Origin of the sequence: Micromonospora antibiotica (assembly GCF_017599305.1) — a bacterium.
GTDB lineage: Bacteria > Actinomycetota > Actinomycetes > Mycobacteriales > Micromonosporaceae > Micromonospora > Micromonospora antibiotica.
Map to the genome: position 1 here is coordinate 115,343 of NZ_JAGFWR010000010.1, position 96,749 is coordinate 212,091.

At 72.5% G+C, this 96,749-nt stretch carries 86 protein-coding genes (1 of these 86 cut by a window edge); 46 read left to right on the top strand and 40 right to left on the bottom strand.

From position 1 onward, the window contains the following. Nucleotides 1-43, top strand: the 3' portion of a protein-coding gene (locus tag JQN83_RS18710; RefSeq protein ID WP_208568412.1) for a DUF2550 domain-containing protein. It extends 413 nt beyond the left edge of the window; only the last 43 of its 456 coding nucleotides appear in the window; the start codon falls outside the window, past its left edge; the stop codon is at nt 41-43. Between the two features lie 103 nt (nt 44-146). Here JQN83_RS18710 and JQN83_RS18715 read toward each other — a convergent pair whose 3' ends face one another. Both JQN83_RS18715 and JQN83_RS18720 read right to left on the bottom strand, forming a co-directional pair. Then, a complete protein-coding gene (locus JQN83_RS18715) occupies nt 147-569 on the bottom strand; it encodes a VOC family protein (RefSeq protein WP_208568413.1) in 423 nt (140 codons plus the stop codon). Beyond that, a complete protein-coding gene (locus tag JQN83_RS18720; RefSeq protein WP_208568414.1) occupies nt 545-1,117 on the bottom strand; it encodes a cob(I)yrinic acid a,c-diamide adenosyltransferase in 573 nt (190 codons plus the stop codon). Before JQN83_RS18720 ends, JQN83_RS18715 begins: the two co-directional genes overlap by 25 nt. On the opposite strand from JQN83_RS18720, the gene murA reads away from it, so the two are divergent. Together murA and JQN83_RS18730 are read left to right on the top strand one after the other, a co-directional pair. After that, nucleotides 1,116-2,555 carry a UDP-N-acetylglucosamine 1-carboxyvinyltransferase gene (gene murA, locus JQN83_RS18725; RefSeq protein ID WP_208568415.1) on the top strand — a complete coding sequence of 480 codons (1,440 nt, stop codon included), beginning with the start codon at nt 1,116-1,118 and terminating at the stop codon, nt 2,553-2,555. The genes JQN83_RS18720 and murA overlap by 2 nt on opposite strands. Before the next feature lie 158 nt (nt 2,556-2,713). Further along, a complete protein-coding gene (locus tag JQN83_RS18730; protein WP_208568416.1) occupies nt 2,714-3,562 on the top strand; it encodes a 3-hydroxyacyl-CoA dehydrogenase family protein in 849 nt (282 codons plus the stop codon). A gap of 95 nt (nt 3,563-3,657) precedes the next feature. Here the strand turns inward: JQN83_RS18730 and JQN83_RS18735 are convergent, their stop codons facing one another. The 3 genes from JQN83_RS18735 to JQN83_RS18745 all read right to left on the bottom strand — a co-directional run bounded on the left by JQN83_RS18735 (nt 3,658) and on the right by JQN83_RS18745 (nt 6,021). Next, nucleotides 3,658-4,500 carry an ABC transporter permease gene (locus JQN83_RS18735; protein WP_208568417.1) on the bottom strand — a complete coding sequence of 281 codons (843 nt, stop codon included), beginning with the start codon at nt 4,498-4,500 and terminating at the stop codon, nt 3,658-3,660. Further along, the gene (locus JQN83_RS18740) at nt 4,500-5,399 is read right to left on the bottom strand and encodes an ABC transporter ATP-binding protein (RefSeq protein ID WP_208568418.1); all 900 of its coding nucleotides are present in this window, start codon (nt 5,397-5,399) and stop codon (nt 4,500-4,502) included. The genes JQN83_RS18735 and JQN83_RS18740 overlap by 1 nt, the downstream gene beginning before the upstream one ends. A gap of 325 nt (nt 5,400-5,724) precedes the next feature. Next, entirely contained in the window at nt 5,725-6,021 is a 297-nt protein-coding gene (locus tag JQN83_RS18745; RefSeq protein WP_208568419.1) for a DUF1540 domain-containing protein, read from the bottom strand. 765 nt (nt 6,022-6,786) lie between these two features. On the opposite strand from JQN83_RS18745, the gene JQN83_RS18750 reads away from it, so the two are divergent. Beyond that, the gene (locus tag JQN83_RS18750; protein WP_208568420.1) at nt 6,787-7,383 is read left to right on the top strand and encodes a hypothetical protein; all 597 of its coding nucleotides are present in this window, start codon (nt 6,787-6,789) and stop codon (nt 7,381-7,383) included. A gap of 66 nt (nt 7,384-7,449) precedes the next feature. On the opposite strand, the gene JQN83_RS18755 is transcribed toward JQN83_RS18750, so the two are convergent. After that, nucleotides 7,450-8,067, bottom strand: coding sequence for a DUF4126 domain-containing protein (locus JQN83_RS18755; RefSeq protein ID WP_208568503.1), 618 nt, complete (start codon nt 8,065-8,067; stop codon nt 7,450-7,452). 71 nt (nt 8,068-8,138) lie between these two features. Between JQN83_RS18755 and nucS the strand changes: the two genes are divergently transcribed. Next, the gene (nucS, locus tag JQN83_RS18760; RefSeq protein ID WP_208568421.1) at nt 8,139-8,798 is read left to right on the top strand and encodes an endonuclease NucS; all 660 of its coding nucleotides are present in this window, start codon (nt 8,139-8,141) and stop codon (nt 8,796-8,798) included. A gap of 229 nt (nt 8,799-9,027) precedes the next feature. Here nucS and JQN83_RS18765 read toward each other — a convergent pair whose 3' ends face one another. Beyond that, complete coding sequence (locus JQN83_RS18765; protein ID WP_208568422.1) at nt 9,028-10,527, bottom strand: aldehyde dehydrogenase family protein; 1,500 nt, start codon at nt 10,525-10,527, stop codon at nt 9,028-9,030. Nucleotides 10,528-10,720: 193 nt separating this feature from the next. On the opposite strand from JQN83_RS18765, the gene JQN83_RS18770 reads away from it, so the two are divergent. The 4 genes from JQN83_RS18770 (at nt 10,721) to JQN83_RS18785 (ending at nt 14,783) form a co-directional block, all read left to right on the top strand. Continuing rightward, the gene (locus JQN83_RS18770) at nt 10,721-11,188 is read left to right on the top strand and encodes an FHA domain-containing protein (protein WP_208568423.1); all 468 of its coding nucleotides are present in this window, start codon (nt 10,721-10,723) and stop codon (nt 11,186-11,188) included. A 432-nt stretch (nt 11,189-11,620) separates the two neighbouring features. Further along, nucleotides 11,621-13,405, top strand: coding sequence for a 3-hydroxyacyl-CoA dehydrogenase (locus JQN83_RS18775; protein ID WP_208568504.1), 1,785 nt, complete (start codon nt 11,621-11,623; stop codon nt 13,403-13,405). A 111-nt stretch (nt 13,406-13,516) separates the two neighbouring features. Then, nucleotides 13,517-13,843: an Rv1322 family protein gene (locus JQN83_RS18780; protein ID WP_208568424.1), complete on the top strand. Its 327-nt coding sequence runs from the start codon at nt 13,517-13,519 to the stop codon at nt 13,841-13,843. Between the two features lie 139 nt (nt 13,844-13,982). Then, entirely contained in the window at nt 13,983-14,783 is an 801-nt protein-coding gene (locus JQN83_RS18785; RefSeq protein ID WP_208568425.1) for an alpha/beta hydrolase, read from the top strand. Nucleotides 14,784-15,020: 237 nt separating this feature from the next. On the opposite strand, the gene JQN83_RS18790 is transcribed toward JQN83_RS18785, so the two are convergent. The 4 genes from JQN83_RS18790 to mce form a co-directional block, all read right to left on the bottom strand. Then, entirely contained in the window at nt 15,021-16,220 is a 1,200-nt protein-coding gene (locus JQN83_RS18790; RefSeq protein ID WP_372444070.1) for an AI-2E family transporter, read from the bottom strand. A gap of 472 nt (nt 16,221-16,692) precedes the next feature. Beyond that, complete coding sequence (locus tag JQN83_RS18795) at nt 16,693-18,840, bottom strand: coiled-coil domain-containing protein (protein ID WP_208568426.1); 2,148 nt, start codon at nt 18,838-18,840, stop codon at nt 16,693-16,695. 177 nt (nt 18,841-19,017) lie between these two features. Next, on the bottom strand, nt 19,018-20,283 hold the full coding sequence (locus JQN83_RS18800; RefSeq protein WP_208568427.1) for a DivIVA domain-containing protein: 1,266 nt from the start codon (nt 20,281-20,283) through the stop codon (nt 19,018-19,020). Between the two features lie 487 nt (nt 20,284-20,770). Beyond that, nucleotides 20,771-21,247: a methylmalonyl-CoA epimerase gene (gene mce / locus JQN83_RS18805; RefSeq protein ID WP_208568428.1), complete on the bottom strand. Its 477-nt coding sequence runs from the start codon at nt 21,245-21,247 to the stop codon at nt 20,771-20,773. Nucleotides 21,248-21,311: 64 nt separating this feature from the next. Between mce and JQN83_RS18810 the strand changes: the two genes are divergently transcribed. After that, entirely contained in the window at nt 21,312-22,505 is a 1,194-nt protein-coding gene (locus JQN83_RS18810; RefSeq protein WP_208568429.1) for an acetyl-CoA C-acetyltransferase, read from the top strand. Between the two features lie 236 nt (nt 22,506-22,741). Further along, nucleotides 22,742-23,677, top strand: a complete 936-nt coding sequence (meaB, locus tag JQN83_RS18815; protein ID WP_244252759.1) for a methylmalonyl Co-A mutase-associated GTPase MeaB — start codon at nt 22,742-22,744, stop codon at nt 23,675-23,677. 194 nt (nt 23,678-23,871) lie between these two features. Here meaB and JQN83_RS18820 read toward each other — a convergent pair whose 3' ends face one another. Beyond that, a complete protein-coding gene (locus JQN83_RS18820; protein WP_208568431.1) occupies nt 23,872-24,375 on the bottom strand; it encodes a hypothetical protein in 504 nt (167 codons plus the stop codon). 114 nt (nt 24,376-24,489) lie between these two features. Here JQN83_RS18820 and JQN83_RS18825 point away from each other — a divergent pair, with 114 nt between their 5' ends. The 4 genes from JQN83_RS18825 (at nt 24,490) to JQN83_RS18840 (ending at nt 29,161) form a co-directional block, all read left to right on the top strand. Next, nucleotides 24,490-25,044, top strand: a complete 555-nt coding sequence (locus tag JQN83_RS18825) for a hypothetical protein (RefSeq protein ID WP_208568432.1) — start codon at nt 24,490-24,492, stop codon at nt 25,042-25,044. A gap of 122 nt (nt 25,045-25,166) precedes the next feature. Further along, complete coding sequence (icmA, locus tag JQN83_RS18830; RefSeq protein ID WP_208568433.1) at nt 25,167-26,855, top strand: coenzyme B12-dependent isobutyryl-CoA mutase large subunit; 1,689 nt, start codon at nt 25,167-25,169, stop codon at nt 26,853-26,855. A 232-nt stretch (nt 26,856-27,087) separates the two neighbouring features. After that, nucleotides 27,088-28,011 (top strand): tetratricopeptide repeat protein, encoded by a 924-nt coding sequence (locus tag JQN83_RS18835; RefSeq protein WP_208568434.1) that lies wholly within the window; start codon nt 27,088-27,090, stop codon nt 28,009-28,011. Nucleotides 28,012-28,075: 64 nt separating this feature from the next. After that, nucleotides 28,076-29,161: an arginase family protein gene (locus JQN83_RS18840; protein WP_307799431.1), complete on the top strand. Its 1,086-nt coding sequence runs from the start codon at nt 28,076-28,078 to the stop codon at nt 29,159-29,161. Between the two features lie 65 nt (nt 29,162-29,226). Here JQN83_RS18840 and JQN83_RS18845 read toward each other — a convergent pair whose 3' ends face one another. Then, nucleotides 29,227-31,188 carry a penicillin-binding transpeptidase domain-containing protein gene (locus tag JQN83_RS18845; RefSeq protein ID WP_208568435.1) on the bottom strand — a complete coding sequence of 654 codons (1,962 nt, stop codon included), beginning with the start codon at nt 31,186-31,188 and terminating at the stop codon, nt 29,227-29,229. A 339-nt stretch (nt 31,189-31,527) separates the two neighbouring features. On the opposite strand from JQN83_RS18845, the gene JQN83_RS18850 reads away from it, so the two are divergent. Then, nucleotides 31,528-36,603, top strand: coding sequence for an NAD-glutamate dehydrogenase (locus JQN83_RS18850; RefSeq protein WP_208568436.1), 5,076 nt, complete (start codon nt 31,528-31,530; stop codon nt 36,601-36,603). 102 nt (nt 36,604-36,705) lie between these two features. On the opposite strand, the gene JQN83_RS18855 is transcribed toward JQN83_RS18850, so the two are convergent. Next, nucleotides 36,706-37,443 carry a class F sortase gene (locus JQN83_RS18855; protein WP_208568437.1) on the bottom strand — a complete coding sequence of 246 codons (738 nt, stop codon included), beginning with the start codon at nt 37,441-37,443 and terminating at the stop codon, nt 36,706-36,708. Further along, entirely contained in the window at nt 37,430-38,533 is a 1,104-nt protein-coding gene (locus tag JQN83_RS18860) for a hypothetical protein (RefSeq protein ID WP_208568438.1), read from the bottom strand. The genes JQN83_RS18855 and JQN83_RS18860 overlap by 14 nt, the downstream gene beginning before the upstream one ends. A 551-nt stretch (nt 38,534-39,084) precedes the next feature. On the opposite strand from JQN83_RS18860, the gene JQN83_RS18865 reads away from it, so the two are divergent. Next, complete coding sequence (locus JQN83_RS18865) at nt 39,085-40,899, top strand: glycoside hydrolase family 6 protein (protein WP_208568439.1); 1,815 nt, start codon at nt 39,085-39,087, stop codon at nt 40,897-40,899. A 226-nt stretch (nt 40,900-41,125) separates the two neighbouring features. On the opposite strand, the gene JQN83_RS18870 is transcribed toward JQN83_RS18865, so the two are convergent. The 5 genes from JQN83_RS18870 to JQN83_RS18890 all read right to left on the bottom strand — a co-directional run bounded on the left by JQN83_RS18870 (nt 41,126) and on the right by JQN83_RS18890 (nt 45,654). Then, nucleotides 41,126-41,500, bottom strand: a complete 375-nt coding sequence (locus tag JQN83_RS18870) for a hypothetical protein (protein ID WP_208568440.1) — start codon at nt 41,498-41,500, stop codon at nt 41,126-41,128. Nucleotides 41,501-41,573: 73 nt separating this feature from the next. Continuing rightward, nucleotides 41,574-41,879 carry a hypothetical protein gene (locus JQN83_RS18875; protein WP_208568441.1) on the bottom strand — a complete coding sequence of 102 codons (306 nt, stop codon included), beginning with the start codon at nt 41,877-41,879 and terminating at the stop codon, nt 41,574-41,576. A gap of 31 nt (nt 41,880-41,910) precedes the next feature. Further along, nucleotides 41,911-43,569: a sodium:solute symporter family protein gene (locus JQN83_RS18880; protein ID WP_208568442.1), complete on the bottom strand. Its 1,659-nt coding sequence runs from the start codon at nt 43,567-43,569 to the stop codon at nt 41,911-41,913. Between the two features lie 269 nt (nt 43,570-43,838). Then, entirely contained in the window at nt 43,839-45,047 is a 1,209-nt protein-coding gene (locus JQN83_RS34375; protein ID WP_208568443.1) for a hypothetical protein, read from the bottom strand. Nucleotides 45,048-45,060: 13 nt separating this feature from the next. Continuing rightward, nucleotides 45,061-45,654, bottom strand: coding sequence for a hypothetical protein (locus JQN83_RS18890; RefSeq protein ID WP_208568444.1), 594 nt, complete (start codon nt 45,652-45,654; stop codon nt 45,061-45,063). Nucleotides 45,655-46,075: 421 nt separating this feature from the next. On the opposite strand from JQN83_RS18890, the gene JQN83_RS18895 reads away from it, so the two are divergent. From JQN83_RS18895 to JQN83_RS18925, 7 genes are all read left to right on the top strand, one after another. After that, nucleotides 46,076-48,418, top strand: coding sequence for a sensor histidine kinase (locus tag JQN83_RS18895; RefSeq protein WP_208568445.1), 2,343 nt, complete (start codon nt 46,076-46,078; stop codon nt 48,416-48,418). After that, nucleotides 48,418-48,840 (top strand): roadblock/LC7 domain-containing protein, encoded by a 423-nt coding sequence (locus JQN83_RS18900; protein ID WP_208568446.1) that lies wholly within the window; start codon nt 48,418-48,420, stop codon nt 48,838-48,840. Before JQN83_RS18895 ends, JQN83_RS18900 begins: the two co-directional genes overlap by 1 nt. Beyond that, on the top strand, nt 48,830-49,219 hold the full coding sequence (locus JQN83_RS18905; protein WP_208568447.1) for a DUF742 domain-containing protein: 390 nt from the start codon (nt 48,830-48,832) through the stop codon (nt 49,217-49,219). Before JQN83_RS18900 ends, JQN83_RS18905 begins: the two co-directional genes overlap by 11 nt. Next, nucleotides 49,200-49,802 carry a GTP-binding protein gene (locus tag JQN83_RS18910; RefSeq protein ID WP_208568448.1) on the top strand — a complete coding sequence of 201 codons (603 nt, stop codon included), beginning with the start codon at nt 49,200-49,202 and terminating at the stop codon, nt 49,800-49,802. Before JQN83_RS18905 ends, JQN83_RS18910 begins: the two co-directional genes overlap by 20 nt. Before the next feature lie 107 nt (nt 49,803-49,909). Then, nucleotides 49,910-50,941, top strand: a complete 1,032-nt coding sequence (locus JQN83_RS18915; RefSeq protein WP_208568449.1) for a lactonase family protein — start codon at nt 49,910-49,912, stop codon at nt 50,939-50,941. 168 nt (nt 50,942-51,109) lie between these two features. After that, nucleotides 51,110-52,852, top strand: a complete 1,743-nt coding sequence (locus JQN83_RS18920) for a VWA domain-containing protein (protein WP_208568450.1) — start codon at nt 51,110-51,112, stop codon at nt 52,850-52,852. A 218-nt stretch (nt 52,853-53,070) separates the two neighbouring features. After that, the gene (locus JQN83_RS18925) at nt 53,071-54,558 is read left to right on the top strand and encodes a sugar transferase (protein ID WP_208568451.1); all 1,488 of its coding nucleotides are present in this window, start codon (nt 53,071-53,073) and stop codon (nt 54,556-54,558) included. Between the two features lie 32 nt (nt 54,559-54,590). On the opposite strand, the gene JQN83_RS18930 is transcribed toward JQN83_RS18925, so the two are convergent. Beyond that, nucleotides 54,591-55,724: a PP2C family protein-serine/threonine phosphatase gene (locus JQN83_RS18930; protein WP_208568452.1), complete on the bottom strand. Its 1,134-nt coding sequence runs from the start codon at nt 55,722-55,724 to the stop codon at nt 54,591-54,593. A gap of 93 nt (nt 55,725-55,817) precedes the next feature. Between JQN83_RS18930 and JQN83_RS18935 the strand changes: the two genes are divergently transcribed. Further along, nucleotides 55,818-56,330: a MarR family winged helix-turn-helix transcriptional regulator gene (locus JQN83_RS18935; RefSeq protein WP_208568506.1), complete on the top strand. Its 513-nt coding sequence runs from the start codon at nt 55,818-55,820 to the stop codon at nt 56,328-56,330. A 52-nt stretch (nt 56,331-56,382) separates the two neighbouring features. On the opposite strand, the gene JQN83_RS18940 is transcribed toward JQN83_RS18935, so the two are convergent. The 3 genes from JQN83_RS18940 to JQN83_RS18950 form a co-directional block, all read right to left on the bottom strand. Beyond that, entirely contained in the window at nt 56,383-57,519 is a 1,137-nt protein-coding gene (locus tag JQN83_RS18940; RefSeq protein WP_208568453.1) for a cobalamin B12-binding domain-containing protein, read from the bottom strand. Then, on the bottom strand, nt 57,516-59,192 hold the full coding sequence (locus JQN83_RS18945) for a PP2C family protein-serine/threonine phosphatase (RefSeq protein ID WP_208568454.1): 1,677 nt from the start codon (nt 59,190-59,192) through the stop codon (nt 57,516-57,518). The genes JQN83_RS18940 and JQN83_RS18945 overlap by 4 nt, the downstream gene beginning before the upstream one ends. A 128-nt stretch (nt 59,193-59,320) precedes the next feature. Then, a complete protein-coding gene (locus JQN83_RS18950) occupies nt 59,321-60,583 on the bottom strand; it encodes an ROK family protein (protein ID WP_208568455.1) in 1,263 nt (420 codons plus the stop codon). A 73-nt stretch (nt 60,584-60,656) separates the two neighbouring features. On the opposite strand from JQN83_RS18950, the gene xylA reads away from it, so the two are divergent. From xylA to JQN83_RS18965, 3 genes are all read left to right on the top strand, one after another. Next, nucleotides 60,657-61,844 (top strand): xylose isomerase, encoded by a 1,188-nt coding sequence (xylA, locus tag JQN83_RS18955; protein ID WP_208568456.1) that lies wholly within the window; start codon nt 60,657-60,659, stop codon nt 61,842-61,844. Between the two features lie 11 nt (nt 61,845-61,855). Beyond that, nucleotides 61,856-63,343, top strand: a complete 1,488-nt coding sequence (gene xylB, locus JQN83_RS18960) for a xylulokinase (protein ID WP_208568457.1) — start codon at nt 61,856-61,858, stop codon at nt 63,341-63,343. Between the two features lie 207 nt (nt 63,344-63,550). Then, complete coding sequence (locus tag JQN83_RS18965; RefSeq protein ID WP_208568458.1) at nt 63,551-64,963, top strand: MFS transporter; 1,413 nt, start codon at nt 63,551-63,553, stop codon at nt 64,961-64,963. 651 nt (nt 64,964-65,614) lie between these two features. On the opposite strand, the gene JQN83_RS18970 is transcribed toward JQN83_RS18965, so the two are convergent. The 5 genes from JQN83_RS18970 to JQN83_RS18990 all read right to left on the bottom strand — a co-directional run bounded on the left by JQN83_RS18970 (nt 65,615) and on the right by JQN83_RS18990 (nt 71,912). Then, complete coding sequence (locus JQN83_RS18970; protein WP_208568459.1) at nt 65,615-67,255, bottom strand: glycoside hydrolase family 13 protein; 1,641 nt, start codon at nt 67,253-67,255, stop codon at nt 65,615-65,617. Nucleotides 67,256-67,337: 82 nt separating this feature from the next. Continuing rightward, entirely contained in the window at nt 67,338-68,411 is a 1,074-nt protein-coding gene (locus JQN83_RS18975; protein WP_208568460.1) for a LacI family DNA-binding transcriptional regulator, read from the bottom strand. 69 nt (nt 68,412-68,480) lie between these two features. Continuing rightward, nucleotides 68,481-69,446, bottom strand: a complete 966-nt coding sequence (locus JQN83_RS18980) for a carbohydrate ABC transporter permease (RefSeq protein ID WP_208568461.1) — start codon at nt 69,444-69,446, stop codon at nt 68,481-68,483. Nucleotide 69,447: 1 nt separating this feature from the next. Further along, nucleotides 69,448-70,497, bottom strand: coding sequence for a carbohydrate ABC transporter permease (locus JQN83_RS18985; RefSeq protein ID WP_208568462.1), 1,050 nt, complete (start codon nt 70,495-70,497; stop codon nt 69,448-69,450). A gap of 74 nt (nt 70,498-70,571) precedes the next feature. Beyond that, on the bottom strand, nt 70,572-71,912 hold the full coding sequence (locus JQN83_RS18990) for an ABC transporter substrate-binding protein (RefSeq protein WP_208568463.1): 1,341 nt from the start codon (nt 71,910-71,912) through the stop codon (nt 70,572-70,574). Between the two features lie 277 nt (nt 71,913-72,189). On the opposite strand from JQN83_RS18990, the gene JQN83_RS18995 reads away from it, so the two are divergent. After that, complete coding sequence (locus tag JQN83_RS18995; RefSeq protein ID WP_208568464.1) at nt 72,190-72,963, top strand: M23 family metallopeptidase; 774 nt, start codon at nt 72,190-72,192, stop codon at nt 72,961-72,963. 76 nt (nt 72,964-73,039) lie between these two features. On the opposite strand, the gene JQN83_RS19000 is transcribed toward JQN83_RS18995, so the two are convergent. From JQN83_RS19000 to JQN83_RS19020, 5 genes are all read right to left on the bottom strand, one after another. Beyond that, on the bottom strand, nt 73,040-73,534 hold the full coding sequence (locus tag JQN83_RS19000) for a TspO/MBR family protein (RefSeq protein ID WP_208568465.1): 495 nt from the start codon (nt 73,532-73,534) through the stop codon (nt 73,040-73,042). Nucleotides 73,535-73,748: 214 nt separating this feature from the next. Continuing rightward, complete coding sequence (locus JQN83_RS19005) at nt 73,749-73,892, bottom strand: GPGG-motif small membrane protein (RefSeq protein WP_007464364.1); 144 nt, start codon at nt 73,890-73,892, stop codon at nt 73,749-73,751. 42 nt (nt 73,893-73,934) lie between these two features. Then, nucleotides 73,935-74,657 carry a metallophosphoesterase family protein gene (locus JQN83_RS19010; RefSeq protein WP_208568466.1) on the bottom strand — a complete coding sequence of 241 codons (723 nt, stop codon included), beginning with the start codon at nt 74,655-74,657 and terminating at the stop codon, nt 73,935-73,937. A gap of 10 nt (nt 74,658-74,667) precedes the next feature. Further along, nucleotides 74,668-74,934, bottom strand: a complete 267-nt coding sequence (locus JQN83_RS19015; RefSeq protein ID WP_208568467.1) for a hypothetical protein — start codon at nt 74,932-74,934, stop codon at nt 74,668-74,670. Beyond that, nucleotides 74,931-75,536 (bottom strand): nucleotidyltransferase, encoded by a 606-nt coding sequence (locus JQN83_RS19020; RefSeq protein WP_208568468.1) that lies wholly within the window; start codon nt 75,534-75,536, stop codon nt 74,931-74,933. The genes JQN83_RS19015 and JQN83_RS19020 overlap by 4 nt, the downstream gene beginning before the upstream one ends. A 155-nt stretch (nt 75,537-75,691) precedes the next feature. Here JQN83_RS19020 and JQN83_RS19025 point away from each other — a divergent pair, with 155 nt between their 5' ends. The 4 genes from JQN83_RS19025 (at nt 75,692) to JQN83_RS19040 (ending at nt 79,938) form a co-directional block, all read left to right on the top strand. Next, complete coding sequence (locus tag JQN83_RS19025; protein WP_208568469.1) at nt 75,692-76,435, top strand: nucleoside/nucleotide kinase family protein; 744 nt, start codon at nt 75,692-75,694, stop codon at nt 76,433-76,435. 150 nt (nt 76,436-76,585) lie between these two features. Further along, complete coding sequence (locus tag JQN83_RS19030) at nt 76,586-77,500, top strand: MurR/RpiR family transcriptional regulator (protein ID WP_208568470.1); 915 nt, start codon at nt 76,586-76,588, stop codon at nt 77,498-77,500. A 71-nt stretch (nt 77,501-77,571) separates the two neighbouring features. Further along, nucleotides 77,572-78,471 carry an N-acetylmuramic acid 6-phosphate etherase gene (locus tag JQN83_RS19035; protein WP_208568507.1) on the top strand — a complete coding sequence of 300 codons (900 nt, stop codon included), beginning with the start codon at nt 77,572-77,574 and terminating at the stop codon, nt 78,469-78,471. A 477-nt stretch (nt 78,472-78,948) separates the two neighbouring features. Beyond that, nucleotides 78,949-79,938: a sigma-70 family RNA polymerase sigma factor gene (locus JQN83_RS19040; RefSeq protein ID WP_208568471.1), complete on the top strand. Its 990-nt coding sequence runs from the start codon at nt 78,949-78,951 to the stop codon at nt 79,936-79,938. A 129-nt stretch (nt 79,939-80,067) separates the two neighbouring features. Here the strand turns inward: JQN83_RS19040 and JQN83_RS19045 are convergent, their stop codons facing one another. Further along, nucleotides 80,068-81,051 carry a C40 family peptidase gene (locus tag JQN83_RS19045; RefSeq protein WP_208568472.1) on the bottom strand — a complete coding sequence of 328 codons (984 nt, stop codon included), beginning with the start codon at nt 81,049-81,051 and terminating at the stop codon, nt 80,068-80,070. A gap of 483 nt (nt 81,052-81,534) precedes the next feature. Here JQN83_RS19045 and JQN83_RS19050 point away from each other — a divergent pair, with 483 nt between their 5' ends. Continuing rightward, nucleotides 81,535-82,053 carry a DUF6232 family protein gene (locus tag JQN83_RS19050; protein WP_208568473.1) on the top strand — a complete coding sequence of 173 codons (519 nt, stop codon included), beginning with the start codon at nt 81,535-81,537 and terminating at the stop codon, nt 82,051-82,053. A 12-nt stretch (nt 82,054-82,065) separates the two neighbouring features. On the opposite strand, the gene JQN83_RS19055 is transcribed toward JQN83_RS19050, so the two are convergent. Both JQN83_RS19055 and JQN83_RS19060 read right to left on the bottom strand, forming a co-directional pair. After that, complete coding sequence (locus JQN83_RS19055) at nt 82,066-82,395, bottom strand: DUF3817 domain-containing protein (protein WP_208568474.1); 330 nt, start codon at nt 82,393-82,395, stop codon at nt 82,066-82,068. Between the two features lie 24 nt (nt 82,396-82,419). Further along, nucleotides 82,420-82,842 (bottom strand): hypothetical protein, encoded by a 423-nt coding sequence (locus tag JQN83_RS19060; protein WP_208568475.1) that lies wholly within the window; start codon nt 82,840-82,842, stop codon nt 82,420-82,422. Between the two features lie 128 nt (nt 82,843-82,970). Between JQN83_RS19060 and JQN83_RS19065 the strand changes: the two genes are divergently transcribed. From JQN83_RS19065 to JQN83_RS19075, 3 genes are read left to right on the top strand one after another with little or no spacing between them, the layout of a single operon-like run. Then, complete coding sequence (locus JQN83_RS19065; RefSeq protein ID WP_208568476.1) at nt 82,971-83,291, top strand: DUF6158 family protein; 321 nt, start codon at nt 82,971-82,973, stop codon at nt 83,289-83,291. Further along, nucleotides 83,291-83,608 carry an SRPBCC family protein gene (locus tag JQN83_RS19070; protein WP_208568477.1) on the top strand — a complete coding sequence of 106 codons (318 nt, stop codon included), beginning with the start codon at nt 83,291-83,293 and terminating at the stop codon, nt 83,606-83,608. Before JQN83_RS19065 ends, JQN83_RS19070 begins: the two co-directional genes overlap by 1 nt. Nucleotides 83,609-83,662: 54 nt before the next feature. After that, nucleotides 83,663-84,205 carry a DUF1360 domain-containing protein gene (locus tag JQN83_RS19075; protein WP_208568478.1) on the top strand — a complete coding sequence of 181 codons (543 nt, stop codon included), beginning with the start codon at nt 83,663-83,665 and terminating at the stop codon, nt 84,203-84,205. A 68-nt stretch (nt 84,206-84,273) separates the two neighbouring features. Here the strand turns inward: JQN83_RS19075 and JQN83_RS19080 are convergent, their stop codons facing one another. The 3 genes from JQN83_RS19080 to JQN83_RS19090 all read right to left on the bottom strand — a co-directional run bounded on the left by JQN83_RS19080 (nt 84,274) and on the right by JQN83_RS19090 (nt 85,930). Then, nucleotides 84,274-84,483, bottom strand: a complete 210-nt coding sequence (locus JQN83_RS19080; protein ID WP_208568479.1) for a hypothetical protein — start codon at nt 84,481-84,483, stop codon at nt 84,274-84,276. 63 nt (nt 84,484-84,546) lie between these two features. Further along, nucleotides 84,547-84,789 carry a hypothetical protein gene (locus JQN83_RS19085; protein ID WP_208568480.1) on the bottom strand — a complete coding sequence of 81 codons (243 nt, stop codon included), beginning with the start codon at nt 84,787-84,789 and terminating at the stop codon, nt 84,547-84,549. Nucleotides 84,790-84,826: 37 nt separating this feature from the next. After that, a complete protein-coding gene (locus tag JQN83_RS19090) occupies nt 84,827-85,930 on the bottom strand; it encodes a 3-deoxy-7-phosphoheptulonate synthase (RefSeq protein WP_208568481.1) in 1,104 nt (367 codons plus the stop codon). Nucleotides 85,931-86,242: 312 nt separating this feature from the next. On the opposite strand from JQN83_RS19090, the gene JQN83_RS19095 reads away from it, so the two are divergent. The 9 genes from JQN83_RS19095 to JQN83_RS19135 all read left to right on the top strand — a co-directional run bounded on the left by JQN83_RS19095 (nt 86,243) and on the right by JQN83_RS19135 (nt 96,449). Next, a complete protein-coding gene (locus JQN83_RS19095) occupies nt 86,243-87,400 on the top strand; it encodes an alkaline phosphatase PhoX (protein ID WP_208568482.1) in 1,158 nt (385 codons plus the stop codon). A 447-nt stretch (nt 87,401-87,847) separates the two neighbouring features. After that, complete coding sequence (locus JQN83_RS19100; RefSeq protein ID WP_307799436.1) at nt 87,848-88,117, top strand: hypothetical protein; 270 nt, start codon at nt 87,848-87,850, stop codon at nt 88,115-88,117. A gap of 356 nt (nt 88,118-88,473) precedes the next feature. Then, a complete protein-coding gene (locus tag JQN83_RS19105; protein WP_208568483.1) occupies nt 88,474-89,766 on the top strand; it encodes a M16 family metallopeptidase in 1,293 nt (430 codons plus the stop codon). Further along, complete coding sequence (locus JQN83_RS19110; RefSeq protein ID WP_208568484.1) at nt 89,763-91,109, top strand: M16 family metallopeptidase; 1,347 nt, start codon at nt 89,763-89,765, stop codon at nt 91,107-91,109. The genes JQN83_RS19105 and JQN83_RS19110 overlap by 4 nt, the downstream gene beginning before the upstream one ends. Nucleotides 91,110-91,356: 247 nt before the next feature. Further along, the gene (locus tag JQN83_RS19115; protein ID WP_208568485.1) at nt 91,357-92,382 is read left to right on the top strand and encodes an aspartate-semialdehyde dehydrogenase; all 1,026 of its coding nucleotides are present in this window, start codon (nt 91,357-91,359) and stop codon (nt 92,380-92,382) included. 164 nt (nt 92,383-92,546) lie between these two features. Then, the gene (locus JQN83_RS19120) at nt 92,547-92,963 is read left to right on the top strand and encodes a CBS domain-containing protein (RefSeq protein ID WP_208568486.1); all 417 of its coding nucleotides are present in this window, start codon (nt 92,547-92,549) and stop codon (nt 92,961-92,963) included. Between the two features lie 210 nt (nt 92,964-93,173). Next, nucleotides 93,174-93,545, top strand: a complete 372-nt coding sequence (locus JQN83_RS19125; RefSeq protein WP_208568487.1) for an SCP2 sterol-binding domain-containing protein — start codon at nt 93,174-93,176, stop codon at nt 93,543-93,545. After that, the gene (locus tag JQN83_RS19130) at nt 93,545-95,605 is read left to right on the top strand and encodes an amylo-alpha-1,6-glucosidase (protein ID WP_208568488.1); all 2,061 of its coding nucleotides are present in this window, start codon (nt 93,545-93,547) and stop codon (nt 95,603-95,605) included. Before JQN83_RS19125 ends, JQN83_RS19130 begins: the two co-directional genes overlap by 1 nt. Before the next feature lie 94 nt (nt 95,606-95,699). After that, nucleotides 95,700-96,449: a lysophospholipid acyltransferase family protein gene (locus JQN83_RS19135; protein ID WP_208568489.1), complete on the top strand. Its 750-nt coding sequence runs from the start codon at nt 95,700-95,702 to the stop codon at nt 96,447-96,449. Nucleotides 96,450-96,749 lie beyond the last annotated feature (300 nt).

A 96,749-nucleotide genomic window follows, 5' to 3' on the forward strand; every position in this document is an offset into this window, starting at 1 on the left:
GGCCTCGCCACGTATGGCGTCCCAGGACTGGCCCGCCGCCTGACCCGGGCCGGCCCGGCCATCGGGATCGCGCCCGGCCAGGTGCGCCGGGACCGGAGGGCTGCGCGCCGTCGGGACCGTTGATGCCCGCCGCCTGACCGGTGGTCCTACGGTTGCGTGGCGGCGACCAGCTCGACCTCGTACCCCTGCTCGTCGGTGAGGTAGCCGGCGTAGCTGTCCGGGCCACCGGCGTGCGGGTGACGGTCGGCGAAGAGCAGCGTCCAGCCGTGGGCCGGTGCGGCAGCCACCAGCCGGTCCACCGCGTCCGGCGGACCGGCGTGGAACGCCAGGTGGTTGAGGCCCGGGGCGAGCCGGTCGTGGATCCGCCCCGACAGCGCCGGGGACTCCTCCATGACCAGGTACGTCGGGCCGTGCCGCCAGGACCGACCGGCCGGCCAGTCCTGGTACGGCGTCCAGCCGAGCGCACCGAGCAGCCAGCCCCAGCTCCGCTGCGCGGCGGCCAGGTCGGGCACCCAGACCTCGACGTGGTGCAGCCCGCCCGTGCTCAGCGCTTGCCGCCCGGCACCCATAGCACATCGCCGCCCGGATTGGCCGTTCTTGACAGGATGAACAGCAGGTCGGAGAGGCGGTTGAGATACTTTGCCGGAAGGGAGCTGGTGCGATCCGGATCGTGGGCGACCAGGGCCCAGGCCGTCCGTTCGGCGCGCCGGGCGATCGTCCGTGCCACGTGCAGCAGTGCCGCGCCTGCGGTGCCGCCGGGGAGGATGAAGGAGTCGAGCTTGCCCAGTCGCCCGTTGTACTCGTCGCACCAGCCTTCGAGGCGTTCGACGTACTCCTCGGTGACCCGCAGCGGCGGGTACGCCGGGTCCGGCTCGACGGGGGTGGCCAGGTCGGCGCCGACGTCGAACAAATCGTTCTGGATCGACTCCAGCACGGCCCGAAGCCCGTCGTCGAGCTGCCCCAGGGCGAGCGCCACGCCGAGCGCGGCGTTGCACTCGTCGACATCCGCGTACGCGGCGATCCGGGGATCGGTCTTCGGCACCTGCTCGTTGTTGCTCAGCCTGGTCATGCCGGCGTCGCCGGCCTTGGTGTAGATGCGCGTGAGGTGGACGGCCATGACGCACAGCCTACGGATACCGGACCTGACGATCCCGGCCCGGCCGGCCCCGACCGGGTGGCCGGCGGGGGTGGGGCCGGGTGACGCCGGTGACCCGGCGGTCGACGACGTCGAGGTGATCCGGGTCGGCGGGGACGCCCGGCTGGCCGGCACGGTGCACGTCGTCGGGGCGAAGAACTCGGCGTTGAAGCTGATGGCGGCGGCGCTGCTGGCACCGGGACGGACGGTCATCACGAACGTCCCCCGGATCACCGACATCGCCATCATGGGCGAGGTGCTGCGCCGGCTCGGCTGCCTGGTGCGGTTCGAGGCGGACGACCCGGTGGACCCGATGGTCGGCCACGGCGGGCAGGCCCGGTCCCGGTCGGTCGTCATCGACGTACCCGAACAGCCCGGTGCGGACGCCGACTACGACCTGGTACGGCGGCTGCGGGCGTCGATCTGCGTGCTGGGCCCGTTGCTGGCCCGCCGGGGGTACGTGCGGGTGGCGCATCCGGGCGGGGACGCGATCGGTTCCCGGGGCCTGGACATGCACATCGCCGGCCTGGCCCGGATGGGTGCGGACGTCTCCGGGGAGCACGGTTTCGTCATCGCCGCCGCCCCGGACGGCCTGCGGGGTGCCGAGATCATGCTGGACTTCCCCAGCGTGGGGGCCACCGAGAACCTGGTGATGGCGGCGGTGCTGGCCCGGGGCGTCACCGTGATCGACAACGCGGCCCGGGAGCCGGAGATCGTCGACCTCTGCACCATGCTCAACCGGATGGGCGCCCGGATCTCCGGCTGCGGCAGCTCCACCCTGCGTATCGCCGGGGTGCCTGCGCTGCACCCGGTGCGCCACGCCACGGTGGGGGACCGGATCGTGGCCGGCACCTGGGCGTTCGGTGCGGCGATGACCCGGGGGGACGTGACGGTCACCGGGATCGACCCGGCCTGTCTGGAGGTCGCGCTGGACAAGTTGGTGTCGGCCGGCGCGCTGGTGGAGACCCGGGGCGACGCCTTCCGGGTACGCGCCGACGACCGGCCCACCGCCGTCGACGTGGTCACCCTGCCCTACCCGGGTTTCGCCACCGATCTGCTGCCGATGGCGATCGGGCTGGCGGCGGTCAGCGACGGGGCGTCGCTGATCACCGAGAACATCTTCGACGGCCGGTTCATGTTCGCCAACGAGATGACCCGGCTCGGCGCCGACATCAAGACCGACGGTCACCACGCGGTGGTACGGGGTCGGGACCGGCTCTCCGGTGCCCCGGTACGCGCCACCGACATCCGGGCCGGTGCCGGGCTGATCATCGCCGGGCTCTGCGCGGACGGCGTCACCGAGGTCTCGCACGTGCACCACGTGGACCGGGGCTATCCGGACTTCGTGGCCGACCTGCGGGCGCTCGGGGTGAAGGTGGAACGCGGCACCGCCCCGGAGGCCCCGGAGCTGACCATCTGACCCCGCGCCACCTGACCCTGCGCCATCTGACCCTGCGCCATCTGACCCGCGCTGACCTGCCGCCCGAGCTCGCCCGGCCCGGGTCGGGGGCTTAGCGGTCGTTCAGGCTCGCCGACTAGGGTGCTGGCAGACACTCAATCGCAGCGAGGGAGAAGCAGATGGCGGGTCGACTCGCGGTCGTCGGGGCCGGGCTGATGGGTTCCGGCATCGCCCAGGTGGCGGCGCAGGCCGGGTGGCAGGTGACCCTGCGGGACGTGGACGACGCGGCCACCACCCGGGGGCTGGACGGCATCCGGAAGTCGCTGGCGAAGTTCGCCGAGAAGGGCAAGATCGACCCGTCCGAGGTCGAGGCGACCCTGGCCCGGATCACCCCGACCACCGAGCTGGAGGCGGCGGCCGACGCGGACATCGTGGTGGAGGCGGTCTTCGAGAAGATCGAAATCAAGCACGAGGTGTTCCGTGCGTTGGACAAGATCTGCAAGTCCGACGCGGTGCTCGCGACCAACACCTCGGCCATTCCGGTGACCCAGATCGCCACGGCCACCGAGCGGCCGGAGTCGGTGGTGGGCACCCACTTCTTCTCCCCGGTGCCGATGATGAAGCTCTGCGAGCTGGTCCGTGGCTACAAGACCAGCGATGCGACGCTCGCCACGGCGAAGGCGTTCGCCGAGGAGATCGGCAAGACGGTGGTGGTGGTCAACCGGGACATCGCCGGTTTCGTCACCACCCGGCTGATCTGCGCGCTGGCCATGGAGGCGGTCAAGCTGGTCGAGTCCGGGGTGATGTCGGCCGAGGACCTGGACACCGCCTGCAAGCTGGGCTTCGGTCACGCCATGGGCCCGCTGGCCACGGTCGACCTGACCGGCGTGGACGTCCTGCTGAACGCCACGAAGAACATCTACACCGACACCGCCGACGAGAAGTTCTTCCCGCCGGAGCTGCTCCAGCGGATGGCCACCGCCGGGGACCTGGGCCGCAAGACCGGCCAGGGCTTCTACTCCTACTGATCCCGGGGCGCACGGTCGCCGATACTGCGGTCTCCCGTCGACGGACACCGCAGTATCGGCACAACCGCGTCGAGCACGCCGGCCGGGGTGGCGGATCAGCCGTCGCGCTTGGTGGTCCAGCGGAAGGTGGTCAGGCAGAGGACCAGGCCGATCACACACCACAGGGCGAGGACCAGGGCGACCCGGCCCAGCTCGAAGGAACCGCCGGGTTCCTGGGCGCCGAAGCTCTCCGGCAGGAACACCGCGCGCAGGCCCTGGCACATCCACTTCAGCGGGAAGAGCGCGGCCACCTGCTGCATCCAGGTGGGCAGGTCGGTGAAGACGAAGAACACCCCGGAGATGAACTGGAGCACCAGGGAGACCGGGGTGACCACGGCGGAGCCGCTGCGTGCGGTGCGGGCCAGCGACGAGATGGCGATGCCGCACAGGGTGCAGGCGGTCACCCCGAGCACGGCGACCCAGCCGAAGGTGAACCACTTGGCGGCGGTGGCCGGCAGGTCGAGGTCGAACAGCGCCACGGCGACGGCCAGCAGCAGCGCGGTCTCGGCGACGCCGATCGCCACCACCATGATCACTTTGCCGGCGAACCAGACCCACTTGGGCATCGGGGTGCCGCGGTAGCGCTTGAGCACGCCCCGGTCCCGTTCGATCGGGATCCAGATGCCGAGGTTCTGGAAGCTCACCGTCATCAGGCCGGTCGCGATCATGCCGGTGATGAAGTACTGGGTGAACTTCACCCCGCCGCCGATCGTCCCGTCGAAGATCGACGCGAAGATCAGGATCATGATGATCGGGAAGCCCATCGTGAACACGACGGACTCCCGGCTGCGCAGGAACTGGGTGATCTCCAACCGGCCCTGGCGCAGGGCGAGTGCGCCCGGCCCGAGCCGTCGACTGCCGGCGGCGACCGGGTTCCCCGGCCTGGTGGTGGTCGTCATCAGTGTCCGATCATGCTCAGATAGACGTCTTCCAGGGTCGGCCGGGTCACGGTCAGGCCGGGCACCTCGCCACCGAAACGCGCGGCCAGCTCCGCCACCAGCGCCGTCGGCGTCGCGCTCTGCGCCGTCTCCGGCGTCCCGTCCGGCGTACGCCAGGAGACCGTCGCCAGGGCGTCCTGGCGGTTGCCGAGCAGGTTCGGCGGGGCCACCTCGATCACCCGGCCGGCGGCGATCACCCCGACCCGGTCGGCGAGCGACTCGGCCTCGTCCAGGTAGTGGGTGGTGAGCACGATGGTGGTGCCGGCGGCGGCGAGGTCCCGGATCAGTTCCCAGAACTCGCGTCGCGCCTCCGGGTCGAAACCTGTGGTGGGCTCGTCGAGGAAGAGCAGCTCGGGGCGGCCGATGATGCCCAGCGCCACGTCGAGCCGTCGCTTCTGCCCGCCGGAGAGGGTGTGCGTGCGGGCGTTGGCCTTGGCACCCAGCCCCACCCGCTCGACGACCCTGTCCGGGTCGTCCGCCTCGGGATAGAAGCCGGAGAAGTGCCGCACCACCTCGGCCACGGTCAGCTCGTCGAACTCGCCGGTGCCCTGGAGCACGATGCCGACCCGGGAACGCCAGTCGGCCGCCCCGCGTCGGGGCGTGCGCGACGATCCCCGCGATCCCCGCGGTCTCGACCCGAGGACGAGCCCGGGATCGCTGCCGAGCACGCTCACCTCACCGGCGTCGCGCTGCCGGTAGCCCTCCAGGATCTCCACCGTGGTCGTCTTGCCCGCGCCGTTGGGGCCGAGCAGGGCGAACACCTCGCCCCGGCGGACGTCGAGGTCCACCCCCGCCACCGCGACGTTGTCGCCGTACGCCTTGCGCAGTCCCCGTACGGAGATCGCGAGCTCGTCTTCCATGGCGTCCAGTGTGCGACCAGGCCGCCCGGCGCGGCGGTCCGGGGTCTCCGGTGCCGGTCGGGGCACATCAAGGCGGCCCGCTCGCCCGGGTGCGGGCCGGTGGGGTGCTGCCCGGTCGGGGGCGTGGCCGGTCGGGGGCGTGGCCGGCCGGGGGCGTGGCCGGTCGGGGCGTGGCCGGCCGGGCCAGGGGATGTCCGGCGGTGCGAGGGATATCCGGCGGTGCCGGCGATATTCGGCGGTGCCGGGCATGGCCGCCGGTGCCGGGACCTGGACCTGGGCCGGGGCCGGGGCCGGGGCGTGTGGCCCCGGCCCCGATGGCGGCCGGTCAGCGGCGCTGGTAGGTCATGCAGTCGGCCAGGTCGTTGTCGGGGCCGACGGTGATCGCCGGGGCGCGGCACTCCAGCTCGGCGTTGTGCTGGCAGTCGGCCCGGCTGCACGCGCCGACCTGGGCGATCAGCCGGTCGAGGCCGCCACGTACCGGCAGCTCCACGAAGGTGTGGCAGTGGGCATGGTCGGTGCTGCCGATGGTGATGGCGAACGCGTGGCAGTCGTTGGTGTGGTTGTAGGCGCAGGACGAAGCCGCGCACTCCTGAACCCGGGGCATTTCCAGCGCTGCGGTCATGACAACCTCACTTTCGGTAGATATGCCACAAATGGTAGGCATCGTTCCGGCAGGCGCGAGCCGTTCCACCACTGATCCCCCCGTAGGAAGCCCATCCCGTGGCCCCCTCCCCTCACCCCGACGCCCCCGCCCGTCCTGCCCGCCTCGCCCTTCCGCCCCGCCCTTTTGCCCCGGTGATCAAGAGAATTGCGGCAGGGAGAGCGCTCTCGATGACGCAAACCTCTTGATCACCGGGGCGGGGCCGGCGGGGCGGGGCCGGCGGGGCGGGGCCGGCGGGGCGGGGCCGGTGGGGCGGCTCGGCGGGGCGGGGCCGGCGGGGGCCTGTTGGGTGGGTCGGGGTGGGTGGGGCCGGGTGGGCGGGTCTGCGGTCGGCCGGTTGTGGGCGTTGCATCTGGTCTGGATGTCCGGTTCGGTGCGGTCGGGGCGTCACCGGTGTCCGGTGTGGGGGCGACCGGGCGGGGGTGTCCCGTGACCGGCGGCACCCCCGCGGCGGAATGCTGGCCGGCCAGCGGTCGTTACACCCTCTGTACGACCGCAGCAGCACCCCGCCCGGCCAGCCCGGAAGTGGGTGGGCGCCCCGGAATGATGCGGGACCCCCGGTCGTTACATCTGGTTCCGGCGTGGGCGGCAGGGCCCGCCGGAGACCGACGACTTCTCCCTCATGAGCGCCTCGTCGTGGTGCTTACGCCCCCTCCACCGGTTCCGCCGGTGTTCCGGTCCCCCGACCGGTCGGGTGGCGTCGACCCCCTCGAAGGAGCATCCCCCATGAAGACCACCATTCTGCGTAAGAGTGTTCTCGGTATCGCCGGTCTGGCCGTCGCCGGTGGTCTGGCCGCCGGCCCGCTGAACCACGGCACCGCCGAGTCGACCGCCACCGACCACACCGTGGCCGTGGTGCAGGCCGACAAGCCGGCCGTGGACAAGGCCAAGCTGATCCCGCACGGTGTGCAGGGCGAGCAGTCCCGCATCGACCTGAACGACGAGCAGACCGGCAACGTCAAGGCCATCATCGCGGCGACGAAGAAGGCCGGCATGGACGAGCGGGCCGCGGTCGTGTCCATCGCGACCAGCCTGCAGGAGTCGAAGCTGGAGAACCTGGGCCACCTCGGCGACCGTAACGACCACGACTCGCAGGGCCTGTTCCAGCAGCGCCCGTCCAGCGGCTGGGGCACCGTCGAGCAGATCACCGACCCCGAGTACGCCACCCTGGCGTTCCTCAAGGGCCTCAAGCAGGTCGACGGCTGGCAGGACATGCCCCTGACCAAGGCCGCCCAGACGGTGCAGGTGTCGGCGTACCCCGACCACTACGCCCAGTGGGAGCAGCAGGCCGCCGACCTCGTCGCCCAGCACTGGAACAGCTGACCCGCGTACGACACGATGGCCGGCACCCCACGCGGGGTGCCGGCCATCGGCGTGTGCGGCGGCGGGTCAGACCCGGTAGCCGGCGGCGCGGGCCGCCTCGCGGTCCCGGCGGCGTTCCCGGCGTCGCCGCAGGAACCAGACCACGAACGCCACCATGCCCAGCAGGAAGGCCAGCACCAGCACCGGCAGGATGATCGCCACCAGGGACATCAGCACGCTGGTCGCGTCTTCGGCGGTGCTGGCCACCGGTGCGCCGAAGCCCGCCGTGGTCGCGTTGACCACCGGCCTTGCCGCCGCTTTGAACAGGTGTACGCCGAGCGCGATGGCGACCCCGGCGGCCACCGGCACCCACTGGTGGGACGAGAAGAACCCGCCCGGGTCGCTGACCGTCACCGTCTCGGAGCCCGAACCGGCGCCGAAGGCGAGCCCGCCGGCGGTGGGCCGGACCACCGTCTGCACGACGTCGTTGACGTGGTCGACCACGGGCACCTTGTCGGCGACGACCTCGACTGCGAGCAGTGCGGCGAGGATCGCCAGTACCCACCCGTTGCCCAGCCACTGCCAGCCGCTGGGCAGGTCGATCAGGCTGGTGTAGCGGGCGAGCAGACCCATGGTGAGCAGGGGGATGTAGGCGTTGAGGCCCGCCGAGGCGGCGAGACCGGTACCGGTGAGGACTTCGAGCACCATCTCAGCATCGCACCGGCACGCCAGTGCCGCGCGACGGTGAACGGCCGGTCCTCGGCTACCCTCGTCGGGTGCGTCTGGTGATTGCGAAGTGCTCGGTGGACTATGTCGGACGGCTCTCGGCGCATCTGCCGCTGGCCACCCGCCTGCTCATGGTCAAGGCGGACGGGTCGGTGTCGATCCACGCCGACGACCGGGCGTACAAGCCGTTGAACTGGATGAGCCCACCCTGTCGGTTGGAGGAGGCCCCCGGCGTGTGGCGGGTGGTCAACAAGGCCGGCGAGGAGTTGCGGATCACCCTGGCGGAGATTTTCCAGGACACCTCCTACGAGCTGGGCGTCGACCCGGGGCTGCGCAAGGACGGCGTCGAGGCGCACCTGCAGGAGTTGCTGGCCGCCAACCCGGAGACGCTGGGGGAGGGCTTCACCCTGGTCCGGCGGGAGTACATGACCGCGATCGGCCCGGTCGACCTGCTCTGCCGGGACGCCAACTCCGGCGCGGTCGCCGTCGAGGTGAAGCGGCGTGGCGACATCGACGGCGTCGAGCAGCTCACCCGCTACCTCGAACTGATGAACCGGGACCCGCTGCTCGCCCCGGTGGCCGGTGTCTTCGCCGCTCAGGAGATCAAACCGCAGGCCCGGGTCCTCGCCACCGACCGGGGCATCCGCTGCGTGGTCGTCGACTACGACCGGCTGCGGGGCATCGTGCGCGACGAGCTGACCCTGTTCTGACCACAGGCGTCGGCGCGCTGCGGGCACCACCGCCCCGCCGGGCACGCGGCCGCGGTGGCCAGCACTCCCGCACCCCGCGCGGCCCGGCACCGCCCGTGCGGCCGGCGTCGCGCTGTGCGGCCTGCTTTGTGCGGCCCGGCACCGCCCGTGCGGCCGGTGTTGCGCTGTGCGGCCTGCTTTGTGCGGCCCGGCACCGCCTGTGCGGCCCGGGCACCGCCCGTGCGGTCGGTCAGCGGCGGCCGTAGAGCGCCTTGGCGACCTTGACGAGGCGGGCCACGTCGGTCGGGGTCCGCTCGAAGGTCATCGAGGGCAGCAACGACCGGGCCCGCCGTCGGGTGACCGACTTGGCCCGCCCGAACTCGCGCAGCCCGTCCTCGCCGTGGATCCGGCCGAAGCCCGAGTCGCCCACCCCGCCGAACGGCAGCGTGGACATCCCGGCGAAGGTGAGCGCCGAGTTGACCGACGCCATCCCCGACCGCAGCCGCCGGGCGATCGCCACCGCGTCGCGCCGACCGAACACCGAACCCCCCAGGCCGTACGGCAGGGCGTTGGCCCGGCGTACGGCCTCGTCGGCGTCGGCGACCCGGCTGATGGTCACGGTCGGGCCGAACGTCTCCTCGCGGATGGCCGAGGCGGACTCGGGGACGTCCACCAGCACCGTCGGATGCACGTACGGCGGCTGGACGGCGGCGGGGCCACCCAGCACCGCCCGCCCCCCGGCGGCGATGGCCTCGTCGATGTGCCGGCGGATCACGTCGAGCTGGCTCGGCATGGTGATCGGGCCGAGGTCGGCGGAGTCCGCGCCGACGGTCAGCCGTTCGGCGCGGGCGACCACCCGGGCGACGAACTCGTCGTAGACCGGTGCCACCGCGTAGACCCGTTCGATGCCGATGCAGGTCTGGCCGGCGTTGGTGAGCGCGCCCCAGACGCAGGCGTCGGCGGCGGCGTCCAGGTCGGCGTCGGCGTCCACGATCATCGCGTCCTTGCCACCGGCCTCCAGCAGCACCGGGGTCAGCGACTCGGCGCAGGCCGCCATCACCGCACGGGCGGTCGCCGTGGAGCCGGTGAAGGCCACCTTGTCGACGCCCGAGCGGCACAGTGCCGCGCCGACGTCGCCCAGGCCGTGCACCGCCGTGAACACCGGCTGCTCCGGCACCACCTCGGCGAACGCGTCGACCAGCCACTGCCCGGCCACCGGGGTGTACTCGCTGGGCTTGAGGACCACCGCGTTGCCGGCGGCCAGCGCGTACGCGGCGGAGCCGACCGGGGTGAAGACCGGGTAGTTCCACGGGCCGATCACCCCGACCACGCCGTGCGGCTGGTATTCCAGGTGGCCGGAGAACTCGGCCAGGATCAACCGGGACCGGACCCGGCGCGGCCCCAGCACCCGGCGGGCGTTGCGGGCCGCCCAGTCGATGTGCTCGATGGCGGTGAGGATCTCGACGACCGCGTCACCGACCGGTTTGCCGCCCTCGACGTGGAGCAGTTCGGCCAGTTCCTCGATCCGCTGGGCGAGCAGGGCCCGCCAGCGCAGCAGGCGCGTCCGGCGGCCGTCGAAGCCGAGCCCGGCCCACCACTGCCCGGCCGTGCGGGCGCGGTCGACCGCGCGCTGCACCTCCTCGGCGGTGGCGACCGGCAGCCTGCCGGCTTCCGCGCCGGTGGCCGGGCTGGTCGAAATCAACTGACCATCGCTGATTACCGGGGCACCCGGGACCTGTACAGCCGTCATGGCGGAAGTCTAGACCCGGAAGCTACCGGCTGGTAGTTGTGAGTGCTGCTCGTCTATTGCTTCCGCCGCCGCCTGTTCGGTGGACGGTCGATGTCCGCCAGGGGTCGCGGAGGTGGCCGGGCGGGTGGTGAGCTGGTCACGCGGAGCTGGCAGGCTGGGCGCGAGGCGACGGCGGATGGGGAGCTGACTGTCCATGCAGGATCATCCGGAACTGATGCCGCTGTTGACGGTGGCCGGCGGGCCGATGCGGGGGGCGAGTTTCCGCGTCCGGCCCCGACCGCAGGTGATCGGCCGGGCGCCGGACGTCGACATCCCGGTGGCGGACGCGCACCTGAGCCGGCGGCACGCCGAGGTGCGGCTGACCGAGGACGGGGTGGTCCTGGTCGACCTGGGGTCGACCAACGGCACCTGGCTCAACGACCGGCGGATCACCGACGCCGAGCCGCTCACCGACGGCGACGTGATCCGGCTGGGCCGTACCGAGCTGCGCTACTTCGACCCCGGGCTGGCCACCACCGACCCGGTCGGCCTGAGCTTCACCGGGGGCATCGGCGGCCGTCGGGACCACCGGCCCACGCTGCCGCTGCCGCCGCGTGCCCCCGGCCCGGCCGACGCCGTGGCCGGTCGCCCCGTTGCGGCGGTACGTGGCGTCGACACCTGACCGCGGTGACACGGCCGACCGCCGGGCTTCCGCCGCCGGGCCGGCCTGCCCGGTTGCCGCCTCGGGTTCGACGGCGCTACCCCGGCCGGTGCGACGGTGCGGCCCTGGCTGGTGCGACGGCACTGGCTGGTGCGGCGGCCCGGACTGGTGAGACGGCCCTGACTGGTTCGGCGGCGCGGCCCTGGCTGGTGCGACGGCACTGACCAATGCGGCGGCGCGGCCCGATGGGTTCGACGACGCGGCCCCGATGGGTTCGACGACGCGGCCCGACCGGTGCGGCGGGGCGGCCCCGGCCGGGTGCGGGAAATCTCCCAGGGCGTCGCGACGGCGCACCGCCGCGTGGCACACTCCGACGGATAACCTTAGCGTTCGTTCATGTGCGCAGCGTCCGTCCGTGTCGGCGGCGGCGGAGTCAACCAGGGGAGGCCGGTCGTGGCGCGGGAGTTCACCAGGGTGGGCGTGGTCGGTCTGGGCACCATGGGTGCCGGCATCGTCGAGGTGTTCGCCCGCAACGGTGTCGACGTGGTCGCGGTGGAGGTCTCCGAGCCGGCCCTGGCGCGGGGCCGGGCCACCCTCGCGCGGTCGACCGACCGGGCGGTGGCCAAGGGCAAGCTGGCCGAGACCGACCGGGACGCCCTGCACTCCCGGGTCGACTTCCAGGTCGGGCTGGAGGCGCTGCACGCGGTGGACCTGGTGGTCGAGGCGGTGCCCGAACACCTCGACCTGAAGCGACGGCTCTTCGCCGAGCTGGACCGGATCTGCCGGCCCGACACCATCCTGGCCACCAACACCTCCTCGCTGAGCGTCACCGACATCGCGGTCGCCACCGACCGGCCCCAGCAGGTCGTCGGCCTGCACTTCTTCAATCCGGCGCCGGTGATGAAGCTGGTCGAGGTGGTTCGTACGGTGGTCACCGCCGCCGACGTGGTCGACGACGTCGAGGCGCTCTGCGCCCGGCTCGGCAAGGTCGACGTCACGATCAGCGACCGGGCCGGCTTCATCGCCAACGCCCTGCTGTTCGGCTACCTCAACCAGGCGGTCGGCATGGTCGAGGCCCGGTACGCCACCCGGGAGGACATCGACCTCGCGATGAAGCTCGGTTGCGGCCTGCCGATGGGCCCGCTCGCCCTGCTGGACCTGATCGGCCTGGACACCGCGTACGAGATCCTCAACACCATGTACCGGCACGGCGGACGGGACCGGCGGCACGCCCCGACACCGCTGATCAGGCAGATGGTCACCGCCGGGTTGCTCGGGCGCAAGTCCGGACGCGGCTTCTACACCTATGACAAACCGGGCTCTGCGAAGGTCGTACCCGACGGGCAGACGCCGGCCCCGACGCGGACGGTGCCCGACAGCGCGCCGGTGACCACGGTCGGCGTGGTCGGGGCGGGGGCGCTGGCGGCCGGCCTCGTCGAGGTCTTCGCCCGGGCCGGCTACCCGGTGCTCTCGGTGGACGGCGACACCGGCTCGTCGGCCGGGATCTCCGACACGGTCCGGACCGCGCTCGACGAGGACGTGGCCCGGGGCGCGCTCGACGCGGCCGACCACGAGGCGACCCTGGCCCGGATCACCCGGTCGGCCACCCTGGAACAGCTCGCCGACGTCGACCTGGTGGTCGAGGCGGTGGCCGAGGAGTCGAGCGTCAAACAGGCCCTGTTCGCCCGCCTCGACGAGGTCTGCAAGCCGGGCGTGCTGCTCGCCACCACCACCTCGTCGCTGCCGGTGATCGAGGTGGCGATGGCCACCCAGCGTCCGGCCGACGTGCTCGGCCTGCACTTCCCCGACCCGGCGGCGAGGCGACCGCTCGTCGAGGTGGTACGCACCATCCGTACCTCGGCGGAGGCCACCGCCACCGCCACCGCGGTCTGCGCCGCGCTCGGCCGGACCACGGTGGTCTGTGGCGACCGGGCCGGCTTCGTGGTCGACGCGCTGCTCCTGCCCTACCTGAACGACGCGGTGCGGATGCTGGAGGCGGGCTACGCCTCCGTCGACGACATCGACCACGCGATGAAGCTCGGCTGTGGTTACCCGACGGGCCCGTTCGAGGTGCTCGACGCGATCGGCCTGGACGTGGCGCTGGCGGGCCAGCGGGCGGTGTACCGGGAGCAGCGCGAGCCGGGCCTCGCCCCCGCGCCGCTGCTGGAACACCTGGTCACCGCCGGTTACCTGGGTCACCGGTCCGGCCGGGGCTTCCGGGACCACTCCGGGCGCTGACCGGGGCGACGGTCGGCCACCCACCGCTGATCCGGACCGCCGCACCGCTGTCGGGCCGGGCGGCGTACCTCACCGCGCAGCAGCCCGGGAACTGACCGTAACCTTGGCAAGGTGAGCCCCCGTCGCAACCGTCCCCGCCGCGAGGACACCACCCAGTTGGACGCCGACCGGGCCCGCCACGGCGTGGAATCGGTGCAGCAGTGGCGCGACGGCGAGTGGCAGGTACGCGGGATCAGCGGCGGGGCGTCGGTCAAGACGTACCGCTGCCCCGGATGTGACCAGGAGATCCGACCCGGGGTGGCGCACCTGGTGGCCTGGCCGGCCGACGGCGCGGGCGACCTGACCGACCGGCGGCACTGGCACAGCGGCTGTTGGCGGGCCCGGGACCGGCGGGGGCCCAACCTGCTGCGCGGCCGGGGCGCACCCCGCTACGGCTGACCGGCCCGGCCGACGGGCGCTGCCCGCCGGCCGGCGGATTCCCGGTGGGCGGCGGCCGGTGGGGCCGGTCGGGCGATCCTGGTCACCCCGGTTGCGCCCCGGGCGCGCGGCGGCGACGACTTCGCGGCAGACTTGGGCGGTGAGCACACCGATCCGCGCGTCGTCGATCCTGCCCGGCCACCGGGAGGACATCGAGCTGCACACCGCCGACGGCCTGCGCCTCGTCGGCGAGCTGGCCCGCCCGGCCGACCGGGACCCGGCGGGCACCCTGGTCTGTCTGCACCCGCTGCCCACCCACGGCGGGATGATGGACAGCCACGTCTTCCGCAAGGCGGCCTGGCGGTTGCCCGCCCTGGCCGACCTGGCGGTGCTCCGGTTCAACACCCGGGGCACCAGCAGCGTCCGGGGCACCAGCGAGGGGGCCTTCGACAACGCGGTGGGCGAGCGCTTCGACGTCGCCGCCGCGATCGAGTACGCCGAGTTCCACGAGCTGCCGAACGTCTGGCTGGTGGGCTGGTCGTTCGGCACCGACCTGACCCTCAAGTACGGTTGCGACCCGGCGGTGGCCGGGGCGATCCTGCTCTCCCCGCCGTTGCGTTTCTCGAACCCTGCGGACCTGGCCGTCTGGGCGGAGTCGGGCCGGCCGCTGACCGCGCTGGTGCCCGAGTTCGACGACTACCTGCGCCCCGACGAGGCTCGGGAACGCTTCGCGGCGGTGCCGCAGGCCGAGGTGGTCGGGGTGCCCGGGGCCAAGCACCTCTGGGTGGGCGACGCCGAGCGGGTGCTCGACGAGATCGTCCGGCGGGTGAACCCGGCGGTGCCGCTGCCGCTGCCGACGAGCTGGGACGGCCCGATGGAGACCGGAGACGTCAGTGCGTACGCCGACCGCACGGTGGCCGCCTTCGCCGACACCCCCGTGCCGGGTCCCGCCGCCGGCTGAGGCCCGCCCCACCCCTCCCGCCGCCCCGCCTCCCGCCGTTCTTCCCCTCCTGCCGCCCTGCCCTCCCGCCGCCCGCTCCGCCTTCCCTGACCGCGTGCGGCGGTCCAAGATCGTGCTCGATCCATGTTGTAGTGGCCTCCTGGCCGCAGGATGCCACTACAACATTGTTGTTGTGGCCGGAACCCGGCGGGCTGGGCGTGGGGGTTGTCCGGGTGGGGCGGGCCGGGATGGGCCTGGTCAGCGGCGTTCCTGGCGGGGGAGCACCACCTCGCGCAGGATCAGTTGGAGGGCGGCCACCACCGGGATGGCGATCAACGCGCCGACCACACCCATCAGCGCCACCCCGAGCAGTGCGGCGAGCAGGGCGGCCACCTCGTTGACCTCCACCGACCTTCGCATGATCTTGGGGTAGATGAGATAGTTCTCCACCTGCTGGTAGAGCACGAAGAAGACCACGCAGGCGATGCCGACCGGCAGCCCGGTGGCGAACCCGACCAGGCTCACGATCACCGCGCCGAGGGTGGCCCCGATCTGCGGGATCAGGTCGGTCACCGCCACCACCACGGCCAGCGCGAACGGGTAGGGCAGCTCGACGACCAGGGCGAAGACGAAAGTGGTCGCGCCGGCCAGCACGGCGATGCTCAGCGCCCCCACCATGTACGCGCCGACCTTGGTCAGGATCTCGTCGCCGATCAGGCTGACCCGTTGCCGGCGGGACCTCGGCACCAGCGCGTACCCGAGGTCACGCAGCTTGTCGAAGTAGGCCAGGAAGTAGATGGTCAGCACCAGCACGGTGAGCACCCGGAAGAGGGTGCCGAAGATCAACTGGGCGCCGCCGAGGACCCCGCCGAGCGCCCGACCGACGGTGTCGGCGTTGGCCAGCTCCTGCACCCGCTGCATCACGTCGTACCGCACCACCAGGTCGTTGACGGTACGGTTGCGGCGCAGCTCCTCGACATAGCTGGGTAGTTGTTCGATGAACTGCCCGGTCTGGGTCACCACCGGCGGCACCAACGCCACCAGCCCCGCGATGATCAGCAGCACCAGGGTCAGCACCACCACCGTCACGGCCAGGCCGTGCGGCAGCCCCCAACGGCGCAGCCGCACCACCGCCGGGTTGAGCCCCACCGCCAGAAAGAGCGCGATCACCACCAGCACCAGGATCCCGCTGGCATTGCGGATGCCCAGAAACACGGTGTACGCCAGCAGCACGCCGAGCGCGCCGGTGAAGCCGACCAGGAAGCTGCTGCGGCGCAGTGGCCGGCCGGGCCGACCGAACCGTCCCGAACCGGTGGCAACCGACCCGGGTTCCCCCGGCTCGACCTGCTCCGTCGCGGCACCCGCCGCTGCCTTCGCCCCGACGGCGGTGCCGGTGTCCACGGCGGTGGCGGTGTCCCTGGCGGTGCCGGTGTCCTCGGTGGTGGTGGGGTCTTCGATGGTGTCGGAAGCTGTGCGGGAGTCGGCGACCGGCCCGGGGCTCGCCGCGCCGGCCAGGGCGGTGGACGACGCCCCGCCCGTGATCTGGTCCGTCGTACCGGTGCGGTCCGCCGCCGGTACAGCCCTCGAACGGTCCGCGGCCGGTGCCACCCCCGAACGGTCCGACGGTCCGCCGGCAGGGGTGTCGTCCCCCGTCACGTCGTCGCGTGCCGGGTCGTGCTGTGCCACCGAGCCTCCCCAGTTCCGCCCCGGCGCTGCTCACCGGAGTGGATCACCATGCCGTCCGGTGAACACCTACCGTACGGGCCTCCGCCCGCAGGGTAGTGGGGTCCGGTGCCGCCAGCCACCCCGGGTCACCCGGCAGCGCACCTACGGTTCGCAGTCACCCGGTTCGCAGTCGCGCGGTTCGCGGTCGCGCGGTTCGTGGTCACCCGGTTTGCGGTCGCGCGGTTCGCGGTCGCGCGGTTCGTGGTCACTCGGACTCGACGGTCACCGTGCTCGGGGTGGCGCTGCGCTCGTCGGTGGTCGGCTTGGTGGGTCGCTTGCCGTTCTCACCGGTACTGGTGATCTTTGTCGGGGTGGCCTCCCGGCCGGCGGTGCCGGGGACCGCGGCGACGGTCGGTTCGCCGTCCACCCCGGCGCTGGCCGTCCCACCATCCACCGTGGTCACCGGCTCCGCCTTGGGCTTCGTACCCGTGCCATCCGGTCGGGTGCCGTTGGCGGCCGGGGCACCCGTCGGCTTCGTGACCGCCACGGCTGAATCCGGCCTGCCGCCGGCACTCACCGGCTCCGGTGCCGGCTCGCCGGTGCCAGGGGTCGGCTTCGGCTTCGGCTTCGTGCCGTTACCGCGTACGCCAGCCCCGGGCCGGTCGCCGTCCGGTGACGGTGCCACCGCGTCGGGGCCCACCGGCGTCGCGGCGTGCATCCGGAGCGCGGTGACGTCCCGCTGCACCTCGTCGTGCTCCTGCCGCGCCTGCCAGGTTTCCTGACGCAGGTCGGCGAGCTGCTGCTGAGCCTGGGCGATCTCCAACATCACCCGGGCGAGCTGCTGCCGGCCGGCCGCTGCCTCCTGCTGGGTGGTGGCGAGGTGCTGCTGGGTGGTGGCGAGGTGCTGCTGGGTGGTGGCCGCGTACTCGTCGAACTGCCGACGCGAGGCGGCGACGTGCTCGTCAGCCTGGCGACGCTTGTCGGTGCTCTCCCGTTCGGCCCGGTCGAGCAACTCGGCGGTCTCCTGCTCGACCCGCCGACGCAGCTCGCCGGTCTCCTGCTCGGCCTGCCGGCGCAGCGTCGCCGCGTCCGCCTCGGCGGAGCGGCGGATCTCCGCCGCGCCCTGCTCGATCTCGTCACGCCGGGCGGCCCACTCCCGCTCCAGCTCCTCCTGCCGGGTCCGGTGCTGCTGCTCCAGCTCGTTGTGCCGGGTCTGGTGCTTGCGGTCCAGCTCGTCGCGGCGCTTGGCGAACTCCTGCTCGGCGGCGGCGCGACGCTGGGCCAGCTCCCGGTCGGCGGCCTCCCGCCGGCCGTTGACCTCCTGCTCCACCCCCGCGCGCCAGGCACCCAGCTCCTGCTGCGTCTGGGCGCGGGACTGCTGCACGTACGCCTCGGTCTCGGTGCGCATCCGCTGCACGTACGCCTCGGCCTCGGCCCGGCTGCGCTGCGCCGCCTCGGTCGCCTCGGTGGTCAGCCGGTGCGCCTCCTGCTGGGACCGGGTCCGGGTCGCCTTTGCCGCCCCCTCGGCGTCGTCGGTGACCTGCTTGGCCTCCTGGAGCGCCTTGGCTCGGGTGGCCCGGCTGGCCTCGGTGGCCGACTCGGTGAGCCGCCGGGCCTCCTGCTGCGCCTTGGTGTGCACCTCCTTGGCGGCCTCACGCAGGTCGGTGGCCTCCTTCTGGGCTGTGGCCAGCGCCGCCTTGGCCGCCTCACGCAGCTTCGCGGCCTCCTGCTGGGCCCGGGTGTGGATCTCCCGAGCGGTGTCGCGCAGCTGGGTGGCCTCCTGCTGGGCGCGGCTCAGAGCCTCCTGGGCCGTGGCCCGCAGCCGGTTGGACTCGTCCTCGGCGGTGGCCCGCAGCAGAGTCGACTCGTCCTTGGCGGTGGCCCGCAGCCGGGCGGCCTCCTCCTTCGCCGTACGCACGGCGGCGTCCGCCTCGGCCTTGCGGGCCGTGGTGTGCCGTTCCTCCTCGGCACGCCGCGCGGCGAGGGCGATCTCGAAGTCCTTGAGCGCCCGGGCGGCCTGCTCACGGGCCTCGTCGATGATGTGTTCGGCGGCGGCCCGGCGGGCCTCGATCTCCTCGTTGGCGGCGGCCAGGATGGCGTCCGCCTGTTCTTCAGCGAGGGCGAGGATCTGCTCGACCCGGGGGCCGAGGTGCTTGAAGGAGGCCCGGTCCACCACGCCGATCTGCTTGCGCACCTGGGCGAGATCCCGCTGGAGATGCTCGACCTGGCCGGCCAGCTTGTGGATCTGGGTGTACGCCTGCTCCCGCTCACCCGTCAGGGTGGTGATCTCGTGCTCTGCACGAGCGACGTACCGGTCGACCTGTCGTTTGTCGTATCCACGCAGGGCGGACTCGAAGCTGGGCTCCGTCGTCACGTCCCCGCCGAGAGCGAACAGTTCCTCGCCGTGCGACATGCCCCCATCCTCACACGCATCCTGCCCTCCGGGGGCGATACGGACGCCGCTGTGGGGAGCTGTTTCACTGTGGTCGCGCGACAGGGTGTCACAGGGCCGGAACGCGTACGGCGCGGGGGTCCACCGGTTACCCGGTGTCATCCCGCGCCGTGACACATGCCCCGTCGGTGCAGCCGGTCAGCTGGCGGTCTCCGCGGCGGCCCGCGAGTCGGCGTCGGCCTTGGCCGGCTCCGACTTGGCCGGCGCGGCGGCCGGCTGCTGGGCCGGAACGCCCGGCACGATCCCGGCCAGGCCGGAGAGCATCTGACCGAGCTGCGAGGTGACCGCGTCCTTCTGGCGGGTGAGGTCCTCCACCTCGCGGCGGGCCGCCTGGGTGGTCAGGTCCGCCTCGGTGCGCGCTTCGGTGAGCAGCCGCTTCGCTTCGGCCTTGGCCTCGTTGAGGGTCTTCTCGGACAGCGCCTTGGCCTTGTCGACGGTCTCGTTGGCGGTGCGCTCGGACTCGACCCGGCGGGCCTCGGCGCGCTGCTCGATCTCCTTGGCCCGCTCCTGGGCGGCCCGGGCCCGCTGCTCAGCCTCGCCGACCAGCTTCTGGGTCTGCGCCACCTGGGCGGCGTGCCGCTCGGACTCCTCGCGCTCGGCCTTCTCCCGGCGCTCGGCGAGCTGGAGCTCCAGGGCCTGGAGGTCCTTGTCCCGCTTGTCACGGGCGTCGGTGAGCAGCTTCGTCGCCTCGGCGCGCTTCTCCTCGGCCTCCCGGGCGGCCTTCGCCCGCTGCTGGGTGATCTCCCGCTCGGCGGTGGCGCGCAGGGTGGCGACCTCCCGCTCGACGGTCGACTTCAGCTCGGCCACCTCGTGCGCGGTGACCGTACGCAGCTGCTTGGTCTCCCGGTCGGCGTCGGCGCGCAGCGTGTCGGCCTCCCGGCGGGCCTGCACCCGGGCCTCGGCGGCCTCCCGCTCGGCGGCGGTACGGACGGTGCCGGCCTCCCGCTCGGCGGTGGCCTTCATCGCGGCGGCTTCGGCGCGCGCCTTGTCGGTGATCTCCCGCGCCTCCAGCCGGGCAGCGGAGAGGATCCCTTCCGACTCGCGCTTGGCCTCGTTGCGGTGGTCGTTGGCCTGCTCCTCGGCCAGCCGGAGGATCTGCTCGACCCGGGTACCGAGACCGGAGAGGGTCGGCCGGCTGTTCTCCTCGAGCTGCTTGTTGGTGTCGGTGAGCTTCTGCTCGAGCGCGGCCTGCCGCTGCTCGGCCTGGCGAAGTCGACGCTGGGCGTCGTTCATCCGCTGCTCGGCCTCGGCGCGGGCCTGCTCCGACTGGGTCAGCGCGGCCGTCATCCGGCCGAGAAAGTCGTCGACCTGGTGGGTGTTGTAGCCGCGTAGGCCGACCGTGAAGTCCGGCTGCGAGTTCGCGTTATCGAAGAACGCGAGAGGGGAGGACTGCTGCTGGGGCATTGGGACATACTTGCAGACCCCCCGGGGTCGTTCGCAAGAGCGGTGCCGAGCTTTCGTGTCCTCTTTACAGGGTCCACCGGGTCGTCCCGTCGGCCCCGCCCAAACGGCGATCTTGGCAGGTCCGGGCGGACCCGCCGTCACGCGAAGTAACGAAACTGAGGCCCCGCCACCGCCCCCGGCGCCCTTTCCACCACCCCCAATTGGCAAGCCACCGCAATACGCCCACCACCCCCGCCCAAAACCCAATCCCACCCCACCCCACCACCCCTCCCACCCACACCCCCAACCGCCCCACCCGGCCCCGCCCACCGGCCCGCCCCACCCGGCCCGGCCCTGGTGATCAAGAGGTTTAGGTCAGTTTGATCTCCAGATCTGACGCAAACCTCTTGATCACCGGGACGAAGTAGGCCAGGGCGGGGCGAGGCAGGGCGGGCCGGGTGGAGTGGGGGAGCGGGGGAGCGGGGGCGGGGGGAGGGAGGGGGTGGGGTTAGTGGGGGGTGGTGGCGGGTTGGACGAGTTCGACGAGGACGCCGCCGGCGGCCTTGGGGTGGACGAAGTTGACCCGGGAGTTGGCGGTGCCGCGCTTCGGGGTGTCGTAGAGCAGTCGTACGCCACGTTCGCGCAGGGTCGCGCAGGCCGCGTCGATGTCGGCGACCGTGTACGCCACCTGCTGCACCCCGGGTCCGTTGCGGTCGAGGAACTTGGCGATGGTCGACTCCGGCGACAACGGGGCGAGCAGCTGCACGCAGCCGCCCTCGGCGGTCGGGCCGACGGCCAGCATCGCTTCGCGTACCCCCTGCTCGGTGTTGGTCTCCTGGTGTATGCAGCGCATCCCGAAGGTGCGCTGATAGAAGTCGATCGCGGCGTCGAGGTCGGCGACCGCGACCCCGACGTGATCGATACGGAGCAGCCCGATGTCTGTGACGTAGTCGGCAGCGGGCTCGACGGAGGAGTTTTCAGCCATGCCGCTAGTCTGGCCGAACAGGCGTTAAGGCGTACAGGTTGGTACCCCCCCTCGGAGGCAGGCAGTGGCATCGGTGATCGTCAGCGGCGCGCGGACCCCGATGGGCCGGCTGCTGGGCAACCTCAAGGACCTCCCGGCGACGAAGCTCGGCGGCATCGCGATCAAGGCGGCGCTGGAGCGCGCCGGGGTGGCCCCGGACCAGGTGCAGTACGTGATCATGGGTCAGGTGCTCCAGGCCGGTGCGGGGCAGATCCCGGCCCGGCAGGCGGCGGTGGAGGCGGGCGTCCCGATGTCGGTGCCGGCGCTGACCATCAACAAGGTGTGCCTCTCCGGCCTGGATGCGATCGCCCTGGCCGACCAGCTCATCCGGGCCGGTGAGTTCGACATCGTGGTGGCCGGTGGCATGGAGTCGATGACCAACGCCCCGCACCTGCTGCTCGGCCAGCGCGCCGGTTACAAGTACGGCGACGTGACGGTCAAGGACCACATGGCCCACGACGGGCTCAGCGACGCCTGGGACTGCTGCTCGATGGGGGAGTCCACCGAGCGGCTCGGCGGACGGCACGGGATCACCCGCGAGGAGCAGGACGCGTTCGCGGCGGCCAGCCACCAGCGGGCCGCCGCCGCGCAGAAGAACGGTCACTTCGCCGACGAGATCACCCCGGTGGTCATCCCGCAGCGCAAGGGCGACCCGCTGGTGATCAGCGAGGACGAGGGCATCCGCCCGGACACCACCGTCGAGTCGCTGGCGAAGTTGCGCCCGGCGTTCGCCAAGGACGGCACGATCACCGCCGGCACCTCGTCGCCGATCTCGGACGGCGCGGCGGCCGTGGTGGTGATGAGCAAAGCCAAGGCGAACGAGTTGGGCCTGACCTGGTTGGCCGAGATCGGCGCGCACGGCAACGTGGCCGGCCCGGACAACTCCCTGCACTCGCAGCCGTCGAACGCCATCCAGCACGCCCTGAAGAAGGGCGGCCTGAGCGTCGAGGACCTCGACCTCATCGAGATCAACGAGGCGTTCGCCCAGGTCGGCATCCAGTCCACGCGGGACCTCGGCGTCAGCACCGACAAGGTCAACGTCAACGGTGGGGCGATCGCGCTCGGGCACCCGATCGGCATGTCCGGGGCCCGGCTGGTGCTCACCCTCGCGCTGGAACTCCAGCGTCGTGGTGGTGGCACCGGCGCGGCGGCGCTGTGCGGCGGCGGTGGCCAGGGTGACGCCCTGATCATCCACGTACCCGCCGACACCGGGAACTGACCGGCCGTCGGGCCGGATGGCGCGGAGCGTGGTCGCGGGTCCGGGTCGGTGCGGCGAAGACAGCGGTCGGGGGCGGGAACTTCCCGGCTCACGGTCGTCGGGTGAGGTGGGCGTGTGAGTGCGAGGAGTGAGTGGGGTTGGCGAGCACCGCAGTCGTGGGCGAAGGTGACCCGGTGAGTGTCGAGAACGCCCCCACCCCCGCCGCTGTCCCGGTGCGCCGCAGTCGGGACGTACCGATGCTGGTGGAGAGGGCACGCCAGGGTGACCCCCGGGCGGTGGCCCGGCTGATCACCCTGGTCGAGTCCGGTGACGAGATGCTGCCGCAGGTGGCGGCGGCGCTCGCGCCCTATGCGGGGCAGGCCCAGGTGGTCGGGTTGACCGGCTCCCCAGGGGTGGGCAAGTCGACCACCACCAACGAGCTGGTCCGGGCGTTGCGGGCGGGTGGGCACCGGGTCGGGGTGCTGGCCATCGACCCGTCCAGCCCGTTCACCGGCGGCGCGATCCTCGGCGACCGGGTCCGGATGCAGGACCACGCCACCGACCCGGGCGTCTACATCCGGTCGATGTCCAGCCGGGGGCACCTCGGTGGGCTGTCGTCGGCGACCCCGCAGGCGGTCCGGGTGCTGGAGGGCGCCGGCTGCGACGTGGTGCTGGTGGAGACCGTCGGGGTCGGCCAGGTCGAGGTCGAGGTGGCGTCACTCGCCGACACCACGCTGGTGCTGCTCGCCCCGGGGATGGGTGACGCGATCCAGGCGGTCAAGGCCGGCATCCTGGAGATCGCCGACGTCTTCGTGGTCAACAAGGCCGACCGCGACGGTGCCGACAACACCGTCCGGGACATCCAGGGCATGATCGCGTTGGGCGAGCGTGGGCCGGGGCAGTGGCGTCCGCAGGTGGTGCGGTCGATCGCCGCCCGCGGCGAGGGGATCGACGACATCGCCGCCGCGATCGACAAGCACCGTGCCTGGCTGGAGCAGCACGACCAGCTCCGCCTGCGTCGGGAGAAGCGGGCCGCCGCCGAGATCGAGGCGATCGCGCTGGGCACCCTGCGCGCCCGCATCGGCTCCCTGCGCGACGGTACGGAGTTGCCGGCGCTCGCCGCGAAGGTCGCCGAGGGGGCCCTCGACCCGTACGCGGCGGCCGACGAACTGCTCGCCCAGATCGGCACCTGAGCCGTCCACCCGGGGCACGCGCCTGACACACGGTGGAATTCGGTGGTGCCCGGGCCACGCAAGATCTGACGCGGAAGTGGTCCGGCACGAGGGTACGGCCGATCGGTCGCCGGAGCATTTCCGGCCGATCAGCCGTACCCTCGCTGCATTTCTGCTTCCGCCGGCAATGATCTGCCAGGGTCAGCGGCCGGTCCTCAGGACTCGAGCTTCCATTCGTCGACCCGGGCGGTTCGGGGAGCGTTCGCGCTGGCTCCCGAATAGTTGGTGAGGAATTTGCACTGCGCGACGTTCCAGGTCTGCTTCTTCACCACAAAAGAGCGAGACTCCTGAAAGAGCCGCATCCTGCGACGTTGCCCACTCGGCACTTCCAGGGCGTAACTGAAGCCGGCAGTCCATGAGCGTCCGGCTGTCACCGACACCCCGATGGACGTGCTCGCCTTCGCGAAAACGACGCCGGCTTCGGCGGATACCGTCGCCGACGCCGTCGCGGCGACGTTGGCGGTCTCGTTCTCGCTGTAGGAGATGGTGCCGGGGCCAGTGATGTAGGCGCTGTAGACGTCGGTCGGCCGCGTCGACTTGCTGATGTTGGTGAAGGTGTAGAGCGGGTTCTCACCCTCGGCCGGGCAGCCCTGCGGACCTGCCAGGGCCGGGGCCTGGAGGGCCACCACGGGCAGCGGCAGAACCGCAATCGCCGACACGACACTCAACATACGTTTCCTGAAGTTCAAGCTGTCTCCCCGTGGATGCGCGGGGCGGCTCTTTGATTAGGCCGCCGCGAATGCCGCCAAGATATCAGGGGAAGGTCGGCATCGTTGTCCCTTGACTTGCTCAGGCCCATTCTGTATCATCGCGAAAAAGCTATTAATGCGAAACGGGTGACAATGAAAGACAGAGTTTCGGGGATCTTGCTTTTATTTGGATTGTCGCTTAGCGTCACCGTTTCCCTCGTAGGTTGTTCCGCGGGGCCGGAAGATGCTTCTCCTGATTCTTCGCCCGCCACGGAAGTCTCGGAGACTCCCCGGCAGGCGGTGTCCGAGGTCCCGAGCGAGCTTCCCGTCTTCGGCCCCGACGCCGTCCGTGTCGTGGCCGTGCGTAGTGCTTCGGCCGAAGTGCGCTTCGACGTGGTCGGCCCGAAGGGCGCCCGGTACGGCCTGCGCGACGCTGCCGGAAAGAAGGGTGAGTGCCGTCAGGTGGAGTTGGGTGAAGTTGCGTCCCGCCCGCCGGGCCTGCCGGCGACTTCCAACTGGCAGACGGAATTGATCTGTGCCGGCAGGGAGAAGGTCACGAAGGCGAGTCGGGTGCTCGTCAAGGTCGCGCTGGACAGCTTCACCTACGACTTCGAGGTGCCCGCACTGCCGGCGGCCTGACTCTGCTCGCCTCCCTGCACGGTGCTCGGCGGGCTACCGGCGGGTACGAGCTTCCTTAGCGATCGTTCAGGCTTCGTTCTACACTCGGGGTTCGGTCGAGGACTCGAGGAGGAGCCCCGCGGATGAACGCCGACGAGATCGCCGCCGGACGGGCACGCTGGCAGGCCCGGTACGACGCCGCGCGCAAGCGGGACGCGGACTTCACCACCCTGTCCGGCACCACCGTGCAACCGGTGTACGGGCCGCCCGAGGGCACCGCCTACCCCGGGTTCGAACGGATCGGCTGGCCGGGCGAGTTCCCGTACACCCGGGGGTTGCACCCGACCGGCTACCGCGGTCGGGCCTGGACGATCCGGCAGTTCGCCGGCTTCGGCAACGCCCAGCAGACCAACGAGCGGTACAAGATGATCCTCGGCGCGGGCGGCGGTGGGCTCTCCGTCGCGTTCGACATGCCGACCCTGATGGGGCGCGACTCCGACGACCCGCAGGCGCTCGGCGAGGTCGGCCACTGCGGGGTCGCGGTGGACACCGCAGCCGACATGGAGACGCTCTTCGACGGCATCGACCTGGCCGGCGTCACCACCTCGATGACGATCTCCGGGCCGGCGGTGCCGGTGTTCTGCATGTACCTGGTCGCCGCCGAGCGGCAGGGCGTCGACCTGTCCCGGCTGGACGGCACGTTGCAGACCGACATCTTCAAGGAGTACATCGCGCAGAAGGAGTGGCTGTTCGACCCCGAGCCGCACCTGCGCCTGATCGGCGACCTGATGGAATACTGCGCCGCCGAGATCCCCCGCTACAAGCCGCTGTCGGTCTCCGGCTACCACATCCGCGAGGCCGGTTCCACCGCCGCGCAGGAGCTGGCGTACACCCTGGCCGACGGGTTCGGCTACGTCGAGCTGGGGCTCTCGCGGGGGTTGGACGTCAACGTCTTCGCCCCCGGGCTGAGCTTCTTCTTCGACGCGCACCTGGACTTCTTCGAGGAGATCGCCAAGTTCCGGGCCGCCCGCCGGATCTGGGCCCGCTGGCTGCGCGACGTCTACGGCGCGACCAGTGAGAAGGCCCTCTGGCTGCGGTTCCACACCCAGACCGCCGGGGTGTCGCTGACCGCGCAACAACCGGTCAACAACGTGGTACGCACCGCCGTGGAGGCCCTCGCCGCCGTGCTCGGCGGCACCAACTCGCTGCACACCAACGCCCTCGACGAGACCCTGGCCCTGCCCACCGACGAATCGGCCGAGATCGCCCTGCGTACCCAGCAGGTGCTGATGGAGGAGATCGGGGTGACCAACGTGGCCGACCCGCTCGGCGGTTCCTGGTACGTCGAGGCGCTCACCGACGCCATCGAGGCCGAGGCGGAGGCGATCTTCGCCCGGATCCGGCAGCTCGGCGGCGAGGGCCCGCACCAGATCGGCCCGATGACCTCCGGCATCCTGCGCGGCATCGAGGACGGCTGGTTCACCGGGCACATCGCCGAGTCGGCCTTCACCTACCAGCAGGCGCTGGAAAAGGGCGACAAGAAGATCGTCGGGGTCAACTGCCACACCGGCACGACCGCCAAGGAGCTGGAGATCCTGCGCATCTCGCACGAGGTGGAGCTGGAGCAGCGCCGGGTCCTCGCCGAGCGCAAGGCCGCCCGTGACGACGCCGCGGTGACGGCGGCGGTGCAGCGCATGGTCGAGGTCAGCCGCACCGGCGGCAACATGATCCCGCCCATGCTCGACGCCGTCCGCGCCGAAGCCACCCTCGGCGAGATCTGCGACGCCCTGCGCGCCGAATGGGGCACCTACCGCGAACCCGCCCGCTTCTGACCCACCCCACCCCCGAGCCCACCCTCGGTCGATCATGGAGTTGTGGTGGTGGCAGAGCCTCATAAAAGGGGCGCTACGCCCACCACAACTCCATGATCGACGGGGTGGGGGCGGAGGGTGGGGGGCGGGAGTGGGGGGTGGGGGTGGGAGGGGAGAACGGGAGGTGAGAGTGGCAACTGTGGGCGTTGTGGCTGAGCCGGGGACGGTGGGGATCGTGCGAGACTAGACAACCATGAGCGACCCACGGATCACCTCGTCGATCTTCACCCGCGGCGCGGTCGACCTCAGCGCGCTGCGCGGCACCGCCCCGGCCAGTTCCCGTCCCGCCACACCGAGCCAGACCGGTGCCTCCACCGGCCTGCCGGGCGGTCCCGCCACAGGTGGCGCCGCCGCCGCGCTCGACGTGACCGAGGCGAACATCCAGTCCGAGGTGCTGGAACGGTCGATGACCACACCCGTGGTGGTCTTCTTCGGCGCGGCCGGCTACCCGGACAGCGACCAGTTCGCCCCGGTGCTGGAGCGGTTGGCGGCCGAGGGCGCCGGCCAGTGGGTCCTCGCCCGGGTCGACGTCCAGGGAAACCCGCGGATCGCGCAGATGTTCCAGATCCAGGCCATCCCCACCGTCTACGCGATCGTCGGCGGGCGGCCCATCGACGCCTTCCCCGGGGTGATCCCCGAGCCCCAGCTGCGCCAGTGGCTCGCCGCCGTGCTCAAGGCCGGTGGCGTCACCGTGGCCGAGCCGGAGGACCCGCGCCTCGACGAGGCCGACGACGCGTTGATGAGCGGCGACCTGGACGCCGCCGAGCAGGCGTACCGCAAGATCCTCGCCGAGTCCCCGGCGGACGCCGCAGCCGAGGCCGGGCTGGCCCAGGTCGGGGTGGCCCGGCGGGTCGCCGGCGCGGACCCGCAGGCCGCCCTCGCCGCCGCGCAGGCCAACCCCGACGACGTCGACGCCCAGCTGCTCGCCGCCGACATCGAGGTGCTCAGCGGGATGGCCGAGCAGGCGTACGCGCGGCTGGTCGGGGTGGTCCGGCGGACCGCCGGTGACGACCGGGACAAGGCCCGCCAACACCTGATCGCCCTGTTCAGCATCGCCGGCCCGGACGACCCCGCCGTGGCCTCCGCCCGACGCGCCCTGGCCAGCGCCCTGTTCTGAACCCCTGACACCCCCGCGCGGGCCGGCCCCCGGCCGGCCCGCCACCCATCGAGGACGGGAGCCTGTGATGCGCCGAATCGCCGTCCTCGACGCGCCGACCAACCTGGGTCTGCGCCCACCCACCTCCACCTCCGTCCCCGGCTGCGGCAAGGCCCCCGGCGCGCTGCGCGACCACGGGCTGCTGGCCCGACTGGGCGCCCGGGACGCCGGCTGCCTCACCGCCCCCCGGTACGACCCGGGCGACTGGCGGCCCGGCGACGGGGTCTGCCACGCCCGGGAGATCTCCGGCTACTCGACGGCGCTGGCCGACCGGATCGGCGCGATCATCGACCGGGGCGAGTTCCCCCTGGTCCTCGGCGGGGACTGCTCGGTGCTGCTCGGCTCGGCGCTGGCCATGCACCGGCTCGGCGAGGCGGTCGGCGGACGGATCGGGCTGGTCTTCGTCGACGGCCACTCCGACTTCCGGCACCCCGGCAACGCCTCCTACGTGGGTGCGGCAGCCGGCGAGGACCTCGCCCTGGTGACCGGGCGCGGCCAGGCCGACCTGGCCGCCATCGAGGGGCGCCGACCGTACTTCCGGGACATCGACGTGGTGGTGCTCGGCATCCGGGCACAGGACGAGTACCGGCTCGACCTCCAGGCCGCCGGGATCACCACCCGACCGGTGCCGGCCCTGCGCGCCGAGGGCGCCGCCCGCAGCGCCCAGTGGGCGCACGAGCAACTGGCCGACTGCGCCGGCTACTGGGTGCACATCGACGTCGACGTGCTCGACCCGGCGGTGATGCCGGCCGTGGACGCCCCGGACCCCGGCGGGATCGCCTTCGCCGAGCTGGAGATCCTGCTCGGCGGGCTGGTGGATACCCCGCACTGCCTCGGCGTCGAGCTGACCGTCTTCGACCCCGACTACGACCCGGACGGTGCGTACGCCGCCGAGATCGTCAACACGGTCGTCGCCGGACTGGCCCCGGTGGTCGCCACGGACGCCGTCGCGCCCCGACTGCTGCCACCCCAGCCACACCCCACCGACCCCGGCCCGTCCCACTCCGGACGAGCCGTCCCGGGGCCGTCCGTCCCCGAGCCCTTCGCCTCCGGGCCGGCTGTTTCCGGGCCGGCCGACGTGCCGGGGCGTGCCGAAGAGCCGGTCGCCTGAGCACGATCCCCGGAAGGGTCGACGTTGCGCCCCTGACCCGCCCCGACAACGCCCGCCGGGGCGGGTCAGGGGCGGGCGCGCAGGAAGCGTTCGACGATCGGGACGGCGCTGGCCGTACTCGACCCGCCCTGCTCGACGAAGACGGCGAACGCGACGTCCCCCCGCCACCCGACGAACCAGGCGTGGGTGTGCGCCGGGTCGTTGTCGTACTCGGCGGTGCCGGTCTTGCCGTACACCGGGCCACCGGGCACGTCGGACAGCGCCTTGCCGGTGCCGGCCGTGACCACCTCGCGCATCATCGTCTTGAGCCCCGCCACCGACTCGGCCTTCAACGGCGGGCCGGCCTCGGCGGGTGCGGCCGGGGCCGGGTCGAGCACCAGCTTCGGCTGCTCCCAGCGGCCCCGGGCGACGGCGGCGGTGGCACCGGCCATGGCCAGCGGACTGACCACGGTGGTGCCCTGACCGATCGCCGCGGCGGCCTGCTCGGTGGGGGCGCCGCCGGTGGAGACCTTGCCGGTGAAGACGTCCGCGCCGAGGTCCCAGCTGCCCTCCAGGCCGAGGGTACGGCCGGTGGCGGCCAGCCCGTCCGGGCCGAGTTGCGGGGCCAGCGCCACGAAGGCCGTGTTGCAGGACTTGGCGAAGTCGGTGCGGAACGGCACCTTGCCGAGGACGAAGTCGTCGGAGTTCTTGAACGGCCGACCGTCCACCGCGCGGGTCTTGGGACAGTCGACGATGGTCTGTGGGGTCACCGCGCCCTTGTCCAGCAGGGCGAGGGCGCTGACCGTCTTGAAGGTGGAGCCCGGCGGCACCTGGGCGGTGAAGGCCAGGTTCTCCCCGGCCGCTCCGGGGCCGTTGGCGGCGGCGAGCACCGCGCCGTCGCTGATCCGCACCGCGACCAGGGCCGACCGTCGCTTCTCCGCCCGCAGTGCGCCGTCGGCGGCGTTCTGGACGGCCACGTCGAGGCTGGTGCGGACCGGCTCACCGGCGGTCGGTTCCTGTCGGAACGCCTCGGTGACGACGGTGCTGCCGCCCTCCGGGGTGGGTCGGCGGATCTCCACGATGGTGCCGGGAGCACCGCGCAGCCGCTCGTCGTAGCGGCCCTGCAGACCACCGTGGCCGACCAGGTCACCCTTGGCGTACCGGTCGGGGTGGGCGGCCAGGTCGTCGGCCTGCGCCTGGTCGACCGTGCCGAGCAGGGCGCGGGCGAACTCCCGGGTGGGGGCCAGGTCGAGCTTCTCGGCCCGGAACTTCGTCCCCGGCAGGTCGTAGATCCGGGGCCGGATCTGCCGGTACGCCTCGTCGCGTAACGTCACCACCTCGACGAAGGCGCCCGGATCGGCGTCGCGCAGCCGTTGCGGCAGGTCGCTGAGGTCCACCGGTGGGCTGATCGGCGGCTTGACCGCCTTGAACGCGGCATCGAGCCCTCCCACCAGGGCCTTGGCGTCGGTGACCTCGCCCGGCTGCACGCCGATGCGGACCACCGGGCGGGGCGCCACGATCGGCTGCCCCGCGCCGTCCAGCACCCCGGCCCGGGGCGCGGCGGTCCGCCGCAGCGCCAGCCGGTCGCCCTTCTCCAGTTGCTCGTGCAGCACCTGGGGTTCCCAGATCACCTGCCACCGGTCGTCGCCGCTGTTCTGCCGCAGCCGGACCGGCCGCTGGTAGGCCCAGGTGGCCCCGCCCGGCAACGCCCAGCTGATGTCGACCTTCGCGGTGGCGAGGTTCTTGGTGACCTCGGCGTCCCCGGCGCGACCCAGGGTGGGCGCGGTGGCGGCGAGATCGCCGGAGAGTGCCTTGATCTGCTCGGTGACGGTGGCGGCGGGCACTCTCGCCCCGGTCGGGTCGACAAATCCCACCTTGTCCAGCTTGCCGCTGCGCCAGCCGGCGAGGAACGCGTCCACGCTGCCCGCCAGGTCGTCGTCGCCGGAGCAGCCGACGAGGGCACCGGCCGCCAGCACCGTGGCCGCCACGGCCGCGAGAGCCCGCCGCAGGGGAGTGCCGGGGCGGTGGTACGGGTACGACAGGGGCATGGAGCTGGCACCTTCCGGGTGGCGGGCTGCCCTGCACGCTAGTACGCGGCGGCCGCCCGTACCGCCCCGCGCGGCCGGACCGGATCGCCGGGCGGGAGCGGTCGACGCCCTTCCCGCCCCGGTGGGCAGGGCGAAGAGGTGGGCCCCCGGGTGTTGTGAACATCCCACAGCGGGGTACTCGGCAGCCGGCCGACGTGGATCTGCAACAGGCGACCGGCCCAGAGTCGCGGACCGGACGTCCGGCCGACGGTCCGCCGACCGATGACCGGAACGGCAGGGCCTAAGGTGGGGCGGCAGAGTGACCCACAACGCGGTGGGTCGTCGAGGGGAGTGGCACCCATGGACCGGCGTCCGGCGATCAAACCGGGACCCGACCTCCGGCAGACTGACACCGGCCGGGACGACAGCTTCGATTCGGCGACCGACGGGGACAGCCCGCCGATCGACGGGGACGGCTACGGTCGACTCGACACAGGAGTGACCGGGTTGACCGGTTCCAGCATCGACACCCTCTACGACCTGGGGCTTCCGGTGGAAGCGCTCGGTGACGACGTGGAGGACGCCGAGCTCGACGAGCCGGTGCCCAACGCGGAGCGCCTGGTGGCCCAGGCGGTGGCGTTGGCCGGTGACGACCACGACGCGGCGACCCTGGTGGGCCGGTTCTGGCGGTTCGCGCCGGACGAGGAGCTGATCGGGTTCACCGCCGAGGAGATGCTCGACGCCGCCCGGGCCCACCGTGACCTGGCCCAGCAGCGGGTGCCGGGTGAGCTGAAGCTGCGCATCCTGCCCCCCGACGCCGACCAGCACCACACCGTCGTCGAGATCGTCACCGACGACATGCCGTTCCTGGTCGACTCGGTGACCGCCCTGCTCAACGCACACCACCTCGACGTACACCTGCTGGTGCACCCGTTGGTGGTGGTGCGGCGGGAGCCGCTGGGCCGGCTGACCGAGGTCTCCGCCGACGTGGAGCCGGACGACGCGATCGCCGGTGACCTGGTCGAGAGCTGGATGCGGATCGAGATCGACCCGGTCCGGGACGCCGACCAGCGGGACAAGCTGCGCCGCGAGTTGCAGCGGGTGCTCACCGACGTGCGGGAGGCCGTCGAGGACTGGCCGAAGATGCGGCAGCGGGCCCTGGCGCTCGCCGACGAGCTGTCCACCGCCCGGACGGCGAACGACCGCCCACCGGTGCCGGAAAAGGACATCACCGACTCGGTGGAGCTGCTGCGCTGGCTGGCCCACGACCACTTCACCTTCCTCGGCTACCGGGAGTACCGGCTGGTCGACTCCGGCGGGCAGGGCGGCCCGGCGCTGGAGGCGGTGCTCGGCACCGGCCTGGGCATCCTGCGGTCGGACTCGCCCGAGGCGCGCGCGCTGTCGTCGATGACGCCGGAGGCGCACGAGAAGGTGATGGAGAAGCGGCTGCTGATCATCACCAAGGCGAACTCCCGGGCCACCGTGCACCGCTCGGCCTACCTGGACTACATCGGCTTCAAGATCTTCGACGAGGCCGGCCGGGTGGTCGGCGAGCGGCGGTTCCTGGGCCTGTTCTCCACCGCCGCCTACCGGACCAGCGTGCGGGAGCTGCCGGTGGTCCGCCGCAAGGTGGCCGAGGTGCTGGACCGGTCCGGGCTGAGTCAGCGCAGCCACTCCGGCAAGGACCTGCTCCAGATCCTGGAGACCTACCCGCGCGACGAGCTGTTCCAGATCAAGACCGACGACCTGTACCACGCGGTGGTCGGGGTGCTGCGGATGGCCGGCCGCCGGCAGCTGCGGGTGTTCCTGCGCCGCGACGCGTACGGGCGGTTCATCTCCTGCCTGATCTACCTGCCCCGGGACCGGTTCACCACCCAGAACCGGCTGCGCATGCAGGACATCCTGCTGCGTGAGCTGAACGGGGTCGGGGTGGACTACACCACCCGGGTCACCGAGTCGATGCTGGCCCGGGTGCACTTCATCGTCCGGACCGACCCGAACCGGCCGCCCGGGGAGATCGACGCCGACCTGCTCGCCGAGGAGCTGGCCGACGCCACCCGGCTCTGGGACGACGACTACCGGCTGGTGCTGGAGCGCAAGCTCGGCGACGAACAGTCCAAACGGCTCTTCGTCCGGTACGCCGACGCGTTCCCGGAGGGCTACAAGGACGGGCACACGCCGTACGAGGCGATGAAGGACCTGGCCAAGCTGGAGCTGCTGGAGGAGCCCGGCCAGCTGGAGATGCACCTGTTCCGTAAGCAGTGGGCGCCCCGGCCGGGGCAGCGCGACGCCGGGGCCGACGAGGCGATGGACGTCCGGTTCAAGGTCTACCGGTACGGCGAGCCGATGATGCTCTCCGCCGTGCTGCCGGTGCTGCACTCGCTGGGCGTACGGGTGGTCGACGAGCACCCGTACGAGGTGGACCGGATCGACGGCCGGGTCTTCCTGTACGACTTCGGGCTGCGTCTGCCCGAGGGGCACCAGGAGCTGGCCGAGGTGCGCCCGCACGTGGAGAACGCCTTCGCCGCCGCCTGGCGGGGTGAGGCCGAGGTGGACGGCTTCAACGAGCTGGTCCTGCGCGGCGGTCTGACCTGGCGGCAGGTGGTGGTGCTGCGGGCGTACGCGAAGTACCTGCGGCAGACCGGGGCGGTCTTCTCCCAGGAGTACATGGAGCAGACCTTCATCGCGTACCCGCGGATCGCCGCCCTGCTGGTGGAACTGTTCGAGGTGCGGTTCGCCCCGGACGGGCGCGAGGCGGAGCAGCGCCGGGAACGCAGCGGCGAGCTGGTCGACGCGATCGGTGTCGCGCTGGACGACGTGGCCAGCCTCGACCAGGACCGCATCTTGCGCGCCTACCTGACGTTGATGCAGGCCACCCTGCGGACCAGCTTCTACCAGAAGCGCGCCGACGGGCGACCCAAGCCGTACGTGGCGTTCAAGCTGGACCCGCAGGCCATTCCGGACCTGCCGGCGCCCCGACCCAAGTTCGAGATCTTCGTCTACTCGCCCCGGTTCGAGGGCGTGCACCTGCGCTACGGGCCGGTGGCCCGGGGCGGGCTGCGCTGGTCCGACCGGCGGGAGGACTTCCGCACCGAGGTGCTCGGCCTGGTCAAGGCGCAGATGGTGAAGAACGCGGTGATCGTGCCGGTGGGTGCCAAGGGCGGCTTCGTGCTGAAGCAGAAGCCGGGGGACCGGGACGAGGCGGTCGCCTGCTACCAGGAGTTCGTCGGCGCGATGCTCGACGTCACCGACAACATCGTCGCCGGGGACATCGTGCCGCCGGTGGACGTGGTGCGGCACGACCCGGACGACCCGTACCTGGTGGTCGCGGCGGACAAGGGCACCGCGACGTTCTCCGACATCGCCAACCAGATCTCGGCGGCGCACGGCTTCTGGCTGGGTGACGCGTTCGCCTCCGGCGGTTCCGCCGGCTACGACCACAAGAAGATGGGCATCACCGCCCGGGGTGCCTGGGAGTCGGTCAAGCGGCACTTCCGCGAGCTGGGCCACGACACCCAGACGGCTGACTTCACCGTGGTCGGCGTCGGCGACATGTCCGGCGACGTGTTCGGCAACGGGATGCTGCTCTCCGAACACATCCGGTTGGTGGCCGCGTTCGACCACCGGCACATCTTCCTCGACCCGGACCCGGACGCCGCCACCTCCTTCCGGGAACGTCAGCGGCTGTTCGGGCTGCCCCGGTCGTCCTGGGAGGACTACGACCCGAAGCTGATCTCCGAAGGCGGCGGGATCTTCCCGCGCGGGGCCAAGTCGATCCCGATCACCCCGCAGGTGCGGGCGGCCATCGGCCTGGCCGACGACGTCACCCAGCTCAGCCCGCCGGAGCTGATGAAGGCGATCCTCACCGCGCCGGTGGACCTGTTCTGGAACGGCGGCATCGGCACCTACGTGAAGGCGTCCAGCCAGACCAACGCCGAGGTGGGCGACAAGTCCAACGACGCGATCCGGGTGGACGGCAAGAGCCTGCGCTGCCGGGTCGTCGGCGAGGGCGGCAACCTGGGCTGCACCCAGCTCGGCCGGATCGAGTACGCGCAGACCGGCGGCCGGATCTACACCGACTTCATCGACAACGCGGCCGGAGTGGACTGCTCCGACCACGAGGTGAACATCAAGATCCTGCTGAACACGGCGGTCGCCGACGGGGCGCTGGACGTCCCCGCCCGTGACGAGCTGCTGGCCCAGATGACCGACGAGGTCGCCGAGCTGGTCCTGCGGGACAACTACGACCAGGCACGGGCGATCAACAACTCGCAGGCCCAGGCCGCCTCGCTGCTGCCGGTGCACCGCCGGATGATCAGCGAACTGGAGCGGGCCGGTCAGCTCGACCGGGCGCTGGAGGCGCTGCCCCCGGACGAGGAGCTGGCGGTACGCACCGAGTCCGGGCTGACCGCGCCGGAGTTCGCGGTGCTGCTCGCGTACGTCAAGATCGTGCTGGAGCGGGAGATCCTCGCCGAGGGCCTCGCGGACGAGGAGTGGACGACCAGGGTGCTGGTCGACTACTTCCCGACGCCGATGCGCGAGCGGTTCGCCGACCGGATGGCCCAGCACCGGCTGCGTCGGGACATCGTCACCACGGTCCTGGTCAACGAGGCGATCAACCGGGGCGGCATCTCGTTCGTCTTCCGGGTCGTCGAGGAGACGGCCGCGTCGGCGGCCGACGTCATCCGGGCGTACGTGGTGGTCCGGGAGGTCTTCGGGCTGCGGGAGCTGTGGGACGCGGTCGAGGCGCTGGACAACCAGGTCTCGCCGGAGTTGCAGACCAGCGTCTACCTCGACACCCGGCGGCTGCTCGACCGGGCGGTGCGCTGGCTGGTGACCAACCGGCGCTCGCCGATCGACGTGCCGGCCGAGATCGAGCGGCTCCGCGACGGGGTGGCCCGGCTACTGCCCGACCTTCAGGACCGGTTCCACGGCAGCGAGCGGGAGTCGTTGCGGGAGCACATCGACGCGATGACCGCCCGGGGGCTGCCGGCCGACCTGGCCGAGCAGGCGACCCGGCTGATGTACAGCTTCGGTCTGCTGGACGTGGTGGAGACGGCGCGGACCAGTGGCCGCGACGTCGGTGAGGTGGCCTCGGTCTACTTCGTGCTCTCCGACCGGTTCCGGGTCGACTCGCTGCTGTCGAAGATCTCCCTGCTGCCGCGCGAGGACCGCTGGCAGACGTTGGCCCGGATGGCGCTGCGCTACGACCTGTACGCCGCGTTGGCCGCGCTCACCGGTGAGGTGCTCGACTCCACCTCGGGTGACCTGCCGCCGCAGGAGCGGGTGCTCCAGTGGGAACAGTCGAACGCCACCTCGATCCACCGGGCGCACCGGGCGATGGGGGAGTTCGACGAGTCGCGGGCGGACCTCGCCTCGCTGTCGGTGCTGCTGCGGCAGATCCGCACCCTGGTCCGGACGTCCGCCGCCGCCTGACCGTGACACCGGTGCCGCGCCTGCGGGGGGATCATCGTCCCGCCGCAGGCGCGGCACCGGTGTGGTCGGCCGGCGGTGTCCCGCCGGGAGGTGCGGTAGGGGTCAGGACGTCAGGGTGGCGAAGACGATCACGTTGTCCTGGTAGCTGCCGGCCCCCTGGTCGAACTGGCCGCCGCAGGTCACCACCCGCAGTCCGGGTCGGTCGTTCGGGCCGTACACCAGCTCGGTGGGGAACTGGTCCTTGGGATAGGAACGCACCTCGTCGACGGTGAAGATGGCGACGCCGCCGTCGGCCCGGGACACCGTGATGGTGTCGCCCGGCAGGAGCGCGCCGAGTTGGAAGAAGACCGCCGGCCCGAGCTTCGCCGAGTCGACGTGCCCGACGATCACCGCATTGCCGGTCTCCCCGGGGCTGACGCCCGGCTCGTACCAGCCGGCGCGCTGGGCCTGGTCCAGCGGGGGCACCTGGACCGTGCCGTCCGGGTTGGTGCCCAGCGGCATGATCTCCGCGTCGACCCCGATCCGCGGGATCACGATGGCGGTGGGGGCGGCCCGGAGCAGCGGATCGGGGCCCGGTGGCACGCTCGCGTCGGCGGGGACCTGGGCGTCCGGGTCGTCGACCGGCCCGGTCTCTCCGGCGGGGGTGGTCGCCGGGGTGGTCTGCGGCGCGGCCTGGGCCGCCGGCTGTGGGGGACGCGGCGGGGGCGTGGTGCGCAGTGACGCGCCGACCATGCCGGAGCCGGCCATGGCGAGCAGGACGACGACGGCCGCGCCGGCGGCACGCCACGGTCTCCCGTGACGGCCGCCGGCCCGTGTCGCCGTCGGGTCAGCCGAGCTCATCGGCCCGACGCCGACGCATCAGCACGATGCCGCCGAGGGCAGCCGCGCCGATCATGCCCGCTCCGCCGACGGCCATGCTCCGGTCGGCGGCGGTGGTGGTCATCCCACCGTCACCGCCGTCGACGTGGCCCTTCGGCAGGACGACCAGTTCGCCTTCGCCACACGAGCCCTTCAGCTCGTACCGGCCCGGACGGGCGTGCTCGGAGACCTCGGCCTCGCCGTAGTAGACGAAGTCCTTCTTGTGCTCCCAGCCACCCTCGTCCTTGCCGTGGTCGGACTCCTCGCCCTTGCCGTATCCGTACTCCTCGTCCTGGCCGTACCCGTCGTGGCCCAGCCAGTCGTCCTCGTCGGACTCCTCGCCGTAGCCCGGCTTGCCGTGCTCGCCGGACTCCTCGCCGGGCTTGCCGTGCTCCTCCTCGGCGCCGGGCTTGCCGTGTTCGCCGGACTCCTCGCCGGGCTTGCCGTGCTCGCCAGGCTTACCGGACTCCTCGCCGGGCTTGCCGTGTTCGCCGGACTCTTCGCCGGGCTTGCCGTGTTCGCCGGGCTTGCCGTGCTCCTCGCCCTTGCCCTCGTCGCCCTTGTCGCCCTGGTCCGGTCCCTGGTCGGCGGCCATGAAGCCACCGCCCTGGCCGTCGGCCGGCGGCTGCCCGCCGTCAGCCGGGGGCTGGCCACCCTCGGCCGGCGGCTGCGGCTTGGGGCCGTTGTCGTCGGGGCCCTTCCCGTCGGGGCCCTTGCCGTGGTCCTCCCCCTTGCCCTCGTCGCCCTTGCCGTGCTCGTCGCCCTTGCCGTGGTCCTCGCCCTTGCCCTCGTCGCCCTTGCCGTGCTCGTCGCCGCGGCCCTCGGGCTTGAGCTTGACCTTGCCGGTGACCTCGGACCAGACGAAGGCGTGTTCCTGTGCCTCCGGGCAGATCTCGATGAGCTTGACCTCGTCGCCGGGCTTGACGACGTGTGGCTTGGCGATGACCTTGCCGTCCCGGCTCTCGCCGTCGTGGTGACCGTCCGCGAACGCGATCCCCGGCGTGAACACCAGAAGGGACGCGCCACCGAGAGCGGCACCCGCGACAACCTTCCCGAGCATCTTGTTAGCCATGACCTGCGTCACTCCATCCCCTGTTGTCCTGAGCCCGACGACAGTCGAGCTATGACCGACGTTAGACCGTTTCACGACTTATTCGGGGAAAGATTCGTGTTTTCGGCTTTACCGATGATGCGGGGCTTAAGGGAGCTAGAGCGCTTGTGTCGTCATTTGCCGCCTCGGGGGGTGGTTGGTGCACTGCCGGCCGAGCTGGGCGGGGATAGGCTCGCCAGGGCCCCGAATGTCGGTCCGGGCGTTGCCGCCAGGTTGCCGCGAAGTATCGAGCCATTGCCATGGAAGCGCTCCCATGCAAGAATCGCTGCACGCGGTTCGGGGAGCCACACCGCGCACGGCAGGGGTCGAGGGCAACCGGTGCACCGGACGACGTCGCCGCCGACCGGTCCGTGCGGGCCGGTGAAGCTCACCACCACCACCACGCCCGTCCCCCGGGTCGGGCACCCCCCGAGATGTCCCGTTGGCGCCGGGGTCGTCCGTACCCCAGGACGCTCACGCGCCACTTGCCGGTCCCCTCGTGGTGCCGGTCTCGCCCAAGGAGTGCAAAAGGCATGAATCTGTGGAGAAGTCTGTCCGCCCGACGCCGGGCGTTCGCCCTCACCGGGGCGAGCGTGCTGGTCGCGGGCGGGCTGGTGACCATCCCGGTCACCGCGGCGCAGGCCGCCACCCAGTGCAGCATCGACTACACCACCAACGACTGGTCCGGTGGTTTCACCGCGAACGTCACCATCCGCAACGTGGGTGACCCGATCAGCAACTGGACCCTCGGCTTCACCTTCCCCAACAGCAGCCAGCGGGTCACCCAGGGCTGGTCGGCCAAGTGGTCGCAGAGCGGCCAGAACGTGACCGCCACCAACGAGTCCTACAACGGCTCGCTGGGTCGCGGCGGCAGCACCACCCTCGGCTTCAACGGCTCGTGGAGCGGCAGCAACCCCAAGCCGACCTCGTTCACCCTGAACGGGGTGGTCTGTGGCGGCGTCACGCCGACGACGCCTCCGCCCACCACGCCTCCGCCGACCACGCCCCCGCCGACGACGCCTCCGCCCACGACGCCGCCGCCCACGACGCCTCCGCCCACCACCCCGCCGCCCACCACGCCCCCGCCGGGGCAGAAGGTGGACAACCCCTACGTCGGGGTCAAGGGCTACGTGAACCCGGAGTGGAAGGCCAAGGCGGACGCCGAGGCCGGTGGCAGCCGGGTCTCCAACAACCCGACCGCGGTGTGGCTGGACCGGATCGCCGCGATCAACGGCACCACCGACAGCAGCTCCAACGGTGCGATGGGCGTCAAGGACCACCTGGACGCGGCCCTGGCTCAGGGCGCCGGCTACATCCAGTTCGTGATCTACAACCTGCCCGGCCGGGACTGCTCGGCGCTCGCCTCCAACGGTGAGCTGGCCGCCGACGAACTGCCGCGGTACAAGTCGGAGTACATCGACCCGATCGCCGCGATCCAGAGCCAGGCCAAGTACGCCAGCCTGCGGATCGTCAACATCATCGAGATCGACTCGCTGCCGAACCTGGTCACCAACACCTCCGGCAACGCCGGTGGCACCGTGCAGTGTGACGTGGTCAAGGCCAACGGCGCGTACGTCAACGGTGTCGGCTACGCCCTGGCCAAGCTGGGCGCGATCGGCAACGTCTACAACTACATCGACGCCGGCCACCACGGCTGGCTGGGTTGGGACACCAACTTCGGCCCGACCGCCGACATCCTGAAGACCGCTGCGGTCGCCTCCGGTAGCAACGTGAACTACGTGCACGGCTTCATCACCAACACGGCGAACTACTCCGCCCTGAAGGAGCCGTACATCAAGATCACCGACACGGTGAACGGCCAGACCGTCCGCCAGTCCAAGTGGATCGACTGGAACTTCTACGTCGACGAGCTGTCGTTCGCCCAGGCGTTCCGCACCAAGCTGATCTCGGTCGGCTTCAACAGCAACATCGGCATGCTGATCGACACCTCCCGCAACGGCTGGGGCGGCACCGCCCGGCCCACCGGCCCGGGCGCGACCACCAGCGTCGACACCTACGTCAACGGTGGTCGCATCGACCGTCGCTTCCACGCCGGCAACTGGTGCAACCAGGTCGGTGCGGGTCTCGGCGAGCGGCCGAAGGCCAACCCCGAGCCGGGCATCGACGCCTACGTCTGGGTGAAGCCCCCGGGTGAGTCCGACGGCTCCAGCTCCCTCATCCCGAACAACGAGGGCAAGGGCTTCGACCGGATGTGCGACCCGACCTACACCGGTAACGCCCGTAACGGCAACAGCATGAGCGGCGCCCTGCCCAACGCGCCGATCTCCGGCGCCTGGTTCTCCGCCCAGTTCCAGGAGCTCATGAAGAACGCCTACCCGGCGCTCTGACGAACCAGCCCGCCGCGGCTGGAGTGAGGCACTGACGCGGCGGGCGCACCCGGGCCCCCGGTCCGACCGAGAGGTCGGGCCGGGGGCCCACCCGTCTCCCCGGGCCCCCGGTCCGGGACCGGACGGTCGTCATGTGGGGCCCGTGGTCTCCCGGTCCCCGGTCTCCCGGTCCCCGGTCTCCGGTTCGCCGCACACCCCACCGGGCGCGAGGCGACCGCGGCGGAACTCAGGGCACGGTACGTTCCACCGCCGCCCGGCCCAACTCGGCCAGGTCCCGGCGGGCCCGCTCCAGGTTCTGCGGCGTCAGGTCCTGCCCGCGCGCCATGACCAGGTCCTCCGGCTCCCAGGGCTGTTCGGCCCCGGTGCGGATGTTGTCCCCACCGGCCCCCGTGCCGGTCCCGGTGGCCCCGGTGCCCGCCGCGTACGGGTCACCGATCAGCTCCTCGGTCGACGCGCCGGGCTGGTCACCCGGCGCGACGAACGACGGGTCGACCGGCCCACCGCCGCTCCGGGCCAGCTGCGGCACGGTGGAGTCGTCGTCCACCGCGGCGGCCACCTCCGGGCGTTCCTCCAACGGTCGGTTCGGGTCACGATCGGTCATGGTGCCGCCCTCCTGTCCCAGACGCGTTCCGCGCCCCGGGTACCCCGTCCGGGCGACCCCATGCCGGAGCGGATCAGACCTCCCGGGCCTCCTCGGTGGTGGGCGGCACCACCGGCCGCAGCCACTGCCAGGCCAGCATGAACAGCCCGAAAGCCAACATCGCCAGCCCGGCCCACAGGTTGATCCGGACGCCCTGCGCCTTGTCGATCTCGGCAGCCGAGTCGAAGAGACCGACCAGGCCGACGATCACCCCGTACACCACGAAGAGACCACCGATGACCCGGCGGATGTCGAACAGCCGGGCGGCGGCGGACCGCTTGCGCTCGTTCTCCGTCTCGACGACCTGCGGGTCGTTCGCCCGCTCGCTGTGCTGGTCCACGCCTGCGCCTCCCTCTCGTGACGGACCGGGCTCAGAAGACCGGGATGTAGAAGAGCACGGCCAGCACCAGCGCGATCGCGCCCAGCAGCACCGGCGAACGCCACCAGACCTGGTCCCCGGCGAGCACGTCGCCCTTCAGGTCGATCCCGCCCATGCCGTAGACCAGACCCTGCAACTCCTCGGCCCGCTTGGGTCGGGTCAGCGGGGTGACCACCGCCGCCACCACGGCGACCGTGACGAAGGCGATGCCCGCGCCCCAGAAGCTCTCCTCCAGGTCGGAGTTGAAGTGCACCACGCCGGCCTTGTAGAGCAGGTAGGTCGCCAGCGCGGCCAGGGTGCCCGCCAGCAGCGACCAGAAACCGGCCAGGGCGCTCATCCGCCGCCAGAACATGCCGATGATGAAGGTGGCGAACAGCGGGGCGTTGAACAGGGAGAACAACGCCTGGATGTAGTTCATGATGTTGCTGAACCCGGCGGCGATGAACGCGGTGCCGATGCCCACCACCACCCCGGCCACGGTCGCGATCCGCCCGATCCGGATGTAGTAGTCGTCGGAGCGCTCCTTGCGGACGTACGCCTGCCAGATGTCGTAGGTGAAGACGGTGTTGAAGCCGCTGACGTTGGCCGCCATGCCGGCCATGAACGAGGCGACCAGGCCGGTGACCGCGATCCCGAGCACCCCGTTGGGCAGCAGGTCGCGCATCAGCAGCGGAATCGCGTTGTTGTAGACCAGGTCACCGGACTCGGCTCCCAGCCCTTTGACGGTGACCAGCGCGATCAGGCCCGGGACCACGGTCACCACCGGGATGACCAGCTTCGGGTACGCGGCGATGATCGGCGTACGCCGGGCGGCGCTCATGTTCTTGGCCGACAGCGCCCGCTGCACCTCGGCGAAGTTGGTGGTCCAGTAGCCGAAGGAGAGCACGAACCCGAGCCCGAACACGATGCCCAGCCAGTGCGCGCCGAGCGGGTTGGCGGTGCTGCCGGTGCCCTCCCAGGCGTGCAGCCCGGCCTCGCCCAGCTTGGAGTCGCGGACCGAGTCCATCAGGCCGGCCCAGCCGCCCACCTTGACCAGGCCGATGACGGTGATCGGCACCAGCCCGGCGATGATGACGAAGAACTGGAGCACCTCGTTGTAGATCGCACCGGTCAGCCCGCCGACGGTGATGTAGGCCAGCACGATCGCCGCCCCGATGACGATCGCCAGCCAGAGCGGCCAGCCGAGCAGCGCCTGCATGATCAGCGCCAGCGCGTACAGGTTGACCCCGGCGATCAGCACCTGGGCCACCGCGAAGCTGATCGCGTTCAGCAGGTGGGTCGGCCGGTTGAACCGCAGTCGCAGGTATTCCGGGACGCTGCGCACCCGGGAGCCGTAGTAGAACGGCATCATCACGATGCCCAGGAAGATCATCGCCGGTACGGCGCCGATCCAGTAGTAGTGGACGGTCATGATGCCGTACTGCGCGCCGTTGGCGGCCATCCCGATGATCTCCAGGGCACCCAGGTTGGCCGAGACGAAGGCCAGGCCGGTCACCCAGGCGGGCAGCGAACGCCCGGAGAGGAAGAAGTCGACGCTGGTGCGGATCGCCCGACGGGCGGCGAAGCCGACCCCCAGCACGGTGACGAAGTAGAGCGCCAGGATCCCGTAGTCCAGCACGTTCATGTTCAGTCTGAGCCCGGCACCGTCCATCGCCCGCCACCCCTCTGATCGCGCCGTCGGCACCCGCCGAGCGTGCTATTACCCACCGTGCGGGGTTTCACACCGTCCGTGTGGATTCGGCGGGTGATTCCGACGACGCCCCGGCCGGAGTGCTCCGGCCGGGGCGTCGAGTGGTGCCGCAGTGGTCGTCAGGGTCGGCGGTGGTCGTCAGGGTTGGTCGGTGGATCGGGTCCGGGTGGACCGGCGCCGCCGGGGCGTAATGGTCCGCGCGGGGCGGCAGCCGGCTGTCCCGGGTCGGCTCAGCGGCCCAGCACCCGGTCCAGGAAGTCGCGGTACTGACGGACCGCCACCCGGAGCTGCTCGGTGTCGGCCTCGCCGGCACCCTGCCAGCCCCCCAGCTTCTCCTTCTGCGCGGCGAGCGCTTTGGACAGCGCCCCGATCGCCTCCTCGACGAGCGACTGCGCCTCGCCGGCGGCCGCCCGGGGATCGTCGACGAACCGCAGCTGGACGTCGCGCCAGCGGTCCCGGAAGCCCTGCGCGGCGTCCGCCTCGAACAGCGTGGCGGCGTCGCTGGGCACGGTGCTGTTCGCCGACCGGCCGGCGTCGGCCGAGGCGACTGCGCCGGCCGCGCCGCCTGCTGCTGCCGCCGTCACGACGCCGCCGGCCGTGGTGCCCGGCGCGGCGGTGGTGTCGGGGCCGGCCGTGGTGTCCGGGCCGGTGGTGGTGTCCAGGTCGCCCGTGATGTCCAGGTCGGCGGTGGCGCGGTCCGTCGTGGTGTCCGGGTCGGCGGTGGTGGCGTGGTCGGCGGCCGGGAGGTCGGTGTCCTCGGCGGTGGGGTGCGGGTCGGTGGCCCCGGACGACCAACGGTCCCGGTCGTGGATCCGGTCCGCCGCGGTCGGGTCGGCCCGCTCGTCGTCGAACGGCCCGGTCTGCCCCGGCGCCCCGTCGCCGGGCGCGACGGTGTCCTCGTCCCGGGCGTCCCGCTCGTCCTGCGGTCGCCCGCCGGCCAGGGCCGAGGCGGCCACCGCGTCACCCACGCTGGTCGCGCCGAAGGCGGTCGGCAGGGGCGCCGGCTCGTGGAACTCCGGCCGCCGGTCACCGTCGGGACCGGTCACGTCGTCCCGGTCGGTCAGCGCGTCCCGGTCGCTCACGTCGTCCCGGTCGGTCAGCGCGTCCCGGTCGCTCACGTCGTCCCGGTCGGTCAGCGCGTCCCGGTCGCTCACGTCGTCCCGGTCGGTCAGCGCGTCCCGGTCGTGCCGGTCGTCCAGCCCGTCCCGGTCGGCGTCGCCCACGGGGTACGGGCGGGTGGTGTCCAGGTCGTCGTCGGCCCCCGGGTCGTCGAAGGTGCCCCGGTCGTCGAGCGCGTCCTCGGGCGTCCCGGCGTGCCGGTCCCGGCCGTGCCGGCCGGCGGTGTCGGTGTCCTCCGTGTCCGGGGGCGGCACCGCCACCGGGGTGGACCGGACGACCTCCGGGTGGTCGGTGTGGAGCTGCTGCTCGTCCTGGCGCATGGTGGGGTTCTCCTCAGCGGGTGGTGGCGTCCTGCGGGCGGTCCGGGTGCTGCTGCTGCGCCGGGCGGTGCCCGACCGGGTCCTCGCCGAGCAGGTCGGCGAAGAGCGCCCGGTAGTGGACGACGGCCTGGCGGAGGTCCTCGGTGCCGGCCTCACCGCGCTCGTTGCGCAGCCGGATCTCGTGCGCCTCCCGGTAGTGGGTCAGCGTGCGGGCGTGCTCCACGGAGAGGTGGGCGACCTGCTCGGTGAACTCGCCGGTCGGGTAGCCCCGGTCGGCGATCAGCTGGCTGACCAGCTCGTCGGCGTCGCCGACGGTCTCGGCCGGCGAGTCGACGAAGCGGACCTGCAACTCTTCCCAGGCGGCGGCGTACCGGGCCCGGTCCTGCGGGCTGAGCGGGGTCAGGGTCAGCTCCGCGTGCCGGCGCTCCCGCTCGCGCAGTTCGCGTTCGGCGGCGCTGCGGCTGTCCTGCTCCGCGACCACCCGGTCGTACTCGGGGCCGAACCGGGACCTGAGGGCGCGTCGTCGGTTGGCCACGACGGCCACGGCGACCAGCGCCGCCACCACCAGGACGACGAGAACCAGTAGGACTATCTGCGTGGGCGACATGGCCTCCTCCTTCTCCCTCCGGTATTCCCTCCCCGCACTGATCACCAATCCCGATCCGGCGAATTTCCTTCGCCGGTTCGCACCGGACCGTGACGAACCGGTCACGTCGTACGTCCGGGGTCGATCGGGGCGGGCGGTCCGGTCACGTTTTTCCGCCGGTCCCCGGGGCCGGCCGACGGGTCGTCGGTGGTCGTGGTGGGTGTCGTCGATGCCTGATCAACCCGGGTGCGACCCGGTCCGCCGGGCCGCGACGGCGGGTCCGGCGGCGGCGACGCAGCGGTGACGGCGGGAGACGCACGGTAGTGCTGAGCGTCAGGATTACGTATCCTGCCCAAGGCGCCGTGCCGGTGCCCGGCGTCGATGCCGGACCGCCCGGCCGGTACCGGCGTCACCGCCGACACTCCCGCCCGGGCGAGGAATCATGGACACCCGCGACTGGCCGATCCGCGCCAAGCTGACCGCCCTGGTCGTCACCCCCGTGGCCGCCCTGCTGGCGCTCTGGATCTTTGCCACGACGTTGACCTTCGGGCCGGCTCTCGACCTGCTCGCCGCCCGGACCCTGCTGTCGGACTTCGGTCGGCCCGGCGAACAGGTGGTGGCCGAGCTGCAACGGGAGCGCCGGGCCTCGGTGATCCACCTGGCCGGCACCGACACCCTGCCCGCCCTGGCGCAACAGCGGCGACGCACCGACGAGGCGATCGTCGAGCTGCGTCGGCTGATGGCCGGGGAGCAGCTACGGGACGCCGCAGGCGACCTGCTCAACGCCCGGCTGGACGCGCTCGGCGCCGCCCTGGACGCGCTGCCCGCCGGTCGGGGGTTCATCGACCGGCGGCAGGTCGACCGGGCCGGCGCGATCGGGCTCTACAGCGGCATGATCTCCTCGGCGTTCCAGGCGTTCGCCGCCACGGCGGCCCTGCCCGACGCGGAGCTGAACCGGCAGGCGCTCGCTTTGACCGCGCTCGGCCGCTCCCGCGAGCTGCTCGGCCAGACCGACGCGGTGCTGGCCGGTGCGTTCGTCACCGGCCGGTTCACCGAGGGCGAACACCTGCGGCTGGTGCAGACCATCGCCAACGAGCGGTTCGTCGCGGAGTCGTCCGTGGCCGACCTGCCGGCCGCCGACCGGGCCGCCTACCAGCGGTTGGTGGAGGGGGAGGCGTTCGTCCGGCTGCGCACCATGCAGGAGCAGCTGCTGACCGTCGGGCCGTCCGCCGTCCCGCCGATCGACGCCCGGACCTGGCAGGCCAGTCAGGAAGCGGTGCAGCAGGAGCTGCGCGACTTCGAGCTGAGCCAGGCCGACGGGCTGGCCGAGCGTTCGGTGCCGGTCGCCGTCACGATCCTGGCCCGGCTCGGTGTGGCCGGGGTGCTGGGGCTGGCGGCGATCGTGGCGTCGCTGCTGGTCGCCGTCCGGGTCGGCCGGACGCTGGCCCGCCGGTTGTCCGCGGTCCGCGCCGCCGCGCTGGAACTGGCCGAGCACCGGCTGCCCGACGTGGTCACCCGGTTGCGCCGGGGTGAGCAGGTCGACGTGGCCCGGGAGGCCCCGCCGCTGTCCTACGGCGCTGACGAGATCGGCGACGTCGGTCGGGCGTTCACCGAGGTCAGCCGGGTGGCGGTCCGGTCGGCGATCGACGAGGTGACGCTGCGACGGGGGTTGAACGAGGTCTTCCTCAACCTGGCCCGGCGCAGCCAGGGGCTGGTGCACCGGCAACTTGCGGTGCTCGACCGGATGGAACGCCGCGCCGAGGACCCGGACGAACTGGCCGAGTTGTTCCGCGTGGACCATCTCGCCACCCGGCTGCGCCGGCACGCCGAGGACCTGGTCATCCTGGCCGGCGCGGCCCCGGGGCGGGGCTGGCGGCAGCCGGTCGCCCTGCTGGACGTGCTGCGCGGCGCGATCTCCGAGGTCGAGGCGTACGACCGGGTGGACATCGGCCGGGTCGGGCCGGCCGGGCTGCTCGGCCGGGCCGTCGCCGACGTCATCCACCTGCTCGCCGAGCTGATCGAGAACGCCACCGCGTTCTCCCCGCCCGAGCGTCGGGTCGAGGTGACCGGGACGCCCGTCGTCGACGGCTACCTCGTCGAGATCACCGACCACGGGCTGGGGATGTCGCCCCAGGCGATCGAGGACGCCAACCGGCGGCTGGCCACCCCGCCGGAGTTCGATCCGGCCGACAGCGCCCGGCTCGGCCTGTTCGTGGTGTCCCGGCTGGCCGCCCGGCACGACGTCAAGGTCACCCTGCGGGCCGGCACGCCGGTCGGGCTCACCGCGCTGGTGCGTATCCCCGCCGACCTGGTCACCGAGGAGCCGCCGATCGCCGCGCCCACCCGGGACCGCCCGGCGGCGTCGGTGTCCCGGCTGACCACGCTGCCCCGACCACGGACCACCCGGACCACCCGGGAACGGCCGGAGCAGACCGTGCTGCCGTTCGCTCCGGCCCGTACCTCGTCGGTGGAGGCCGCCCCCGACGGCGACGGTCTGCCCCGTCGGGTCCGCCGTCGGGGGCCGGCCGCCCACCAGCTGCCCCCGGCCAGTCAGGACGCGCCCGCCACCCGCTCTCCCGAGGAGGTACGCCGGCAGATGTCGGCCCTCCAGGCCGGTACCGCCCGGGGGCGCCTGGACAGCAGCGGCGTCCACCCGGCGCCGCCGGCCCGGCCCGACCCGACCGCGGGCGACGAGCCGGGACGGACCGACGGCGTCGGGGTGCCACCGTCACCGGCCGGCCCGGCGGCGACGTCCGATTCGACCGCGACTGAGAGGGACGCCTAGTGGTGCACACGACACGGCAGAACGCTGATCTCGGCTGGTTGCTCGACGAGCTGGTGGAACGGGTGCCGGCGGCCCGGCAGGCGGTGATCCTCTCCGCCGACGGCCTGCTGCTCGGCGCGTCCGCCGAGTTGGACCGCTCCGACGCCGAGCACCTCTGCGCACTGGCCTCGGGCTTCTCCAGCCTGGCGAAGGGGGCGAGCCGGCAGTTGGCCGCCGGTGGCGTCCGGCAGACCGTGGTGGAGATGGAGGAGGCGTACCTCTTCGTGACGGCCGCCGGTCAGGGGGCCTGCCTGGCGGTGGCCTGCGCGGCGGACGCGGACATCGGCCTGGTGGCGTACGAGATGGCGATGCTGGTCGTCCGGGTCGGCGAGAACCTGACCGCGCCGGCCAGGGCGGCGGCGGGGATCGCCGATGCGGGCTGAGCAGCCGGGTCACCAGCACGAGTGGTTGGACGGCGCAGCCGGGCCGGTCGTGCGCCCGTACACCCTCACCGGTGGTCGGGTGCGGCCCGCCGTCGGCGGCTTCGACCTGGTGGCCTTCGTGCTGGCCGCGGCGGGCGTCGACCCGTACGGCCAGCCGGGGCTGCAACCCGAGCACCGCCGGCTGGTGGAGTGCGCCCGGCAACCGGTGGCGGTCGTGGATCTCGCCGCCGACCTGGACCTCGCCCTCGGCGTGGTCCAGGTCCTCCTCGGTGACCTGCTCGCCCGTGGGCTGGTCACCGTGCACGAACCGCCGGCCGCCGCCGGCCTTCCCGACAACGACATTCTCAAGGCGGTGGTCAGTGGACTACGTGCGCTCTGAGCGCGACCCCTCACCGGCCCGGTTGCCCCTGGCCCTCAAGATCCTCATCGCCGGTGGCTTCGGTGCCGGCAAGACGACGCTGGTGAGTGCGCTCAGTGAGGTCCGGCCGTTGCAGACCGAGGAGGTGCTGACCGACGCCGGCATCGGCACCGACGACCTCTCCGGGGTGGAGGGCAAGTCGACCACCACGGTGGCGATGGACTTCGGTCGGATCACCATCACCGACGACCTCCAGGTCTATCTGTTCGGCACCCCGGGGCAGGACCGGTTCTGGTTCCTCTGGGACGAGTTGGCCTTCGGCGCGCTCGGCGCGGTGGTGCTGGCCGACACCCGCCGGCTGCCCGACTGTTTCCCGTCGATCGACTACTTCGAGCAGCGCGGCATCCCGTTCGTGGTGGGCGTGAACTGCTTCGAGGACACCCGTCGGTTCGGCGCGGAGGCGGTCCGGCAGGCGCTGGACATCGAGCCGGAGGTGCCCGTGGTGCTCTGTGACGCCCGGGACCGGCAGTCCGGCAAGCTGGTGTTGATCTCGCTGGTGGAGCACGTGGCCCGCCAGCGTGGGGAACCGGTGCCGGTGGGCTGAACCGGCCGGCCGGGTCCGCCGGTGAGGAAAACCCGGAAATCAGGGGTGACGGCCGGGGATTGCGGGAAGCCTGGAGATCGACGGCGGATTCGGCGGAGGGTGGTTCGGTGACGGGCACGATCGTCCACATCGGTGGTTACACGGCACGGTCGGGCGGGCGCGGGGAGGGCATCGTCGCCGCCCGACGCGATCCGGAGTCGGGGCAGTTGACCCTGCTCGGCACGGTCGCGTCGACCCCGTCGCCGTCCTTCCTCGCCCGCCACCCCACCCGGCCGGTGCTGTACGCCGTCAACGAGTTGCCCGAGGGGCAGGTGAGCGCCTTCGACGTCGGCCCTGACGGCGGGCTGAGCCCGCTGGGGGTGTGGTCGACCGGGGGTGCCGAGCCGGCCCACCTGGCGGTCGCCCCCGACGGCGGGCACCTCTTCGTCGCCAACTACGGCGGGGGCAGCGTCGCCGTCCTGCCGCTGGACGGGCGGGGGGTGCCCGGGGAACGCACCGACCTGGTGATCCACCAGGGGCACGGTCCGGACCCGGAGCGGCAGGAACAGGCACACTGCCACATGGTGTCGCCCGACCCCGGCACCGGCCCGCTGCTCGTCGTCGACCTGGGCACCGACTCGATCTACCGGTACGACCTGGACGCGGCCTCCGGCCGGCTGACGCCGCGGGCCCCCCGGGTGCGGACGGCCCCCGGCACCGGCCCCCGGCACCTGGCCCGGCATCCCGACGGGCGGCGCTGCTGGCTCGCCGGTGAGCTGGACGCGACGGTGACCGCCTACGAGGTGACCGCCGAGGGGGTGCTGCACCAGCGGGGTCGGGTGGACGCGAGCGCGCGGGCCGGCCACGTCCAGCCGTCGGAGATCACCGTGGGGCCGGACGGCCGGTTCCTCTACGTGGGCAACCGTGGGGTGGGCACGGTGGCGGTCTTCGCTCTCGACGGGGACCTGCCGCAGCTGGTCGACGAGGTGGACACCGGTGGGGAGTGGCCCCGGCACTTTACGTTGAGTGGGCGGCACCTCTATGTGGCCGACGAACGGGCCGACATGATCCGGGTGTTTTGGGTCGACCCGGACTCGGGCGTGCCGTCGCCGGCGGGTGAGCCGGTGTCGACCGGCAGCCCGACCTGCGTACTGCCCTGACAGATGCCGGTTGTCCAGGGTGGATTCGGGCCACGTCACGAAACGGTCTGATTACGCAGAGTGCGGAAATAGTGATCAACTGTTTCTCCTGCGTAACTTTCGTCCGAACGGTTGTGGCAGTAAGCGCACGAGATACGCAAGATGGTCAGCGTGTCTGGCCGCCATCGCATGCGTTCAAGTATCCGTGGAGCGGGCGCCGCCGCGGCGGCGACCGCGCTCGTCGTCGTGGTCGGCGGCTCCTGGGTCGGTTACCAGCAGCTGGCCGGACCGTCCTGCTCAGGGGGGATCCAGCTCGGCGTGGCCGCCGCGCCCGAGGTGGCACCGGCCGTCGAGGCGGCGGCGGCCCAGTGGGTGGCGGACGGCGCGGCGGTCGGTGGCACCTGCATCAAGGTGAACGTCGTCGCCTCCGAGCCGGTGGAGGTGGCCGCCGCGGTGGCCAGTAAGCACGGGGCCAGCCTCGCCGGGGTGGGACAGGCCAGCGGCACCGCGGTCACCCCCGACGTCTGGATCCCGGACTCGTCGACCTGGCTGCTGCGCCTCAAGAGCGGCGGCGCCACCGCGTTCGCGCCCGGCAACGGCGCCTCCATCGCCCGCAGCCCGGTCGTGGTGGCCATGCCGCAGCCGGTCGCCACCACCAAGTTCGGCTGGCCGGACAAGAAGCTCACCTGGAACGACATGCTGCGCGCCGTCCGCAGTGACAAGCCGCTGCGGGCCGGCATTGTCGAGCCGACCCAGGACGCCGCCGGGCTCTCCGGCCTGCTCTCCCTGACCGCCGCCGCGAGCGGCGGAGGCGGCGACGCCCAGCAGGCGACCACGGCCGCCCTGCGGGCGCTGGCCACCGGCCGGTCGGCGCTGCGGCAGGACCTGCTGGCCCGGTTCCCGCGCTCCAACGACCCGACCTCCATCGCCAGCGCGCTCGGCGCCGCCGCGCTGTCGGAGGAGGACGTCATCGCCTACAACAACACCAAGCCGCCGATCCCGCTGGCCGCGCTCTATCTGGAGCCGTCGCCGATGCCGCTGGACTACCCCTACGCGGTGCTGCCCGGGATCGACCAGACCAAGGCGTCGGCGGCGAAGGTGCTCTTCGAACTGCTCACCACGCAGGGCTTCAAGAACCGGCTGGCCGTGCAGTCGCTGCGTGCCCCGGACGGCAACTGGGGTGACGGCTTCAAGGCACCGCAGGGTGCGCCGAGCCCGGCCGGCGGCGGTACGGCGGTGCCGCCGTCCGGCGGGACCGCCGCGGGTGGCCTGGACCCGGTGGCGATAGACCGTGCGGTTTCCGGCTGGTCGATCGCCACCCAGTCCGGGCGGATGCTCTGTGTCATCGACGTCTCCGGGTCGATGAAGGCCCCGGTCCCGTCGGCCAACAACGCCAGCCGCGAACAGGTGACCGTGGCGGCGGCGAGCCGGGGGCTGAACCTCTTCGACGACTCCTGGTCGATCGGGCTGTGGACGTTCTCCACCGAACTGGTCGGTTCGCGGGACTGGCGGGAGATCGAGCCGATCAACCCGCTCTCCGGCAACCGGGCCAAACTGGAGCAGGGGCTCGCCGGCATCCGTCCGTCCAGCGGCGACACCGGCCTGTACGACACCATGCTGGCGGCGTACAAGACGGTCCAGGACGGTTGGGAGCCCGGCCGGGTCAATTCGGTGGTGCTGTTCACCGACGGTAAGAACGAGGACAAGAACGGCATTTCACAGAGTGCATTGATCACCCGGCTCAAGCAGATCAACGATCCGGAGCGTCCGGTGCAGGTGGTCATCATCGGCATCGGCAGCGAGGTCTCCAAGACCGAACTCCAGTCGATCACCAGCGTCACCGGTGGTGGCGCCTTCGTCACCGAGGACCCCTCCAAGATCGGTGACATCTTCCTGAAGGCCATCGCGTTGCGTCCGAACGCGCCGCGTTGAGCCGTCGCACAGGGCAAACGAATCGCTGCATTCGGTGAGAAATAATGCGGTGATGGGATTCCACCATCTCGGGAGCGAAAGAAAACTGACAGTAATGCGTCCGAAGCAATAGGTGAGCATCATTGTGGGGCAGGATGTCGGGAGCGCTCCGGCCGGCAGGCCCCGCCAGAGGTGAGCATCGGGCTCGGAGCCGACAAGTGTGATGTGGGGGAGGTTGGGTGACCTCGGCAACGCTGTCCACGCCCGTCCGTACCCCGCCGTCGGCGCCAGGTCGCCGATCGGCGGGTACCCGTTCCCAGGCCAACCAGCGGGGCTACGTCCGCACCCTGGTGGTGCTGGACACCGCCGTGCTGTCGCTGGCGGTCCTCGCCGGCTACGCCACCCGCTTCGGCGACGCGGTGCCGCGCGGCTCCGAGATCCCGTACGTGGTGGTGGCACCGGCCCTGGTGCTGGTCTGGTTGGTTTCGCTCAAGGCACTGCGCTGCTACGACGACCGGGTACTCGGCTACGGGGCCGACGAGTACCGGCGGGTCAGCGGGGCCAGCCTGCGCCTGGCCGGTGGGGTCGCGATCGCCGGTTACATCTTCGACGTCGGGGTCTCCCGGGGTTTCCTCGGCATCTCCTTCGCCGTCGGCACGGTCGGGCTGGTGGTCACCCGGTTCGCCGCCCGTAAGGCGCTGCACCGGGCCCGCTGCCGGGGCGACGGATGGTCCCGTCGGGTCCTCGTCGTCGGGGACACCGCGCACGTGCTGGAGTTGGTGCACACCCTGCGTCGGGAGCCGTACGCCGGCTACCACGTGGTCGGCGCGTGCATCCCCGACGCGCTGCTCGCCCCCGTGCCGCAGCGGCTCAGCGACGTGCCGGTGGTCGGCTCCCTGCGGGGCATCCCGGAGGCGGCCGCCGCGATCGGCGCGGACACCGTCGCGGTCACCGCGTCCGGCGAGTTGACCGCGACCCGGCTGCGCCGGCTGGGCTGGCAGTTGGAGGGCACCGGGATCGACCTGGTGGTCGCCCCGGCGCTCACCGACGTGGCCGGGCCGCGCATCCACACCCGGCCGGTGGCCGGCCTGCCGCTGATCCACGTCGAGGCGCCCGAGTTCCGGGGGGCCCGCAAGCTGGTCAAGGAACTCGTCGACCGGTCGGCCGCCGCGGTGGCGCTGGCACTGCTGCTGCCGCTGGTGGCGGTGATCGCGCTGGCCGTCAAGCTGGACAGCCGGGGCCCGGTGCTGTTCCGGCAGACCCGGGTCGGGCAGGGCGGCCAGGAGTTCGGGGTGCTGAAGTTCCGCACCATGGTGGTCAACGCCGACGCGCTCCTCGCCGAACTGGCGGCCCGCAACGAGACCAACGGGCTGATGTTCAAGATGCGCGACGACCCGCGGGTCACCCGGATCGGCCGCCTGCTGCGGAAGTGGTCGGCCGACGAGCTGCCCCAGCTGGTCAACGTGCTGCTCGGGCAGATGAGCCTGGTCGGCCCCCGTCCGCCGCTGCCCTCCGAGGTGGCCCGCTACGACGGCGACGTGGCCCGCCGCCTGCTGGTCAAGCCCGGCATGACCGGTCTCTGGCAGGTCAGCGGCCGGTCCGACCTGAGCTGGGAGGACGGCATCCGGCTGGACCTCTACTACGTGGAGAACTGGTCACTCGCCGCCGACCTGACCATCCTGTGGAAGACCTTCGGCGCGGTGCTGCGCGGGCGCGGGGCCTACTGACCCGGCCCCCGCGGCCCGGCCCGCACTCCGGTTCACGGGTGCGGGCCGGTCCAGTCCAGGCAGACGACCACCGCGTCGTCGACCAGGTCACCGGCCACGAAGGCGCGCAGGTCACCGATGAGCGAGCGGACCGCGTCCAGCGGCGTCATCGGTCCGGTACGACGCAGGAAGCGCTCCAGCGCCGTCTCCCCGTACCGGACGTGCCGGTCCGTCGCGTCGAGCACGCCGTCACTGAGGACGAAGAGCCGGTCACCGCGGCGCAGCTCGAAACGCTGGTGCTGGTAGTCGGTGCCCTCGAACATGCCCAACGGGAACTGTTTGTCCAACACCTGCTCGGTGACCTCGCCGTCGCGCAGCAGCATCAACCGGGGTGACCCGGCGTCCACCGCGGTCAGTACACCGCTGCCCAGATCCAGCTCCATGACCAGGGCGGACAGGTGCTGCTCACCCCCGTGCAGGGCATAGATCGCCTGGTCGGCGAGGGCGACCTGGTCGGCGAGGCCCAGTCCGCCCCGGCGGGCGTTGCGCAGCGCGTGGGTGGCCAACGCGGTGAGCATCGAGGCGGCCACCCCCTCACCCGTCCCGTTGATCGTCGACAGCCACAGCCGGTCACCGTCGTCGGACCAGTCGAAACTGTCCCCGCGCACCGCGTACGCCGGTTCGAGCTGGCCGGCGAGGCGGAACGACGGGCGGTCCCGGCTGCGCCCCGGCAGCAGTTCCCACTGCATCTCGGCGGCCAGGGTGAGCCGGCGGGCCCGGCGCGAGGTGCGGTACACGTCGGTGCCGGCGGTGACGGCGGCCAACTCGTGCCCCAGGGCGGTGGCGATGCGGGCCAACTCGTCGACGGTGGCCCGGTCGTCGGGCACCGGGGTCAACCGCAGCACCCCGCGCCGTTCACCCCGCATCCCGACGGGGAACCAGCCCACCCCCTCGGTGAGCACCGGCTGCTGGTGGTCGAAGCAGCGCCAGGCCGGGTGACCGGGGCCGCTCACGGGCTCCCCACCGGCCAGCGGCAGCAGCACCGACAACCGGTAGTCGACCTGGAACAGGTCCACGTCGGTGATCCGATAGGCCCGTGTCAGCTCCCCGGCGAGCCGGTCCAGCAGCAGGTCCGCCGGAGATTCGGTCAGCACCTGCCGGGCCCGGGCCTCGGGTCCGCTCGTCATCACGCCTCCTGAAAGCGCAGATCCCCTGGTACGGGGGGTAGTCTCGGGCCCACCATGGCCGAAGAGAGTGGTCCTTACGGATCAGACGTGAGTATGGCCGCCGAGTTGGACGGCGCGACAGGGACCCTGCTGTCTGTGTGGGAGGCGGCCCGGGAGAACACCACCAGCCGGCTGTCCGGCGCGCAGTTACGCGCCGTCATGGTGGTCGAGCGGTACGACGGGATCAACCTGCGCCGGCTCGCCGCCCTGCTGAACATGTTGCTCTCCTCGGCGAGCCGGCTCTGTGACCGACTGGTCGCCGCCGGCATGCTGGAGCGGGAGCCGGGCCGGTCGGACCGACGGGAGATCGCCCTGCACCTGACCCCGGAGTCCATCCGCCTGCTCGCTGAGCTGCGGCGGGACCGCCGGCAACGGCTCGCCGACGTGCTGGCCGGGATGAGCGGCGAGGGGCGGCAGGCACTGCTGCGCGGTCTGGTGGAGTTCGACCGGGTGGCGCGGGCCCGGGAGGGGGAGACCGGGCCGGCGGTGGAGTTCCGGTCGGCACCGCACCCACCCACCCAGCCCGGTCCGGGCTCCGCCGACCCACCGGCGGCCCGCTCGGCCTGACCCGGGCCGGTCACGGTGGCGTGGCCAGTGCGGCCAGTGCGGTCCGGGCCGGTCACGGTGGCGTGGCCAGTGCGGTCCGGGCCCGGTGCAGGTGGTCGGCCGAGCGGGGATGCTCGGTCAGCGCGGTGGCACACACCCGCAGCACGTCGTCCAGCAGCCGGGCCCCGTCCCCGGTGTCGAGCACCCCCGCCTGCCAACGGACGAACTCGACCAGCAGCTGCGGGTCGCCGATCCGGATCGCCGCAGCCAGCGCGTCGACCAGTTGGGCGACGACCCCGGCGACCTCCTCTGCCCGTTCCGCCACGGGGGTGACCTCGCGGAGCACGAGCTGGACGAGTTCCCGGCGGCGACGCAGCACCGGTACGTACTCGTCGGAGCCGGCCGTCGGCGCGGCACCGGTGTGCGGGGCCGCGAGCAGCGGGCCGGACAGCAGCCGGACGGCGTCCCGGGCGGTGGCGCCCCAGCCGGCGGCACCGACCGTGGTGGCCCAGCGGCCCTCGGGGCCGAAACCGGGCCCGCCGGCCACCACCGGCACCCCGGCCGCCCGGCACGCCTCGACCATCCGCCCCGCCCGCACCAACCGGCTCGGCTGCACGCAGCTCAGCAGCACCGCGTCCGGGCCGGTCTGGTGCAGGTAGGAGACCAGTTGCCGGACCGGCACACTGGCGCCGAGGAAGGTGACCCGCCAGCCGGCGGCGCGGACCACCTCCATCACGATCCGGGCGGCCAGCGCGTGCCACTCGCCTTCGACACAGGCCAGCACCACGTGGCCCCGGTCGTCCGTCGGGGCGGTGTGGGCGACGACCACCTCGACCACCTGCTCGCTGACGTGGGTGGCCGCGTGCTCCTGGGCGATGCTCCACCGGCCGGACAGCCAGCGCAGCCCCACCTCGCGCTGCGCGACGGCGACCAGGTCCACCAGGACGTCGGCCACCGAGGCACCCGCGTCCAGCAGCCCGGTCGCGAGCCGGGTGGCGCCGACCAGGTCGGCCCGGTCCAGGCAGCCGAGGTACGCCTGGACGACACCCGGTGCGACCCGCCCCGGCCCGTCCGGTGTGACCCGCCCCGGCCCGTCCGGTGTGACCCGCCCCGGATCTTCCGGTGGCGGTCGGCGCGTACCGGCCGGTTCCTCGCCGGTCGCCCGGCCCGGTTCCTCCCGGGTGGGTTCGTCCGGGGTCGGTCGGGTCACGCGGGGTCCGCCGCGCAGACGGCCAGCATCGCGATGTCGTCGTGGCTCTCGCCGTCGAGCCACTCGTCGACGAGCTGGAGCAACCAGTCGATCACGGCGGACGGCGGCAGCCCGGCCACCGAGGCGAGCGCCTGCCGGAGCCGGTGCTCGCCGAACATCTCGACGGCCGCCGATCCACCGCGCGCCTCGGTCACCCCGTCGGTGTACGCCAGCAGCAGTTCCCCCGGGGCGAGCCGCACCTCCACCTCGGCGAACGTCGCCGTGGCGAACGCACCGATCGGCATCCCGCCCACCCGCACCTCGACGATGCTCCCGTCGGCGCGTACCACCAGGGGGGACGGGTGCCCGCCGCCGGCGATCCGGACCCGGACCCCGCCGTCGGACCCCGGCTCGGTGGTGCCCAGCAGCAGGGTGGTGAACTGGCTACGCCGGGCGGCGTCGGGGGAGTCGAACAGTGCCCGGTTGAGCAGTTGGACGAGTTCGTGGGGGCGCTGCTCGACCAGTCGCAGGGTCTGCAACGACTGGCGTACCCGGCCGGTGAGCACGGCCGCGCCGACCCCTTTGCCGCAGACGTCGCCGAGGGCGAACAGGGCGCCGGTGGCGGTGGGGAAGACCTCGTAGAAGTCGCCGCCGATGCGCAGGCTGTCCCCGGCGGAGCGGTAACCACCGGCGAGGGTGACGCCGGGCACCGGGGGCAGCTGCGGGGGGAGCAGGCTGTGCTGGAGCACCCGGGCCAGGTGCGCCTGTTCGCCGTAGAGGTCGGCGGCGGCGACCGCGGACCCGGCGCGGGCGGCGAACTCCCTGGTCAGCTCGATGTCGCGCGGGTCGAAACCGGCCCGCCCCGCCCGCCGGACCAGGATCAACGCGCCGGCCGGCCCACCCGCGCTGAGCATCGGGCTGATCAGCACGGTCCCGGGGCGGCCGAAGGTCTCCGGCAGGACGGCGGTCAGGTCGGCCAGCTCGGCGTCGAGCCAGGGGCTGGGGTCGGTGGACTCGCCGTCGAGCGCCTCGACGAGCCCGGGGACCGCGCCGGCCAGTTGCCGGCTGGCGACCCCGCCGACCGGGCCGGGTTCGCCGTCGGCGTACCGCAGCCAGTGCGGGAGGTCCTCGCCGGGCTGTGGTGACCGGTGCACGACCAGCGCGACGTCCGCGAGGTAGGGCACCGGCAGGGTGACGGTGGCCCGCAGGGTCTGCTCGCGGTGCAGGGACAGCCCGAGCCGGCTGCCGGCGCGGGCCAGGAAGGCGGTGCGGGAGCGCTCGGCGAGCAGCGCGTCGGTGCGGGCCTGTTCGTCGGTGACGTCGCGGACATACCAGGCGCAGCCGCCGGCGGCGAGGGGGCGGCAGACGCCGCGCAGCCGGCGGCCGTGGTGTTCGGCGTCGAACGTCCCGGTGCCCTCGGTGACCGCCCGGGCCAGCGCCGGCACGGGGTGCGCGGCCAGGTCGACGCCGGGGGCCAGTTCGGGCAGGAGCCGCCCGGCCATCGCGTTGACCAGGGTGACCCGCCCGGCAGGGTCGGTGGTGACCACCGCCTCGGCGAGACCGTCGAGCAGCTCCCGGGCCAGCTGGGGGTCGGCCGGCAGCGACTGGTCCGCCGGCGGTCGGGCCGACGCGTGCGACACCCGGCCATCCCCGCTGACCGGGCCGGCGTGCCCGTCCCGACGGGTGGTCGTCACCGTCGGTCGCCGGGCGCGTCGGTCTGTCGACCTCTGCGCATGCTGGGAGTGCTCTCCTCGGTAGGAATCGTTGCCTCAGGGCAAGCGTACCGAGGTGGGGCGACGATCGCCCAGCCAGGAAGCGGGGGTCACTGCGGGCGGGACAGCCAGCCGGACGGCCGGGCGATGATCCGGCGGACGACCGAACCGGCCCCGCCGACGGCGGCGGATTCGGCCCCGAGCGCCGCCGGGCGGACCGTCACCGGGGACCAGCCGCTGGTGAGCACCCGGTCGTCGAGTTCGGCCAGCACCGGTGGGCACAGCCACGGCGCGAGGGTCGCGTATCCGCCGCCGAGCACGACGGTGTCCAGGTCGAGCAGGTTCACCACCCCGGCGACGGCGACCCCGAGGGCGGTGCCGGCGGCGTTCAGCGCGGCGAGCGCGGCCGGGTCACCGGAGCAGGCCAGGTCGGCCAGCCGGCGGGCGGCGGTGTCGGCGGGCAGGTCCGCGCCCGCCAGCCCGGCCGCGGCCAGCACGGACTCCTGCCCGGCGTACGTCTCCAGGCAGCCCCGGGCACCGCAGCGGCAGGTGGGACCACCCGGATCGACAGGTACGTGGCCCAACTCGCCGCTCCAGCCCCGGGAACCCCGGAACAGCGCCCCGTCGAGCACGATCCCGGCACCGATGCCGATCTCGCCGGAGACGTGCAGGAAGCTCTGTGGGCCGCCGGGGCGGGCGTGCAGTTCGCCGAGCGCGGCGAGGTTCGCCTCGTTCTCCACCACCAGTGGGGGCACCCCGTCGACCGGGTCGGTGAGGGCGGGGTGACCGGCGAGCAGGGCCGGCACGTCCACGTCCCGCCAGCCGAGGTTGGGGGCGAGTCGGACCAGGCCCCGCGCGTCGACCAGCCCCGGCACGGCCAGGGCCGCCCCGGCCAGGCCGAGTCCGGCGTCGTCGGCGACGGTACGCGCCCGGCGGGCCAGGGCGACCAGGGCGGTGAGCGCGTCGGCGGGGGAGAGGGGCCGCAGGTCGATCCGGCGTACCTCGTGGTGCCGGACGGCGCCGGTGAGGTCGACCACGCAAGCTGCGAGGTAGTCGACGTTGACCTCCAGGCCGAGCCCGGCCGGGCCGGTGTCGCCGAGCAGCAGCCCTCGGGCGGGCCGGCCGGCTCCGGTGCGGGGCGCGGGATCGGCCTCGGTGACCAGCCGGCCGGCGATCAGGTCGTCGACGACCGCGGACACGGTGGCCCGGGTCAGGCCGGTGTCGGCGGCGATCTCGGCCCGGGAGGGTGGCCGGTCGGTGTCGGCGATCCGCCGCAGCACCACGGCGAGGTTGAGTTCGCGCAGGCTTCCCTGGCGGACCGCGCCGACGGTCCGGGTCTCGGTCACCCCTTGACAGTGCCACAGCACGGCCATTTAATTCAACCACTGAACAAATTGCGGGCGACACACCCACCGCCACCACCATCATCCCCACCGGAGGTCTGCCATGGCACCCCGTCCCACCCCCGCCGACAAGTTCTCCTTCGGGCTCTGGACGGTGGGCTGGCAGGCCCGTGACCCGTTCGGCGACGCCACCCGCCCCGAGCTGGACGCCGTCGAGGCCGTGCACCGGCTCGCCGAGCTGGGCGCGTACGGCATCACCTTCCACGACGACGACCTGATCCCGTTCGGTGCCGACAACGCCGCCCGGGAGGCCCAGCTCGCCCGGTTCCGCAAGGCCCTCGACGAGACCGGGCTGGTCGTGCCGATGGTCACCACCAACCTCTTCACCCACCCGGTGTTCAAGGACGGCGGTTTCACCAGCAACGACCGTGACGTGCGGCGCTACGCGCTGCGTAAGGTGCTGCGCAACGTCGACCTCGCCGCCGACCTGGGTGCCAAGACCTTCGTCATGTGGGGCGGCCGGGAGGGCTCCGAGTACGACGTGGCCAAGGACATCCGGGCCGCGCTGGACCGCTACCGCGAGGCCGTCGACGTGCTCTGCCAGTACGTCGTCGACCAGGGCTACGACCTGCGGTTCGCCATCGAGCCCAAGCCGAACGAGCCGCGCGGCGACATCCTGCTGCCCACCGTCGGGCACGCGCTGGCGTTCATCTCCGAGCTGGCCCGCCCCGAGATGGTCGGCCTCAACCCGGAGGTCGGCCACGAGCAGATGGCCGGCCTCAACTACGCCCACGGCATCGCCCAGGCGCTCTGGCAGGGCAAGCTGTTCCACCTCGACCTCAACGGCCAGCGCGGCATCAAGTACGACCAGGACCTGGTCTTCGGCCACGGCGACCTGATGAACGCGTTCGCCCTGGTCGACCTGCTGGAGAACGGCGGCCCCAACGGTGGCCCGGCGTACGACGGCCCGCGGCACTTCGACTACAAGCCCTCCCGCACCGAGGACATCGCCGGGGTGTGGGCGTCGGCCGAGGCCAACATGGCGACCTACCTGCTGCTCAAGGAGCGGGCGGCGGCGTTCCGGGCCGACCCGGAGGTCGTCGAGGCGCTCGCCGCCAGCAAGGTCGGCGAGCTGGCCAGCCCGACGCTGGGCGACGGTGAGGGCTACGCCGGGCTGCTCGCCGACCGGTCCGCGTTCGAGGAGTTCGACGTGGACGCGACGGCCGCGAAGGGCTTCGGCTTCGTCCGGCTCAACCAGCTCGCCGTCGAGCACCTGCTCGGCGCGCGCTGAGGCGGCCCGGCATGCCGCTCGTCGCCGGGGTGGACTCGTCCACCCAGTCCTGCAAGGTGGTGATCCGGGACGCGGAGACCGGCGCGCTGGTCCGGGAGGGCCGCGCGCCGCACCCGGACGGCACCGAGGTCGACCCACGGGCCTGGTGGGATGCCCTGCTGGCCGCCGTCGAGGCGGCCGGCGGGCTGGCCGACGTGGCGGCCGTGGCGGTCGCCGGCCAGCAGCACGGCATGGTCTGCCTGGACGAGGCGGGCGAGGTGGTCCGGCCGGCGCTGCTGTGGAACGACACCCGGTCCGCCGACGCGGCCCGGGACCTGATCGCCGAGGCCGGCGGCGGGGAGACCGGCCGCCGGTTCTGGGCCGACGCGGTGGGGCTGGTCCCGGTGGCCAGCTTCACCGCCACCAAGCTGCGCTGGCTGGCCCGGCACGAGCCGGAGCACGCCGCCCGGGTCGCCGCCGTCTGCCTGCCGCACGACTGGCTGACCTGGCGGTTGGCGGGCGCCCCCGGCCTGGCGGCGCTGCGCACCGACCGGGGTGACGCCAGCGGCACCGGCTACTGGTCACCGGCCACCGGGCAGTACCGACCCGACCTGCTGGAACAGGCGTTCGGTCGGGTCGTCGAGGTGCCCACGGTGCTCGGCCCGGCCGAGCAGGCCGGGGTGCTCGACCCGGGCGTGCTGGGCGGTGCCGCCGGCCGGCCCGACGGCGCTGCGGGCTCGCCCGTGCCGGGCGGGGACGTCCTGCTCGGCCCCGGCACCGGGGACAACGCCGCCGCCGCGCTGGGCGTGGGCGCGGGTCCGGGCGACGTGGTCGTCTCGATCGGCACCTCCGGCACCGTCTTCGCGGTGGCGGACACCCCCGCCGCCGACGCCGGGGGCGCGGTGGCCGGCTTCGCCGACGCCACCGGCCGGTTCCTGCCGCTGGTCTGCACGCTCAACGCGGCCCGGGTGCTCGACTCGGCGGCGACGCTGCTCGGCGTCGACCTCGACGCGTTGTCCGAGTTGGCGTTGAGCGCCCCACCCGGGGCGGACGGCCTGGTCATGGTGCCCTACCTGGAGGGGGAGCGGACCCCGGACCGGCCCACCGCCACCGGCTCGGTGCATGGCCTCACCCTGCGCACCGCCACCCCGGCCCACCTGGCCCGGGCGGCGGTCGAGGGGATGCTCTGCGCGTTGGCCGACGGCCTCGACGCGCTGGTCGCCCAGGGGGCCACGGTCGAACGGGTGATCCTGGTCGGTGGCGGGGCCCGCTCGGCGGCGGTCCGCCGGATCGCGCCGCAGGTCTTCGGTCGCCCGGTGCTGGTGCCCCCGCCCGGGGAGTACGTCGCCGACGGCGCGGCCCGCCAGGCCGCCTGGCTCGCCCTGGGTGGCGCGACCCCGCCCACCTGGGCGCCGAAGGACACCGAGGAGTACGCGGCGGAGCCCGTCCCCGCCATCCGGCAGCGGTACGCCGAGGCCCGCGACCACACCCTCGACCGGGTGGCCGCGACCGGGGAGTGATCCACCCGACCGGCGACGTCGACCGGTGACCGGCGCACGGGGGCCGGTCACCGGTCGACGACCGGGTCCCCCGTGGTCCTGCCGGTCACCTCCGACGAGGGCCCGGCCGCCCGTCGGGCGTGGTGATCCCGCAGGGACGGGGTCGGCGGTGCCGCCCCGGCGGGGGTGCCCGTCGGGCCGGGGGACCCACCTGGTTGGCTGCCGGACATGACCGGCAGCAGGATGCCCCGGCGCGGAAACACGGCGCACCGCCTCTACAGCGTCGTGGTGTTCGTGGTGCTCGCCTCGCTGGACAACGTGGCGATCGGCCTGGTGCCCCCGCTGTACGGGCCGATCTCCGGGGCGCTGGGGGTGCCGCAGCGGATGCTCGGCCTGGTCACGGCGGTGAGCTTCCTGGTCAGCGCGGTCGCAGCGGTGGCCTGGGCGTACGTCGGCGACCGGACCAACCGCAAGCCACTGCTGATGGTGGGCACACTGGTCTGGGCGGCCGGCAGCGGCGGCAGCGCGTTCGCCACCGGCTTCCCGACGTTCCTCGCCGCGCAACTGGTCGCCGCGGTCGGGTTGGGCGCGGTCGGCTCGGTCGGGTTCTCTGTGGTGACCGACCTGATCTCCCCGCGTCGCCGGGGGCTGGTGATGAGCTTCTGGGGGCTGTCCCAGGGGGTCGGCACCCTGGCCGGCACGCTCACCGGCGGGCTGCTCGGCGCGACCGACTGGCGACGCCCGTTCCTGCTGCTCACCGTGGTCGGTCTGGCCGCCACGGTGGCCTACCTGCTGACGTACGACATCCGGCGCGGGCAGAGCGAACCGGAGCTCGCCGGGGCGATCGAAGCGGGCGTCGAGTACGACTACCGGATCACCCGGGCCGACCTGCCGCGCATCCTGGGCCGGCGGACCAACCGCTGGCTGATCATGCAGGGCCTCACCGCGCAGGCGGCGTTCGGCTCGCTGGTGTGGCTGCCGGTGCTGTTCGCCGAGCGGGCGCAGGGGCAGGGCTACTCGGCGGCGACGGCGGTCGTGGTGGGCAGCGTCTTCGCCACCCTGTTCCAGCTCGGCGGGGTGTTCTCCATCGTCGGCGGGCTGGCCGGGGACGCGCTGCAACGGCGTACCCCCCGGGGGCGGGCCCTGGTCGCGGCGGTCGGCATCCTCGCGGCGCTGCCGTTCTACCTGGTGCTGTTCTTCGTGCCGATCCGGATCGACGTGCCCGACGGCGGCGGCACCGGCGCGGTGGTGGGTGCGGTGCTGGCCAGCGTGGTGACCGAGCCGACGGTCGGGCTGAGCCTGCTGACGGCCCTGGTGGCGTTGGCGCTGACCTCGGCGAACTCGCCGAACTGGTTCGCCCTGATCGCCGACGTCAACCCGCCGGAGCACCGGGGCACCGTCTACAGCCTGGGTAACCTCGTCAACGGGGTCGGCCGGGCAGCCGGCAACGGGCTGGTCGGAGCGGCCTTCCACGCGTTGCGGGTGGCCTTCCCGCCGCCGTTGAACTACGCGGTCGGGCTCGCCGCGTTCCAGCTCTTCTTCATCCCCACCGGGCTGATGTACTGGCTGGCCTCGCGCACCTCACCCCGCGACATCACCGCGGTCCGCGACCTGTTGCACGATCGCGCCGCCCGCCGCTGACCTGCCTACCGGGGCCTGCCTGGCGGGGTCCGCCTACCGGGGCCTGCCTGCCGGGGCCGGGTCGCGGAGGTGGGGTCGCGGAGGCGGGGCGGTCCGGCCGCCTCCGGCTTAGCTGGGCACGGTCGGACCGCTCGCGTGTGGTCGGGCCCGGTCGCGCTGTTCGGGTGTGGGCGGGCCGGTCGCGCGGCTCGCGCGTGGTCCGCGCCGTTCGGGTGTGGGCGGGAACGGGCCGTGTCGCTCCCGCTCGGTCGGACCGGGCAGGTACACCCCGTCGCGTCCTTTCGAGCTGATGACGTTGACGGATCACCAGCCAGCCCGAACGCGTCGCCGTCCGTGGCCCGTCGTCGTGCCTGAGAGACCGGTGCGGGCGGGACGGGACTTCCCGGCCGATCGGCTTGGGGCGGGCCTTCCGCCGCAGAGCTGCTGTCGTCACTTTGGTGGGTGCATGTCATCCGGGTCGGTGAGTCGCTGACGTCATCAGCTCGAAAGGACGCGACCGGCAGTACCCGGGCCCCGGTCCCGTCCCGCCCGGCAGGTGTCACCGGTGAGCCCGAGCGCCGGGCACCGCCGGGGAACTGCGCCGCCCGAGCGCCGGGCACCGCCGGGCGTTGCACCAACGGTGGATGCAGCGCCCGGCGGTGCCGGAGTGGGTCAGGAGTGCCGGACCCAGACCGTGACGTCGGTGGGAACCCGGCCGTCAGCGTCCAGCGGCGCGCTGCTGTGCAGCAGCTCCCCGGCCGGCGGCGGCACCGCGGCCGTGCCGAAGTTGGTCAGCACGGTCAGCCCGGCGTTGCGGAAGATCAGCGTCTCGTCGCCGGAGGAGAGCCACTCCAGGGTGCCCCTACCCAGGCCGTGCTCGCGGCGCAGCCGCAACGCGGTCCGGTACGTCTCGTACGTCGAACCGGCCACCCCCTGCTGCCGGTCCAGGGCGTACTCGGCCCACAGCGGCGGTTGCGGCAGCCAGCTGGCGTCGGTCGGGCCGAAGCCGTACGACGGGGCGTCGGCCTCCCACGGGATCGGCACCCGGCAGCCGTCCCGGCCCCGCTGGGTGTGGCCGCTGCGCTCCCAGGTCGGGTCCTGCCGGGCCTCGTCGGGCAGCGTGGTGTGCTCCGGCAGCCCCAACTCCTCGCCCTGGAAGAGGTAGGCCGAGCCGGGCAGGGCCAGCATCAGCAGGGTGGCCGCCCTTGCCCGGCGCAGGCCCAGCGCGGCGTCCGGCTGGGGGTCGCCGATGCCGATGCCGTTGGGTCGGCCGCCCTGGGCGGACAGGCCCATCCGGGAGGCGTGCCGGATGACGTCGTGGTTGGACAGCACCCAGGTGGTGGGGGCGCCGACGGCATCGGTGGCCTCCAGCGAGCGGGTGATCACCGCGTACTGGGCGGGGGCCGTCCAGGCGGCGAGCAGGTACTCGAAGTTGAACGCCTGGTGCATCTCGTCGGGGCGGACGTAGCGGGCGATCCGTTCGGCCGGCTCCACCCACGCCTCGGCGACCAGGATCCGCGCGCCGTCGTAGGAGTCGAGCACCTGCCGCCAGTCCCGGTAGATCTCGTGGACGCCGTCCTGGTCCCACATGGGTGGGCGCGGCTTGTCCGCCTCGTTGCCGGAGAGGATCTCCTGCGGCTCCTCCCAGTTGGCCAGGTCGGCCTGCTTGATCAGGCCGTGCGCCACGTCCACCCGGAAACCGTCGACCCCCCGGTCCAGCCAGAACCGGAGCACGTCCAGGAACTCGGCGCGGATCTCCGGGTTGTCCCAGTTGAGGTCGGGCTGGGCGGTGTCGAACAGGTGCAGGTACCACTGGCCGGGCCGGCCGTCGGGCTCGACGAGCCGGGTCCAGGCGGGGCCACCGAAGACGCTCTGCCAGTCGTTGGGCGGCGTCGCGCCGTCCGGGCCGAGGCCGTCGCGGAAGACGTACCGGGCCCGCTCGGGGCTGCCGGGGGCGGCGGTGACGGCGGCCCGGAACCAGCGGTGCGCCGACGAGGTGTGGTTGGGCACCAGGTCGACGATCACCTTGAGGCCCTTCGCGCGGGCCTCGGCGATCAGCGCGTCGGCGTCGGCCAGGCTCCCGAACAGCGGGTCGACGTCGCGGTAGTCGGCGACGTCGTAGCCCGCGTCGGCCTGCGGCGACGGGTAGAACGGCGACAGCCAGACGGCGTCGACACCCAGCTCGGCCAGGTGCCCGAGCCGGGCGGTGATGCCGGGCAGGTCACCGATGCCGTCGCCGTCGGAGTCGGCGAAGGACCGTGGGTAGATCTGGTAGATGACGGCTTCGGTCCACCATCCGTGGGCCACGCCCATGGACTGGTCCTGCTGCCTCGCGTCGGTGTTCAGAGCCTTCTCCCTGTGTCGAACGTGCCGTGCCGTGCGGGGGTGAATCCGTTCAGTGTGCCCGGGGAGGGGCGGTCGATTCCCGTACCACCAGCCGAGTGGGCAGGATCACCGGCGGCATCGGCGTGGTGCCGTCGCCGCCGGCCCCGCGGGGAGCCGGCACCCGTCCGGCGTACGGCTCGACGGTGCCGGTGCCCAGCGGATCGAGCAGCAACCGGGCGGCGAGGCGGCCCTGCTCGGCGGCGGGCTGGGCGATGGTGCTCAGCCCGAGCACGCCGGACAGGTCGTGGTCGTCCACGCCGATCACGCTGACGTCCTGCGGCACCCGCAACCCGGCGTCGCGCAGCGCGGTCATCGCGCCCATCGCGATCTCGTCGCAGGCGGCGAAGATCGCCGTGGGTGGTTCGCCCCGGGCCAGCAGTTCGACGGTGGCCTGGTTGCCGCCGTCGATGGTGAACTGTGACTCCATGTCCAGGCTGGGATCGGGGCGCAGACCCGCGCGGCGCAGCGCCTCCCGGTAGCCCCGACGACGGTCGGTGTGGGTGGTGAAGGCCAACTCGTCGGTCGGGTCGCCGGAGATGTGGGCGATCCGTCGGTGGCCCAGGTCGAGCAGGTGCCGGGTGGCGGTCCGGGCCGCCGCGACGTCGTCGATCCGGACGCAGGGCCAACCCGGCACCGTGCTGCCGGAGCTGATGGTGATGCCGGGCAGGTCCAGCTCGGCCAGGGCGGTCAGGTCGGCCGGCCGCAGCGGGGTGGCGACCAGCACGATCGCGTCGACCCGCTTGTGCAGGTTGGCGGTGCGCAGCACCCGCTGCCGCACCTGCTCCCGCCCGCCGAGGTTGTAGAGCAGCAGGTCGTAACCGGAGTCGTGGAGGAACTCCTCGACCGCCTCGACGACGGTGCCGAAGAACCAGCGGGTGATCCGGGGGACCACCACGGCGACGGTGCCGGTCCGGCCGCCGGCCAGTCGGGAGGCGCTCGGCGACACCGCGTACTGGAGCTGTTCGGCGGCGGCGAGCACCCGGCGGCGCGTCGCGGCCGACACCGTCGGCAGGCCGCGCAACGCCCGTGAGACGGTGGCGGTGGAGACCCCGGCCAGCCGGGCCACGTCGTCGATCCTGGTCACGCTGTGGTTCCCCCGCTCCGCGCCGCCCTCCGCCGCCGCCCGGTGCTGCCGGGCGGCGGCGAACGGACCTCAACCCTTGACGCTGCCGGCGAGCAGACCGCGCACGAAGAAGCGCTGCAACGACAGGAACACGACAAGCGGTACGACGATCGAGACGAACGCGCCGGCCGTGAGCCGCTGCCACTCGTTGCCCCGGGTGCCGGCCATCTCGGCCAGCCGCACGGTGAGCGGGGCGGTCTCGTTGCCGCCCCCGGCGAAGATCAGTGCGACCAGCAGGTCGTTCCAGACCCAGAGGAACTGGAAGATGCCGAAGGCCGCCAGGGCCGGGGTGATCAGCGGTAGCACGATGGTGCGGAAGATCTTGGGGTGGGTGGCCCCGTCGACCCGGGCCGCCTCCATCAGGTCCCGGGGCAGCTGCGAGACGAAGTTGTGCAGCAGGAACACCGCGAAGGGCAGCGCGAAGCAGGTGTGCGCGAACCACACCTGGGCGAACTTCTGCTCGTCCACCAGGTTCCAGGCCGGCATCAGCTGTACACCGGCCACGGTGACCCCGGTCGAGAAGAACTTCAGCAGCGGCACCAGGGCCATCTGCAACGGCACGATCTGCATCGCGAAGATCGCGATGTAGAGCCAGTCCCGCCCCCGGAAGTTGATCCAGGCCAGTGCGTACGCGGCGAGCGAGGCGAAGGCCAACGGGAACAGCACCGAGGGGATGGTGATGGCCAGCGAGTTGATGAAGTAGCTGGCCAGCTGGCCCGACGAGGAGGAGGAGCCGAAGAGCACGTCCTGGTAGTTCTCCAGGGTGAACTGCGGGTCGGTGAAGAACGTCCACCAGCCGGTGGACTTGATCTCCGCCTCGGGGCGGAACGAGGAGATGAACAGGCCGAAGGTCGGGATCGTCCAGAGCAGCGCGATCACGATCGAGACCAGGGTGGCGGTGCGGCTGTTGAGCCGGTTACGGACCCGGCCGGCGGTGGTGGTCGGTTTCCCGGCGGCCTGGGCCCCGGCTCCGACGGTGGGCGTGGCGGTGGTCATCTCAGCCCTCCCGCTGTTGACGCAGGTTGCGGATCTGGTAGATCACGATCGGGATCACCAGGATGAAGAGGAAGACCGCCAGGGCGGAGCCCTGCCCGTTCTCGCCGTACCGGAACGCCTGGTTGTACATCTCGTTGGCGATCACGCTGGTGTCGTAGTTGCCGTTGGTGGCCGTCCGGACGATGTCGAAGACCTTGAGCGTGGCGATCGACAGGGTCACCACCACCACGATCAGCGCCGGACGGATGCTCGGCATGGTGATCTGCCAGAACATCTGCCACGGGCTGACCCCGTCGAGGCGGGCCGCCTCCACGATGTCCGCCGGGATCGCCTTGATCGCCGCGGAGAGCACCACCATGGCGAAACCGGCCTGGATCCAGACCATGATGACGATGAGCAGGAAGGTGTTCAGCGGTGAGTCGAGCAGCCACTGCCGGGGTTCTCCGCCGAGGCTGACCACGACCTGGTTGAGCAGGCCGATCTGGTCCTGGTCCTCGCTGCGGTAGGCGTAGACGAACTTCCAGATGATGCTGGCGCCGACGAACGAGATCGCCATCGGCAGGAAGATCAGTGACTTGGCGATGGACTCGAACCGGGCCTTGTCCACCATCACGGCGTAGAGCAGGCCGAAGCTGGTGGCCACCAGCGGCACCAGCAGCACCCAGATCAGGGTGTTGAGCAGGACCCGGACGATCGAGTCCTCGGAGAACATCCAGCTGTAGTTGCTCAGCCCCACCCAGTCTTTGCTGCCGGCGTCCATGAAGGAGAGCAGGACGGTCCGCAGCGCCGGCACCACCAACCCGATGCTGAGCAGCAGCAACGTCGGCAACAGGAAGAACAGCGCGAACAGCCCCTCCCGCGGCTTGCGTCGGCGGGGCAGTGGACCACCGCCGGTCGAGGCGGCGACCAACTGCGCCTCCCGACGGCGGGCGAACCAGGCCGGCACCACGTCGAGGAGCAGGAGCAGACCGCCCACCACCGCGACGAAAGCGATCAGCCCGTACATCAGCATGAGGAACTTCGGCTGTTCCTCAGCGAAGTCGAACTCCATCGACCCTCCCTCTCAAGGGTTCGTTACCCGACGGTGGCCCGGTCCGTCACCACGGACCGGGCCACCGTCTCAGCTCACTTCCAGGTGCTCTCGATGCCGTTCAGCACCGTGTTGGTGTCCTTGCCGTTGATCCAGTCGACCATGCCCTTCCAGAAGGTGCCGTTGCCGACGGCGGCCGGCATCAGGTCGGAACCGTCGAAGCGGAACACGGTCTTCGGGTCCTGGAGGATGCCCACGGAGAGCTTGTCCACCGGGTTCGGGACGTTGGCCAGGTCGAGCTTCTTGTTCGCCGACACCCAGTCACCGATCTTGGCGCGGCTGTTGGCGTACTCGCCGGAGGCGAGGTAGGTCTGCACCGCCTGGACCTCGGGACGGTCGGTGAAGGCCGCGACGAACTCGCCGCCACCCAGCACCGGCTTGCCCTTGGCCGGGTCGATGGACGGGAAGTAGAACGCGAAGACGTCGCCGTCCTCGGCCACCTTGGTGCCCTCGGGCCACTGGTTGGCGTAGAAGGACGCCTGCCGGTGCAGGGCGCACTTGCCGGTGGTGATCGGCACGCCGGCCTCCTGGAAGGAGGTGGTGGCGATGCTCTTCACGCCGCCGAAGCCGCCGTTGACGTACTTGTCGTTCTTGAGGATCGTGCCGGCCCGGTTGAGCGCGTCGACGACCTGCGGGTCGTTGAACGGGATGCCGTGGGTGGTCCACTTGTCGTAGGCCTCGGGTCCGGCCGTACGCAGCAGCACGTCCTCGATCCAGTCGGTGGCCGGCCAGCCGGTGGCGTCACCGGACTCGATGCCGGCGCACCACGGCTTGGTGCCGCTGGCCGCGATGGTGTCGGAGAGCTTGATCAGCTCGTCCCAGGTGGTGGGGGGCGTCCAGCCCTTCTCCTTGAAGGTCTTCGGCGAGTACCAGACGAACGACTTGACGTTCGAGCCCAGCGGGGCGCCGTAGAACTGGCCGTTGATGGTGGTGTACTTCAGCCAGTCGGGGGAGTAGTTCGCCTCGGCCTCGGTCTTGGTGGCGGCGGAGACCGGCTTGAGGTTGCCGCCGTCGACGAACCGCTTGATCAGGCCCGGCTGCGGGATGAAGGCGATGTCGGGCGCGTTGCCACCCTGCACCCGGACGGGGAGCTGGGCCTCGAACTCGCCGGAGCCCTCGTGGTCGATCTCGATGCCGGTGCAGTCCTCGAACTGCTTCCAGGACTGGGCCAGCCGGTCGGCCTCGATGTCCCGGATCGACGAGTAGGCGGTGACCTTCTTGCCGTCGAGGTCGCCGTACTTCTCATATGCGGCGCACTCGGCCGAGCCCGCGTCGCTGCTCTTCTTGTCGTTGCCGGTGCCACAGGCGGCGGCGCCGAGCGCCAGCCCCAGCACGCCGGCGATCGCGAGAGCCTGGCGTGATCTGGCAAACGCCATGCCGTTCTCCTTCCTTGCCGGCGCGCCCACAGGTGGGGGAAACCCGACGCCGGTCCGATGAGTCGTCCCCACATGTAAGCGCTTGCATCCCGATCGGTCCACCCCCTGGTGGACACGGCCCGGTAACAATCACGAAACCCTCTCACCGCAGGTGGGCGCGCTCCCACCCGTGGTCACCGAATAGGGGTGGGCAGGGGTCCATACCGCTTCCCATCGATGGCGATATCTGCCACCCTCAGGGCAGGACATCGAAGAATCTCTACATCGGAGGTGCTGGATGCGTAAACGGTGGTGGAGTCTGCTGGCAGCGTTCCTGCTGGTCACCGGAATCCTGGTGCCGGCCGGCCCGGCGTGGGCCGCACCTACGTTCAAGGTGCCCTTCCCCTGCAACCAGTCCTGGTCCGGCCAGACCCGGTCGGACCACAGCCCGGCGAACGCGATCGACTTCAACCGCACCGACGACGTCGGTGACCCGGTGGTCGCCAGCGCCCCCGGCACCGTCGACCGGGTGACCGACCTCGGCGGTACGAGCTACGGCAAGTACGTCCGGATCGACCACGGCGGCGGCTACACGACCTACTACGCCCACCTCAACGGCTTCAACGTCTCGGTCGGGCAGCAGGTCGGCTACGGCAAGGTGATCGGCTGGGTCGGCTCCACCGGCGGCTCCACCGGCCCGCACCTGCACTACGAGCAGCGCCTCAACGGCGACGACATCAAGGTCAAGTTCAACGGCACGGTCGCGCTGTACTGGGGCACCAAGACGTACACCAGCGGCAACGGCTGCTCCAGCGGCACCGGGTCGGGCACGGTCGACACCGCCGGCACCCCGCTGACCGTGCGGTCCGGGCCGGGCACCGGCTACGCCTCGGTCGGCACGGTCGCCGACGGCACCAAGGTCACCATCGGCTGCCAGACCAGCGGCACCACGGTCACCGGCACCTACGGCACCAGCGCGATCTGGGACCGGATCGGCTCCGGCCGGTTCATCGCCGACGCCTACGTCTACACCGGCCACGACGGCTACATCCCGAACGTGCCCCGCTGCTGAGACCGGACCCGTCGGGCCGGGGGCGGACCCGCCCCCGGCCCGACGACGACCCCCGGGTCGCCCCGGGGCGGCGACGTCAGCTGTTGAGCTGCCAGATCGAGAAGTTCAACGCGGCGGCGAAGGTGACCCAGGCCCAGTAGGGCACCATCAGGGCCGCCGCCGGCCGGGAGATCCGCCAGAAGGTGACCACCGTCACGGCGATCGCCAGCCACATCAGCACGATCTCGGCGAAGGCCAGCCCGTAGCGGCCCGCGCCGAAGAAGAGCGGGGTCCAGATCGCGTTCAGCACCAGCTGGACCACCCAGGCCCAGACCGCCGGGCCGAAGCCGACCCGCCGCCAGACCAGCCAGCCGGCGACCGCGATCATCGCGTAGAGCAGGGTCCAGACCGGGCCGAACAGCCACGAGGGTGGGGCCCAGGCCGGCTGGCGCAGGGCGGCGTACTCGTCGCTGGTGCCGGACACCCCCAGCCCGCCGATCGCGGCGGCGACGGTGACGGCCGCGCCGAAGGCGAGCAGCATCCACCAGGTCCGCGCGGTGCCGGTCCGCCGGTCGCTCCGGGTTGTCTCCATGGTCAAGATATTTCCCCGGTACGCCCCGGCAAAAACCCGCCCCCCCCGGCCCGGCGTGGGCCGGCCCGGTCGCGTCACCGGGCGGCGGTCGCACCGGGCGGGGCACCACCCCCGCACAGCATGACGCCGGGGTCGTCGATGCCGGAGGCCCCTGTCTGGGAGGACGGGGCTTCCGGGGGCGACGACCCCGGCGGGTCAGGTGCGGGTACCGGCGTCAATTGAAGATGCTGACACCACCCGGGCCGACCAGAAGGCCGACCACGATGAGGACGATGCCCCACAGGATCTGCCGGCGGAACAGCGCGAGGATGCCGGCGACCACGAGTACGACTGCGAGAATCCAGAGAATCAGCTCCATGGCTGCTGAATACCCGGCGGCCCGATCCCGAAAACCTGCTTCTCAGTCGATTTGATCTCCCAGGTGGAAGACGCTGTACGCCTGCTTGATCACCGGATGGGCGACGTTGCGTACCCGCACCCCGCCGGGGGTGACACCGCGTTCGGTGCCGGCGTGCGCGTGGCCGTGCAGGGCGAGCGCCGTCGGCGCCGAGTCGATCGCCTGGCCCAGCTGGTACGACCCGAGGAACGGGTAGATCTCCAACGGTTCACCGGCCAGGGTGTCCGGCACCGGGGCGTAGTGGGTCAGCGCGACGAGCAGGTCGCAGTCCAGCCCGCGCAGCGCCTCACCCAACGCCGCCGCGCTCTCGTTGCTGGTCCGGACGAACGACTTCATCTCCGGCTCGCCGAAGTCGCTGGCGCACCGGCCGGCGAACCCGCCACCGAAGCCCTTGACCCCGGCCACCCCGAGCCGGCCGCCGGGGCACTCCAGCACCGTGCCGGTCCCCTCCAGCACGGTGATCCCGGCATCCTCCAGCACCTTGACCACCTGCGGCACCTGGTCGCACTGGTGGTCGTGGTTGCCGAGCACGGTGACCACCGGCACCCCGAGGCCGCCGAACTCCTGGGCGACGCAGCGCGCCTCGGCCTCGGTGCCGTGCCGGGTCAGGTCACCGGCGAGCAGCAGCACGTCGGCGCAGTCGGGCAGCTCCTCCAGGGCCGGGCGGAACCGGCCCAGCACGTCGGCGTCCAGGTGGACGTCGCCGACGGCGGCGATCCGGATCATCGGGTCCTCCTCACGGCAGCTCCTCGACCTGGGCCGGCGCCTGGGCGCGGATCACCCCGATGTCGCTGGTGATCGCCTCGTCCGGGAACCGTTCGGCCACCCGACGCAGGATCTCGGCCCGCCGTTGCGGGCTCTCCACCTCGCCGGTGAGGACCAGGCCGCGTTCCCGACGGGCCACGGTGATGCCCTGTTCGGCGACGTCCGGGTCCTCGGTCAGCAGCCGTTGGATCGCCGCCTCGACGTACTCGTCCGGCGGGCCGGCGCTGTGCTCGGTCACGGGGTCTCCCTCTCCTCGGGGATACGGGCGTACGGCACCGGCGTCCCCCCGTACGGGACGACGTCGAGCCGGTCCAGCAACATCAGGAACGCTTCGGCGTACGGCGAGTGCTGGGTCTCCTTGCGTACCCGCTCCCAGTCGATCTGTTCGCGCAGCGACCGGGCCAGCGGCAGGCCCCGGGCGAAGTCGCAGTAGTGCTGGGAGAAGCTGAGCAGCTTGTGCACCATCAGCCGGGTCGCCGACAGCACCGGCATCCGGATGGCGTCCACCGGGCGGATCACGGTGTCGGCGAGGGTCTCGTGCGTCACCGGGGTCTCCACCGGCCGGTGGATCAGGTCCACCATCCGCCCGTCGTCGTAGACCTTGACCAGCCAGTCCTCCGGCGGGCGTTCGGCGGTGAAGCCCTCGTCGGTCAGCGCCTCCAACGCCCGCTCGACGTGCTCCTCGGGGAGCAGGAAGTCCACGTCGTGCTCGCTGGAGTGGCCGCCGTGCGCATAGACGGCGAAGCTGCCGCCGAGCGCGAAGGGGATCTCGTTCTGCTTGAGCACGGCGGCGACCCGCTTGAGGGTGTGCAGGAGGCTGACGTCCCCGCGCTCGGCCATCTGGTCTCTCCCGTCGTGGATGGTCGGTGGGAAATGACGTTGCGTACCCGGCTGCCCGCCCGCCCACACCTGGGCCGGTGGACCGATGCGGTCATCGCGCCCACCGGGGACCCGATCGGGCAGCGGGTGTGCGCGGGTCGGATAGTCTGTGCAGGGTGGCCAGATCACGGCGCGCGACCGACGGTAGGCCCCGACTGCGTCGCGTCGCGTTGATCGGCATCGACGGTTCGGGCAAGACCACCCAGGCGCACCGGCTCGCCGCCGCGTTGACCTCGGCCGGGCGGCCGGCCACCTACCACCGCAACGCGAGCGGTCGGCGTTGGCTCGGCCGGGTCGCCCACCGGTTCGGCCGCTCCGACGCACAGGGGCTGGTGGGCCGGGACGGGATGCTCGCCGTGGAGTCCGTGCTGCGCTGGCTGGCGATCGCCGCCGCGCTGCTCAGTTGCCTGGTGACCGGGCGGACCGCCGTGATGGACCGCTACTCCGCCTGCCAGTACGCCAGCATCCGGGCGCACGGTGGCCAGCGGTGGGAGCGGCTGGCGCGGGCCGGCTACCGGGTCTTTCCCGCGCCGCAGGTCACCTTTCTGCTCACCGTCGACCCGGTCGAGGCGTACCGGCGCATCGAGCGACGGGGTGAGGACCACGAGACGATGGGCTGGTTGACCGCCGCCGACGCGGCCTACCGGTCGTTGCCCGAGTACCCGGGTTTCGTGGTGGTCGACGCGGGAGGCGGGCCGGACGAGGTGTCCCGGCGGATCCGGGCGCACCTGGCGCGTTGGCTGCCGCCGGAGGAGGGGGCCGTCCCGGTGGCCGTCGATCCGCCGGACGACACCGGACCGTCCGCCCCGGCGACCGACGGCGTCGGGCGGGAGCCGGTCGCCGCCCAGGCCCGACCGTAGACCGAGGCGATTCCACCGGACCGGCCGAGGTGCGTCAGGCTGCGCAAATGGGAGTCTGTGCCGGAACGCCCCCGGTGCCGGGGGATACTTCCTGTCGGATACGCGCGGTCATGGTTGACGGCTCGCGGCTCATGAAAGTAAGTTTCATCCGTGGCGAAGAGTCCGAAGATTTCTGTGAGTCACGAGCCGGGTGGGCTGATCGTCCACATCAGCGGCCTGCTCCCGTCGCTGTCCCCCGCCGAGCAGCGGGTCGCCCGCCTGGTCGTCGCCGACCCCGCCGACGCCGCCCGACGGACCATCACCGACCTCGCCACCGCCGCCGAGACCTCCGAGGCCACCGTCATCCGGTTCTGCCGGTCCGTCGGCATGGACGGCTATCCGCAGCTGCGGATCCGGCTCGCCGCCGAGGCCGCCCGCCGGATCGAGCCGCCGGACGCCCGGGTGGTCGGTGGGGACATCCCGCCCGGCGCCGACCTGGCCCAGATCATCGCCACCATCGCCTTCAACGACGCCCGGGCCGTCGAGGAGACCGCCCAGCAGCTCGACCCGGCCGTCTGCGAGCAGGTCGTCGAGGCGATCGTCGGCGCGGGCCGGATCGAGGTCTACGGTGCCGGCGCGAGCGGGTTCGTCGCCTCCGACTTCCAGCAGAAGCTGCACCGCATCGGCCGGATCGCCTTCTCCTTCCCGGACGTGCACACCGCGCTGACCTCCGCCGCGCTGCTCGGCAAGGGCGACGTGGCGGTCGGCATCTCGCACACCGGCACCACCTCCGACGTGATCGAGGTGCTCGAACAGGCCCGCACCCGGGGCGCGGTCACCGTCGCGCTGACCAACTTCCCCCGTTCGCCGATCACCGAGGTCGCCGACTTCGTCCTCACCACCGCCGCCCGCGAGACGACGTACCGCTCGGGCGCGATGGCAAGCCGGCTGGCGCAGCTCACCGTGGTCGACTGCCTCTTCGTGGGGGTGGCCGCCCGGAACCGGGCACGGGCCCGCCGGGCGCTGGAGGTCACCGCCGAGGCGGTGCGGACACACCGGGTGGGCGGCAGTCGGAGGCGTTCGTGACCACCGGCCCGACCCGGCCGGACGACACGGTGGAGCAGCAGGGCACCGAGGGTGTGGTCGACCTGCGGCCGGTGGTCCGGGTCGGTGCGCCCACCGAACGGCGCAACCCGCACAGCACCGATCTCGACCTGATGTCGACCCGCGACGTGCTCACCGTCATCAACGACGCCGACCGGAAGGTGCCCGCGGCGGTGGCGGCCGTGCTGGACGAGATCGCGGTGACCGTCGACCTCGCGGTGACCGCGCTGCGCGGCGGGCACCGGGTGCACTACTTCGGCGCCGGCACGTCCGGCCGGCTCGGAGTGATCGACGCCGCCGAGCTGGCCCCCACCTTCAACTCGCCGCGCGGCTGGTTCTGCGCGCACCTGGCCGGTGGCCCGGACGCGATGTGGCAGGCCGTGGAGGACGCCGAGGACGACCTGCGCGGCGGCGCGGCGGAGGCCGCCCGGTGCGTGGCCGCCGGGGACCTGGTGGTCGGACTGGCGGCCAGCGGGCGCACACCGTACGTCCTCGGTGCGCTCGGTGCGTCCCGGGAGCGCAGCGCCTCGACCGTGTTGCTCTGTGCCAATCCGGAGGTCCGAGCAGCCGGCGAGGTCGACGTGGTCATCGGGGTCGACACCGGCCCCGAGGTGGTGACCGGTTCGACCCGGATGAAGGCGGGCACCGCGCAGAAGTTGGTGCTGAACACCTTCTCCACGGCGGTGATGGTGCGACTGGGTCGGGTCTACTCCAACCTGATGATCGACATGGTGGCCACCAACGCCAAGCTGCGGGGCCGCATGATCTCCATCCTGATCGAGGCGACCGGGTGCACCGAGGAGGTCTCCCGGCGGGCCCTGCACGAGGCCGACGGCGACCTCAAGACCGCACTGGTCTCGCTGCTCTCCGGCGCCGAGATCGCCGTGGCACGGGCCGCGCTGGCCCGTACCGCGCACCAGGTCCGTGGCGCGATCGCCCTGCTCGCGTCCTGATCCGTCCCGGTTCCCACCCCCGTGCCGTTCCCGACCCCTGCCGTGGCGTCCCACCGGCCCGGACGCCGGGCCGCAGTGATGGAGAACACCGTGCCACCGGGACGTCCGTCACGACGCCGATTGTTGTTCGGGGCGTGGGGTAATCCAGGAGTGCCGGATGAACCAACCGGTCCACCGGCCCGTATCTGGCAGTGACCGGGATCGCCGTCGGACGGTGACGAGGGTCGCTCCGGGTCGGAGTGTCGCAATGGCGCGACACTCGGAATTCGGTCGGCGACACCACGTCCCACCAGCGCCGACCCGGAGGACGTCAGCAGTCCCACGGGGAGGCTGACAGCAAACGTGGACCGGGCTTTCAGCTGGCACTCAGGCATTCGTGACACTTTCGACTCACGACATGGAATCCCCGACCCGTCCGAACTGTTGTGCAGGTGTCAGCACCGGCTGGGCAGCGGGGGAGGGCTGATGGACGTGGGGATGGCAAGGAACCGGGCAACCGGCGCGAGCGAGGGGACCGTGGACACCGTGGACAAGAACATCGGCATGCGAACCGACGAGGTCGCCGAGGAGCGTGACCTGGTCGGCGTCTACCTTCACGAGATCTCCCGGACGCCACTGCTGGACGCCGCCAAGGAGGTCGACCTCTCCAAGGCGATCGAGGCCGGGCTCTACGCCGAGCACCTGCTCGGCGAGGACCGGGTCCCCGACGGGGCCGACCGGGACGACCTGGAGCGGCTGGTCGTCGAGGGGGAACGGGCGAAGGATCTCTTCATCCGGGCCAACCTGCGGCTGGTCGTGTCGATCGCCCGCCGGTACGTGCGGTCCGGGATGCCCATGCTGGATCTGATCCAGGAGGGCAACACCGGTCTGGTGCGCGCGGTCGAGAAGTTCGACTACGAGCGGGGCTACAAGTTCTCCACCTACGCCACCTGGTGGATCCGTCAGGCGATCAGCCGGGCGATCGCCCAGCAGGAGCGTACGGTGCGGCTGCCCGTGCACCTGGTCGAGGACGTCAACCGGATGCGCAACGTGGCCCGCCAACTCACCCGTGAGCTGGGCAGCGACCCGGAGCCGGAGCAGATCGCGACGGCACTGGGCGTCACCGTGGAGCGGGTCAACGAGCTGCGGCGCTGGTCGCAGGACACCGTTTCGCTGGACACCCCGGTCGGCGACGACGGTGACACCAACCTCGGTGACCTGGTCGCCGACAGTGACGCCCCGTCGCCGGAGGACATCGTCCTCACCGGGTTGGAGCGGCAGCGCATCGAGGGTCTGCTCAACCACCTCGACGACCGGTCCGCCGGCATCATGCGGGCCCGGTACGGCCTGGAGGACGGGCGGGAGCACTCGCTGACCGAGGTCGCGTCGCGCTTCTCGCTCTCCCGGGAGCGGATCCGGCAGTTGGAGATCCAGGCGCTCGGCCGGCTGCGCGAGCTGGCCCGTGCGGAGGGCCTCCAGGCGGCCTGAGTCGGCCCGGTCGGGCGTACCACCCCGACCCGAACCGAGCGGCCCGTCAACGGTCTGAGCTGGTAGTAATGACGGCGAACGGCCGGCGTCCGATAGGGGGACGCCGGCCGTTCGCCGTTGCCGTACCGGTCAGCGGACCCGACCGTAGCCGGCGATGCTCATCATGTTCATCTTGCGTTTGAGCACGTTGCGGCCCGCGCTCGGCGCGTCGATCACCTGACCGTCGCCGACGTAGAGGGCCACGTGCCCCAACCCCGAATAGAAGACCAGGTCACCGGGGCGTAGCTCGCCACGGCTGACCCGGGAGGTCGCGTTCCACTGCATCGCCGCGTTGTGCGGCAGCCGCTTGCCGGCGGACCGCCACGCGGCCAGGGTCAGGCCGGAGCAGTCGTACCCGTTGGGTCCTTCGGCCCCCCAGACGTACGGCTTGCCGATCGCGCCGTAGGCGTACCGGACGGCGGCTCCGGCGCTGCCGGAGACGGCCGGTGCGTCGGGGGTGTCGGCGGAGGCGGAACTCTTCGGCTTCTTCACCGGTGCCTCGGTCGCCCGACCGTACGCCGCCCGGCGCATCTCGTAGAGCTCCGCCAGGTCCTGCTCGATGCGCTTCTTGGTCTTGGCGACCGCCCGGGACTGGGCGGCCTGCCGGGCCAGGGTGCTGTCGAGGCGGGCCTTCTGGTCGAGCAACGCCCGCTGGTCGGCGGTGTACCCGTCGATCTGCTGTTGGCGGTGCCGGGTGAGCTGGTCGAGGGTGCCGAGCCGGTCGACCAGCGAGCCGCCGGCCGGGTCGAGGATCGCCTCGGCGGTGCGCAGCCCACCGGTCTTGTAGGCGGTGGCGGCGATCTGCCCCACGGCGGCGCGGCTCTGCGCGGCCTGGGCCTCCAGCGGGCCGATCCGCGCGTGCAGACCGGCTGCGGTGGCCTGGTTCGTCTTGATCTCCTCGTTGAGCTTGTTGTACGACTCGACGATCCGTTCCAGCTCCGCCGAGGACCTCTCGATCCGGGCGGTGAGGTCGGCGACCGACGGTTCGGCCCGGACCGGCGCCGACGGGGCGATCAGCGCGGCCGACAGGCCGGCGACCGCCAGGGTTCGCAGCAGCATCCGTAAGGACGACAAGAGCGGAAGACTCCTCTCCCACCGGTCACCGGAGGATGCTGAGCCCCCGGTGACACCGGCCGGGCCCGTCCGGATGGACGGCCGTTTACCGTGCCGGCCCGATCAACCTAACCTGTGGCGGGAGTGACGCGCAGACAAAGCCGCGGCGAATGTTGGCGGAGCGCTGCGGCGGGTCGTTGTGGCAGGTGACGCCGGTGGTGCCCGGCGGACGACCGGGAACCGACTTCTGAGTGGTTGGCGAGGAAGGTCCCATTCGTCGTTCCAGACGGATGCCGGCGTGGATCGAGACGGTAAAGCCGGATAAAACCGAATTGGTGGTCAGATGCCGGCGGTCGGGTAGGTGGCGCTCGTCGGAACTGTCGGAAATCGGAGCGCGGGCCGGGCGTGCCGGCAACAGAATGGAGCCCCGGCCGGGAATCCCGCCGTGCGCAGATGGCGTCGCGGTAGGGTCCACCGGCCCCGCCGGCCCCCTGGGAGGACGCCGTGCAGGCAGACCGCACCAGCACCCGACCGCCGCCACGCTGGTCCCGACCGACCACCCTGCTGTACGCCCGGCCCGGGATCGTGGTGACCACCGAACGGTTCACCGCCGGCCGGAGCAGCTACGCCGTCGCCGACCTCACCCACCTACGGACCGGACGGGGCCCGCACGACCGGCTCGCCGCCCGGATCGTCACGCTCGCCGCCGTCGGCGCGGGCGCGGCCGGTGTGCTGCTCGGTTTCACCGGAGGGCTGGAGCGGCTCACCGCCGGGGCGTACCTGGGGCTGGGCGCGGTGTGCCTGCTGCCCGTGCTGCTGGTGCTGCTCGGGGACCGCTGGCGGCCGCCGGCCCACGAACTGCACGGCCACTGCCACGGCACCGAGCTGCTGCTGTTCAGCAGCGACGACCGGGAGCAGTTCGACCAGGTGGTCGACGCCCTGCACCAGGCCCGCGAACAACACCGCTACCCCGACGCCGACGACCCGTCACCCACCACCCGCCACTGGCGACCGACCCGCTGACACCGGCCGCCGTCAGAGAGCCGCGGGCTCCGGCGTACGGGGGTGCGCGGTGGCCGCCAGCTCGCGGGTCACCTTCCGCTCCGCCACGAACGACACGAACGGCACCGTGCCGGCGAGCATCACCAGCAGCATCCGCTTCAACGGCCAGTCCACCCGACGCCCCAGATCGAAGGTGGCGGCCAGATAGAGCAGATAGAGCCATCCGTGTGCGGTGCCGACGACCGCCACCACGATCGGCTCGTCGAACGCGTACTTCAGTGGCATGCCGATCAGCACCAGCACGGCCAGCGCCACGCCCACGATCCAGGCGATCACGCGGTACCGGGTAAGGGCTCCGCCCACCGTCGTCCGTCCTTCCGACCGGCCTCAGCCGGGATAGTCGCCGGGCCTTGCGCCCGGATTGTCGTTCAACCAGGTCAGATAGCGGTTGTACGCGGCCAGGTCGGCGTCGTCCGCACCGTCGGCCGGGGCGGCCGGCACCCGGGCGACCCGCACCGGACGGCGTACCGTCGGGGTGGCCGGTCCGGGGGAGGACGCCCCGCCGGGGTCCGGCGCGGTGGTCGACGGCGACCCGGCGCGCGGACCACGCAGCGTGTGCCGGACCTCACGCCACCAGACGAAGACCACGAAGCCGGCGAAGATCGGCCACTCCACCGCGTACGCCCAGCTCAGCGTGTTGCCGGAAGCGGCCCGGCTGATCTGCCACCAGCCCAGCGCCAGAAAGCCCGTCACCAGGACGACCAGGGCCACGTGGCGGAGGATCCACGCCGGTGTCCAGAGCCGCTTCATGCCGTCGAGGGTACCGGGACGGCACGCCGTCTCCGACGCGGCGTCGTAGCCAGCGCGCCGACGGGTTTGGTGACACCTGGGCTGGGCAACCGTCTAGACACCAGCCCAGTCGAGCCCGAGGGGGCGACATGACCGCATCAGCGCACCGGTCCGGCGACGGCAGCCCGGAGCAGCGCATGCCCGAGTGGGACGGCGACCACGTCCACCACCCGACCACCGTGCTCTCCGAAACCGACGGCGAACTGATCGGGGTGGACCCGGCCGAACTCGGCGACGACGACCTGATCCGCGAGTTGCAGAGCCTGCACCGCACCCGGCTCGACACGCTCCGGCACGCCGCCGACTCGGCGCTCGCCAACCACCTGCGGCGCACCGCCGAACTGGAGACCGAGTACCTGGCCCGGCACCCCGGCCGCGAGGTGGACCCGCACCGGCTGCGGGGGGCGTGATGGCCACCCCCGCCGAGCGCGGCATGTCCGCGCCGCCCGAGGTGGTGTTCAGCACCGCCACCGACCCCGACCGGATCGACGCCTGGTTGCCCGCGCCGCTGCGGGCCGACGGCGCGGCCCCGACCAGCCGGTACGACCACGAGTTACGGGCCCGCTGGGACGGCCCGGACGGGACGGCCGAACTGGAGGTCACCCCGGGCGACTCCGGCGGTGCCCGGGTGCGGCTGGAACTGCCCGCCGGGTCGGCCGCCGGGCTGGCCGACGAGTCCCTGGCCAACCTCGAACGCGAGGTCGCCGAGAACCTCACCGCGGGTTGATCCGACGGATGCCACGAACCGCCCACTGATGCGAACGACGAGCGAGGAGCCCCGGTGACCGACGGTGGTCTGAAGCAGAAGGTGGCGCGACTGCGCCAGGCGTACGCGCCGCACGAGCACCGGCCGCTGGGCGGCTACCTCGCCGCGATGGGCACCTACGCCGGGGTGACCGCGTCCATCGCGGCACTGGTGAAGGCGACCGGCCGGCCGGTGCCCGAACGACCCGCCCCGGGCGACGTGGTGCTGCTCGCCGTCGCCACCCACAAGCTGAGCCGGCTGCTGTCCAAGGACGCGGTGACCAGCCCGCTACGGGCCCCGTTCACCCGCTACGACCGCCCGATCGGCAGTGGCGAGGTGATGGAGCAGGTCCGCGACCAGGGCAGCTCCACCCGGCACGCGATCGGTGAGCTGCTCAGCTGCCCGTTCTGCCTGGCCGTGTGGGTGGCCACCGGGCTCACCGGCGGCCTGGTGCTGGCCCCCCGGCTGACCCGGCTGGTGGCGACCGCGCTGACCGCCGTCGCCGCGTCCGACTTCCTCCAGATGGGGTACGCGGTGGCACAGCAGGCCGCCGAGGGCGGCCGGCACGACGAGGGGTGACCCGTACACCCGGAAGGGGCCGGCGGATCGTGTCCGCCGGCCCCTTCCCGTCATCCGTCGCCACCCGCTCAGGTGGGGGTGGTGCCGTGGTCCTCGCCGGCCCAACCGCGCGACGCCTCCGGTTCCCGCTCGTCGGCGTCCGCGCCGGTGATCACGTCCCGGTCGACGGCGGTCCGCTCGTGCTCGTTGGCGAAATCCGGCTCGGGCAGGGTGTCCTGTCCCTCGGGGGGCTGGCCGAGGGCCGGCACCCGCTCGTGGTGTTCCTCATGGTCGGACATCTCGATCTCCTCTCGCCAGCCGGCGGCGTGACCCCGGCATCAGCTCGCCCCGGTGACGGCCGGTCAGCCTGCCGACCCACCCAGCAGGTCGGCCACCTCGTCGACCGCGTACTCCCCCTCGGGGAGGGCGGCGACCCGGGTGAGCAGCTCCGCCGGCAGGTCCGCGCTGACCGCCGAGCGGTAGATGTCGGCCTGGCTGAGCCGTTCCTGGCCGTGGTAGATCTCGTCCAGCAGCTCGTCGAGCTGCCGGAGGTCCGGCTGGTCGGTCCCGGGCAGGTCGCCGGTCATGGGCGCGTCGTCGGTCACCCCGCCCTGCTACCCGGGGCCGAAACGGTCAAACCCGTCAGGCCGGGGTGGGCAGGGTGGCCCGGCGGGCCCGGACGGCGGCCCCGAGGTGCTCCAGCACCTCCGCGGTGGTGTCCCAGTCGATGCAGGCGTCGGTGACCGACCGGCCGTAGGTCAGCTCCCGGGTCGGGTCCAGGTCCTGGCGGCCCTCCAGCAGGAAACTCTCCAACATGATGCCGACGATGCCGCGCTGACCGGCGGCGAGCTGGGCGGCCACGTCGGCGGCCACCCTCGGCTGGTTGCGGTGGTCCTTGCCGCTGTTGGCGTGGCTGGCGTCGACCACCAGCCGCTCCGGCAGCCCGGCCGCCCGCAGCAGGTCCAACGCCCCGGCCACCGACTCGGCGTCGTAGTTGGGTCGGCCCCCGCCGCCGCGCAGCACCAGGTGCCCGTCGGCGTTGCCCCGGGTGTGCATGATCGCCGGGGTGCCGGAGACGTCGATGCCGGGGAAGACGTGCGGCACCCCGGCCGCCCGGATCGCGTCCACGGCGGTGCCGATGCTGCCGTCGGGGCGGTTCTTCATGCCGATCGGCATGGACAGGCCGGAGGCGAGCTGCCGGTGCACCTGGCTCTCCACCGTCCGGGCCCCGATCGCGCCCCAGGCCACCGTGTCGGCGATGTACTGCGGGGTGATCGGGTCGAGGAACTCGCAGCCCACCGGCAGCCCCAACCGGACCACGTCGCGCAGCAGCGCCCGCGCGGTACGCAGGCCGGTGTTCACGTCACCGGAACCGTCAAGCGCCGGATCATTGATCAGGCCCTTCCAACCGACCGTGGAACGCGGCTTCTCGAAGTAGACCCGCATCACCACCAGCAGGTCGTCGGCGTGCCGGTCGGCGGCCTCACGCAGCAGGTGCGCGTACTCCAGTGCCGCCGCCGGGTCGTGCACCGAGCACGGGCCGACCACCACCAGCAGCCGGTCGTCGGCCCGGTCCAGCACCCGGCCGACGTCACGCCGACCGGCCAGCACGGCCGAGGCCAGCGGCGGGTCCAGGGGCAGCTCGTGCAGGAGCAGGGCGGGGGTGGTCAGCGGCACGACACGGTCGATCCGCTGGTCGATGACCGCGCCGTTGTCCGGGGTGGGCCCGTTGTCCGGGGTCGTCACGGTGGGAGTCCTTCCGCCGACCGTGCCCGGGGCCGGTGCCCGGGTCGAGCCGGCTGCTCGTAAACAGAAGGGCAGGAAGCTCAAGGCTCCTGCCCGGCCGGCTCGAAACGCGGTGACGTCAGCTCATGGTGAGGTCACCGGCTCCGCAGCCGGCTGCCTAAACCATCGATACGTACGCGTCACGCCGGCAAGCGTACCCGACCGGAGGCAAGGACTCATCCGCTCGTCGGCCCGTCCTCGTCTGACGTTCACCTCCGGCACCGCCACCGTCGGTAACTTCGGCGGCACCGCTCGCATCCCCCGGAGGTTCCGATGGACCGTCGTACCGTCCTGCGCGCCACCGTCGCCGGTGGGGCCGCCGCCTTCGCCGGCAGCCTCTGGTCCGGCGCCGCGTCCGCCGCACCGGCCCAGCCCGGCACCGGCCCCTACGGGCCGCTCGGCAGCGCCGACGGCAACGGCATCCAACTCCCCGCCGGCTTCACCAGCCGGGTGGTCGCCCGCTCCCGGCAGACGGTGCCCGGCACCTCGTACACCTGGCATCCCGCGCCCGACGGCGGGGCCTGCTTCGCCGCCGGCACCGGCTGGATCTACGTCTCCAACTCGGAGGTCACCCCCAGCGGCGGCGCGTCGGCGGTGCGGTTCGCCGCCGACGGCACGGTCACCTCCGCGTACCGCATCCTGTCCGGCACCAACCAGAACTGCGCCGGTGGCGCGACCCCGTGGGGCACCTGGCTGTCCTGCGAGGAGACCAGCCGGGGCTTCGTCTACGAGACCTACCCGCAGGGCGGCACCGCCGCGGTGCAGCGCCCCGCGCTGGGCCGGTTCAAACACGAGGCGGCGGCGGCCGACCCGGCCCGCCAGGTGATCTACCTGACCGAGGACGAGACCGACGGCTGCTTCTACCGGTTCCGCCCCACCGTCTGGGGCGACCTCTCCGCCGGCACCCTGGAGGTACTGGTCGCCGGCACCGCCACCAGCGGCCCGGTGAGCTGGGCCCGGGTGCCCGACCCGGACGGCTCGCCGACGGCCACCCGCAACCAGGTCGCCGGGGCGAAGCGGTTCACCGGCGGCGAGGGCTGCTGGTACGCCGACGGCACCTGCTGGTTCACCACCAAGGGCGACAACCGGGTCTGGGCGTACGACGCGGTCGGCCAGCGCATCGACCTCGCGTACGACGACTCGCTGGTGACCGGTGGCGCCGCCCCGCTGACCGGGGTGGACAACATCACCGGCACCCGCTCCGGTGACCTCTACGTCGCCGAGGACGGCGGCAACATGGAGATCAACCTGATCACCCCGAGCGGGGTGGTGACGCCGTTCCTGCGGATCACCGGGCAGTCCTCCTCGGAGATCACCGGGCCGGCGTTCTCCCCCGACGGCAGCCGGCTCTACTTTTCCTCCCAGCGCGGCACGGCCGGCCTCTCCGCCGGTGGCATCACCTACGAGGTACGCGGCCCGTTCCGTTCCTGACCCCGCCCGCCCCCGCCCCGCCTCCCGCCCTACGCCTCGCCCCGTCCACCCTGCGTCCCGCCCTGCCCCGCCCTGCGCCTCACGCCTCGCCCTGCCCCGCCTTTCGCCCTGCCCGCCCTGCGCGCCCCGCCCCGCTCCACCCTCGCGACCACCCTTTTGTCCGCCCTGCGCGCGGCCCCGCCTCCCGTCCCACCCGAATCCATGATCATCACGCGTGGTCTTCGTTGATGATCGTGCTCGAACCAGGATGTAGTGGCCTCGGGTCAGTGAGAGGCCACTACATCCTGGTTCGAGGGTGATCTTGGGCGGTGGGGTCACGGTGGGGGGAGGGGATGACCTTGGGCGGCGAGGGCGGGGCGGGCAGGGCGAGGGGCGGGGCAGGGCGAGGGGCGGGGTGGGCCGGGTTCGAGGCGGTGTCCGGGTGGCATGTGTGAAGGTTCGTTGCGGGTGGGGGAGTTTGTGGCGTGGCGGGGGCGTCGATGGGGTATCGACATCGACATGATGACCCACGAGCAGAGCGACCAGGAACGGGTGGAGTCCCGGGCCCACCTGCTGCCCGAGGAGGCGGCGGTCGGCAGCGACGACCCGCAGGCCCAGGCCGAGGCGATCCTCGCCGAGTCGGATCTCCGCGAGGCCGACCAGGGGGCCGCCCCCGACACGGTGCTGGAACACCGCACCTCCGAAGAGACCGTGCCCCCGATCGAACCCCCCGACTGACCCGCCCGACTGCCGCCAGACTGACCCGCCCGGCGCCCCGCCCCGCCCCGCCCCGGCCGCCGCCCTGTTCCTGTCCACGGCTCACCAGTCCAGTCCCGTCCTGATCCGCTCCGTACCGCGTTGGCCCGTTCCAGTCCCGTCCTGATCGAAAGCGGGAAGCGGGAAGCGGGATGGCCGGGGCGAGGGGCGGCCGGGCGGTCAGGAGCGGGATGGCCGGGGTGCGGGGCGGCGGGGGCGAGGGCGGTCGGGGCAAGAGATGATCAGGGCAAGAGGTGGTCGGGAGTGGGGTGGCGGCGCGGCGTGGTCGGGTGACGACACGTCGCCATCGCGACCTGGAGATCGGATAGCGTCGGGTCATGCCCGACAGCGGTTACCCCTGGCCCATCGAGACGACCCGACTGGACAACGGCCTGCGCGTGGTGGTGAGCGAGGACCGCACCGCCCCGGCGGTCGCGGTCAACCTCTGGTACGACGTGGGCTCCCGCCACGAGCCGGCGGGCCAGACCGGCTTCGCCCACCTCTTCGAGCACCTGATGTTCGAGGGCTCGGTCAACGTCGCCAAGACCGAACACATGAAACTGATCCAGGGTTCCGGTGGCTCACTCAACGCCACCACCAACCCGGACCGCACGAACTACTTCGAGACCGTCCCGGCCGAGCATCTGGAACTGGCCCTGTGGCTGGAGGCCGACCGGATGGGCGGTCTGGTCCCCGCGCTGACCCAGCACACCCTGGACAACCAGCGGGACGTGGTCAAGAACGAGCGTCGACAGCGCTACGAGAACGTCCCGTACGGCGACGCGTGGCTGCGGCTGCTCCCGCTGCTCTATCCGCCGGGGCACCCTTACCACCACGCGACGATCGGGTCGATGGCCGACCTGAACGCCGCCGACCTGGCCACCTTCCAGGCGTTCCACCAGACCTACTACGCGCCGGACAACGCCGTGCTCACCGTGGTCGGCGACGCCACCGCCGCCGAGGTGTTCGCGCTGGCGCAGCGGTACTTCGGGGCGATCCCGGCCCGTGGGGACATCCCCGCCGCGCCGGACGGCCACACCGTCGCCCGCACCGGTCGGCCCGCCGTCGAGACGGTCACCGCCGAGGTGCCGGCCGCCCGGGTGTACGTCGCGCACCGCACCCACCCGTTCGGCAGCCCCGGCTACGACGTGGCCACGGTGGCCGCCACCGTGCTCGGCAGCGGCCGGGGCAGCCGGCTCTACCAGCGGCTCGCCGACGGCGAACGGCTCGCCCAACCGGACCTGGTCGGCGCGTACGGGGTGGATCTGGCGCACGCCCCGGCACCGGTGATCGCCACCGCCACCGCCCGCCCCGGGGTGAGCGCGCAACGGCTCGCCGCAGGGGTCGCCGAGGTGGTCGACGAACTCGCCACCGTGCCGGTCACCGCCACCGAGCTGGACCGGGCCAAGGCGCTGCTCAGCACCGCGTGGTGGCGGCAGATGGCCACGGTGGACGGCCGGGCCGACGCCCTCGGCCGGTACGCCACCCAGTTCGGCGACCCGGCGAAGACCGCCGACCGGCTGCCCGGCTGGCTGTCGGTGACCGCCGGGCAGATCGCCGAGCTGGCCGCCGACCTGCTCACCCCCACCGACCGGGTGACCCTGACCTACCTGCCGGAGGAGACCTCATGACGCTGATCACCACCCGGCCGGGCCCGGGCACCGCCCGCCCGTACCGGTTCCCGACGGTGGTCCGGCGGGACGTCGCCGGTGGCCGGGTGGTCGCCGCGCACCTGCCCGGCCAGAATCTCGCCGTGGCGCTGCTGCTGCTCGACGCGGGCGCCGGCCGGGAACCGGTGGGCAAGGAGGGGCTCGGCGCGGTGCTGGCCAAGGCGTTGGAGGAGGGCACCGCGCACCGGGACGCCACCGGTTTCGCGCTGGCCGTCGAGGGCCTCGGCACCGAACTGGCCACCGGCCTGGACTGGGACACCTTCCAGGTCAGCGTGCAGGTGCCGGTGGACCGCCTCGGCGCGGCCGTGGAGTTGCTCGCCGAGGCGGTGCGGACTCCCCGGCTCGACCCGGACGACGTGCGTCGGGTCCGCGACGACGAGGCGACCGCGTTGCGGATGGACTGGGCCAACCCCGGCCCGCGCGCCGACGCGGTGTTGCGCGCCGACCTGTTCGGTGCGCAGCACCGGTGGGGCCGTCCGCTGTACGGCGACCCCGACTCGGTGGCCGGGCTGGACGTGGAGGACGTCACCGTCTTCCACTCCGAGTGGTTCCTGCGCCCCGGCACCCTGGTCGTCGCCGGTGACCTGGACCGGCTCGACCTGGACGCGTTGGGCGCGGCGGCCTTCGCCGGCACCGGCGGCGGTCCCGTCGAGCGGGGCGGCCCGATCGAGGTGCCGTTGCCCACCGGCCGGCGGATCATCCTGGTGGACCGGCCCGGGTCGGTGCAGTCCACGCTGCGGCTGGGGCACCCGGCGCCGCACCGCGCCCACCCCGACCACGTGCCGATGACGCTCGCCGGCACCGTGCTGGGTGGGGCGTTCACCTCCCGCCTCAATCACCTGATCCGCGAGGTACGCGGCTACACGTACGGCATCCGGGGCGACTTCGCCTCGTCCCGCCGGTTCGGCCGGTTCGCGGTCAGCTCCGGGGTGCAGACGGCGGTGACCGCGCCGGCCCTGGTCGAGGCGGTCGGCGAGATCACCCGTACCCGGGTGGGTGGGGTGACCGAGGACGAGCTGGCGGTGGCCCGGTTCTGGCGGGCGGGCCAGCTCTCGGTCGAGTTGCAGAGCCCGCGGGCGATCGCCTCGGCGTTGACCACCCTGGTCGTGCACGACCTGCCCGACGACTACCACGCCCGGTTGCGGGAGGCGTTGCTCGCCGCCGACGTGGCGCAGGTCTCCGCCGCTGCCGCCACCCACCTGCACCCGGAGGCGTTGACCCTGGTCATCGAGGGCGACGCGGCACTGATCCGCGACGAACTGGTCGCCTCCGGCCTCGGCGAGGTGACCGACCACGTCGGTTGACCGGCCGTCGGTGCCCGGGGCGGTGTGATTCCGGTCGCGTCGCCCCGGGCGGGCCGGGCCCGGCCGGCGGCGCGGATGCTGCGGCCGGACGGCCCGGTCGCGGCCGATCCTGCGGGAGTTCGGGGCGTACCGTCGGGTGGTTTGCGGTCCGGTGGCCGGCCGGGGCGGCGGCCCGACGGGCGGGCGGTGACCCGGGCGGTGGGAAACGTTTCCCGCCGTGGGCCTGCGGCTGGGTAGCCTCGCGGGCATGAGGATCGGCATTGTGGGAGCCACCGGCCAGGTCGGTGGGGTCATGCGGCAGGTGCTGGCGGAACGCGAGTTCCCGGCGGAGCAGGTGCGGTTGTTCGCCTCGGCCCGGTCGGCCGGGCGCACTCTGCCCTGGCGGGACGGCGAGGTCGCGGTGGAGGACGCGGCGACCGCCGACTACTCCGGGCTGGACATCGTGCTCTTCTCCGCCGGCAAGGGCACCGCGAAGGAACTGGCCCCCCGGGTCGCCGCGACCGGCGCGGTGGTGATCGACAACTCGTCGGCGTTCCGCACCGACCCGCAGGTGCCGCTGGTCGTCGCCGAGGTCAACCCGCACGCGCTCGCCGACCGGCCGAAGGGCATCGTCGCCAACCCGAACTGCACCACGATGGCCGCGATGCCGGTGCTGCGCCCGCTGCACGACGAGGCCGGGCTGATCAGCCTGGTCGTCGCCACCTACCAGGCGGTCTCCGGGGCCGGCCTGGCCGGGGTCGCCGAGCTGGACGAGCAGGTCCGCAAGGTCGTCGAGGGGGCCACCGCACTGGCCCACGACGGGTCGGCCGTGGAGTTCCCCGCGCCGCGCTCCTTCGCCCGGCCGATCGCCTTCAACGTGCTCCCGCTGGCCGGTTCGATCGTCGACGACGGCTCGTTCGAGACCGACGAGGAGCAGAAGCTGCGCCACGAGAGCCGCAAGATCCTGGAGATCCCCGAGCTGAAGGTCTCCGGCACCTGCGTCCGGGTGCCCGTGTTCACCGGCCACTCGTTGCAGATCAACGCCCGGTTCGCCCGGCCGATCACCCCGCAGCGGGCCCGGGAGCTGCTCGACGGTGCGCCCGGGGTGGCCCTGTCGGACATCCCGACGCCGTTGCAGGCGGCCGGCCAGGACCCGACCTTCGTCGGCCGGCTGCGCGCCGACGAGACCGTCGAGCACGGCCTGGCGCTGTTCTGCGCCAACGACAACCTGCGCAAGGGCGCCGCGTTGAACGCGGTGCAGCTCGCCGAGCTGGTCGCCGCCGAGCTGCGTTGACGGTCGCGGAGCTGGACTGACGGTCGCCGGGCTGCGCTGGTGGTCGCGGAGCTGGACTGACGGTCGCCGGGCTGGACTGACGGCTGCCGGGCTGCGCTGAGCGGGGTGTTACCTGCTCGGGGCCGGCGGGTAGACCGCCGTGCCGACACCGAGAGGGGAGCACCATGACAACGGTCGGAGAGTTCATGACGACCCGGTTGGTGACGATGGACGGCAACGACACCCTCGCCGCCGCCGCGCAGGAGATGCGGGACAGCGCCATCGGTGACGTGGTGGTGACCAACGGTGATGACGTGGTGGGGATCGTGACGGACCGGGACATCACGGTCCGGGGGGTGGCCCAGGATCTGGACCCGAACCGGACCCGGCTCAGCGAGATCACCAGCCGGGACGTGATCACGGTCAGCCAGTACGACGACGCGGTCGCCGCCGCCGACCTGATGCGCACCTACGCCGTACGCCGGCTGCCGGTGGTGGACGACGGTCGGCTGGTGGGCCTGGTGTCGATGGGTGATCTCGCGGTGGAGCGGGAACCCCAGTCGGTGCTCGCGGACATCAGCGCCGACGACCCCAACAACTGACCTGCCGCCACGGCCACGACGCCGGCCCCCGGGAACCTCCGGGGGCCGGCGTCGTCGCTGTCTACGGGTGCCGCTGGCCGCCCTCCGCCGGGTGGGGCCGGGCCGGCCGCCGGGCGGGTCCTCACCCGATCCGGGCGAGGTTGGCGGCGGGCCCGGCGGGCACCCGGTGCGGGTACTGGCAGGCGCATGGACGACGGGGGAGAGGGCCCGATGGTGGACGCGACCACGAGGTTCTTCGAGAGCCTGGACCGGCGGGAGCACGAGCCGCTGCTGAACAAGGCGGTCGGGACGCTGCGCTTCGATCTGCACGAGGGGGCGCAGACCACCCACTGGCTGCTCCGGGTGGACCGGGGAGACCTGACGGTCAGCCAGGAGGACCGGGAGGCGGACACCGTCGTCGGCACCACTCCGGCGCTGTTCGAGGAGATGGCCGCCGGCCGGGAGAACGGCCTGGCGGCGGTGCTGCGCGGCGACATGACGGTGACCGGTGACGCCCGGCTGGTGGTCCAGATCGAGCGGATCTTCCCGGGCTCCCCGGACGCCCGGGGGCCCCGCGGCCGCCACCAGCGGGAGGTGCGGTGATGGGACAGAGCAACACGATCCGGATCCTGGACGGCAACACGTTCGTCGTCTCGGAGGAGACCGGTGACATCGAGGCGACGCCGAGCGAGCCGACCGGCCTGTTCTCCCTGGACATGCGGTTCCTGTCCCGCTGGGTGCTGACGGTCAACGGGGAACGGCTCAACGCGCTGTCCTACGACGACCTCCAGTACTACGAGGCGCGGTTCTTCCTGGTGCCCGGGATGGCCACCCACTACGTCGACGCCAAGCTGTCGATCATCCGGGAACGCGCGGTCGGCGGTAGCTTCCGCGAACAGTTGACCATCCTCAACCACGACGAGAAGGCGGTCGACCTGGAGGTCCGGATGGATGCCGGGGCCGACTTCGCCGACCTCTTCCAGGTCAAGGACGAGATCCTCAACAAGAAGGGCGAGCTGTACGCCGAGGCCGAGTCCGACCGGCTGCGGTTGGGCTACCGGCGGGGCAACTTCGTGCGGGAGACGGTCATCTCGTCGTCCCGGCCGGCCCGCTACGACCGCAACGGTTTCGTGTACTCGGTGCACCTGGAGCCCAACGAGCAGTGGAACGCCGAGATCGACGTGCAGACCTTCGCGCTCGGCCCCGGGGGCCGGGACCTGCGGCTGGGGGTGACGGCGCACGGCCACGAGCGGCTCGCCCTCCAGCACGACCTGGAGGAGTGGATCGCCAAGGCCCCCAAGGTCAACAGCGAGCACGACAAGTTGGCCGCCATCTACCGGCGCAGCCTGGTCGACCTGGCGGCGCTGCGGTTCGCGCCGCTGTCGCTGGGCGGCCAGACCCTGCCCGCCGCCGGCCTGCCCTGGTTCATGACCATGTTCGGGCGGGACAGCATCCTGACCTGCCTACAGGTGCTGCCGTTCGCCCCGGAACTGTCCAAGACCACGCTGCGGATCCTGGCGTCGCTGCAGGGCAGCCGGTTCGACGATTTCCGCGACGAGGACCCGGGCCGCATCCTGCACGAGATGCGCTACGGCGAGACGGCCGCGTTCGAGGAGCAGCCGCACTCGCCCTACTACGGCTCGGTGGACGCCACCCCGCTGTTCGTGGTGCTGCTCGACGAGTACGAGCGGTGGAGCGGTGACGTCGCGCTGGTCAAAGAGCTGGAACGGGAGTGCCGGGCCGCGCTGAAGTGGATCGACGACTACGCCGACCTGGCCGGCAACGGCTACATCTGGTACGAGCGGCGTAACACCGAGACCGGCCTGGAGAACCAGTGCTGGAAAGACTCCTGGGACTCCATCTCGTACGCCGACGGCAGCCTGCCACCGTTCCCCCGGGCCACCTGCGAGGTGCAGGGGTACGCGTACGACGCGAAGCTGCGGGCGGCCCGGATGGCCCGGGAGTTCTGGGGTGACCCGGCGTTCGCCGACCGGCTGGAGCAGGAGGCGGCGGCGCTGAAGGAACGCTTCAACCGGGACTGGTGGGTGGCCGACGGGGAGTTCTACGCGCTGGCCCTGGACCCGGACGGCCGACAGTGCGACGTGCTCAGCTCCAACATCGGGCACCTGCTGTGGAGCGGGATCGTCGACCACGACCGGGCCGAGAAGATCGCCGAGCACATGGTCGGGCCCCGGCTGTTCACCGGGTGGGGGGTGCGGACCCTCGCCGAGGGGGAGGTGCGGTACAACCCGATCGGCTACCACAACGGCACGATCTGGCCGTTCGACAACTCCTTCATCGCCTGGGGCCTGCGCCGGTACGGCTTCGCCGAGGAGGCCGCCACCATCGCCAGCGGCATCCTCGACGCGGCGACGTACTTCGACGGGCGGCTGCCCGAGGCGTTCGGCGGCTATCCCCGGGAGCAGACCAAGTTCCCGGTCGAGTACCCGACGGCGTGCAGCCCGCAGGCCTGGTCGACGGGGGCGCCGCTGCTGCTGCTGCGCACCATGCTCGGGTTGGAGCCGCACGAGGGGCACCTGGCGGTGGAGCCGGTGCTGCCGGTCGGGATGGGCCGCATCGAGGTGCTGGACATCCCGGGTCGGTGGGGGCGGGTGGACGCCTTCGCCCGGGGCCGCCTCGACCTGGACAGGCTGGCCGACTGACCGGGGTTCCGCCCGTCGGCCGGGGTCGGCCGGGGGTCCCGCTACGGCGGCTCCGTCCGACGGTCGCGCAACCCTCGCGGGGTAAAGTCACCGGATGCCGGAACTCGTGTACCCGCCCGTGATCACCGCTGCCAAGACGCTGTTCCGGGTCCTCGACCTGCGCCTGACCGTCGACGGGAACCACCACGTCCCCCGGACCGGTGGGGTGGTGCTGGCCAGCAACCACGTCAGTTACCTCGACTTCATCTTCTGCGGGTACGGGGCGCACGCCTCCCGGCGGTTGGTGCGGTTCATGGCCAAGCACGAGGTCTTCGCGCACAAGGTCTCCGGCCCGCTGATGCGCGGCATGAAGCACATTCCGGTCAACCGGTCGGCGGGCGTCGGCTCGTACAACACGGCGGTGGACGCGTTGCGTCGCGGCGAGGCGGTCGGTCTCTTCCCGGAGGGCACGATCAGCCGCTCGTTCACCGTCAAGGAGCTGAAGAGCGGGGCGGCCCGGATGGCGCAGGCGGCGGAGGTGCCGCTGGTGCCGGTGGCGCTGTGGGGCACCCAGCGGCTGTGGACCAAGGGGCGGCCGAAGACCCTGACCCGGCGGCACACCCCGATCACCATCCTGCTCGGCGAGCCGATGGACCCGGGTGCGTACCCGGACGCCAACGCGATGACGGCGGAGCTGAAGACCCGGCTGTCCGCGTTGGTCGACCGGGCCCAGCAGGAGTACCCGGACAAGCCGTCCGGCCCGGACGACACCTGGTGGCAGCCGGCCCACCTGGGCGGGACCGCGCCCAACCTGCAGGAGGCCGCCGAACTGGACCGCCGCCCCCGCCGCTCGACCGCCTCCTGACTGCGGTCGCCTTCCCTGCCCGGTCTCCCTGCCGCTCGGCCGTTTCTCGGACGGTCGTCCTGCCCCTCGGCCCTTCCCAGACGGTCGTCCTGGCCGTTCTTCCTGCCGCCGTTCGGGTGGGCCTCGTGACCACCGTTAGCTGCCGCTGCCGCTGCCGCTGCCGCTGCCGCTGCCGCTGCCGCCGCAGGCGCAGGTGCGGCGCGGGCGGTGCTGGGGGTGCGGCGCGGGCGGTGCTGGGGGTGCGGCGCGGGCGGTGCTGGGGGTGCGGCGCGGGCGGTGCTGGGGGTGCGGCGCGGGCGG

Coding starts and splice junctions, on each gene's coding strand:
- JQN83_RS18715 (WP_208568413.1), bottom strand. CDS start 569: ATGGGTGCCGGGCGGCAAGCGCTGAGCACGGGCGGGCTGCACCACGTC.
- murA (WP_208568415.1), top strand. CDS start 1,116: ATGACGCACAGCCTACGGATACCGGACCTGACGATCCCGGCCCGGCCG.
- JQN83_RS18720 (WP_208568414.1), bottom strand. CDS start 1,117: ATGGCCGTCCACCTCACGCGCATCTACACCAAGGCCGGCGACGCCGGC.
- JQN83_RS18730 (WP_208568416.1), top strand. CDS start 2,714: ATGGCGGGTCGACTCGCGGTCGTCGGGGCCGGGCTGATGGGTTCCGGC.
- JQN83_RS18735 (WP_208568417.1), bottom strand. CDS start 4,500: ATGACGACCACCACCAGGCCGGGGAACCCGGTCGCCGCCGGCAGTCGA.
- JQN83_RS18740 (WP_208568418.1), bottom strand. CDS start 5,399: ATGGAAGACGAGCTCGCGATCTCCGTACGGGGACTGCGCAAGGCGTAC.
- JQN83_RS18745 (WP_208568419.1), bottom strand. CDS start 6,021: ATGACCGCAGCGCTGGAAATGCCCCGGGTTCAGGAGTGCGCGGCTTCG.
- JQN83_RS18750 (WP_208568420.1), top strand. CDS start 6,787: ATGAAGACCACCATTCTGCGTAAGAGTGTTCTCGGTATCGCCGGTCTG.
- JQN83_RS18765 (WP_208568422.1), bottom strand. CDS start 10,527: ATGACGGCTGTACAGGTCCCGGGTGCCCCGGTAATCAGCGATGGTCAG.
- JQN83_RS18770 (WP_208568423.1), top strand. CDS start 10,721: ATGCAGGATCATCCGGAACTGATGCCGCTGTTGACGGTGGCCGGCGGG.
- JQN83_RS18795 (WP_208568426.1), bottom strand. CDS start 18,840: ATGTCGCACGGCGAGGAACTGTTCGCTCTCGGCGGGGACGTGACGACG.
- JQN83_RS18800 (WP_208568427.1), bottom strand. CDS start 20,283: ATGCCCCAGCAGCAGTCCTCCCCTCTCGCGTTCTTCGATAACGCGAAC.
- mce (WP_208568428.1), bottom strand. CDS start 21,247: ATGGCTGAAAACTCCTCCGTCGAGCCCGCTGCCGACTACGTCACAGAC.
- meaB (WP_244252759.1), top strand. CDS start 22,742: ATGCTGGTGGAGAGGGCACGCCAGGGTGACCCCCGGGCGGTGGCCCGG.
- icmA (WP_208568433.1), top strand. CDS start 25,167: ATGAACGCCGACGAGATCGCCGCCGGACGGGCACGCTGGCAGGCCCGG.
- JQN83_RS18835 (WP_208568434.1), top strand. CDS start 27,088: ATGAGCGACCCACGGATCACCTCGTCGATCTTCACCCGCGGCGCGGTC.
- JQN83_RS18845 (WP_208568435.1), bottom strand. CDS start 31,188: ATGCCCCTGTCGTACCCGTACCACCGCCCCGGCACTCCCCTGCGGCGG.
- JQN83_RS18850 (WP_208568436.1), top strand. CDS start 31,528: ATGGACCGGCGTCCGGCGATCAAACCGGGACCCGACCTCCGGCAGACT.
- JQN83_RS18855 (WP_208568437.1), bottom strand. CDS start 37,443: ATGAGCTCGGCTGACCCGACGGCGACACGGGCCGGCGGCCGTCACGGG.
- JQN83_RS18860 (WP_208568438.1), bottom strand. CDS start 38,533: ATGGCTAACAAGATGCTCGGGAAGGTTGTCGCGGGTGCCGCTCTCGGT.
- JQN83_RS18865 (WP_208568439.1), top strand. CDS start 39,085: ATGAATCTGTGGAGAAGTCTGTCCGCCCGACGCCGGGCGTTCGCCCTC.
- JQN83_RS18870 (WP_208568440.1), bottom strand. CDS start 41,500: ATGACCGATCGTGACCCGAACCGACCGTTGGAGGAACGCCCGGAGGTG.
- JQN83_RS18880 (WP_208568442.1), bottom strand. CDS start 43,569: ATGGACGGTGCCGGGCTCAGACTGAACATGAACGTGCTGGACTACGGG.
- JQN83_RS34375 (WP_208568443.1), bottom strand. CDS start 45,047: ATGCGCCAGGACGAGCAGCAGCTCCACACCGACCACCCGGAGGTCGTC.
- JQN83_RS18890 (WP_208568444.1), bottom strand. CDS start 45,654: ATGTCGCCCACGCAGATAGTCCTACTGGTTCTCGTCGTCCTGGTGGTG.
- JQN83_RS18895 (WP_208568445.1), top strand. CDS start 46,076: ATGGACACCCGCGACTGGCCGATCCGCGCCAAGCTGACCGCCCTGGTC.
- JQN83_RS18905 (WP_208568447.1), top strand. CDS start 48,830: ATGCGGGCTGAGCAGCCGGGTCACCAGCACGAGTGGTTGGACGGCGCA.
- JQN83_RS18920 (WP_208568450.1), top strand. CDS start 51,110: ATGCGTTCAAGTATCCGTGGAGCGGGCGCCGCCGCGGCGGCGACCGCG.
- JQN83_RS18930 (WP_208568452.1), bottom strand. CDS start 55,724: ATGACGAGCGGACCCGAGGCCCGGGCCCGGCAGGTGCTGACCGAATCT.
- JQN83_RS18935 (WP_208568506.1), top strand. CDS start 55,818: ATGGCCGCCGAGTTGGACGGCGCGACAGGGACCCTGCTGTCTGTGTGG.
- JQN83_RS18950 (WP_208568455.1), bottom strand. CDS start 60,583: ATGGCCGTGCTGTGGCACTGTCAAGGGGTGACCGAGACCCGGACCGTC.
- xylA (WP_208568456.1), top strand. CDS start 60,657: ATGGCACCCCGTCCCACCCCCGCCGACAAGTTCTCCTTCGGGCTCTGG.
- xylB (WP_208568457.1), top strand. CDS start 61,856: ATGCCGCTCGTCGCCGGGGTGGACTCGTCCACCCAGTCCTGCAAGGTG.
- JQN83_RS18965 (WP_208568458.1), top strand. CDS start 63,551: ATGACCGGCAGCAGGATGCCCCGGCGCGGAAACACGGCGCACCGCCTC.
- JQN83_RS18970 (WP_208568459.1), bottom strand. CDS start 67,255: ATGGGCGTGGCCCACGGATGGTGGACCGAAGCCGTCATCTACCAGATC.
- JQN83_RS18980 (WP_208568461.1), bottom strand. CDS start 69,446: ATGACCACCGCCACGCCCACCGTCGGAGCCGGGGCCCAGGCCGCCGGG.
- JQN83_RS18985 (WP_208568462.1), bottom strand. CDS start 70,497: ATGGAGTTCGACTTCGCTGAGGAACAGCCGAAGTTCCTCATGCTGATG.
- JQN83_RS18990 (WP_208568463.1), bottom strand. CDS start 71,912: ATGGCGTTTGCCAGATCACGCCAGGCTCTCGCGATCGCCGGCGTGCTG.
- JQN83_RS18995 (WP_208568464.1), top strand. CDS start 72,190: ATGCGTAAACGGTGGTGGAGTCTGCTGGCAGCGTTCCTGCTGGTCACC.
- JQN83_RS19000 (WP_208568465.1), bottom strand. CDS start 73,534: ATGGAGACAACCCGGAGCGACCGGCGGACCGGCACCGCGCGGACCTGG.
- JQN83_RS19005 (WP_007464364.1), bottom strand. CDS start 73,892: ATGGAGCTGATTCTCTGGATTCTCGCAGTCGTACTCGTGGTCGCCGGC.
- JQN83_RS19010 (WP_208568466.1), bottom strand. CDS start 74,657: ATGATCCGGATCGCCGCCGTCGGCGACGTCCACCTGGACGCCGACGTG.
- JQN83_RS19020 (WP_208568468.1), bottom strand. CDS start 75,536: ATGGCCGAGCGCGGGGACGTCAGCCTCCTGCACACCCTCAAGCGGGTC.
- JQN83_RS19040 (WP_208568471.1), top strand. CDS start 78,949: ATGGCAAGGAACCGGGCAACCGGCGCGAGCGAGGGGACCGTGGACACC.
- JQN83_RS19060 (WP_208568475.1), bottom strand. CDS start 82,842: ATGAAGCGGCTCTGGACACCGGCGTGGATCCTCCGCCACGTGGCCCTG.
- JQN83_RS19065 (WP_208568476.1), top strand. CDS start 82,971: ATGACCGCATCAGCGCACCGGTCCGGCGACGGCAGCCCGGAGCAGCGC.
- JQN83_RS19070 (WP_208568477.1), top strand. CDS start 83,291: ATGGCCACCCCCGCCGAGCGCGGCATGTCCGCGCCGCCCGAGGTGGTG.
- JQN83_RS19080 (WP_208568479.1), bottom strand. CDS start 84,483: ATGTCCGACCATGAGGAACACCACGAGCGGGTGCCGGCCCTCGGCCAG.
- JQN83_RS19095 (WP_208568482.1), top strand. CDS start 86,243: ATGGACCGTCGTACCGTCCTGCGCGCCACCGTCGCCGGTGGGGCCGCC.
- JQN83_RS19105 (WP_208568483.1), top strand. CDS start 88,474: ATGCCCGACAGCGGTTACCCCTGGCCCATCGAGACGACCCGACTGGAC.
- JQN83_RS19110 (WP_208568484.1), top strand. CDS start 89,763: ATGACGCTGATCACCACCCGGCCGGGCCCGGGCACCGCCCGCCCGTAC.
- JQN83_RS19115 (WP_208568485.1), top strand. CDS start 91,357: ATGAGGATCGGCATTGTGGGAGCCACCGGCCAGGTCGGTGGGGTCATG.
- JQN83_RS19120 (WP_208568486.1), top strand. CDS start 92,547: ATGACAACGGTCGGAGAGTTCATGACGACCCGGTTGGTGACGATGGAC.
- JQN83_RS19125 (WP_208568487.1), top strand. CDS start 93,174: ATGGTGGACGCGACCACGAGGTTCTTCGAGAGCCTGGACCGGCGGGAG.
- JQN83_RS19130 (WP_208568488.1), top strand. CDS start 93,545: ATGGGACAGAGCAACACGATCCGGATCCTGGACGGCAACACGTTCGTC.
- JQN83_RS19135 (WP_208568489.1), top strand. CDS start 95,700: ATGCCGGAACTCGTGTACCCGCCCGTGATCACCGCTGCCAAGACGCTG.